Below are 115,343 nucleotides of genomic sequence, written 5' to 3'. Positions count from 1 at the left end.
GCATACCAGTCCGTTCCATTCATAAAAGTGAAGTTAGCTTTTGCAGCAAAATGTGGGGTAAACGCTTTTGCTACTCTTACTCCATAATCATAGTATAAATTATTTCCGGCTGCTTGTTGGCTTGTTTGTCCAACTTTAGCATAAGCACTTACTCCTTGATGAGTAAAAGGACTTTTACTAGTCATAAATAAAATACCATTAAAAGCATTTGCTCCATAAAGAGCAGATGATGCACCAGGCAATAATTCTACACTGGCAACATCAATTTCAGAAACACCAATTAAGTTGCCTAAAACAAAGTTTAACAACGGAGAGGAATTGTCCATCCCATCAACCAATTGCATAAAACGAGTGTTAGCTACTGTAGCAAAACCTCTGGTATTGATTGATTTAAAAGACATACTACTAGTGTTCATGTGTACCTCTTTTAAATTTTCCAATCCGTCATAGAAAGAAACCGATGCCGACTTTTTAATGTCTCTTACACTCATTCTTTCAATGGTTACAGGAGATTCCCTCACTCTTTCAGGAGCTCTGGAGGCCGAAACTACAATTTCGTCTAATCGAGTTTCTTCTTCCGCTAAAACTGCACTAATTTTTTGGTTTTTTGTTTTTACTTCTACTGTTTGAGTAGCAAAACCAATAGAAGAAATTTCTACTGAAAAAGGTGGGTTTTTTTGTGTGGTAAGGGAAAAGTTACCATCAAAGTCAGTCACTGTTCCGATGGCTTCACCAACAATTTTGATGTTTGCCCCCGGAATCGGTTGGTTTGACTTGTCAACAACTGTCCCTGTAATTGTTGTTTGAGCAAATGAAATGCTACAAAAAAACAAAGTCAAAATAAAGTAATACACTTTCATAAAGTTAGAGTTTTGTTAGTTTACGATACCAAAATACAACTATTTTTGAAATTAATAAAAAAAGTGAAATAAATTATGCTTTTTAGCAGTTAAATAATCAGATTTTTGCACAATTCTCAATTCAAATTCGTTAGCATTTTTTGTGTTTTAATCAATAAAAGTAAATTTTAGTATGCGTTCATACTATTTTTTAATTATAATTTAAAATTTTAGCATTTTATTTAACAAAAAAGGAAAAATGAAAAAAGCAGACAAAATGCCTGCTTTTTTTAATGATTATAAATGTAAAATTTATTCTACTGTAACCGATTTGGCTAAATTTCGAGGTTGATCAACATTACATCCTCTCATTACCGCAATGTGATAGGATAACAATTGCAGCGGAATGGTAGTTAATAAGGGTGATAATGCATCAGAAGTTTCAGGAATTTCGATTACATGATCTGCTAAATCTCTTACTTGCGTATCGCCTTTTGTTACAACTGCGATGATTTTTCCGCTTCTTGATTTAATTTCTTGAATGTTACTTACTACTTTATCGTAATGACCCATTTTTGGTGCGATAACCACAACCGGCATGGATTCATCTATTAACGCAATTGGCCCGTGTTTCATTTCAGCAGCAGGATATCCTTCTGCATGGATATACGAAATCTCTTTAAGTTTTAAAGCTCCTTCAAGTGCAACCGGGAAGTTGTAACCTCTACCTAAATATAAACAATTTGGTGAATCTTTGTAAATATTTGCAATCTTTTTTGCTATTTCATTGGTTTCTAAAGCTTCTTCAACTTTTTCAGGAATCATTTCCAATTCTAATAAATAACGATGGAAATCAGAATTAGACATCGTACCTTTTGCTTTAGCTAAACGCAATGCGATTAAGGTTAAAACCGTTATTTGAGTGGTAAACGCTTTTGTTGAAGCTACACCAATTTCTGGGCCAGCGTGAGTATAAGCTCCTGCATCGGTTTCTCTTGAAATAGAAGATCCAACAACATTACAAACACCAAAAACAAACGCTCCGTTTTCTTTAGCCAATTTTATGGCTGCTAATGTATCTGCTGTTTCTCCTGATTGAGAAATAGCCACAACAACATCTTTTTTATTGATAATAGGATTACGGTATCTGAATTCAGAAGCGTATTCTACCTCAACCGGAATACGAGCAAACTCTTCAAATATATATTCCGCTACTAAACCAGCATGCCAAGAGGTTCCACAAGCAACAATGATAATTCTTTCTGCATTTAAGAATTTCTCTAAATTATCTTCTACTCCTGCCATTTGGATGATTCCTTTGTTGGCAAGTAATCTACCTCTATAAGTATCTTTAATTACATTTGGTTGCTCATAAATCTCTTTCATCATAAAGTGGTCATAACCACCTTTTTCAATTTGCTCAAGATTCATTTTTAATTCTTGAACATACGGATCAACCAAAGAATCATCTTTAATTTTTCTAACTTTTATTGGCTTGTGTAAACGAACGATAGCCATTTCTTCATCTTCTAGATAAATGGCATTAGAAGTATATTCAATGAATGGTGAAGCATCGGATGCAACAAAAAACTCACCATCACCAATACCTATTGCTAATGGACTTCCTAATCGAGCAACGATAATTTCATCTGGTTTATTTTTGTCGAAAACAGCTATTGCATAAGCCCCAACAACTTGGTTTAATGCAATCTGCACAGCCTTTCCTAATTTAATATTCTCTTTTTTCTGAACGTCTTCAATTAAATTAATCAATACTTCCGTATCTGTATCCGAATGAAAAACATATCCACGTTTGATTAATTCTTTCTTTAAAGGTTCATAATTCTCAATAATTCCATTGTGAATAATGGCTAAATTACCGGAATTAGATAAGTGAGGATGCGAATTCACATCATTTGGCACACCATGAGTAGCCCAACGCGTATGACCCATTCCGATTGAACCAAAGAAATTATTATCTTTTTGAGAAACCTCTTCCAGGTCGGTTACTTTTCCTTTTGTTTTAGAAACTTTAAGTTCCTTTCCATCATGAAGCATGATTCCTGCACTATCATAGCCTCTATATTCTAATCGTTTAAGACCTTTGATTACAATTGAATAAGCGTCTCTTTTACCGATATATCCAACAATTCCACACATAATTTATTTATTTAGTCAGGTTTGGTGTAATAAATTTCTAATTTTAATCTTTTGTCCAAAGGTACAGAACTTTTGCTTCCATACAACACTGTTCCTAAAGGACTTAATACCGATGCCAATGGAACTTCTTTCAAACCAGAGGCAGAAGGATTCTTTAAACTATTATTAGACACTACAGAAATTGCTTCCGTAACTACTAATCCTAATCGAACATTAGTTGAATCTTTTCTAAGTAGATTTGAAATATGATTGGTCAATCTTATTTTATAATACACTCCTTTATCATCTTCTTTTACAATGATTCCACTGTGAATTCTTTTAGCAAATTTCACTTTTGAACTCGAAGTTTGATCTCGAACATAATCTAAAATTGGTCGCTTATTATTAATATCGTACAAATAAATACGCTGTGGCTCTTTATTTTCCCCCATTGCATCTCTATCAATTCTAAAAGTTAAATTTGCTTCATTAATTAGCCATCCTTTAGAACGATAATTTTCTAATTCAGCCGATTCCCCATCTTCGTCTCTACCAAACAAATCAATAATTGCCATTGAACCTGCACCTCCATTAATAAACAAACGTTCATCACCAAGCGTTGGCGAAGCATTTTGCAAGGCGTTTTGGTATTCAGTCGTTCTATTTTGTGTTACTAAACTCGCAGAATATCCCCCAAGCGTTAAATCAAGAGTTTTATTCGTTCTTATAACCGTAGAAGTATTTCCTGTAATCTTTTCAAAATCCTCTTTATATTTAATCGTAATTTTTCCTCCTCTGAAATTAATCATTGCTAAACTACTTCCATTGGGATCTTCGGCAGAAGGCTCAACTTTAAAATACAAACCTCTAAAATAGTCATTAAAGACATTCGCATTACTTAATTTACCATCTAAGTAACCACCTATTATTTTCTTTTGAAAATATTCTTTATTCAAGGTAAAATACATTCCAGGAACCAATTTTTTTGTAGTTTCAGTTCCTTCATCATCGGTAGATGTTTCTGTAATTTGAGTATTATTGAAATAGAATGCATCGTTTTCACTTGTGGTAGTACTATTGTTTAATCGTTCTCCACCTGCAACAGAGGTCCCATCTGCAGCAGCACCTCTTTTGAAAATTTCAAAATCATTTCCTTGATTGGAATAGTATTTTTGAGCTTGTGTAAAATTGTTGGACGGATCTAAATCTCTCAAAAAATAACCATTTTCAAAAACACTCAGCTTTAATTTAGAAGTGCCATAAAGAGAATCTAAAGTATATTGTGTAACACCATCTGTTGTTGTTCCTGCAGTTGAAAAATAAGGAATATATAATACAACTTCAGTTATTTCAGGGTCTTCATTAATAATTTTGAACGAAGGAGTAGATGACGGCAAAACCAACTGCGTCACAAAATTAGCCGTTTGCGTTCCAAAAGTAGAATTTCGATAAATTCCTAATGGATTAATGGTTAAATTATCAGTTTGAACAATTGGTAAATCCTCATTATAAGCAACTACAGTAGCGTCTCTATCTGGAGTGCCAAAAACAAAATGATTATCATCGATGATATCCACCCCAATAGTATTGAAATCTTTATCACAAGAAAACAAAGTAAACCCTAAAAAGGCCAATACAACCGGTTGAATTAATTTTTTTGTAAACATTGAATTAAAATAAATTTATAAAACGCTATTTTTATAGAAATTAGTGTACTGCTCCGCAAACCCTTCTTTCGGCACGAAAGGTAAAAAAGGTTTGTTGGAAGATTCTATAAATTTTGTTAAACTTGGAGACAAGTTTTCTGAAGCTATAATAACTGCATCTGAATGGATTACAGCCGTTTTGACAATATTTTCATAATTTGGCTGAGCCAACTCTGCCACAGCATCATGAGGAATTTCATCAAATTTTACTTTATTGATTAATTCCATGTCTAAATTACCTTCAAATGATTGAGCGTAAACCGAAGTAACCACTTTTGTGTTCGAAAAAAGTGCTTCATTTTTATAAAAATGTTTCATGTAAACCGGCAATAATGAAGCCATCCAACCATGAACATGAATAATATCCGGTACCCAATTTAATTTTTTTACCGTTTCAACAACTCCTTTCGCAAAGAAAATCGCACGTTCATCATTATCGGCATATAGCTTTCCGTCTTCGTCTGTAAAAGTTGCTTTACGTTTAAAATATTCATCATTATCAATAAAATAAACTTGAATTCGTTCTTTTGGAATAGAAGCTACTTTAATAATTAAAGGCATATCTAAATCATTCACCACCAAGTTCATTCCAGATAACCTGATCACTTCATGTAATTGATGTCTTCTTTCGTTGATGTTTCCGTATCTTGGCATGAAAATTCTTATTTGTCCACCTTGATCATTGATCATTTTTGGCACATCATAAGACATCATGGAAACTTCATTTTCAGCTAAATAAGGCACTACCTCAGATGATACATACAATATCCTCTTATCCTCCATATGTTTTTCTTTGTCGTTTAGATTTTTAAACATGCAAAATTACAAAAATTTATGCAGATATTTAAGTAAAATAGTAAGTTTGCAACTCAACCAATAAAATTTGTATGCTCATATTCAATAAACAATCTGAACTCAAAGAGCATTTGATGCCTTTTTTGACTTCAAAAAACACAATTGGGTTTGTGCCTACAATGGGTGCTTTACATAAAGGTCATCTTTCTTTATTAGAAAAATCATTACAAGAAAACGAACATACTATAATCAGTATTTTTGTGAATCCCACCCAATTTAACAACCCGGAAGATTTAAAAAAATACCCCCGAACATTAAAATGCGATGTTGAAAAAATTGCAGAACTAAGTAAAAAAATCATTGTTTTTGCTCCGAGTGTAGATGACATTTATGAAGGGAACACCGTTTCTCAACATTTTAGTTATGATGGTTTAGAGCATCAGATGGAAGGCAAACACCGTCCTGGTCATTTTGATGGAGTGGGTACAATTGTAAAACGGTTATTTGAAATTGTTCAGCCCACAAATGCTTATTTTGGCGAAAAAGACTTTCAGCAATTGCAAATCGTAAAGAAATTAGTTCAAAAATATCATATCCCTGTCAACATCATTGGATGCCCGATTCATCGTGAACCTAACGGATTAGCGATGAGTTCAAGAAATGAACGATTATCCGAAACCGAAAAAACAGAAGCTGCTTTGATATATAAAACTTTATTGGAAGCAAAAGCAAAATTTCATCAACATTCGATAAAAAACATCTCGGAATATGTTAAAAAAACATTTGAAAAGCACAACCTATTTTCATTAGAATATTTTGAAATTGCCAATGAAAACTCCCTAAAACCAAGCATTCGAAAATCAAAAGGCAAAAAATACCGAGCTTTTATTGCCGTTTTTGTTAACAACATTCGTTTAATTGATACTATTTCATTAAATTAATTACCTTTGCCCCATGCAAATTCAAGTTGTTAAATCCAAGATTCACCGCGTAAAGGTGACTGGAGCAGATTTAAATTACATCGGAAGTATTACCATTGACGAAGCCTTAATGGATGCTTCAAACTTAGTGGAAGGCGAAAAAGTTTCTATCGTAAACATCAACAATGGTGAACGTTTAGAAACTTACGTAATTAAAGGTAACCGCAATAGTGGCGAAATTACGTTAAACGGTCCTGCTGCACGAAAAGTACAAAAAGGCGATATCATCATCATTATTGCTTACGGAATTTTAGACATGGAAGAAGCAAAAACCTTCAAACCGGCATTGGTTTTTCCTAACGAAAATGATAATTCGCTCACTTAATTCCCATTGAAACAAAAAATCGGAAAATGGCTGTCCATCCTCCTTCCTATTTTACTGGGATTGGCGTTGGTTATTTATACTTATCAAAAATTCACCCCTGAACAACTGGAAGAAATCAAGCAACAATTTAAAAATGCTGATTATTTCTATATTTACATTTCACTTATAATAAGTGCAATAGCATTATGGTCTAGAGGTTATCGATGGAAATATACCTTGGCTCATCTTGGCTATCATCCAAAAATTTCCACGAACGTAATGGCGGTTTGCATTGGTTATTTTGTCAACATGTCTATTCCTCGTTCTGGCGAAGTTTCCCGTGCGTTACTGCTTAAAAAATACGAAGACGTTCCGTTTGATAAAGCCTTTGGCACCATCATTGCCGAAAGAGTTGTGGATACTTTTTTCTTATTATCGTTTATTGCCTTAGCCTTTTTTCTGGAATTTGATGTATTGAAAACCTTTGTTTTAGATAAAATTCCTTTTCAAAAATTAATGTTGCTTTTAGGTGTAGGAGCTTTCCTTTTTATTAGTGTAATCTTGTTGTTCCGTTATTCTAAACTTCGAATTATTCTTTTGATTAAACAAAAAATTTCCGGTTTAGTAGAAGGTGTCACAAGCATTTGGCAAATGGAGAAAAAATGGGCCTTCCTCTTTCATTCTTTACTGATTTGGGCAAGTTACTTTTTTATGTTCTATATTACTATTTTTGCTTTACCTGAAACCAGTAATTTGAGTTTAAGCACCGTTGTAATTTCTTTTATTGTTGGTGGACTTGCCATAACCTTAACCAATTCCGGTTTTGGAGCCTATCCGTTTTTGATGGCAGAAATTCTTTTACTTTACAACGTTCCTGAAACTGCCGGCACAGCATTTGGTTGGCTGGTTTGGACATCACAAACGCTAATGGTGGTTATTTTAGGCACACTTTCATTTTTATTGTTACCCGTTTTCAACAAAAACAAATAATTTACTATCTTGCTTTCGAAAAATAATTAGTCTTAAACTAATTTCCAAAACTAACCAAAATGAAAGCAATACAATTACTGATAGTATTATTATGCTCTTTTTCAATTTACGCTCAAAAAACAATTGATCAATTTTCTTCACGAAAACTTGGTGTTGACAGAGAAATATATGTGAGCCTGCCTCCTTCTTACGAAAAAGATACTAAAAGAAGTTATCCGCTATTATTGGTTTTAGATGCCGAATATTTATTTGACCCTTTTTTAGGGGCTCTAAAGTACGGTAACTATTGGGATGATTTACCGGAAGTGATCGTAATTGGCGTTTGTCAAAACAAAAATGAAGAACGCTATGATGATTCAAGAGTAGATGAGGAAACCGGATTGCCGATTGAAACCGGTGCGAATTTCTATGATTTTATCGGAACAGAATTAGTACCTTATCTTTTAAAAACCTATCGTATTGCCCCTTTTAAAATGATTGCAGGCCACGATACCACAGCCGGATTTTTAAACTTGTTTTTATATAAAGACACTCCTCTTTTTGACGCATACATCTCGTTGAGTCCGGAATTTGGTTTAGATATGGAAACCAGAATACCGGATCGTTTGGCTACTTTTCAAACTCCAATTTATTACTATCAATCCACTTCTAACGGCGATTTGAAAAAAATTCAAAAGAAAGTGAAAGAAATGGATGAAAAAATGAAAACCGTTCAAAACGATAAAATCAATTATAAGTTTGATGAATTTATTGGAGCTTCGCACTATTCATTGGTTTTACATTCTATTCCGAATGCTTTATATCAATTTTTTGCGGTTTATCAGCCCATTACCACGAATGAATTCAACGAAAAAATTGTGAAATTAGAATACGGTTATGTTGAATACTTAAAAGAAAAATACAACACATTAGAAAAAACCTTAAATATTCAAATGCCTATTCGGTTGAATGATTTTAAAGCAATAGAAGCGGCTATTGTTAAAAATAAAATATATAATGAATTTGACGAATTAGCCATTTTAGCTGAAAAACATTACGGAAAATCAATGTTGGCTGATTTTTATATGGCTCAGATGTATGAACGCAAAGAAGATTACAAAAGAGCTCAGAAAAAATACTTGAGTGCTTTTCAAAAAGAACCAATTGGTGAACTAACCAAAGACATGATGTATGAAAAATCAGAAGAAATGAAAAAATTGATGAATTAATGTATGTCAAAAATTAAAACTTCTTTCTTTTGTCAAAATTGTGGGACGCAATATTCGAAGTGGCAAGGTCAATGTAACGCTTGCAAAGAATGGAATACTATTGTGGAAGAAGTCATTCAAAAAGAAGACAAAACCAGCTGGAAACCGACTTCTGAAGTAAAAAAAGCCCCTAAACCACTTCGAATTAAAGATATTGATTCAACTCAAGAAATTCGACTTGACACTTCCGATGGCGAATTAAATCGTGTGCTTGGTGGCGGATTAGTTCCAGGCTCTTTGACCCTTTTAGGCGGCGAACCCGGCATTGGAAAAAGTACGCTTTTGCTGCAAATTGCGTTAAAATTACCTTATAAAACCTTATACGTTTCAGGCGAAGAAAGCCAGAAACAAATAAAAATGCGTGCCGAACGAATTGAAAACAGATTTGAAAACTGTTTTATTCTTACGGAAACCAAAACGCAAAACATTTTCAAACAAATTCAAGAAATGGAACCGGAGATTGTCATCATCGATTCCATTCAAACCTTGCATACCGATTATATAGAATCGACTGCTGGAAGTATTTCGCAAATTCGCGAATGTACCGCAGAACTCATCAAATTTGCGAAAGAAACGAATGTTCCTGTGCTTTTGATTGGTCACATTACAAAAGACGGAACGATTGCCGGACCCAAAATTCTAGAACACATGGTGGATACCGTTTTGCAATTTGAAGGCGATCGAAACCATGTGTACCGAATCCTACGTTCGCTTAAAAACCGTTTTGGTTCAACGGCAGAAATTGGCATTTATGAAATGCAAGGTTCCGGTTTGAGAGAAGTGGCTAATCCATCGGAAATTTTGATTTCTCATAAAGACGAAGAACTTTCCGGGACGGCAATCGCTTCTACTTTAGAAGGAATGCGACCGTTGATGATTGAAATTCAAGCCTTAGTTAGCACCGCAGTTTATGGCACTCCGCAACGCAGCACGACGGGTTATAATGCCAAACGGCTCAATATGATTTTGGCGGTTTTAGAAAAACGAGCCGGTTTTCGTTTAGGAGCAAAAGACGTTTTTTTAAATGTGACAGGCGGAATTTCTGTGGATGACCCGGCGATTGATTTAGCAGTTGTTGCCGCTATTTTATCCTCCAACGAAGATATTCCGGTGGGTAAAGATTTTTGCTTTGCGGGTGAAGTAGGTTTAGCTGGAGAAATTCGGCCCGTGAACCGAGTAGAACAACGTATTTTGGAAGCCGAAAAATTAGGTTTTTCGACGATTTTTGTTTCGAAATACAATAAAATATCATTGAAAGAAACATTGATTCAAGTGAAATTGGTAGCGAAGATTGAGGATGTGGTTGGGGAATTGTTTGGGTAGATTTAAATCAATGTTTACCTATTGAATTTCCATTAAATTCCTATAATCATACTTTTTATAATTCTCAATATTTTCCTTCTTAAGTTCTCTTAATTCATTTTTAATTTGAACGCGATACCATTGCTCTGGTTTGGTATGAGAAAATGTACTTAGCTTTAAAACCACTTTGGCATTCAATTTTCTTTCTCCGGAAAGATATTTATGAAGATTGCTATCTTTCATTTCAAAATAATCTGCCAATTCTTTTTTTGTGATTTTCAATTCCTTTAAATACATTTTCACAAAATCAAGAATTCGTAACACTTGATCATCTGTGTCGTTTTGAATATAATCTTCCAATTTGTATTGTATAGAAAGCAATTTATTCTTTAAAATTCTTTCTTTAGACTGTTTGGCAGAATGAGAGGAAATAAATTCTTTTAAACCACTTCTCTTTTCTTCATTCCAGATGGCTTCAGGCTTAATTTCTTTATTTTTCATAATCTATTTTCAAAAATTCATTTATCAATTTTTCACCTCCGTTTGGCGGAATAACCATTGTAGTTTCTGTAAATTTTAAAGCGTTATATTTTTTTGAATACAAAGCCATGAGCTTAATTTCATCCTCTTTATTTTCTTCAAAAACATCAAATGCTAACCATCCTCTGTAAATATCATTTCCATCTATAAAACTTAAACGGCAAGCAAATGCAATCAAACAACCAGCTACATTCTCAAACTTTTTTAACTCTCCCCTATTGCGTGGTGCAACTTCTACAAACGCCATATAAGGCTCAACTCTATTCTTCATTTCAAAAATCAAACAACCTTCTACTATTGTTGGCGTATCTTCACAAACTAAAATATACGTTTTAAATCCAACTTCTTTAGCATGCTTTTTAAAATTGAATCGCCAACCATCTACAATTGAAGGAAGATTAATTTTTACATTTTTTGAATATACTATCGCTGCATCGATAGGTAAATTATCTTCAACTCTAAGAATTTTTATTTTCATTTGGCTTATAAATCGAAATACAAATATATAGAAAAATTATACAAATTGTATAATTTAAAAATATGTTTTTTTATTTAAACCTCCTCAAAAACCCCTCCTTATAACCCACCGAAATCTCAATCTCCGTTTCATCAAAAAGAGTGACATAACCACCTAATGATTTGTGGTACGATTTCACAAAATTTAAATTGATGATGTGTGATTTATGCACTCTCATAAACGGAAAATCCAATAATTCATCAAAATGTTTTAAAAAACGACAGACCATTTTCTTAGTTCCATCGGCTAAATGAATATCAGTAAAGTTGCCATTGCCTCGCAAACGGACAATTTCTTCCATTTTTACGACTTCAAAACCTTCTAAAGTCGGTAAAATGACTTGTTGCTTCTCGATTTTGGGTTCGCGAAAGTTTTGTACGATGATTTGATTTCGGTTAAACAATTCCTGCTTCATCAATTGTTGTTGCACTTTGTTGACGGCCAAAATCAACTCTTCAATACTGATGGGTTTCAACAAATAATACGCCGCACTTTGATTCAACGCTTTCAACGAATATTCGGAAAAAGCAGTGACAAAAATCGTTTCAAAATGCAAATCTTTGCAGCCTTCCAACACATCAAACGCATTGCCAAAAGGCATTTCTACATCTAAAAAAACCAATTGCGGTTGCAGTTCGTGCAACAATGGAATAGCTTCCCGACTGTTTTGTGCTTCGCCAATAATCTCGATTTGCGGACAATATTTTGCCACATAATTTTTCAACGCTTCGCGAGCCGCCAATTCATCTTCGACAATGACACTTTTTATTTTTTGAAAATCGTTCATGCTACTTTAGTGGTTTTAGAAAAATAAAGTGTGACCAAGGTTCCGTTTCCATCCGTTCCCGAAGAAATGGAATACGAAATCTGTTGATGATACAAATCGTTCAGCAAATTAATCCGTTCTTCCACATTGTTCAAGCCTCTGGATTCGTGCACTTTTTGGTTTTGAGTTTTCAATTCTTTACTTTTTTCAACGCCAATGCCGTCATCTTCAATCAAAACTTTGATTAACTGATTTTCTTCTGCAAAAGTCACTTTTAGTTTTCCTATTGTTTCTCGGTAACGTAAACCGTGCCAAATGGCGTTTTCCAAATGCGGCTGAATCAACATATTTGGAACCAAAATCGCATCCGAATCCAACTTTTCATCTATTGCAATTTCATACTCAAATTTGTCCTGAAATCGCAAATGTTCCAAATCCAAATACTTCTTAATCTGCTCTAATTCATTGGTTAACGAAATAAAATCTTTGTTCGAGGTTTCCATCATATTTCGCATCAAATTGGAATACGAAGTCAAATATTTATTGGCTTCCAACTCATTATTTTGAGCAATAAATTGGTTCACACTATTCAAACTATTAAAAATAAAATGCGGATTCATTTCTCTTCGCAACGATTGCAACGCAATTTTTTTGTTCTTGGTTTTGATGGAAAACAACGCTTTTGCAATCAATCCCAACAAAATCAACATCAAAATCACAGAACCAATCAACACATAATTGAATTTATTTTTCTTCGTAATCAACTCATCTTTCAACGCACGTTCTTTCTCCAACTGCTTAATTTTTTCTTCCGTAACTTGAAAAATCTTTGCATCCACCAACGAACTGTCCGCTTGAATCATTCGATCAAAATCATTCAGAAATTTATCATACAACTCAATCGCTTTTGCTTGATTTCCTTTTTCTCGATAATAATCTGAAAGAGCCAGCATCGCTTTCTTTGCATCAAAAGTGCGTCCGTTTTTTAAAGCCAAATTATACGTTTCTTCCAACAAAACAATTGCATCGTCTTGGTTTTCATTTTTAAAATACAAATCGGCCAACGTTTGCTGTTGTTCAATTTGTTGCGAAACACTTCCGATTTTTTCCGCTTCCGAAATGGTGTTTTTGGTAATTTCAATCGCTTTATCCAAGTTGTTTTCCGAAGCATAGACTTTTGAAATCTCACTTTTTAATTTCAACACTTCTTCCGGTTTATCTTTCGAAACAGCAATGGCTTTTTCATAATTTTCAATCGCCATTTCTTTTTTATCCGATTTTAAATCAACTACCGCTTTTTGTTTATACACTTCGGCAGCTTCTTCCTTTTTACCATCTTTCTCCAAAATTTTGATGTTGGAATCCAAATATTCGGCTTGTGCTTTCGGACTTGTGTTTTGCAATCGACTCGCATCATTTGAATTTACCCTCGAATAACCAACATTTACGGCCTCTTCACTTGCTGATTGATAATTCTTAATAGCATCATCAACTTTGTTCTGCTTCTCTTGCATTTGAGCAATCGAACGTGTTGTACTCGCTATTTTATCTTTATTTTTTTGTTTTTGATAAATCGGCAATGCTCTTTTCAGATAGTCTTCCGCTTTAGCGTAATCACCTTTTTTATCTAACTCATTCGCCAGTTCTACATATTTATCTGCCGTGCTCTCAGGATTACTTTTAGACAATGTTTGCTCCACTTCCTTGGCTTTTTTGTTCACAGAAGATTTGCTCACTTTGGTTTTGATGCTGTCTTGAGCCATCATTACCAAAGGAAAAAACATCGCCAGTAGTACTATTTTAAATCGGATAACCATCTCATTTATATTATAGTGTAAAGTACGAAAATTAATTTGGGTTTAAAAAACGATTTCACCAAGTCAGAAATGGTTTTCACCAAGTCGCTCAAAGTTGGGTTGTTCATCTTGGTAATTTTATCAAAAATATTAATCAAAAACTATCAATATGAAAACAAAAATCATGCTAGGAATGTCCGCTTTAGTGAGTTGTATTCCGTTTATTTATGTGTTGGAAAATAATTCAGAATCAACAAAAGAAATTGCTCAAAATCAAATTATTAAAGACGAAGAACAACCTTGTGTCTTTATGTCTTTGATGGGCGAACAATCCATTGAAGGTTCATCTACCGTAAAAACAAACGCTAAATTCATCGAAACCATTTCCAAAGGGGAAGAATGGCTCATTCAAGCTCAAAATGCCGATGGTGGCTGGGGAGCAGGTTCTCGCAACAATCAATCTGAAAGAAATCCGCATGCTGTTGCTTCCGATCCGGCAACCACAGCCATGTCGGCAATGGCTTTGTACCGTTGCGGTCATTCAATGGAAAAAGGACAACACAAAGAAACCCTTAAAAAATCTGTTTTATTTCTGTTGAATGAAATCGAAAAGAACCAAAATTCTCCTTACATCACACAAATTCGGGGCACACAAATTCAAGGAAAATTAGGACAACACATTGATGCAATTTTGACGTTGCAATTTTTCAACCAATTGCTTCCTACTTTAAACGATGCTACCATGAAAAAAAGAGTGCAAGAAGGAATTCAGGTTTGTGTGGATAAAATTGAAAAATCGATGGGTGATTCCGGCAAAGTGGAAAATTCAGGATGGGCTGGGGTTTTGCAATCCTCTTTTGCGAATTCCAGTTTAGAAATGGCGTCTAAAAATGATGGCATTAAAGTGAATAAAGACAAAATTCAAAAAGCAAGAGAATACCAAAAAAGCAATTATAATCCGGAAAGTCAATCGGCAAAAACCGAAGATGGTGCGGGAATTATGTTGTATGCCGTGAGCAGTTCGGTTAGAAACAGTGCCGAAGAAGCCAAAGAAGCCGAGCAACTCTTTAAAAAAGCAAAATCCGAAGGCAAAATTGAACGCAATGCGGTTTTGAATGAAGAAAATTTAGAGCGTTTAGGCTATTCTAAAGAAAAAGCAAAATCGTATGACGTGGCAACCAAAGTCTATCAATCTGCCAAAGTAACCGCGATGCGAGAAGATGTATTGAATGGTTTTGGCAACAATGGTGGCGAAGAATTCTTGAGCTTCCTTCAAACCGGCGAATCAATGGTAGTGAATCACGATGATGATTGGAAAAAATGGTACGACAACATCGGTGGCCGCATGATGCAAATTCAAAATGCAGACGGAAGTTGGAACGGTCACCACTGCATTACGAGTCCGTCGTTTTGCACAGCAACTTGCTTGATGATACTTTCGATAGAAAATGACATTAAAAACCTTCAAAAATAATTTCAACAATTTAAAAACACAATCGTATGAAAAATTTAGTTTTAACCTTTGCTTTACTCACTTCAATGGTGATGTTTAGCTGCGAAAAGAAAATAAATACCGCTACTCTTGCAGAGCATACAAGTGGAAAAAACAGTCAACAACCAGAAGAAACCACTACCGAAGGAACCATTCAAGTGGCTTTATTGCTAGACACGTCCAACAGCATGGATGGATTGATTGAACAAGCCAAATCCCGTTTGTGGAACATTGTAAACACCTTAACGACCTTGAAATACGAAGGAAAAACGCCTGATATTGAAATTGCGTTGTATGAATACGGCAACGATGGATTGAGCAGTGCTTCCAATTTTATTAGACAAGTAACCCCATTGACCAATGACTTAGATTTAATTTCGGAAAAACTTTTCGCTTTGCGAACCAATGGCGGTAGCGAATACTGCGGAGCGGTGATTCAAGATGCGTCGCAAAAACTGACCTGGAAAGACGGCTTGAAAAACATGAAACTCATTTATATTGCCGGAAATGAGCCTTTTACTCAAGGTACCGTCAACTACAAAGAAGCGATTGCCGATGCGTTGAAAAAAGGCATTTATATCAACACAATTTATTGTGGCAGTGCCGAAGAAGGTATTCGTGGTTTGTGGAAAGACGGTGCCGATGTGGGACAAGGAAAATATTTCAACATCGATTCTAATGCCAAAGTACGGTATATCGTGACGCCGTATGACGACCAGATTTCGCAATGCAACGTGCGATTGAACAAAACGTATATTGGTTATGGTGCTAAAGGAGCTGAGAAAAAAATGGCTCAGGAAGTGCAAGATGCCAATGCTCAATCCATTTCGGGAGCCAATTATGCCGAAAGAGCGGTGAGCAAATCAAAAGCCGTGTATAAAAATGAAAGTTGGGATTTGGTGGATAAAGCTAAGAAAGATAGCAAAGCTTTAGACAATTTGAAAGTAGAAGAACTTCCGGCGGAACTAAAGAACAAATCGAAAGAGGAAATTAAAACGATTGTAACCCAAAAAACCAAAGAACGCGAAACCATTCAAAAAGAAATGGATGAACTTTCTAAAAAACGCCAAGCTTATATTGATACCGAATCAAAAAAAACCAAGTCGCAAGACGATTTGGGTAATGCCATAACAACCTCTATTCATAGTGTTGCCAAAACAAAAGGTTATGTTGTAGTGAACTAATTTTAGTTGGATTGTGGTTGAACCGTCTCGAAGTGATTTGGGGCGGTTTTTTTTGTAACTTACTAAAATGAAAGAATTTATAATTTTTTACTATTTTTACCTTTCCAAAAACTAAAAATGCTATGAAAAGACTTTTACAATTTTGTGTTGTTTTGCTAACCACCATTTCTTTTGCACAAACCATCGGTTTACAAACGTTTGCTACGGGTTTTTCGAGTCCGGTAGCGATTGTTAATGCCGGTGATTCTCGTTTGTTTGTCGTGCAACGTGGCGGTGCGATTCGTATTTTAAATGCAAACGGCACTATTAATGCCACTAACTTTTTAACTTTGACTTCTTCAACTATTGTTTCCGGGGGCGAAAGAGGCTTGCTTGGTTTAGCTTTTCACCCCAATTATGCCACAAATGGTTATTTTTATGTGAATTACACTCGTGCTAGTGATGGAGCTACGGTAATTGCAAGGTATAACGTAAGTGCCAACCCAGATGTAGCAGATGCTAACAGCGGACAGGTCTTGTTGACCGTAAGTCAGCCATTTAGCAATCACAATGGTGGTTCGTTGGTTTTTGGTCCGGATGGGTATTTATATATAGGTATGGGTGATGGCGGTAGTTTTGGTGACCCTAGTAATTATGGTCAAAACATCAATTCGTTATTAGGAAAAATGCTTCGTATTGATGTAGATAGTGGTTCTCCTTACACTATTCCGGCAGGAAATCCATATGCAGGAGCAACTCCAGGTGCAGATGAAATTTGGGGAGTTGGCATGCGTAATCCATGGAAATTTTCATTTGACAAACAAACCGGTGATTTATGGATTGCCGATGTGGGTCAAGATGCTCGTGAAGAAATCAACAAAGTATCCACACCTCTTACTGCCGGTCTAAACTATGGTTGGCGATGTTATGAAGCTAACATTCCTTATAATACAAATGGTTGTCAAAGTGTCTCTAATTATTTTATGCCAGTAGCAAATTACGCACTCGGTAACGGTTATTGCTCAATTACAGGTGGTTATGTTTACAGAGGTTCAACCTATCCTAACATGGTAGGAAAATATTTTTTTTCTGACTATTGTTCAAATCGAATTGGATGGGTAGAAAATAGCGGAGGAACTATAACGTGGTCAAGCCTTTTTACCGGTAATTTTGTTTCGTTTGGTGAGGATATCAATGGAGAATTATATGTTGCCGGAATTTCTAATGGAACCATTTCTAAAATTATTGATACGAGTTTAGGTACCGAAGATTTTCAACGAAACGGGCTAAGCTTGTATCCTAATCCGGCACAGCATAGCGTTACACTTCAAAATACTTCGCTTTTGAATTTGACTCAATTGAGTGTTTTTGATATGATGGGTAAAAAAGTAATGCATCAAAACATGAACTCAGCAGAATCAACTGAGATTTCTATTGGTCAATTGTCGCCGGGATTGTATGTTGTTTCTGTAGAAGAAGCAAACGGAAATACGTTTACGAGTAAGTTGATGGTAAAATAATCTCCCGAAAATGGAACGCTGATTCCGATAGCTATCGGGACGGATTTGCTTTGCAAAACGCAGATTTACACAGATTTGACAGCTTTCTACAATATTTTGTGAAAACTGCGATTGAGATTCCTCCTTCGTCTGAAGGACTAGAATGCAGTGTATTCTGCGACTTTTAACAGTTAACTGACTGATAACCAACTTATGGTGCCGGATTCGGTATCATTTCGTGGATTTTTTCTATTTCTTTTAAAATTTCTTCTGAAAGTACAATTTCATGTGAGTCGATGTTTTCTTTCAACTGTTGTAAAGAAGTTGCTCCAATAATCGTGCTCATCACAAATTGTTGATGTTGTACAAAAGCCAATGCCATTTGCGTTAAAGTCAATCCGTGACTATGGGCTAATTCTTGATATAATTTTGTGGCTTTGGTTGCATTTTCAGAGGTATATCGTGTAAATTGCGGAAACAATCTTATGCGAGAATTGGGTTGGGCTCCATTTAAATGTTTACCTGATAAAATGCCAAAACCAAGTGGAGAATACGCCATTAAACCAATATTTTCTCGCATACAAACTTCCGTTAAACCCACTTCAAAAAGTCGATTTAACAACGAATACGGATTTTGAATCGTAGCAATTCGAGGTAGATTATGCTTTTCGCTTTCGCTGATGAACTTCATCACAGCCCATGGAGCTTCGTTAGAAACGCCAATATGGCGAATCTTTCCAGATTTAATTAACTCATTATAAACAGATAAAACTTCAGCAATGTTTTCTTTCCAATTGGTATCAATTTCGGTTAAACCGCGTTTTCCAAACATATTCATTACGCGTTCCGGCCAATGCATTTGGTACAAATCGATGTAATCAGTTTGCAGGTTTTTCAAACTTAAATCAACCGCTTCTTTGATACTTTTGGCAGAAAAATCAAGCGGTTGACGAATATACTCCATTCCGCGATTGGGTCCAGCAATTTTTGTGGCGATTACTAAATCATCACGTTTTCCTCTGTTTTTTAACCAACTTCCGATAAATCGTTCGGTACTTCCCAAGGTTTCTTTTCGGGCAGCAATCGGGTACATTTCTGCCGTATCAATGAAATTTATACCACGAGAAACGGCATAATCCAATTGTTCATGGGCTTCACTTTCGGTATTTTGTTCACCAAAAGTCATGGTTCCCAAACAGATTGTACTGATTTTTATGTTGGTGTGGGAAAGGGTTGTATATTTCATTTTGAGGGACTGAGGGACTGAGGTACTAAGGTGCTGAGGTGCTGAGGTAAGATCAAAATCTTAGTAACTTAGCACCTTAGCGACTCAGAACCTATTTTATAATTCATTCAACATTTTAGAAATCTCATCTAATTTCGGTGTCAAAATAATTTCGATTCTACGATTTTTAGCTTTGCCTTCCGGAGAATCATTTGTCATAAGTGGAGCAAATTCTCCACGTCCGGCAGCAGTAAGATTTTCTTTTAAAACACCTTTATTTTCTGCTAAAATATTCACAATGGCAGTTGCTCTTTTAGTAGATAAATCCCAGTTGTTTTCGATTCCGCCACCTAATGTTCCTGTGATTTTGTCATTATCGGTATGTCCTTCAATTAATACAGAAATATCCGGGTTTTGAGCTAATACTTTTCCCACCTCAACAACGGCTTTTCTACCTTCTGAACCAACAGCCCAGCTACCGGTTTGGAAGAGTAATTTATTTTCCATGGAAACATACACTTTTCCGTTTTTTTGCTCCACCGTAAGTCCTTTTCCTTCAAATCCGCCCAACGCTTTTGAAAGTGTTTCTTTCAATTTTCGCATATTGGCTTCTTTTGCTGCAATCAAACCTTCTAATTCATCTACACGTTGCGAACGGTCTTTTAAATCAGCTTGTAATTTGTTCAATCGATCTTGTTCGGCTGCCAATGCTTTCTCTTTTGCGTCAAGCTGAGCTAATAACTCTCTGTTTTTCTTCATATTAGCTTGCAAAGCTTCATCAGAATTTTTTTCTAACGCGGCATACGAAGTTTGTAATGTTTTTAAATTATTGGCCGCAGCATCATAATCTGTTTTTAATTTATCGCGTTCGGCTTTGATTTTGGCTAATTCATCTTGGTTTTTCTTCAAGTCGTTTTCTAATTGATTTTTAGCTTTTTCAAGTCCGTGATTTTCATCTGATAACTCGCGTTGTTGTTTTTTTAAAGCTGCATATTTGCTTTCTAATTCATTATATACTTTTTTTGAAACGCATGAAGTGGATAATGCCGCCACCAATACTATTAAAGAAACTTTTTTAATCATTTTGTTTGTTATTTGAGGTTTATTTTTAGTCAATTTCTACTACAATTGGGCAATGGTCAGAATGTTTCGCTTCCGGAAGAATGACTGCTCTTTTTAATCGGTTTCGGAGGGGTTCACTCACCAAATGATAATCAATTCGCCATCCTTTGTTATTGTTTCGGGCATTGGCACGATAACTCCACCACGAATATTGATGGGGTTCTTTATTAAAATGACGGAAACTATCAATGAATCCGCTTTTCATAAAACCATCTAACCAACGTCGTTCTTCAGGTAAAAATCCGGAAACGGTTGCATTTCTGATAGGGTCATGAATATCGATGGCTTCATGACAAATGTTATAATCGCCACCAATAATTAAGTTTGGAATTTCAACTTTCAACGTATTAATATACTGCTGAAAATCGTCCATATATTTGAATTTATGGTCTAATCGTTCAATGTTTGTTCCGGATGGAAGATATAAACTCATCACCGAAAAATCATCAAAATCGGCTCTCACATTTCGACCTTCAACATCCATTGATTCAATTCCGGTACCGAAAACAACATTTTTGGGTTGAATTTTAGACAGAATAGCTACGCCACTATATCCTTTTTTTTGAGCAGAAAAGTAATATTGATAAGGATAGCCTGCTGCTGCAATAGCTTCAGTAGGAATTTGATCCTCTGTAGCTTTGATTTCTTGTAAACAAATGACATCCGGATTTGCTTGTTGAAGCCAGTCTAAAAAACCTTTGGTTATAGCGGCCCGAATTCCGTTCACATTATAGGAAATAATCTTCATTGAATGATTTTGGTTTATACTTTTTCAAAAATAGTTAAAAACCTTGAGTATCAAAACCCCATTTAGATATTATAATAAATGTTTAACAACTTACCTTTTTTATTCGATTTTTATGAAGTTGATACCGTCAGAATTACTATATTTGTTACTTTGACCAAAACCATACAAACAAAAATCACGAATGGGTTTAGTTTCTGCAAAAGAAGTTGCTAAAGCAATAAATGTTGACAAATACGGCTTCATTGGTACCGGCATTGGTTGGTTGCTAATGAAAACATTGAAAATTTCTACCTTAAATAAAATATACAACCGCAACAAGCACTTATCTGAAGTACCCTTTTTAAATGCCATTTTAGATGAATTTCAAATTAAGTTTGAAATACCTGAAGAAGATTTAAAACGGCTACCAAAAGAAGGCCCTTATATCACTGTTTCCAATCATCCGCTAGGTGGAATTGACGGAATTTTGTTGTTGAAATTAATGTTGGAACGCGAGCCTAACTTCAAAATTATTGCCAACTTTTTATTGCATCGAATCGAACCGATGAAACCGTATATCATGCCGGTAAATCCGTTTGAGAATCATAAAGATGCCAAATCGAGTGTGATTGGCATCAAAGAAACTTTACGTCATTTAAGCGATGGAAAACCATTGGGAATGTTTCCGGCCGGAGAAGTTTCCACCTATAAAGATGGGGTTTTAGTGGTGGATAAACCTTGGGAAGAAGGAGCCATCAAAGTGATAAGAAAAGCTCAAGTTCCGGTGGTTCCCATTTATTTTCACGCGAAAAACAGTCGGTTATTTTACTTTTTATCCAAAATAAACGATACGCTACGAACAGCCAAATTGCCTTCGGAATTGTTGACTCAGAAAAAAAGAGTAATCAAAGTTCGCATTGGAAAACCTATTTCTGTTGCTGAACAAAATGAATATGAAAGCATTGAGTCATATTCTGATTTTCTTCGCAAAAAAACATATATGTTAGCCAATGCTTTTGAAAAAGGAAATAAATTATTAGCTGCTCCAAATTTAAAATTTACTAAAAGCCCAAAAGAAATTGCCAAACCGGCCAATCACGACAAAATTTTAGAAGAAATGGCTGTGTTGAAAGAAAACAGTGATTGTCGTTTATTGCAAAGTAAAAATTATCAGGTTTACTTAGTAACTGCTGATAAAATTCCGAATATCTTACATGAAATTGGTCGCTTACGTGAAATTACGTTTAGAGCCATTGGTGAAGGAACCAATGAATCATTAGATTTAGATCAATATGACAAGTATTATCACCATATGTTTTTGTGGGATGACGATGCACAAATGATTGCCGGTGCCTACCGAATGGGATTAGGCTCTTCTATTTATACAAAATACGGTATTGATGGTTTTTATCTGCATGAATTATTTCGATTTGAACCGGAATTATATGATATGATGAGCAAATCCATTGAAATGGGTCGGGCTTTTATAATAGAAGAATACCAACAAAAACCAATGCCATTATTTTTATTATGGAAAGGAATTGTGCACACCACACTTCGTTATCCGGAACATAAATACTTGATTGGTGGTGTAAGTATCAGTAATCAATTTTCCGATTTTTCTAAATCGCTGATGATTGAGTTTATGAAATCGCATTATTATGACCCGTATGTAGCACAATACATTCATCCGAAAAAAGAATACAAAGTAAAACTGAAAGATGCCGATAAAGACTTTGTATTCAATGAAACGGAAGCCGATTTAAATAAATTTGATAAAATCATAGATGAAGTAGAACCGGGTAATTTGCGTTTACCTGTTTTAATTAAAAAATACATTAAGCAAAACGCTCGCGTGGTTGCCTTTAATGTTGATCCATTGTTTAATAATGCAGTAGATGGGCTGATGTATATTCGAATAGCCGATTTACCTGAAAGTACAGTAAAACCTGTTATGGAAGAGTTTCAGGCGGAACTGGAAAAGAAAGACAAAGGATAATAATTTGTACTAACCAAAACTTTATATTTTATGGCCGCAATGTTAATTGTATTATTGCTTTTTTACATTGGAGTAATTGTAGTTTTAATTGCTTCACAATGGAAAATTTTTTCAAAAGCCGGTAAACCGGGATGGGCTTGTTTGATTCCAATTTACAGCACCATCGTTTTATTAGAAATCATCAAAAAACCAGTTTGGTGGATTTTTATGTTTCTGATTCCATTGGTAAACATTTATTTTTTGATTGTAGCAATGAATGAATTGTCAAAATCATTTGGAAAATCTACAGGATTTACGGTGGGATTAATATTGTTACCTATCATTTTCTATCCGATTCTAGGATTTGGTTCTGCTGAATATCAGTGGAATAAAGTTGATGAGATTAAGGAGATTGGGAATGAATAAATAAAAGAGGGAGTTGTTTTTAGCTCCCTCTTTCTTTATTAAAACCATGGTTTTTTATTGACTTGATAGGTTTGATAAAAATCCTCGTCAGATTTGGTTAAATATATAATGCCCTCAATAAAAGGAACAATACCGGCTATTCCGCAAGTAACTACTGACAATATAATTTGAATAATTCCCTCTTTAGTATAGCCTAATATAAATTTATGAATACCAATACCGCCAATTAAAATGGCTAAAACTCCGGCAACAATCTTCTTGTTTTCAGGTTTTGGTTGATTTTGGCTTGGATTATTCCATTCTTCTTTTGGTCGAGTTGTTTCCATATTTTAGTGTTGATTAATCGATTAGGAAATAAAAATAAAAAAAATTATTGAAATGCTTTATCAATTGGTTCCCAAAGTTCAATTTTATTTCCTTCCGGATCTAAAATCCAACCAAATTTTCCGTAATCATAGGTTTCTATTTCGCCAACTATCGTCACGCCTTCTTGCTTTAAATTTTCCAAAAGTGCTTCTAAATTTTCCACTCTGAAATTTTGCATGAATTGTTTTTCGGATGGAGAAAAATAGGTTGTATCTTCTGAAAAAGGCGACCATTGCGTAGAACAATCATTGCCATTGTTGTCTTTCCACCAAAAAGTTGAACCATATTGGTCCGTTTTCAGTCCTAAATGTTTACCATACCATTCCACTAATTTTTTAGCATCGTTTGCTTTGAAAAAGAAGCCTCCAATTCCGGTAACACGATTTAATTCTGTCGATTCCTCATTTGGGAAATAAAAATGTTTGATTTTATCAACAATTACTTGAGCCAATTTTTGATGGCTTTCAAACGTCCATCCGGCTATGTGTGGGGAAAGCAAAACATTATCAGTAGCTAATAAATAAGTAAAAGCTTCCGGTTTGTCGCCTTCAAATAATTTTTCAAAAGAGAGTTTTTCATATTCCAACACATCTAATCCGGCTCCTAAAATTTTTCCGGAATGAAGAGCTTTGACTAAATCTTTCGTCACCACTGATTTTCCTCTGGCGGTATTAATGAACCAAAACGGTTTGGCAAACGCATTGATAAATTGTTCGTTCACCATTTTATCGGTTTCCGGTGTCCAGGGTGTGTGAAGCGAAAGCACATCTGCCTTTTGTTGTAGTTCTTCTAATGCAACTTGTTTTGCATTTTGGTCGCCTACATTGGGAAGAATATCATAACACAAGACCTCAACATCAAATCCACTTAATTTTTTTGCAAATGATTTTCCCATGTTGCCATAACCGATGATGCCGACGGTTTTTCCTTCCAATTCATAGCCACGATGACCTTCACGAATCCAATATCCGTTTTTCACGGATTGATTAGCTTGGTTTAATTTATTCATTAGCGAAAGCAACATACCAAGAGCATGTTCGCCTACTGCATTCCTGTTGCCTTCTGGAGCTGCGATCAGGTGAATATTTTTAGAATTGGCATAGTCACCATCGATACTTTCCAGCCCGGCTCCTACTCTAGCGATAAATTGTAAGTTGGTGGCTTTGTCTAAAAATGTTTTGTCAATTTTAAAGCGACTGCGAATGACGATTCCTTGATACTCCTGAATTTTTGCTTCAACTTCATCTTTGGAGGAAGTAAAATCTTGATAGTTTTCAAAACCTAATGCTTCCAATTGCTCCCATAAAAGTGGGTGATTGGAATCGAGATGGAGGATTTTGATGAGGTTGGTGTTCACTTGAAATTATTTTAAATAGATTTCATCTCTTACATATGAATTGTTAAGCCAAAAACAATGCTTTGTATATTCATTTAGTTTAGTAAATTTATCTTGCTTTGGTAATGGATAAGTATCTGCTGAATTTAAAGCATGTGGACGAACATGTGAAACTTTACTAAATTCTTTATCAGGAAAGTTAGTTTCACGTGTTACTTTTCCATTTTTGTTAGTTTTAAAACCTCTAACTATTTTACCGTTAATAATTACTTGTTGAGTTTTCGCCCAAACTTTTTCTACTTCGAGTAAATCAGAATATGGCATATTCCAAAACTTCACTTTTCTTAAAACCAATTTTTCATTTTCAAATTGAAAGAAAACAAAAAGAAATTTATGTTCTAAAATGTTTTTAAATTCTGAATTTTCCCAATCTTCATTTACAATTTCATCATATTTGAATGTTGGAAATGAAATATCTTCTTTTGGTAAATTATTTTCTTTTAAACGTACTGTTTTCACTTTAATTTCTGCTTTTTCAAATTCTTCTATTTCTTTTTCAAGTGAGATTCCAAGTATGGCTTTTGTTAAATTGGCATAAAAACTTTTAGCTTTTTTATTTAATTTTAAATCTAATATTGTAAGAATCTCTTCTTCTGATTTACCATAATAAGGTTTGAATTTTGAAATTACAATTTCTTCAATTGTTTGTTTTTTTGCTACTGCGACTGATGGAATTAACTTGCCATAAATTTCAGTTGGTTCATTTGCTATTGAGGCAATGATATGATTTACATAACCTTGTTTAAAAGAATAAGCCCTTTGTTTTGCTGGAATGTCAGAAAATGGTTGTTTTCTTACTGATAATGCATTTGCCCCTTTTGTACAAGCACCTAAGTAATAGGTGTCGCCTTCCGAAAGTTCATGTGCTTTTCCATCTGCAATTTTCTTTGTGATGGTTTCCCAATCTTTCTTGATTATCTCTAAATCTGTTGATGGAAAACTCCATTCGTCAACTAACTTAATGATAAAATCTAAAATATCATAACCTACTTGATGCAAATAAAAAATAAGAAGGATACTGGAATTCTTTTTAATGAAATCACTGTTTTCAAAATTTTGGTTTACAACATTTAAATAATTTATGATATTTAAAACTAATCGCTCTTTTGAGCGAAATTCATTGTTTTTTAATTTTTTTAATGGTGAAGATTTCAACTCCATTCCAATTTGAGCAAAATCTGCTTCTGCCGTTGAATTGGGTTCGTAACCAAAATAAAATTTTTCTAAAACTTGTCCAAAATTACCTTTTCCAGAATAAGAATGCTCTAAAATATTTGTATTACAAACTTGACGTAAGGATTTACCCTTTAACTTTTTCGCATACTCAATTACAGAGTTTTTATCTTTTGGGTTATACGGTAACTTCATTCTTTATTTTTTCTGTTAATGCAATTCCAATTTTCTCTATAACTCCAACTACCAAAGCATTTCCCATAAAAAATGCTCGTTTAGTATCTGAAATACCGTTTAATTTTGTGTGGTCGTCAGGAAACATATTTAATCGTTCTAATTCAACTGGAGATAATCTTCTAAAACCTTTCGATGTTTGAATAACGTGTTTAAATCTTGATGCAGATTTTCCACCTTCACCTGTAATAATTGTTCGGGATGGTTTATCTAATGGATCGGGAAAAATCATTCCGCCTTCACTGTAGTGATACTCAAAACCATCTGCATTTTTTCGCATTTCTTTTTTAGGTCCTTTTAAATATTTCCATTTGTCTAATTCTTCATCGCTAATATAAAAGTCTTCTGTTACTTCACCATTCTGAATCAAATCTTTAAGAATTGTGAAACTTCCTTCATAATTTGGTTGTGTTTTGATGGTTGTTACAGTTCCATTAATCATCAAACCTGAATTTTCAAAAATACCAGTTTTCCCATCCTTATTGAAGTTTTCAGAAATTGAAACAATATCGCCTTTTAAATTAAATTCTTTTGGAAATAAAGAGTTTTCTGTAGATGCCGGAAATGAATTTGCTAAAGTACCTTCTTCTAAAATCCATTCAATTGGTGAATTGTTTTTTATACTTTCAAAGATTTCCGTTGTATTTAAATAAGCCAAAATAAAAATTCTTCTACGTCTTTGAGGCATTCCGTAATCTGCGGCATTGATAACTCTCCATTCAACCGCATATCCCAATTCATTTAAACTTTGAAGGATTATTGCAAAATCTCTTCCTCGTTGACCAGAGGGTGAAATTAAAAGTCGATCAACATTTTCTAGAAACAAATATTTTGGTTTATTCTCTTTTTCAGAAATAATTTTATGGATTGACCACCATAACACACCTTTTTTACCAATCAATCCTTTTGAATTCTTTAGAGTAGTTGCGACAGAATAATCTTGGCATGGAAATCCTCCTACCAACAAATCATGGTCAGGAATTTCAGAAATTTCAACACTTGCAATATCTTTATTAGAATGATTATCCATTCCAAAACGATTTTCATAAACAGCCGAAGCATGTTGAATCTTAGTTGACGGTTCCCATTGATTGCTCCAAACAACTTGATAAGGACTTTCTAGGTTTTCATTATAATTTGAAGATGATGATTTTCCGTTCCAACCTTCCAAACCAAGTCTAAAACCTCCAACTCCTGCAAACAATTCTACAACTTTTATTTTATTTTCCATTTTGAACTGTTTTAAGGTAAATTGCTTTTTCTTCGGCTACTTTTAATAATTCTTCAATATTTTCTTCATAGTATATTGTATTCGCTATTTGATCACTTAACCAACTAGTAATTAATCTGTTTTTATCAAGATTGTAATATTCAGCAAATTTTTCTACTTGCTCTTTTGATGGCTTTCGATCTCCTCTTTCAAATTTACTAACAATTGCCTGATCAAAATCAAGAGCAGCAGCTACCTGTCTTAAAATTAATCCTCGGCTTTCTCTTTCAGCTTTTATTATATCTCCAAATGTTTCCATTAGACAAATTTTGTTTTGACAAATTTAGTCAAAAAATATTAAAAAAATAATTTTAATGAGATTTTTTTAACCCTAATAAAAAAAATTAAAACCCTAAAATTACTTTCGCAATAGAAAAATAGATTAAAATCCCGAAGATATCGTTGCTGGTGGTAATAAATGGTCCGGTAGCAAGTGCGGGATCAACCCCGTATTTGTTGAGTGTAATGGGCACAAACGTACCAATGAGTGAAGCAATCACAATCACACTGATTAAGGCAATTGCTACTGTAATTCCGATGATATATTCCACACCCAATAAAAAATGACTGCCTAAAAGTAGAATGATAGCTAGAATCAATCCATTGAACAAACTTAGTTTCATTTCTTTAAATAATCGTTGCCAAATGGTGCCACTCAATGTATTGTTGGCTAAACCTTGCACAATAATGGCTGATGATTGAACACCAACATTCCCCGCCATTGCAGCAATAAGCGGCGTAAAAAAGAATAAAACACCATATTCTTCCATCGCTCCTTCAAATTGTCCGGAAACTTTTACAGCGATAAATCCACCAAAAAGTGCCAAAACCAACCAAGGCAAACGTGCTTTAGTGAGTTCGAGTATGCTATCATCTGCCTCAACGTCTTGCGAGATACCGGCAGCTAACTGATAATCTTTATCGGCTTCGTCTTTGATTACGTCAATAATATCGTCAATGGTAATGCGACCCACCAAACGCCCTAATTCATCAACTACGGGAATGGCTTCTAAGTCGTATTTTTGCATGATACGAGCCACCTCAACATCTTTGGTGTCCACTCGAACAAAATCTACTTTTGGAATGTAAACTTGACTTATAGGAGTTTTGGTTGAAGTAGTCAATAAATCTTTTAAAGACAATCTTCCTTTTAATCGATTTTCATCGTCCACCACATAAATGGAATGTACGCGTGAAACATTTTCAGCTTGAATTCGCATTTCTTTCACGCAGGTGAGCACGTTCCAATTTTCATTAACTTTTACCAATTCTTTTCCCATCAAACCTCCGGCCGTATCTTCGTCATACCGCAACAAATCCACAATGTCTTTGGCGTGTTCAACGTCTTCTAATTCCGAAATTACTTGTTCTTTTTTCTCTTGCGGAAGTTCGGCAATAATGTCGGCCGCATCATCGGTGGAAAGTTCGTCAAGCTCTTCGGCAATTTCTTTTGGGGTAAGCTTTCGCAGGATTTTTTCACGCACCTCTTCATCTAATTCCAAAAGAATTTCAGAGGTTTTTTCAGAATCTAAGGTGTTGAAAATATAAATCGCCTCAAACTCATCGAGTTCTTCCATGATTTCGGCAATATCAGCATAGTGAATTTCATGAAGCAAGTCATGAACTTCCTTTTCTTTGTTCTCTTTAATTAATTGCTCAATTTGAGATAGAAATTCTCTGCTGATTTTAAACTCCATCGGCGGTTATTTTTTGCGTGAGTTCTATAAATTGTTCTACCGAAAGTTGTTCCGGTCTGAGGTCAAAGATACTATCTTCTTTTAAATTATCCGACAATTGGTATGTTTTTAAACTGTTACGAAGTGTTTTTCTTCTTTGATTGAAAGCCGTTTTTACCACCGTAAAAAACAATTTTTCATCACAAGGCAGTTTGAAATTTTCTTTGCGAATTAACCGCAACACTCCCGATTTTACTTTTGGTGGTGGCGTAAACACATTTTCGGAAACGGTAAAAAGGTATTCCGCTTCATAAAAAGCTTGGGTTAAAACCGATAAAATTCCATACGTTTTAGACCCTTTTTTTTCACAAATGCGTTCAGCAACTTCTTTTTGAAACATACCGGAAAATTCAGGGATTCTATCACGAAGTTCCAAGGTTTTAAATACGATTTGAGAAGAAATATTATAAGGAAAATTACCAATTATAGCCAATGACTCTTGACCAAACACTTCACTTAAATTGTATTTTAAAAAATCTTTGGAAATGATTTTTCCTTCCAACTTTGGATAATGCTTGTTGAGATAATCTACCGATTCTGTGTCGATTTCAATCACATAGGTAGAAATGGGTTTTTCTAACAAATATTTGGTCAAAACGCCCATTCCGGGTCCAATCTCTAAAACCGTTTGGTAACCCTTTAACGTTAGCGAATCGGCTATTTTCTGTGCAATATTTTCATCGTTTAGAAAATGTTGCCCGAGGTGTTTTTTTGCTTTTACTTTTTCCATTTTGGCTAAGGTTCTAAGGGACCGAGGTTCTGAGGTTCTGAGGGACTAAGGTTCTGAGTGGCTAAGGTTATTGCATGGCAGATTGTGGAAAAAACTCGCTAATTACCAATAATTCTGTTCTGAATGCCAACATTTTATCTCCAAAAAGAGATAGTCCTTCTTGGCGTAATCGCGGTGCGTCTTCTTCATAATAGCGGTCTAGCATTTCTTTGCTTTCCGCGGTGTATTGTATAGAATAGGTCATACTGCCTTCTTCTTCTACCAAAACTTTTATCATTCTAGCCGAGATGAATTTACCTGTTGCTAAAACATCATTGATGTGTTTGGTTTGCATCCAACGCATCCACTTGTCGTGAACACTTTGGTCAATATTGATGGTTACGTTGTATAAAATCATGTTACATGTGTTCCAAATCTAATTAATAATCAGAAAAAGGATTTAAATTATTATAAATTAGAATCGCCACGAAGTAATCGGAAATTTTTTCGGGCTTCGACAAAATGAATGCTGTCTTGATGGTTAAAAAGAACAGCTTCGTATAATGGTTTTGCTTTTTCGGGTTGATTCAATTTTTTGTTATAGATTTCTGCCGAGAAAAATAATGCTTCATCACGGTAAATGCTTTCGGGATGATTGTCTATGATTTGGTGATAGAACGCAATCGCTTGATTATAATCTTGTAATTCTTCGTAGGATTGTCCAATTCTTACTATCGTTTCATCCTCAATTTCTTCACCTTTGTGTTCTTTCAAAATGAGTTTGAATTGAGTCAATGCTTCTTGATACTTGTGTTTATACAAAAGAAAATCTCCTTTTGAGAATTTTTTTAACGCAATTGCCTTTGAATCAGCCACTTTATTATCATTAATCAACAGAAATAATTCCATCGCATCATTCGCAATCAATTGTGTTGAAGCTGATTTTAAGACTTTTAACTGTGTTAAAGCCCAATCAAAATCTTGTTTATAATAACTGGTTTTGGCTGCTTTCAAACTTGCTTCATGACCCAAAACATCATTTTTTAGATCCTCTTCAATCTGAGAATAATACAACAAGGCTTGATTGAATTTTTCTTCAAACAATAAAATATCAGCCAATTGCATTTTTATTTCAGCAGTTTGAAAACGATTTAAAGGCAATTCCATCGCTTTTTGTAAAACCGCTTTTCCTTTTTCCGGTTGATTCAAATAAAAGGCATAAAACTCTGCCTGAAGTCGTTGTAAGGAAATGGAAAAGGGATTTATTCCATATTTTTTCAAAAGAAAATCAAATTCTGCTTCAATTTTTGCATATTCTTTTGAAGTAGATTTGTCTAATTTAATTTCCAACAAATGCTCATGTGCAAATATTTGCAAATCTAAATCTTGTGTGTTTTCAAGAATAAACTGAAGAATTTCGCCGGCAATTTCATCTTCGTTTTCTTCAATAGCCAATTCTGCTAAATTGATGATATTGGAAAAGGATTCCGGATCTCTTTTATAAATGGCTTTTTCTTGAATAAAAGCTTTTCCATATTCTTTTTGTTGAACAAAAAACCAGCTCAACATTTGATTCCAGAAAATTTCCTGACTTTTTTGAACCCTTACCAATAGTGCTTTTCGCAACAATTCATTAAATCCTGAACCTGCTTCATCTTGCGTAAATCGAGTAAACTGATTCTGCACCATGATACTGTTTTGTGGATTTTCATAAATCTCCTGCAAATATTTTTCAATCATCAAATCTTGCTTCCCCATTTGCCCATAAATTTGAGCCATTTGGTAATTGAATTTTAGTTTAGGATCAAGAGAAACGGCTAATTCATAGGATTGTAAAGCATAATCTAACAGTACTTTTTTCTCAAATGAACTCGCAACTGAGTAAACATTGGAAGGATTTTCTTTTATTTTTTCTATGGCTAAATTGTAATTTACCAATGCTTTTTCGGCATTCTTTTGCAATTGAAAATTATATCCAATTTCGACCAAAACATTTGGCATTCTGTATTGATTCCAGCGGTCTTGAAGAGCTTTTTCTGCTTTGTCAAATTGACTTAACTGCTGATAACAATCTACCATTCTGGCAAAATAAATACCATTGCCAGGTTGTGTTTTAAGAATGGATTCATAGGTAACTAATGCTTTTTCAAATTCGCCACGTTCATAATAATACTGAGCCAATTGCTCATTTTGAGCAACAGCCATTGAAAAGAAAAATAAAAAAACAAAAACGATTCTGTGCATTGGTGTGTAAAAAACAATGTACTAAGTTAGCTTTTTTTGGCTAATTAGTACATCGATTATATAAAGATTAACTTTTTTAGTTGATCATATCAAATCCGGTATATGGTCGCAACACTTCCGGTATTACTATTCCTTCGGGCGTTTGATAGTTTTCGATGATTCCGGCTAAAACACGTGGCAATGCCAAAGAACTTCCGTTTAACGTATGAACCAATTGATTTTTACCTTCTTTATCTTTGTATCGCAACTTCAAACGATTGGCTTGAAACGTTTCAAAATTGGAGACTGAACTGATTTCCAACCAACGGTCTTGAGCAGTTGAAAACACTTCAAAATCATAGGTTAAAGAAGAAGTGAATCCCATATCGCCACCGCATAAACGCAAAATTCTGTACGGCAATTTTAACTCTTGCAATAATGTTTTCACGTGTTCCACCATTCCGTCAAGGGCTGCATACGAATTTTCAGGATGCTCGATACGCACAATTTCTACTTTATCAAACTGATGTAAACGGTTTAATCCACGCACGTGAGCACCATATGAACCGGCTTCTCTGCGGAAACAAGGCGTATAACCCGTACATAAAATAGGCAATTCGCTTTCATTTAAAATCACATCTCTAAATAAATTGGTCACTGGAACTTCTGCCGTTGGAATCAAATACAAATCATCCAAACCAACATGGTACATTTGCCCTTCTTTGTCCGGCAATTGACCTGTTCCAAAACCGGAAGCTTCATTTACCAAATGTGGCACTTGAACTTCTTGATAACCGGCTTCAGTATTTTTATCTAAAAAATAGCTAATTAAAGCTCTTTGCAATTTAGCTCCTTTTCCTTTATATACCGGAAATCCGGCACCGGTGATTTTTACACCTAATTCAAAATCGATGATGTCGTATTTTTTTACTAAATCCCAATGAGGTAAAGCTCCTTCATGCAAAACCGGAATATCACCTTCTTGATGAACAGTTATGTTATCTTCAGGTGTTTTTCCTTCCGGAACAATATCAGCGGGCGTATTTGGAATTTTGTATAATTCTTCCGAAAGTGATGAAGTAAAAGCTTCCAATTTCTCAGACAAATCTTTACTTTTTTCCTTTAATTGAGCGGTTTTTTGTTTTACAATTTCGGCTTTGGCTTTTTCGCCTGATTTCATCATTTCGCCAATTTCTCTCGACAACGCATTTGATTCTGCTAAAACATTGTCTAACTCAACTTGAGTAGCTCTTCTTTTTTCATCTAACTCTAAAACGGTATCCACTAATTTATTGGCATCAAGATTTCTTTTTGCCAAGGCTTTAATGACTTTTTCTTTGTTCTCACGGATAACAGACAATTGTAACATAACTCTTCTATATTTGCGAAGGCAAATGTACACAATTGTTTTGGAAAGAAATAGTTCCAAATAAAAATCAAACACTACCTAAAAAAAGCATAAAAAATATCGTAAAATATGAAAAATCAATACATTTTAATACATTTGGTCATTAATTTCCGAAAAAAATGAAAAAAAACCTACTTTTTCTTCTATTGTTATTATGTAGTCAACTGAAAGCCCAAAACTATATAAACGACTTAGAATCTATCGCAGAAGCAGAATTAAAATCAGGTTCTGCATTGTTGGCGTTTGAAGCCAATCCGAATACTGCTAATTACGATGTTACCTACCAAAAATTAGAATTCACAATTGACCCGAATGTTTATTTCATCAGCGGAAATGTTACTACACATTTTACCGCTTTGGAAAACATGTCAACCATAACTTTTGATTTGGGAAGAATTACCAATACCAACAATCAATATTATGCTAATCGAATTACTGTTGGTTCGGTAATGATGAATAGTCAATCGTTAGCTTTTAATCACAATGCTACGACAAAAGAATTGATTATCACGCTTCCCTCAACAATGAATGCGGGTTCAACAGGTATTGTTTCTGTAAGCTATGCCGGTGCTCCTGATACGGCTGAACAAGGTTTTACAAAAAGTTCTCACAGTGGTGTTCCGATTATTTGGACCTTATCAGAACCATTTGGAGCCAGAGATTGGTGGCCATGCAAACAAGATTTAACGGATAAAATTGATAGTGTAGACATTTTTTTAACAGCACCCTCGCAATATGTAAGTGTAGCCAACGGAGTGCAAATGAGTTTGACAGATAATGGCAACGGCACTTCTACCACTCATTTTCATCATAGTTATCCTATTCCGGCTTATTTAGTGGCAATTGCCATTACCAACTACAGTATTTTTACACAACAAGCCGGCACTGCTCCAAATGAATTTCCGATTGTAAATTATATTTATCCCGAAAGTTTATCGTCTGCCCAAAATAGTTTAGCGGTTACTTTACCCATTATGGATTTGTTTGAAGATTTATTTGAAACTTATCCGTTTTCGAATGAAAAGTATGGTCATGCTCAATTTGGTTGGGGTGGCGGAATGGAACACACCACCGTTTCTTTCATGGGAAGTTTTGGTAGAAATCTAATCGCTCATGAATTGGCACACCAATGGTTTGGCGACAAAATTACTTGTGGAACATGGAAAGACATTTGGTTAAACGAGGGTTTTGCTACTTATTTATCCGGTTTGGTTGTTGAAGGATTGGACGGTGATACTTCTTTTGTGAGTTGGAAAAGTTCAATGATTGATAATATCACTTCTCAAAACGGAGGAGCTGTTTATTTGACCGATAGTGAAGCGTTGAATGTTAGTAGAATTTTCAGTAGCCGATTGAGTTATAACAAAGGAGCAATGGTTATACACATGCTTCGTTGGAAATTAGGGGATGCTGTTTTTTATCAAGCCATAAAAAACTATTTAGCCGACCCGCTTTTGGCTTATGGTTATGCAGTTACAGAAGATTTAAAATTCCATTTAGAAACGACTTCAGGGGTTGATTTGACGGAGTTTTTTAATGATTGGGTGTTCAATCAAGGTTATCCAACTTATACGGCAACTGTTTCAAATCAAGCCAATAATCAAGCGTTAATAACGTTAAATCAAACACAATCGCACAATAGTGTTGACTTTTTTGAAATGCCTGTTCAAGTGCGTTTAAAAGGTGCCGGAAATCAAAGTGCTTTTGTTACCTTAGAACATGTTAACAATGGTCAATCCTTTTTAGTAGATGTACCGTTTACCGTTACCGGAATGGATGTTGACCCAAATAAACACATCATTTCCAAAAACAACACGGCAACTTTGGGTATCAACACCTTAAATTTTAATGATTTGATTGTGATTTCTCCTAATCCGGCACATGATTTTGTTAGTATTGAATTACCGAACACTTTAACGTTAGAAAAAGCAGAATTGTTTTCGCAAACCGGACAATTAATCTATTCGGGGGCTCAAAAAGAAATCAATGTTTCCAATTTGGCAACCGGTATTTATTTTATAAAAGTGGAAACCAACGAAGGAAGTTTTCATAAAAAATTTATAAAAAATTAATTCCTTTTTTAAATCAGAGTCATTTGTAAGGTGAAAACCTTACTTTTGTGCTCAATTTTTATTATTTAATAGTTATCAATGGAAACATTAATTCAAATAGCACAATTAATTTTGTGCCTTTCTTTTTTAGTTATTCTTCACGAGTTAGGCCATTTTTTACCCGCCAAATTTTTTAAAACAAAAATTGAAAAATTTTACTTATTCTTTAATCCATGGTTTTCTTTGGTAAAGAAAAAAATCGGTGAAACCGAATACGGAATCGGATGGTTGCCAATGGGTGGTTATGTAAAAATTGCCGGAATGATAGATGAAAGCATGGACAAAGAGCAATTGAAGCAAGAACCTCAACCATGGGAATACAGAAGTAAACCGGCTTGGCAACGTCTAATTATCATCATGGGTGGTGTAATCGTAAATTTTTTTATTGCTTGGATCATTTATACTTCGCTTTTTGTGAACCACGGTGATAATTATGTAGATAATTCAAAAATTAAATATGGTATTTCAGTTGACTCAGTTGGTACTATTTTAGGTTTGAAAAATGGTGACAAAATTCTAAAAGTGGATGGAAAAGCACAAACCAAATTTGAGCAATTACCTTTAGAAATTTTGTTTGGCGATAACATTACGGTAGAAAGAGACGGAAAAGAGGAAACTTTTAATTTATCAGACGAAGGAAAACGCGATGTGATAAAAAGAGCCGGTAAAAACTTTTTAGCTGCTAGAGAGGAAGTTGTGGTTGACACTATTATTCCGGGATTTCCGGCAGAAAAAGCAGGTTTAGTAAAGAATGATCAAATTATAGCCGTAAACGGAAAGTCGACTCGCTTTTTTGATGAATTTACAGCAGCCATTCAAGTTATCAAAAACGATACAGTTTCCTTGACTGTTAAACGTAATAACGAAGAATTGCTTATTAAAGCCAAAACAAATGAAGAAGGAAAATTAGGCTTTGGCAATCAATTTAGTGTGACCAAAGATGCTTTTGTAACCAAAGAAATGGGTATTGCAGAAGCGATTCCTGCGGGTTTAAACAGAACGTTTTCTACCCTAACCGGACAAATCAAACAATTCAAAATAATTTTCAATACCAAAACAGAAGCGTACAAACAAGTGAGTGGGCCATTGCGAATGTTCAAAATTTTCAAACCGGAATGGGATTGGACGTTCTTTTGGTCATTTACAGCCATGTTTTCGATTTGGTTGGCGTTTTTAAATGTTTTACCGATTCCGGGTTTAGATGGTGGTCATGCCGTTTTTATCTTAATTGAAATGATTACCCGCAAAAAACCAACCGAAAAAACATTGGAAGTTGCCCAAACTATTGGTGTAGTTATTTTGCTGACATTGATGGCATTAGTATTTGGTAATGACATCTGGCATTTGGTAACGGGAAGTTAAACTAAATTTTTGTGCATTTTTTTGCGAATTTTATTTGGATAAATCAATTTTCGCTTTATATTTGCACTCGCAAAAAAGGTTATACACCTTCCTCCTTAGCTCAGTTGGTTAGAGCATCTGACTGTTAATCAGAGGGTCCTTGGTTCGAGCCCAAGAGGGGGAGCAAAAAGCTTGACAGAAATGTCAGGCTTTTTTTGTTTTTAGTTATTTTTCCCTAACACCTTCACAAACCCTTCCAGTGGTTTTTTCAAATAAAAAAAGTTTATCTTATATTTGTAAATAGAAGAACTTCATGAATAAGTATCTTAAATTTCATTAGCCTTGAAGGCTTTAACTATAAAGGTACACGAAAGGTTTCATGCAGCAGCAGTAGGAGATTTATAAATCACAATTTAATGAATTCAAGCAAAATCAAAAATTGAAATGGATAATAAATTATTAATTAATTTTTGTCTAGCAATTTTATTTTTTTTCGCCTCTTGCAAAAGAAATGAAGATGTAATTGAGTTAGAAATTTTAAATGAGCAACTAATTACGTACTCTGAAAAATATTATGGTAAAAACGACACATTGAATGTCATAAAATATAAACTATCAAATAAGAGTGAAAATGATTATTTTTTGTATTTGAATAAACATGAAGTTACACCATCAATTACTTTTGACAACCATTCAAAATCATTACTTGTATATGAAAAATCAAACGGGACAGAAGTAAAATATTCGCAAAACTCTGTAGATGACTTTTATAACACTTGTAGTTTGTGTAATATTTCCTATTATAACAAAATCAAAAACAACACTTTATTGAATAAATTGAACAAAAATTATCTCTATCCCAATAAAAACAATCTAATTTTTATTCATTCCGGAGAAACTTTATATCTTGAAAGCTTGGTTAAAATACAAGCATATCTTCCAATTCTTAATGACATAAATGTGGATGTTGCTCATATTGAAAAAAACAAATCATATCATGCTAAAATGATTATGCATCCTTTCAAAAAAGATTTCAATAGTTATGATTGGCAGACTAGAATGAGAATAAAGGAAAATAATTTTAAAATGTATCTACATAAAATTGAATCCAAAAATTTTGTCCCAATTAAAATTATTGATTAAAGTGGTCTATTCAGCAAATTGAATTAAAAAAAGTTAAATAGGCTCAACACCTACCTAAAATCTTAATCACTCCTAAATCGAAAGAATATACTCCACCAAACTTTGTTCATGAGGCAAATCCATTTTTTTGCGGAGGCGGTAACGTTTTATCTCAACGCTACGTACAGAAATATTGAGCAACGGGGCAATTTCCTTAGAGGAGAGATTTAATCGCAAATACGCACACAAACGGAGGTCGTTTGGCGTTAAAGACGGATGATAACTTTTTACTTTTTTAATAAAATCATTGTCGGCTTTGTCAAAGGCTTCTTTAAAGACATTCCACGTGTCGTCTTCTAAAACCGTTTTATTAATCGTGGTAATTAATGTTTTTAAATTCTTATTGGTGTTGGGCTCTGCAGAACTTTTTAAATCTTCTTTAATGATTTTTAACAGCTCATCTTTTTTAATTAAATTCATGGTTGAAACGGCCAACTCTTTATTTTTCTTGTCTACATCTTGAGCCAATTCTTTATTTTTCAGCTTCATGATTTCTTTTTGGGTTTCGAGCTCTTTTAATTCCAAAAGCAAATTGTTTTCCGCGATTATTTTTTGGTGCTTTTTGTTGTAATTGTCTTTGTATAATTTATTGATGTAATAGGCCATTATTAATAACAACAACACATAACACACTATAGCCAAATGACTAAAATACCAAGGCTTTTTGATTTCAAATTGGTAGCTTACAATGTTTTCTGTTTCAGCATTAGACACTTTTGCTTTGACTTTGAAAGTATAGGTGCCGGGTTTTAAATTTTCAAAACTAACTTCAGATTTTGAACTCCATTTGCTCCATTTTTCTTGAAATCCTTCTAAAATGTACTGGTATTCTGAATTGATATAGGCATCATATTGTGGTACACTAAACGAAAATCGAATATTATTTTGATGATGTTTTAAGGATGATTTTTCATTAGTATTAAGCGAAAAAGATTTTCCCTCCAAGGAATTGGCTGTAATTTCAGCAATGGCAACCCTATGTTTGGAATGATTAACGGGTTCATTTCTCAGAATATAATAACCATCTGTTGTTCCAATTAGGTATTCGTTTTTCTTGATTTCATAAATGTTTTCAAAACCTGGCATTGAATTGGTTAAATCGGAAGAAATTGGAATACTGTTTTTGTTTAAATCATCCGACAATTTACTTTTAGAAAAATAATACAAGTAGTTTTTGGTAAACACCCATAAATAATTCGACTTATCCGTAACCATTTTTCCGGTTACATATTCATCATGTTCAAAAACAGCACTCAGTGACGCGGATTTTGCAAAACTCTTTTTGGTCGGTTCATAAATAAAAATTCCTTCTTGACTGGCGTAATAAATTTTATTGTTGAATTTCACTAAACTGGCATTTTTACTTTTTTTAGGATTTTCAAAAACGCTGAATTTGCTCACTCGCGATAAGTTATCTTCAACCATAAGACGATACAAACCTCTGTATTCATGGCTAACCAAAATTTCGTTTTGGTTTACGATTTCAAAAAAGCGACACGAATAATTGAATCCGGGAATTTTTCGTTCATACGTCCAGTTGCCGCTAACTTTGGTTAACAAAGACAAACCGTAATAGTTACCCTGAATTATTTTGTCTTGAAAAGGCTCAAACTTCCATGTTCCGGAGGCGTTATAAATAACATTGCTTTCTCCACCATTAATAATCATTGTACCTAAATCATGACCACAAAAAAGAGTGTTTTCATGCATAAATAAGGACCAAACTTGTCCTTTTGTACCATTTACAAATTGAAAATCTCCTGAATGATTCGTGTTTTTAAAAAACAACCCTTGATTGGTTCCGATATACAGATAATCTTGATAAACAATTGAACTATAAACCGTTCCTAAAACACCGGTATAATTTGCATATTTTTTTACACTGGAGCGAAGATTTAAGCAATCAATTCCATTGTCTAAACCAAGCCATAAATTATGATCAGTATCTTCAAAAAGGGACAAAATAGTGTTGTTACTGATGCCATTTTGTTGAGTAATGTGATATCTGATAGTATTTTCATTGAGAATAAAAATCCCTTTAGAAATGGTTCCCAACGCAATATCACCATTGGATAATTGCAGGGCATCATAAACACTTCCATATTTTAATTGTTCATCTGCAAGCGTTATATATGGCGATAAAATGCCATCAGAAAATTGAAAAATACCATTTTGACGAGTCACTAATATCAATTGATCACGTTTGGTAAAAATCTCAACTATTTTTTTACCATTAAGTTGTTGTTCAGAAATGATTTGTTTACTGGTACCGTTATCTAATTCATAAAGCCCTAAATTGGTTTGAAAAAAGATCTGATTATTGGTTTTATAAACCTTGAAAATTGGACTTTTTGGGTCAATAATTTGAATTTTTTCTGACTTAGTATCGTAGATATAAATGCGTTGGAGAGATTGAAATAATATCCATTTATCATACGAAATAATATCCCAAAATTGTTCATCTTCCAGTAGGTTCAACTTCTTACTGAGTGATTGATAAATTAATTTTTTATGTTCATTTTTAGACCAAAATCCAAAATCCATGTAGGCACCTGTGTAAATCCGTTCACGTTGACAAAAAACAGAACGCATGATACTACTGTTGGGAGAGGGATATAATTTCCATTTTGACCCATTGAATTGAAGAAGACCTTCGTTATTGGCAATAAAAATTTCATTTTCATCATTTTGTGTTATCATCCAGTTTTGAATTCCGGCTTGATAATCTTTAGGAGAATAGTTTGAAATAGGTGGTAGTTCCTGTGCAAAAAGCGTAAAGGAAAACAACACAATAACGATATGAAATGAAATGCTTTTCACAATTTTTTTACTAATTTATAAAAATTTGATGAGATTAAAAGTGTATAGGTAAAAAAAATTTTTGTTCGGTAATATAATTAAAATATTGTAGAGGTAAACAAAATGTAGCTTTGTTGCTATTTATACAAAAAATGATGTTTTAAAAAGGTCAAATAACATTTTGAAAACGTTGTAGTTCGCAAATAAACTATACAAAAACTATACAACATTCTAATTTCAAAAATTTTTCTTTGCCCCTATGAGCTTATGATAACAAATGGAAATGCCTATTTGAATGGTTCTGTAAATGATTTATTCGAAATATTGGTTTGTATAGTTTATATATAGTCACTTAACTGGAATGCTACTCAAGTTATGCGTAAATTTGTGAATATTCATTAATAACTCAAAAAATTATACATTATGAAAAAAATTACTTTTTTATTTCTCCTTTTGACATTTTCAATAGGATATTCTCAAGATCTTCTTTTAGGTTTTGAATCTAGTGAAAGTGGTGGAGTAGCTGGTGATCCATTTGGAAATGGCCCTGCACCAGTTGTTGAGACAGGTACAGGTACAAACACATCGCAAGTGTTAAAAATAGTTGGAAATCCAGCTGGTGAGCCTTGGCAAGGAATCAATTTAAGTTTGACATCTTTGGTAAACTTAACGGCAACACAAACCATGACAATGGATGTGTTTTCAGACACACCTATAACTTTTTTAGTTAAAGTAACCGGTGGTAACGGTGGTCCTGCAATTGTAGCTGCTGAAGCTTCTCACCCAGGAGGAAGTACATGGCAAACGGTTTCTTTTACCTTCAATACTTCATTAGATGGTCAAGCAGCACCTGCAACCGGCGTTTATAGTGGCTTTGTAATTCATACATATTGGGTACAAGGGGGAACAACTTTCTTCCCAAATGGAAATCCAATTCCAAGACCAGAGAGAACATTTTTTGTAGATAATATTAAAGGTCCTCTTGGAACTCCACCTGTAGATCCTGCTCCATTAACTGCAGCTCCAACCCCTCCAAATCGCCCTGCGGCTGATGTTAAATCAATTTTCAGTGATGCTTACACTCCAGTAGCAACACTTGGTTACTCTGGTGGTGATGACAATACATATAATACATCATGGTGTCCTGCTGTAACTTCTTTAGTTCAAATTGAAGGAAACAACACCAATAAAATCACAGGTTTAGGATGTGAGGGAATAGGATTCTTAGCAGGTAGATTTGATGCTGCTGGATTTACACGTTTCCATATGGATATTTGGACAGCCACTCCAACACTTGATAAAAGTTTTAACATTAAATTCTCAAACTGGAACGGCACAACTGGTGAAACTAACGCTTATGAGTACTCTGCTAATAATTCAAATGTGTTAACAAGTGGATCAGAAGGAAGTTGGATTTCAATTGATATTCCTTTTTCTTCATTCAGTTGTATTAACACTCCTCCAGGAAACGCTTGTCCTAGTGTATCTGACTTTGCACAATTTGTTATTACCTCAAATTTAGGTACCGTTTATTATGATAACCTTTATTTACACAAAAATACATTAGGTGTATCCAATTTTGAAGCGGCTAACATTAAAATGTATCCAAATCCTGCTTCAACTTTATTTACACTTGAAGCTCCACAAAATGTTGAAAAAGTTATTGTTCACAATTTATTAGGACAAGAAGTGATTAATTTAACTCCAAATAGCCAACAAACAACTGTAGATATTTCTGCCCTTGAAACCGGAATTTACGTTGTTAAAGTGAGCATTGAAGGAAGAATTTCTACTTCACGTTTAGTGAAAAAATAATCATAAATTGGTTTTAAAACAAAAGGCAGTCTTAAATCGACTGCCTTTTTTATTGGTAAAAATTTTATTTTGAAAACAATAATTTAACGTGAGTTCGATATAAAAACCAAAGAAACATTCACCATTTTACACGAATTACACTAATTAACACGAATTGAAGATGGAATATTATAACAATAAAATCTGATAAATCAGATTTAATTCGTGAAACTTAATTGTTAAAAATTATAATTCGTGTAAATTCGTGCAATTCGTGTCTAAATTTAAATATAATTACGTCGAACTCACTTTAATTTATACTTACACCTTGATTGAAAATGTTTCCTAATAAGCCAATTTATCTTACTTGATAATTATCTTTTTTACTTCTTTTATCAAACCTGAATAAATCATTAACATATAATTCCCCTTTGGTAAGTCTTTCACCTCAATTGTGTTTATATTTTGGTTGGATTGATAAAGTAATCTTCCCATTAAATCGATTATTTCAACTCGATCAATAGTTTTTATTGTGCTGATTTGAACAAAATCCTTAACCGGATTGATAACAGAAAAATGAGCTTGTTTATCCTCAAAATTTGGCACTTCTAACGCACAATTACTTCCCACTACATAAGAGAAATACCTAGTCACTGAAAATCCACCTGCATACGCAAATTTTACCGCATAGTTAATGGTTGCTCCTTGTGTTTGATTAGTAATTGTATAGGTAAATTGATTCCCGGAAACATTTGCCATTTGATACTCTGTAAAAGGAGATTGACGCCATAGAAATGCCACCACTCCTACTTTATCGGTATCTAATAATGTAAATGTTATTTTAACATCGTTTCCAAGTGTTTCAAATTGATAGTTATAGCCCGTAGTAAACGTTCCTTGTTGTGCTTGATTATCAGTGCCTGAACAACCCAAGACAGCTGAAGTAGTTGCATTCAACACTATTGGATTATTTACATAAGCGTTTCCCGTGACATCTGAAGCAGATACAGAAAATGTATAAGCAGTAACTGGTAACAAGTTGGGGATAACTACAGATTTTTCCTCTCCGGAAGCATTGGCAACCGTAATCGAATTGCTTCCATAATTTATCATATAAACGACCGTTCCAGAATTGTCATTCGCATTAAGTAATAATTCTACGGTAGAACTCGTTACTGCTCCTACGGTTGCCGTAAAAGCGGTTGGCGGTTGATTATCCGGTTCTATGTTTTGATATACTCGTACATAATCAATTTCCATAGAAGCTTGCGTAAAAGAAGCCGGAATGTTTCCTGCTACTCCTCCCATGGCAATATTCAGTAACAAATATTGTTCAGCATCAAAAGGCCAAGTGCTGGCATTTTTTACTGCCGGATTATACGTATAAAAAGGAACGCCGTCTAATAAAAATGTAATTTGAAAAGGTGACCAATTCATAGAATATACATGAAAATCATTTCCTAAATTGGAAGCAATTGTCCCGCCATGATTGACTGTATTTCCAAATGAAGAAGGCGTATGAATAGCACTCTGAATATAATTTTGCGGTTGAGAAGGCGTAATTCCATGCTCCACGATGTCAATTTCACCGCAAGCCGGCCAATTGGTATTGCCAAACTGAGGTTGCCAAAAACCGCCGGGTTCATTCACATTTTTACCCAATAACCAAAGTGCAGGCCAAGTACCTTGATTGGTTGGAATCTTTGCCCGAATATCTACTCTTCCATATTTAAAAGCAAACTTTGAATTTAATCTGGCAGAAGTATATTGCTTGGTTACACCTTGATTGGTATAAGGTTCTTTTATCGCCTTAATGGTTAATTTACCATCACTGACATAAGAATTGGTAATTAAGTTGGTGTAATGTTGTACTTCTCCGTTGTACCAACTGCTCCCATTGGGGAGTTGGGTTTGATGATGCCATTTAATCGTATTAACTGCACCGTTATTGTCAAATTCGTCTGACCAGACTAGATTGTTGTACACCACATCAACTTGTGCAAAAACAGTATAAGAATGACAAAAAAAGGTTAGTAAGAAAAGTATTTCTAGGTATTTTTTCATGATAAATAAGTTTGTTTTAAAATTGTGTTGCCTTAAAAAGTGAAACTGATTTACCTTTTTTTCGAGCTCAATTCAATTGCATTTAAGGATAATTATTTTTGGTATTTTAATGCTTCCTCTTTATCCCATAATCCCCAATAAGCTCCCACTGCTCCCTCCGGACCAACTTTCCATGCTTCGTCAAAGGAAGAAAAATAGAACATTTCAATTCCGTTTTCTTTTGACCAGTTTTGAGCATCTATAAAATATTTCATAGCATTTTGAGGGGAAGCGAAAGCCCCTTTTAATGAACCACCTTCACTTGGCCAACCGGTTTCTGTAATAATTACCCGCTTGCCATTGCCTGCATGTTTGGCTGATTCAAACATACTTTTCATGTGCTGAAAGGAATATTCAATTGGGCAACCTTCCCAATAAGGATAACAATTGGTCAAAATAACATCGCAGATTTCGGTAATTCTTGGTCGATGCGAAAATTCATAATACGCATCCACATATCCAACCGGAATATGAGGAATTGCTTCTTTTACTCTTTTGATATATTCAATTAATTGATCTTCGGTTAGATCATTTCGATACATTACTTCGTTTCCAACCGCAGCAATATCTACACAGCCTTCTTTAGCTAACGTAATTAATCCTTCGATTTCTTGCTCGTTAAGTTCTAAATCATTACCCAGCCAAGCCCCTACTAAGGTTTTCATGCCGTTTTCATGAGCGATTCTAGGAACATGCTCATTTCCTTCAATACAGGAAAAGGAACGTACCCATTTTGTGTAAGGCTTTAGAATTTGAATCCGTCTGTTTACTTGTTCTCCGTAAATAATATCGCCGGGCTTTTGATCTTTTTCATACATACTGAAACAAATGCCATGCATACCCATTTCAAGCGTTTTTAACCATAATTTGGACAAATCTTCTTCCGAATATGCTTCCAATTGAATTTCCGGGAAACTTTTTTCTGATGTGCTATATTGCTCTTTTTCATTCAATGAAAAAAAATGACCTTCTCTAAATGACATACGAATCTGTTTTTAATTCAAATTTTAATTTTTCATCTTTATCCCAAATTCCCCAAGCGGCACCAACTGTTCCTTCTTGTTTCACCTTCCATGATTCATCAAAAGAAGAAAAATAGAATAGTTCAATAGCATTATTTTTGGCCCATTCTTGAGTAGTAATAAAATATTTCATAGCGTTTTGTTCAGAAGGAATAGCTTCTTCAACATTTTCGCCTTTACTCGGCCAACCGGTTTCAGCGATAATTACCTTTTTACCCATAGCTACAGCTTGAGTAACTTCCATCATGTTTTTTAAATAAGCCAGTGAATAATCACTATTTGCTCCTTCCCAAAACGGATAAAAATTAACCAATAACACATCACAATTAGCAACTAAATTGGGTTTGTCCAAGAATTGATAATATGCATCTACATAACTTACTGGAACATTAGGAATTGCTTCTTTCACCCGTTTTATATAACCAATTAGTTCTTGCTCTGAAATTTCATTTCGATGTAAAACTTCATTACCAACGGTGGCTATATCTACTAATCCAGCTTTTGCTAAATGTATCAACTTCTGAATTTCCTTTTCATTTCTGTTTTTATCATTGCTAATCCAAGCTCCAACAACTGTTTGTAAGCCTTTTTGACGAGCAATTTCCGGAATTAATTCATTCCCTTCCGTACATGAAAAGGAACGAATCCAATTAGTGTGCGGTGAAATGATGTCTAATCTTCTTTTAATTTGGTTGGCTGACAAAATATCTCCCACGTCTTGACCTTCAATATACGGACTAAAACACAACCCATGAAGTCCTTTTGATAATGTTTCAGAATAAAGCAACTTTAACTCATCTTCGGTTTTTTCTGGAAGTTTATATCCATTTAAGTGTATATTTTGTACTAAAGATTTTAGCTTTCCTGTTTCATAAGAAGATGATTCCATACTTTTTTGTGCTTTTCTCTTGGCAAGTTCAGCACTTATTTCTCTTGCTTTTGCTTCATCAACACTATAATCACTCATTACCCAAATAGCTATCAAAGTACCAATCATTGGAATGGCGGAGAAAAACAATCGCAATTCAAACATGGTTTCATAGGTTTGAGTAGGTGCTCCTGATTTAAAATCAATGAATGACAAAATTAAACCACTCAATAAACCGGCAATCGCTAAACCAAATTTAACCATCCACCAATAAATAGCTCCGAAAATACCTTCTCTGCGTTTTCCGGTGTTCAATTCATCAATGTCAATTACATCTGAAGTCATGGACATCATTAAGGTAAATAAACTCCCAATTCCAAAAGAAATAAAGGGTAATGCAAATAAAAATAAGTAAGGCTTACCTGGCACAAATAAGAATAACAAAGAAACATAACCAATAATTGACAACCCTTGCGACCAAATAAAAGCTTTCTTTTTCCCCATTACTCTCGACATTCTTGCCACGATGGGTATAATTAAGAAAGTGGTAAATAAAGCTCCTACACAACCAAATAAAGTAGGCCAAATACCTTGCCCATCACCATTGAATAAGTAATATTTGATAATGAAAAATGAAAAACCTGCCGTCGTATTAAAAGCATTAAAAATAAAAAAAGTAGCTATACATAATTTTCTAAAGGGAACTATTTGTAATGCTTCTTTAAATCCTTGAATAATCAAGTCAAAACTTCTACTAGCATTTTTTAAATTTAAGGGTTCGTAATTTTCATGTAAAGTTGATTTACTTTTAATGAAAATTCCAGGAATTATAGCAAGTATGGTACAAAATATCGCCGCATAAACAGCCAATGTTCTCGTTGCTTCTTCTGCCGAAGGGAAAAAAGTAACGTCATACATAATCACCCAAAGCCAAGGAGCAAAAACCCAAGCTAATTGTCCAATTAATTGCGAGGTGGCCATGATGCTGGTTCTTTCATGAAAATCATCGCTCATTTCATATCCCATCGCAACAAAAGGCACACTAAAAATAGTTATCCCTAAGTAGAAAAATAGAGAAACAATCATAAAATAGTAAAAATTGTAATTTACAGAATCATCTGCATACAACTGCCACATAAACGCAAATGAAATACCGGTAATCAAAGCTCCAATAATTACATACTGCCTTCTTCGCCCCCATTTCGATTTGGTATTATCGGTAATGAAACCCATAATTGGGTCTGTAATGGCATCAAACAACTTAGGCACAAAATAAATCGCACTAAGCATCCAACCCGGAAATCCTAATTTGTCAATTAATATCACAATAAAAATTCCAAGCATAGCCGGAAACAATTGATTGGCAAGCATACCAAGACCAAATGCTAGTTTTTGACTAAATGGTACCGTATTTTGCATAATGTATATTTTTATTTAATTACAACTGTTTGCAATGCTTTTGCCGGAATTGTAATAGTGGTTAGTTTCTCATTTAGCTTAATTTCAACAGCATATTTCTTATCAGAAGGATTAAAAATCGCAACCGCAATTGTTCCATCCGGATTTTTTACTGCTGTTGTCATCACCTCTTTATTATTTATTTCACAACCTATTTTAACGGCACCAGGACGCATGAATTTGCTGAAATGTGCCATCACATAGTACAAGGGGGTAAAATAAACCTCATCTTTTTCAGGATCCACAATAACCGGTGCTGTACACCAATTTTTAAACCAATTTGGGCCACCTTGACGGTCTAAAACCATGTTCCAATCGATCCAACCGTCAACCCAATTATTTAAACAGCCGATCATATCGGTTGCGTAGCGATTCACCGGTGCATATTTTGGGTGTAAATGTTTGTCTTTTTCACTTGCCCAATCCCAACCCCAATCGGTGGCTTCTTTTTTCCAGTACCACGCATCATCTTGCCAATGTGGAACTTCAGCATCAATACAACCTTCCGTTTCAATTAAATATTTATTGGGTGCTTTTTGGTGTGCATATTGTAGGGCATCAGGAAAAAAGTCGTACGTACTTTCATACCAATGAATGGCAGTTCCGTCAAAGTATTTTGAAGTTGCTTCGTTTTTATACATCGCATCTACCCATTCCGGTAAACCGGCTCTATTTTGGTCGTAACCGAAAATTTTTACTTCTCCCCATCCGTCTTTTTCTAATTTTGGTCCGAGATGATTTTGCACAAACAAAGTCATTTCTTCCGGAGAAAAATGAGTGCTTTCCCAATTATTTCCGTTTCCGTGCGGTTCATTAATGACCGTAACACCCCAAATATCAATACCTTCTTTTTTATAAGCCTCTAAATATTTTGAAAAATACAACGCAAATGCATCGTTGAATTCCGGTAATAATTTTCCGCCAACATAATGTTTATTATCTTTCATCCAAGGCGGACAAGACCAAGGCGATGATATGATTTTAAACCCGTCTTTTGATATTGCTTTTGCTTCTAAAATCATTGGGATTAAATCATCTTTGTCGTCATCAATAGTGAAATGTTCCATTAACAAATCATTTTCCACTTTTGCATACGTATAATTGCTTAAGGAAAAATCGCAAGAGGCAATATGTGTTCGGGTTAACGAATAGTTTGCTCCTTCTTCACCAAAATAAGCCTCCAAAACTTTCTTTCTGTTTTCTTTACTCAATCGATTGAGTAAATAGGCAGAAGCTTCTGTAAAAGAGCCTCCAAAACCTGTAATGGTTTGAAATTTTTCTTCCGGATTGATGCTGATTTGAATTGTATTCTCTGCCTTTTCAAACGATTCTAAACGGGTTAATTTATTTCCGGCAGCAGATGTTTCATATACTTCTATTTCCATTTCTTTTTCAGATTGGCAACTTATGATGCTCAAAAGCAAAATCGCTATGTAATGGTAATTCCTCATTGTGTTAATGTTGCTTGATGCAATTTTGCTGGTAATTGCACATTTTTTAAAAGTTCACTTTCATTCCCTCCGAATGTTTTGGTAATGGGTTTTCCATCACGAGTTAACCCTTTGAAAATTCCTTTATCCACCATATCCCAAAGAGCATATTTTGCTTCTGATTGTAAATTGATTAATCCAAAATGATTTTCAGAACCTTCAGGATGTTGAGCGTCTTTCCATGATTCATCAAACGCTTCAAAATAAAAACAACTCATTTTATTTTGGTCACACCACTTTGTGATCATTTTATAATAAATTGCCGATTTATATTCATCTGTTGCTTTAGAACCATTTTTACCATAAAAATGATGACAACTAGTTGCCCAACCGGTTTCGCCAATATGAATGGTTTTTTCTACACCAATTGATTGCATGTATTTTTGAACGGCTTCCACTTGATTGATGGCATAATCTCTGGCCCGTAACATCGCTTTTTCAATCTGTTGTTTCTCAGAAAGTGATTGTTCTTCCTCAAGTATTCCCCAAAAAGCAGGATTATAATGGGTGTCATGCATCGGATAGGTATGCACTGAAATATAATCTACAGCTTTAATTAATTCATTTAAAGCATTCGTATGATAATCCGGAGTTCCTCCGCCCCAAGAAGCAAAATTATCAGAGCTGGTAATCCACAACTCTTTTGGAAGTTTTCCTGATTTCTTTAACGCTTGTAAATGATTCACCCATTTTAAAATCACTTCGGGTTGAACGTAATAACTCGTTGCCCATTTTACCATTGCTTCGTTTCCAACAGCAATAATTTTGATAATATCAGGATACAATTGTGTCAATCGAACGGCTTCTGCAATTTCTTTTTCATTGCGTTCACTTTCCTGAAAATGGTCAACCGGTTGATTGGTCCAAGCATTTTTGCAATCTATCCAAGCTCCGAGCATTACATACATTTCAAATTCCGGTTGTTCTTTTTGTAATGCTGTAATTGCTTTTAAAATCACTTCAACCTCAGGCAAATGAACATTATACGTTCGAATGATTTTGATATTCATAGCCGATAATATGCTCAAATCTTCTTTTACTTGTTCTAAAGTTGGCGTGATTTCTCTTGTATTTTGACGATAACCACTATAACAAATAGCTTGAAAATTTGGATTGCCTAAAATTTCAGCGGCGGTTTTGCTTTTTGGCGAATGGGAAGAATGACACGAAACTAAACTCATGAGAAAAAGAAATAATATGAATACAATTCGGCTAAACATTTAAGTTAATTTTTTAGTCGATCACGTGTGATACAAACCGTAATGGACTCAATTTCATCGGTTCTGCCGAATAATTTTTGACTTAAATCACTTGTCAAATGATGACTTTCAAGTGTTTGAACGGCACCATTTACTTTTAAAATTAGTTGATTTTTATCTGAAACTTGATACATTATTGGCACTTGACAATACGTGAAAAACAAACTTTGAGCCGGCAATTCCATGGTTTGAAAAGACCCATTCAATTTGACATACTCAATGGTTTGACTTTGCTTGATAAAATCAACTATACGTAAAAATTTAGGCTCAAAATGAACCAAACCTTTTTTGATGATAATACCCAATTCGCCCATTCTGGATAACAAATCTTCTTTTACTTGACCGGTCATTCCGGGTTGTTGAGCCCCTTTGTGCCAAGGCGTATGCGAATACGGATCAGTTGGGAAAGCTCCATATAATTCAGGAGATTTGTGTACACCGATTCCGGCTTGAATTTCATAATAATGGTCTAATAACTTACCAATTAGTTCATCACTTTCGCCATCTTCTATGGCTTTTAAACAACATTCTGTAACGGCTAAAAGCAATTTAGAAACCATGTGCCAATAGATAGAACCCAATCCTTCATAGGCATAAAAAGTTCCTGAACGTCCGGTAAACGCTTTGTGATGGAATACTTTTTCAAAAATAGAAAGCACTAAAGTGCGGTCTTTTTTAACTAATTCACCATAAGTTGTCTCTAATTCATCTAAAGCAGCCGCTAAGTCATTTCCGTTTTTGAAATTTCCATGAAAATGATAACCACCTTTCACATCTTTCAAAATGATTTGTTTATTTTGTTGTTGCAAAAGCATTTTCAACAAATCAGATGACATGATTAAAGATTCCGGAATATTATTTCGCTCTAAAAAGCCGGCTAACGCTTTATTTGGATAAAGTAAATAACTATATTGGTCAGGACGGAAAAGAGCACTGCTTTTTAGTGCATCTAACACTTGTAAAGCTTGTTTTGACGATAAATATTCAGAAGTTAAAACCGCTACTTGGCCTTCTAACATTTCACTTAAATAACTTATCTTAACTTCATTGTTGTCAACCGACATTAAATTATAAGCATGGTATAAATGATCCGTTCGTTCGTTATGACGAATAGATTGTTCTAAAAAGAGAAGACTTACTTTGGTAAAACGCTTTAATCCTTCAAGTGAAACGGTACGTTTTTTACCCCAAAATCCGTTTTGATAAATATGCAAACGATAATCAGAAGCTGCTTTTCCTAACGCATCCATAATGGATTTGCGTTTAGCATTGCTAATTGTTCCGGAAAGTGCCGATTGATTTTCTTCTAATACTTCTCTAATGGCATGGTAAAATTCTACCATTTCATTAGAAATTTTAATATTTTCTAAATTGGATTGTTCCAAAACCATTTCCATCCATTTCAAGAATCGACGCAAATAATACAAGGTCACCATCGAAACACCGTTGCCTACTAACGCATTGTTTGCATCATTCCATTCCGGACGTTGGGTGTTCATCCAGATTCCGCCTTCTGGAATCAAATTGGACATTTTTGACAAAACAGTGGCCATAATTTTCTCAATAAAATTGACCTGATAAATCTGACCTTCACCTGTTTTTAACAACGCACCATCTGCACCAATTAATTCTCGTTCTTTTCGAATGTCGGCATCCCAATGATGGTCAAAATCAATGGTATCTTTTGGGTTTTGTAAAATATCCTGATAGGCTTTAATTCGGTAAGGAACTGCGGCATACACAAACACTTCACTATCTAATAACTGTTGAATTTTTCCGGGAAAATAGTGCTCGGTAAATTCTAAAAATTTCAATAAATAAATGATTTGATGGTCTCCCCAATAGCCAATATACGACCATGGATCATCGGGTTCGATAGTTTCCCAATCAAAACCACCTTTAGTGATGCGATATGGATTATAACCATCAAAAGTTGTGGCGTTTAAAAATTTAAACAACATTCCTTCCAGAAATAACGGAAAAGAATGAGCTAAGGCTTCCCAATTTTGAAAAATATCACGCCAATTTCCTTCGTAATCTAAAATTTTAGATCCATCGGTTTCATTTCGGGTATTGATGGAAAATTTATTCCAAGGTCGACTCGGGTCGCCGTGTCTTCTACTAAATTTTAAAGGAAGATATTCTGAAGCTAAACGTTGCAAATTAGCATCACTAACCGACTGCAACTGATTTTTTAAGAAAGAAAAATCAAACGCTTCGGGCAATTGATTGAAAAAAGCAACATCAGCTTTATACACATTTGCATTTGCTTTTTTGATATAATTGACAAAGTCAGTTTTCTCAATTTGATAGTTAAAATCAAAAATTCCGCCTCGCATGATATTGAAAAGCGTATTTGAAAAATGACGTGTGTCTTTCAGATGATCATTGGAGAACTGTAAACCATCTGCTGTGGCATTCAAGCGAATTAAATTTTGCGTTCCTACTTCAATATCTTCTTGTACTCGTGCTTTTAATTGTTGATTGGATTCTATAGCATCGATCACTTCAATCACTTGATTTTGATTGAGGTTTACATTAGAAATCAGCTGCCAAGATTTTGTTTCATTGTTGGCAAGTGATACGGTTGTATGCACAAAATAAGCACCTTTTTCACCTTTTACATCTATTTCTTGATGGATATCATTTCCTTTTCTGAATTGATCTAACTGCAAAGAAGAAACCAAATAAGAAGGATTGTTTAAACCCATTGACCACGTGATATTTGCTTTTAAGGCCTCACTAGGTTCCGCTTTATCAACAATAATGGCACTTAAGGCAAAAATTCCTAAACCGGTTGACGCGTGTAATTCACTTCGCTTGTACGCATCAACCAAATTACTGCTGGCTCGTTGTAAATCGCTACCCACAGCGGCAGGTAAAATATTTTGTAAACCATCAATCAATTCAACTGAAATTTCCATTCCGGAATGATTGATTAATTCAGATGTTTTTACAAAACCAAAAAGATTAGAAGAACTCCATTGATAACGAAAAGTTAAACCTAAGTCATTGTTGATTTCCTCAAAAACAACTTTGTTACCATATACATTTTTGTAAACGTTTCTGGTAGTGGAAAACCTCCCATCTTGACGAATCGAAAATGGTTCCCAGATAATTATCTTTCCTTCTTTTTTAATTCGAAAAATAGATTTGCTACCAGTGATTTCGGCAGATTCCGTTATTTTATCATCTGTATAATAAGGAAAAAGGGAAAACTCAGCATTTTTTCTTCCGGCAGATAACCCTCCGTTACTGGAAATAAACATCCAATGATCGGAATCGCTTACAATACTCATGAAAAAAGGCCGAATAGCATCTGCATTGGTTATTTTGGCATATTTTTCACCAAAGACCGTAACCGTTTCCATATTTACAATTTTGTTTTCCATTTTATTCTTTTCTACAAGAGGATTGATCGTGCTTATATACATTATTTACTAGGAATTCTTATCAACTTTTATTTATTCGTACACTCTGATGTAATCTACCCACATAGTTTGTGGAAATGCGGTTTGATCATTTGGAGAACCCGGTAAATTACCCCCAACTGCCATGTTTAAAATCATAAAATAAGGCTGATTAAACACCCACTCGCCCGGAACATCACTTGGTGTTACACGGTGATATAAAGCATCATCTACATAGAAATTGATATAATTTTCTCCCCATTCGATGCCATACACATGAAACTCGTTATCAAAACGACCTGTTTTTAACGTATAATTTTTAGAAATAGATTCACCACCAAAATACCCTGGGCCATGAACGGTACCAAACATACTAATTGGATTGCTTCCTAAATACTCAACAATATCAATTTCACCACATTGTGGCCAACTCACCTCATCAATATTAGCTCCTAACATCCAAAAAGCAGGCCATAAACCTCTACCCAAAGGCATTTTGATGCGGGCTTCAATTCTACCATATTTTTTTTCATACTTTCCTTTTGAAGTAATTCTAGCCGAAGTGAAAGAAGAACCAAGATAAAGTTCTCTTCTTGCTGTAATTTTCAACATACCACCTTCCACAATAATATTTTCTGGACGGTCTGTGTAAAATTGTTGTTCGTTATTACCCCACCCGTTATTTCCGGTTCCAATATCAAAATTCCACAATTCCGGATTAGGAGCACCGTTTACATCAAACTCTTCTTGCATTACCAATCTGGTTTTGGTAATTACTGTTTGTTTTTCATCTTCTGAGCAACCTAAAAACAGAACGGTGCTAAGTATAAAAACACTTTTAAAAAGGGATTTATTTATGATTTTCATTTTTATATTTTTAAAATATCAATAAAGATTAATTGTAGAAATAAACATTGTCAACATACATAATGGAACCATCTCCACCCTCAAAAATAATTTGAGCTAAATTTTGTCTGCTGGCTAAACCAGGCATTGCAGAGAAAGGAATGTCAATAGAAACCCAACTATTAGAAACTAACGTTGGGGCGGTAAATGTTGTAGAGTGTCTTGTATCATCACCACCACTAAATACTCCATTTGGACCAAAATCTACCACAATAACCCGCAACTGTCTTCCAGGAGCAATTGGGCCAGGGAAAAAGAAATCGGCATGAAAATGGGTCATATTGGTAGCATTTACTGTTGGACTACTAAATTCAATTCCAACGAAATTAAAAATGGTATAATTTAAAATATTATCGCCATTTACACTAAAATCATTTGAAACGGTTGTTTGCCATGGTTGCCAATAACCATTGTAATAATTCACCGGAACGTTAGAGTAAGCATCGGAGAAAATAGAAATTACGTTGGCCTGGTTTCTCGTTGGAACAGGTGCATTTACAAAAGTACCTGCACAATTTATCGTTAAACTACCAGTAGCTTGCACACCGTTAAAAGTGGCTGTGATAACCGCTGTTCCTGCACTCAAAGAGGTAACTACACCGGCATCATTTACTGTCGCTACAGTAGTATCTGATGATGAAAAATTCATATAAGCCGGACTAACAAATACTGCTTGATTTATTCCGGTTGGAAGATTAAAATTTACTACTACGTTATCAACTGTTGACGTCACATTCACAAAGGTGTTTTGTGTTACATTTTGTCCGTTCATGATAGAAGCTTGACCATTCAAAATATTACCTAACTTTTCAAATTTAAGTTCATCAATCCAGAAAGTATAACCAAAACCATTTGTTCCTTGACTTCCGGCCGCATATCTAAACATTCCTCTCTCTTTTACCAACTTTGAAGCATCTGGAATTGGAATAATTATTTTTGTCCAATTTGTACCAATACTAACATTTCTGATAGTAGCTATATACTTATTATCAATAAAATCTTCTCCAAAACCAAATTCACCAATCACAACACCTTGTGAAGCTTTAACATAGAATGTAAGAGCATCATAATCCGTTAAATTTCTTCCGGCACCTTCAGTTCTAAAAATTGCTCCGGCATAAGAACCTTCTGGATCATTTGCGTTTGGAACATCAAAACGCATTGAAGCAGATCCTTTGTAACTTACTTGGTCATCCACAGACCAAGCGTTTGGCTTAGATCCACCGTAAGGAAAATAAAAATCACTTCCCATTTCTACTGGAGCATCTAAAAATATAGCTCCTGTTTTTGAAAATGTAGCATCTGTTGCTTCATCAGACAAATCTCTTTCACAACTTAGAAAAGTCATGAACACCAATCCGAAAAGAAAGGTCTTTACTAAAAAATTCATTTTACTATTTTTCATTTTTTCAATTTTTTAAAATTATTTTCCAATATTTATATGAATGTATGTTCTAATTTCCCATTCAGAACCATTACCAAAACCGGTTGGGCTTAATGGTGGTACTGCAGGGAAAGTATTTTCAGGTACAAACGTTGGTAAGTAACGAGGAGAATATTGGTCAAGTGATCGCCAAATACCCATGATTCCGATTCGGGTATCCGGTAAAATAAACCAACTTGGTTTTCCAACTGAAGTTGAAATATCGATTGAACTTTGTAATGGATACGTTAAGTTAAAATCTCTGTGGTAGTCAAATGGTCCCCAATCATTAAATTTCAAGGAAGAAACTACTTTTACTTTTCTGTAAATTGCTCTTACATCACCACCTACTCTATTGATTGTTCTTTCAGAATCACCATTCGCTTGGCCATTTCCGAAATAAATATTTGCAATCAAACCAAAGTCTGGTGTTAATTTAGAAACAATTCTTGTGTTTGATTCCCATAAATCTTGAGCAGGAGCAGACTTTTCAAACGCAAATGGTGAACGATCGGCTAAAAATCCGATTGCTGCATCCTGAGTTGTTGGTAAATGACGGAAAACAAAACCAGTACTAAAAGCAAATTTTGCATCTTCCACCATATCATTATTCCACTCATACATCCAAGTTCCCGGTGTTGGGTCAAAGGTTACCAAAAGTTCTCCACCAACTGTTTCGCGGTTAGCTCTTACAATAAATGGATCGTCTAAGATGTTACGTAATCTTCCTGGAGCATCTACACCATTTGGCATTGCTTCCACTAGAGGTTTTTGCCACAAAAAGTTAGGAGCAATTTGTAAATTGGTATTGACATTGTAAGTAAAACCAGTTAAGAAATTCATTTGATTACCACTACCTGTGTCTTTCAATCTCCAACCAGTAAAAGTTTGCGTTAAATCTGCACCACCATTGGCCACTAAACCTTGAACAGCACCTTGCATATATGCATTTACTCTTCCTTTTGAAAAGGTTAATTTTGCCTTTCCTCCCCAATTATCGCTTGAGTTTACTTTATCCACTTTTACTACATCTCCATCCATCATTTGGAATTCTCTTCCGTTTAAGGGTTGACCGGCCCAAATTCCACCTGCCTCAATTCCGAAAGCACCAAAAGCTGTTTTGAAATGAATTGTTGCTCTTCTGGTTTTTGGTTGAGGAATAAAAATCGAAGTTACTGCTTGAGCAGCACTAGAAACATCTTCATGATAAACTATAGTCGCATCTACTTTACCAAGTTTTCTACCATATTTTAATAAATATGCTGGGTTAGCTCCCCACCAAAGTTGAGGACCGAAAGCGGCTTTTAATCCACTTAATGCTCTTTTTCCATCGATTTCAAAACCGGCTGTTTCGCCATTATAAATATCTAAATTAGGACCATAATTAGCTTCTGGATACAATCCGAAAAAATCGCCTTCGTATCCCCAATGATAATGACCGGTTCTATAAAAACCTCTTAATTCAAAATCTTCTGCATTCCAACTATAGGAAGCATTATAAATTTGAACACGGTTGACATCATTAGACAACTGTAAACCTTCATTCGTTTGCACTTGTTGAGCTCTACCTCTGTTTTCGTAGAAAATTTCATTGATAGGATTTTCTGCCACACGACCCAAAATGTTCACATTTACATTCGCTTTCATATTGGCAGTTGGATTTCCTTCCACTCCAATAAAATAAGACTCCATGTGGTCAAAACCGGTTCTATTTGGATAACCATTTGTGTCAGGATCGTCATTTTTGGGAGTAGTTAACAGTGTCCCGCCAGTAGTGAATGTAGTAAATTCAGCTCTTAAGTTACTGATTTTTAAAATTTGAGTATCATTTCCACCTAATGCAGCTTTGTCTCCTCTAGCTCTTAACCCAGCATCAGCAATACTTGTCTTTTTAAAATGAGCCTCAATTTCTAATAAGTTCATTCCAGATGCATAAGGATTTAATTGATGAACTTCTTTCAACATATAATAGGAAGTTCTTGGATACAATTGATAAAAACCTTTGGCGTTGGTTGGCCCTTTTGCACAAATTCCAAACCATTCTTCGTTCATGTTGTTTTTACCTTCTTCAAAATCAAATTGGTAACCGCCATTTGACCAAGAAGCATTGCTATCATGAACTTCTAAATTTTTTGTTTGACCATATTTCCACCAGCCATCGCTAAATTGGAAAGTGTAACCACCCAAACAATTACCTGATTTACCAAGTCCTTGAGCATTTTCATAAATTTCTTTCCAATTTCCTTTTAAATAAAAGGCTTGAGCATTTCCGTCTTCTTCATTAGTTTTAGCATTAAATGCATCTGAACCAAATTCGGTAAACAACACGGGTTTTCCGTATTCCTTTTTTACACGCTCAAATAAATCACCAAAGGAAACTCCTCGATAAACATTGGTTCCGAAAATATCTACATCTTTACATTCTTTAGCAATGATGTCTAAAAACAATAAATCACCATTACACAAGGCAACCGGGTGATTTTTATCAATTGCTTTCATCTCCAATGCCGCTTCGTTGAAAAGTTTATACATTGAATTGGCTCTAATGGTAGATTTTCTGTCTGCCATTGGAATGTTTTCTGTTTCTGCACCATCCCAAAACAGACCATAATTGTTTTCGTTTCCTAATAAAAATAATAACAAACCTCGTGTGTCTTTGTATTCGGTTGCTAATTCTTTTACTTCCTTTAACAACAAGCTTCTTGTGTTGGCATCTGAATATTCAGTATTAGCCACCCAACGTCCATTAATGGTTAAACCATACCTTCCAAAAGAATGATTTAACATGGTGTAAATTCCATATTGATCATGGATATATTCAATCCATTTTTTTGGAATTCCGGAGTAAACCCGAATAGAATTTACCCCCATATTTTGCAAAAGAGCCATTTCATTGTCTAGAGCACTTTTGATGAAGTCATCCGGTTGACTCCAAAAACTATAACTGTAATTGGTACCTATGGGAAAATAATCCCAATTCATACCATTAATAAATAACAGTTTGTTGTTTACTAAAATTTTTGCTCCATTTGCACTATTTTCTACCACAACCTTATCTGATTGGGAAAAGGAAACAGAAAAACAAAAGAAGAAACTAATTGATAAAAGCCATCTTTTCATATTGAAATTAGAATTGGTTAAATAAAACATAATCTGTAAATTTATTAGTCATTTTTTATTGAAATGATAAAAATTTGCACTTTAAACTGATATATGTAAAATTAACCAATATTAATATCAGTCCATTTTTTTTGTGTCTAAAGAAACTATACAACAACAAAAAAAATAAAAAAGCTCATAAAAAACTGAATATCAATTTTTTATGTGCCTTTTTAAATTTAAAAAAAATAAGTAAAATTACGAATACAACGATTTCGTATAGGAAATGTAAAGGTAATTAAAGAGTTTTAAAAAGTATTAAAATTTAAATTTTACCTCTTTTTTAACTATATCTATCGAATTATCATTACTTTTTTTACCGTTGTATCTAAAGCATCATCTGTAGAAATAAATATCATGTAAACACCTGAAGCTACTTTATATTTACCAAAAGCTTTCGTATCCCATTCAATGGTTCCGCCTTGTGAAATAACTTCATGAACTAAGTTTCCTTCAATATCAGTTATTTTTACGTTTGCTTTACTTGTTAATCCGGATACTTTTACTGTTCCTTCAAAGCCCGGTCGAACAGGATTTGGATAGACATATACATCTTTTAAATTATCTTTTGGCTTTGTAGATGTCCCTTTAAAAGAAACCATCCCTTTTGCCGTTGCAATAAAAACTTCTCCAGTAATACCATTAATTTCTATATCATTTATAGTATTACTTGGTAATGGCGAGTTAGAGGTTGTAAATCGATAAATAGTTTGTTGACCATTAGAAGAAAACAAAAACACACCGGAATCAGCTGTTCCAACCCATTTATTATTGGAACCATCTACAGCAATATCCGTAATAAATTGACCGAAAAGTAATTCTTGAGCCAATCCTTCATCGTTAATAATAATAGATGAAGTAGTCAATTCATCTTGATTTATGAAACGATCTACAGAGGACAAAATTCTCAGACCTCTTCTTGTACCAATCCAAAGTTGATTTCTATTATCAATGGTAACTGCTTGAGCTGCATTTGAGGGTAAATTACCTTCATTCTGTCCTTCGGCAATTTTAAGTACTTTATTGTTATAATTTTCATTAAATGCTATGACTCCTTCGTCCAGTGTAGCTAGCCATTTTGTTCCGTTTTTATCGACACTCATTCTATTATTGCTGGTAAATCCACTCAAAACAGAACTTACGTCATACGATTGCCATTCGCCATTTGCTTTTAAAACCTTAATCATTTTGGCTATTAAACCATTTGAAACCCATAAATTTCCATTTTTATCAAAAGCAGATTGTTCAACACGAATATCAGGACCATAAGCAGGATTACCGGGTATAACTAACGATTCTAAACCACTATTTGAATTGTTATACAAAGTAGTAACAACATCATTTTCTAACTTCAATAAACCAGAAAAATAAGAACTGGCATAAACTTGATTTTCATCATTTGGATTTACCGTTATTCTAACAATTGATTTTGCTCCTAATAATTCTTCATAAGGTATATTCAGCCATTCCTCATTCGAAAATTTACTTATTCCATAACTATCTAATGGATAAGGATTATTAAACTGATTATAATCTCCGTAGACCGCCCATAATGTTCCGGAAGGAGCAATATTTATCGAAAAAATATTGTTTCTTGATGGGCCTTGAGGCAATAAAATCGTTTGTTGTGACAAATTTGAAATAGAAACCTCAACTACTCCATTGTTTTCTGTTCCAATAAATATAGTAGAATTAATAATGGTAGCACTTGTAAAATTTGAATCAATTTCTTGAATTTGATTTTGAGCAATTAAAGCGGTTTGACCAAATGATTCATTAAACACATAAACTCTATTATTTGTAGTAATTATTAGATTTGCATTTCTGCCTCTAATGTCAATTCCCGGCTGACCGAGAGCAACAACTTGAACCGGAACGTTTCCATTAAACCTATATACCACATTATTAGTATTGATAGCCACCAATTGATTGTTGAAAGTTGTAATTTTTGACCAAAACCCACCATCAAAAGTTTGCCAAGCGTTAAAATTAATTAAATTAGGATTAGATAAATCACCTTTTCTAATTCCGAAATTTTTGGTTACAGCATAAAGTTGATTGTCCAAAACAGTTGTTTGCAAAACTTCTGTCTGACTCCCTGTGGGCGAAATATAAAAAGTGTCACCAAATGTGAAATCAGTTAATTTAAATTCAACTAAACCAAAATCACAAGAGATGTATAATTTTTGGTTGAATTCATAAATGTCATTAATTTTCTTTTTATTGGGTGGTATTCCACCGGTTTGATCACGAATTCCTACCAATAAGCTGAGTGCACCGGTTTGCTCATTGATCATGATTAACAATCCGTTTTCATGACCAATAAACGTTCTGTTGGTTGAAGTACTATGAAATATAGATGATATTACTTGACCGGATAATCCGTCAACTGTATTCATCGTTTTTATTTCGTTTGTAGATAAGTGTTTAGAAAAAACTGCCGTCTCACAAGCAGCATAAATTCTAGTTTCAGATTCTGCTAAATCCCGAACATCGCTATAAGAAAAATAACCTTTCCAAAGTTGATTTTGAGCTTTACAAAACCAAAAACCACAAAAAACCAATATAAAATAAGCTGTTTTTCTCATACCCTTTTAATATCTTACAAATATAGTTAAAACGTATAATTTTCAATTTTAATATAAATGGAAAAGCCGCCAATAATATATTGACGGCTTTTATATGAAATAAGATAGTTATTAAACTACTCCTTGTCCAAGCATTGCATCGGCAACTTTTACGAAACCTGCAATATTTGCTCCTTTTACATAGTCAACATAACCATTACCGTCTGAACCATATTTTACACATGCTTCGTGAATATTAGCCATAATTCCTTTTAAACGTTGATCAACTTCTTCAGAAGTCCAACTTAAACGCAATGAATTTTGAGACATTTCTAAACCTGAAGTGGCAACACCTCCTGCATTAGAAGCTTTACCAGGTGCAAATAAAATTTTTGCTTTTGTAAATACTTCAATTGCTTCTGGAGTTGAAGGCATATTAGCTCCTTCCGATACACAAATACAACCATTTGCTACTAATGTTTTTGCTTCGTCATCGTTTAACTCATTTTGAGTAGCACAAGGTAATGCGATATCACATTTTACTTCCCAAGGACGTTTTCCATCCACATATTTAGCGTTAGGATATTTTTTCACATATTCGCTGATTCTTGCTCTTAATTCATTTTTAATGTGCATTACGTGAGCTAATTTTTCAGCATCAATCCCATCAGCATCATAAATATATCCAGATGAATCAGATAATGTAACCACTTTTCCGCCTAACTCAGTCGCTTTTTCAGCAGCATATTGTGCAACGTTTCCAGAACCTGAAACCGTCACAATTTTACCGTTAAAACTATCACCTTTGGTATTTAACATACTTTGAGCAAAGTAAACATTACCATAACCGGTAGCTTCCGGACGAATTAATGACCCTCCAAAAGTAATTCCTTTACCGGTTAAAACACCTGTAAACTCATTTCTTAATCGTTTGTATTGACCAAACATATAGCCAACTTCTCTACCACCAACACCAATATCTCCGGCAGGAACGTCTGTATCAGCCCCTATATGTTTCGCTAATTCTGTCATGAAACTTTGACAAAAACGCATAATTTCGATATCCGATTTTCCTTTTGGATCAAAATCAGAACCTCCTTTACCTCCACCCATTGGAAGTGTAGTTAAACTATTTTTAAAAGTTTGCTCAAAAGCCAAAAACTTCAAAATACTTAAATTCACAGAAGGATGAAAACGAATACCACCTTTATATGGTCCGATTGCAGAGTTCATTTGAATACGATAACCTCTGTTTACCTGAGTCTTTCCTGCATCATCTATCCAGGTAACACGAAACATGATAACGCGTTCAGGTTCTACCATTCTCTCCAACAACATTTGGTTTTGATATTTTTTATTTTCCTCAATAAAAGGAATAACTGTTTCAGCAACCTCCTTTACGGCCTGCATGAATTCAGGCTCATTAGGATTCTTCTTTGCAACTGCCTCCACAAAAGAGCGAATACTTTCTGTCATGATTTAAAATTTAGATACGTTAAGAAAACGTTTTCGTTTGTTGCGACAAATATACATTTTATTAAAATATAGGTATAATTTTTTTTAATTTATCAGTAGAATTATGCTTTTTTTAAGATAAATCAATATTTTCAAAAATTATCAATACGTTTTAAAACATTTTTTAGTTTTTTTCGTATATATAGAAGTATTTATTCATTTTATTTTACAAGTGAATTATGTTTTTATATATTTGTCGAGAATTGAATTTAAAATCTATGCAAATGCCCAAATATCTAATTTATACTTTGTTATTATTTGGTTTTACCAATTTAGCGAATGCACAATTCGGTTTTTCTCATGAAGTGGGAGCAATTACTGGTCCTGTAGCTTTTCAGTCTGACTATGGTGTCAGAGGAGATGCAGCAACTAATTTTGGTAATACCGGTTTTGGGATTGGATTAATTCATTACATGAACTTTTCTTATCGAGCTGATTGTAATTGTTATGCTACACCTACTTATTTTAATGACCACTTTAAATTAAGAAGTGAACTCTCATATAATAAAACCAATTTAGAACACTACGGAAAATGGGTTGACTCAAAGAAAAATTCCATTATTGCTCAACAACTCAGAGGAATGAAAGGAAGTACTTCGGTCACTAATTTAGGAATGCAATTGGAATATTTTCCTTACAGTATCCGTGAATTTTCTGCTACACCTGGTGCATTGGGGCCTTTTGTGAGTTTAGGAGCTCAATTTAGTTATTATAATCCAAAAGCCTATTCAACTCTAGGTCCTGGACTTGGAGAATTATTGGATGTTACACCTGTAAAGTATATTGATGGTGTAAGCAATGACGGCGGAACCGTTTGGTCGGTTGTAGGAAGTATTGGAACTCGTTACAAATTAACTGTTTTATCAGATTTAATGATTGATTTACGTTGGCAATACTATTTTTCCAATTGGGTAGATGGTTTGAATCCAAACCCAGATGTGTACAAGGAAAACAGAGCAAACGATTGGCTTGTTTGGCTTAACTTCGGTTATATTTACTACTTAGATTAATCTACCTTAAATAAGAAAAAATCCCGTCAACTCATTTATCGTTTGACGGGATTTTTTATTTTATCTGAAAGCCTGTTCAATATCAGCCAATAAATCATCAATGTCTTCTACTCCTACACTCAATCGAACCAAGTCGTCTGAAATTCCAATTTCTTTACGTTTTTCTTCCGGAATCGATGCATGTGTCATCAAAGCCGGATGATTGGCTAACGATTCAACTCCGCCTAATGACTCGGCTAACGTGAATACTTTTACTTTTTCTAAAAAGGAAATAGCATCCGCTTTTTTACCTGATTTGAAGGTAAACGAAACCATTCCTCCAAAGCCTCCTATCATTTGTTTTTTAGCAATGGCATGAAAAGGATGATCCGGTAATCCCGGATAAAACACTTTATCAACATCCGGGTGATTGCTCAAAAACTCGGCAACTTTCATTCCGTTTTCGCAATGTCTTTGCACTCTAAGATGTAGGGTTTTGATTCCTCTCAACACCATATAACTATCTTGTGGTCCTAAAGTTCCACCTGTTGCAAATTGTGCAAAGTGTAATCTTTCGCCTAATTCAGTATCTTTTACAACCAAAGCTCCGGCAATTACATCCGAATGTCCGCCTAAATATTTGGTTGCCGAATGCATTACGATATCAGCACCTAAATCCAATGGTTTTTGAAGATAAGGTGTTGCAAAGGTATTGTCAACGGCAAATAATAATTTCTTTTCATTTGTAATCTTGGCAATCGCAGCAATATCTGCCAATTTCATCAATGGATTGGTTGGCGTTTCCACCCATACCAATTTTGTGTTAGCATTGATCAACGACTGAAATTTTTCCAAATTATTCATATCAACAAAATGGAACTTAATGCCAAAATCTTGATAAATACGGGAGAACATACGGTAGGTTCCACCATATAAATCGTCCATAGCAATTACTTCGTCGCCGGGTTTAAGCAATTTTAAAACAGAATCCGTTGCCGCCAATCCGGAAGCAAAAGCTAATCCACGAACACCATTTTCGATACTTGCTAAGGCATCTTCTAATGCTTGACGAGTTGGATTTGCTGCTCTGCTATATTCGTAATGATTAATGGGCACACCCGGACTTTTTTGAGCAAATGTTGATGTGTTATACACCGGTGGCATTACTGCTCCCGTACTTGGATCGTGGTGTTGATTACCATGTATTACTTTTGTATTGAATTTCATAAATAAAAATATTTGTGCAAAGATAAGAAGTTAGCCATTATAAATTTTCGAACCTATTCCTAAAGATTCGATAAAATAGTTGTTTCCAATTCATTTAAAATTCAAAATCGCACAAAAATCTTTACTTTTGCAAGATGGAAACAAACAGACAAAAGAAAATAGGAACCGTTTTGCAAAATGATTTGGTTGATATTTTGCAAGGAGAAGTGCGTAAAAACGGAATCACTAATTTGATTATTTCCGTTTCAAAAGTATCGGTAACTACCGATTTATCCATTGCTAAAGTATATTTAAGTATTTTTCCACCTGAAAAAGGTCCTGAACTTTTAGCGGCGATTAAATCAAACACCCCGTTGATTAAACATGATTTATCCCAACGCGTGAAACTTCAGTTGCGAAAAGTGCCCAACTTATCCTTCTATATTGATGATTCTTTGGACTATATCGAAAAAATTGACAAAGCATTATCCGGAAATGAAAACCCAATTGAAAATCCGGAACTTTTAATCAAGAGAAAAAAATCGTAAGGTGAAATTTCCGCTTTACATAGCCAAACGTTATTTGTTTAGCGGTAGTAAAAATACTGCTATAAATATCATTACCATTATTGCTTCCGTTGGAATTATAGTGGGAACCATGGCTCTGTTTGTAGTAATGTCAGTTTTTAGCGGATTAAAAGATTTTAGTCTTTCTTTTACTAATGATTTTGATCCTGATATAAAAGCTTTTGCTAAAGAAGGAAAAACGATTCTCATTACACCTCAACAAGAAGCGGAAATCAATACTATAGAAGGTATTGCTCATTACAGTAAAATTATAGAAGAGCGTGCCCTTTTTACTTTTAACGGAAAAGACCAACTATCTAACATCAAAGGTGTAGATAAAAATTTTCACTTGGTCAATCAAGTAGAAAAAACCATTTTTCAAGGGCAATGGATAGAAGAAGATACCGAGCAAGTTGTAGTGGGTTATGGCATTAGCCAAAAACTTTCGATGGGTCTATTTGATTTGGTGAATGTGTTTGAAACCTTTGTTCCTAAACCCGGAAAAGGAACAATCGATTCGCCTGAAGGAGCTTTTAATCGTTCTGTTTTAGTGCCGGTTGGATTTTATTTTATCAATGAAGATTTGAATCAGAAATATGTTTTTACCAATTTAAGTATTGTGCAAGAATTATTGGATTATCAACCGAATCAAATTTCCGGAATCGAATTTAAACTTACTCCTGATGCTGATGAAAGTGAAGTAATGGAAAAGTTAGAAGGTGTTTTCAAAGGTGCCATTACACTAAAAAACAGAACGCAACTCAACGAATCGCTATACCGTATGTTGAATACCGAAAACTTGATTTTATACCTTATCTTTTCATTGGTAATTGTAGTGACTTTGTTCACGCTAATCGGTGCGATAATCATGATTATCATTGAAAAAAAATCCAATTTAAAGACGCTACTTAATTTAGGAGCAGAAGTAGCTAGTTTACGTAAAATATTCCTTCTTCAAGGATTTTTAATTTGTATAATTGGTGGGATAATTGGATTGATTTTAGGTATAGTTGTTACCTTATTACAACAAAAATTTGGATTCATCATGATTAACCAAAGCATGCCTTATCCGGTTCGATTTACTTTTGCTAATTTATTTATTGTATTGCTAACCATTTCTGCTTTAGGGTTTTTTGCTTCATGGATAGCTAGCAACCGAGTGAATAAAAAATTATTCGACAATTAAGTTTTGACTATTTGATAATCAGCATACACCTGAGTAATTTCGTCAAAAACATCCATCAAAGCCATAGCTCCGTCGGTGGTAACTAATTTTTGTTTGTAGTCTTTAAAACCATGAATACCTTTGAAATAATTGGTGTAGTGACGACGCATTTCGAAAATTCCAACGCGTTCTCCTTTCCATTCCATGGACCAAATTAAATGATTTCGAGCCGCTTCGATGCGGTCTTTCATCGTAGGTTCCGGTAAATGTTCTCCGGTTCTGAAATAATGTTTGACTTCGTTAAAAATCCACGGATAACCAATGGCAGCACGACCAATCATCATGCCATCCAAACCATATTTATTTTTGTATTCTAACGCTTTTTCGGGCGAATCAATATCACCATTCCCAAAAATAGGCATCGTAATTCTAGGATTATTTTTTACACGAGCAATATGCGACCAATCGGAATGACCTTTGTACATTTGAGCACGAGTTCGTGCGTGAACCGTTAGTGCTTGCACACCAATGTCTTGTAAACGTTCGGCAACCTCATCAATATTAATGGAATTTTCATCCCAACCCAAACGGGTTTTTACCGTTACCGGAAGATTAGTACCCTTAATTACTGCTTTGGTTAAACGAATCATTAAATCAACATCTTTTAAAACACCGGCACCGGCACCTTTGCACACCACTTTCTTCACCGGACAACCAAAATTAATATCCACTAAATCGGGTTGAACAGCATCTACAATGCGGGAAGACATTTCCATTGCTTCTTCGTCACCTCCAAAAATTTGGATGCCAACCGGACGTTCGTAATCAAAAATATCGAGTTTTTGTTTGCTTTTTATGGCATCCCTAATCAAGCCTTCGGACGAAATAAATTCAGAATACATCAAATCAGCTCCGTGCAATTTGCACAAGCGACGAAACGGCGGATCACTCACGTCTTCCATCGGAGCAAGAAGTAAGGGAAAGTCGGGTAAGATGATATTTCCGATTGTTGGCATTGAATTTTTTTTTTTGCAAAGATAGGGAAACGGGTGAGGTTTGCAAAATGGGATAAATCTAAACCTGACAGGTTTTGAAAACCTGTCAGGTTTAACCCCTTTAAAATCCAAAACTTTGCTTTATATTTGCACACAATTCTCTTAGGAGCAGGGTTTGCGTTAGGGATGGGAGCGGCATCCTTTTATAGTCCCGATAGCTATCGGGAGAACAAAAGATATAGCGGACAGCCCGACCCTTGTGGTAACGCCCAAAAAATTTGAATTAAACGAAGATGAAGAACATACGAAATTTTTGCATTATTGCTCACATTGACCATGGGAAAAGTACACTGGCCGACCGATTGCTGAGTGCTACTCAGACTGTGACGGCTCGTGAGGAAAAGGCACAGTTGCTGGATAACATGGATTTGGAGCGTGAACGTGGGATTACGATTAAGAGTCACGCGATTCAGATGGAATATATGTACAAAGGCGAGAAATATATTTTGAATTTGATTGATACGCCCGGTCACGTAGATTTTTCGTATGAAGTATCGCGTTCAATTGCCGCTTGTGAAGGGGCTTTGTTGATTGTGGATGCGGCTCAAAGTATTCAGGCTCAAACGATTTCCAATTTATATTTGGCTTTGGAAAACGACTTGGAAATTATTCCGGTGTTGAACAAAGTGGATTTGCCTAGTGCTAATCCGGAAGAAGTGAGTGATGATATTATTGATTTATTGGGTTGTGATTTAGAAGATATTATTCACGCTTCGGGTAAAACCGGTTTTGGAGTGGAGAATATCTTGGCTGCGATTATTGATAAAATTCCGCCACCAAAAGGTGAAAAAGAAGAACCGTTGCAGGCGTTGATTTTTGACTCGCATTACAATCCGTTTCGTGGTATTGAAGTTATTTTCCGAGTGAAAAACGGAGAGATTCGAAAAGGTCAAAAAATTAAATTTATGGCCACCGGTAAAGAATATTTTGCCGATGAAGTAGGTACGTTGAAGTTAAATCAAGTTCCAAAAGACGTGATTTCTACGGGTGATGTTGGTTATTTGATTTCCGGAATTAAGGAAGCCAAAGAGGTAAAAGTGGGTGACACGATTACCGATGCCAAAAACCCAACGACCAATATGATTACCGGTTTTGAAAACGTAAAACCGATGGTTTTTGCCGGAATTTATCCGGTGGATACCGAAGATTTTGAAGATTTGAGAGCTTCGATGGAGAAATTGCAACTAAACGATGCTTCGTTGGTTTTTGCTCCTGAAAGTTCGGCTGCTTTGGGTTTTGGTTTCCGTTGTGGATTCTTAGGAATGTTGCATTTGGAGATTATTCAGGAACGTTTGGAGCGTGAATTCGACATGACGGTGATTACAACGGTTCCTAACGTTTCGTATTTGGCTTATACCAAAAAAGAACCGGATACAGCGATTATTGTAAACAATCCTTCGGACTTGCCGGAACCTTCTAAATTAGACCGTGTGGAAGAGCCATTCATTAAAGCCACCATCATTACTAAATCGGATTTTGTAGGGAATGTAATGAGTTTGTGTATCGAAAAACGTGGTGTAATTACCAATCAAACTTATTTAACGACAGAACGAGTAGAGTTGAATTTTGATATGCCATTGGCAGAAATTGTATTTGATTTTTATGATCGTTTGAAAACGGTTTCTAAAGGATATGCTTCGTTTGATTACCACCCAATTGGTTTGCGTGCTTCAAAATTGGTAAAATTAGATGTACTGTTGAATGCCAACCAAGTGGATGCTTTGTCGGCTTTGATTCACGAAGACAATGCGTATAATATTGGTAAGAAAATGTGTGAAAAACTGCGTGAATTGATTCCGAGACAACAGTTTGACATTCCGATTCAGGCCGCTATTGGTGCCAAAATCATTGCTCGCGAAACAATTAAAGCCTTGCGTAAAGACGTGACTGCTAAATGTTACGGTGGAGATATTTCCCGTAAGCGAAAACTGTTGGAAAAACAGAAAAAAGGTAAAAAGAGAATGCGTCAGGTTGGTAATGTAGAGATTCCACAAGAGGCGTTTATGGCGGTGTTGAAGTTGAATGATTAGGAAAGGTGCTGAGTTACTGAGATGCTGAGTGGCTGAGAAAATATAGGAGAACCCAATGACGAGAGTTGTTGGGTTTTTCTTTTGAATTCTACCTCTTTAAATAGTTTCATTTTTCATTTCATGTATGAAAAATATTATGCCTGTAATTCTTTAAATAGTTTTTCTACATCTTCCTTTCTGAAAAGTTGTGTGCCTTCGTTCATCGTAGCGGCTGTTCCACAACTAACGCCAAATTGAATGACTTCTTTGAACGTTTTATTTTGGGATAACGCATAAACTATTCCACCAACCATACTATCACCAGCACCAACAGTGCTTTTCTTTTCTACTAAAGGAGCTTTAACAAAATGCGTTTCGTCTTTTGTTACCAAAATGGCTCCTTCTGCTCCTAATGAAACAACAACAATTTCTACACTCCCTTTTGCAATCAAATGTTGGGCTGCTTGTTCTACTTCTGGTAATTCTAATCGTTCCACTTCAATTAATTTGGCTAATTCACCAATATTGGGTTTGATTAAATATACACCGGTTTCCAACATTTAACCAACGCTTCTCCAGATGTATCCATAATTACTTTTACATTTGATTTCTTTGCAATCTCAATAATTTTCTGATAAAAATCTGACTCTAATCCTTCATTCAAACTTCCACTAATGACTAAATAAGAGGTGTTTAATTCGCTAATTGTAGACAATATTTTCTGTTTTTCTTCTTCTAAAAAAGCATTGCCCGGAAATCCGAATCGATATTGAGCTTTGCTTACATTTTCAAAAGCAATAAAATTTTCTCGAGTCCAATTTTTGGTTTTTATGATATAACTTTCAATTTTTTGATTAGCCAGTAATTCTTCTAATAATGCTCCCGACGAACCCCCAGAAGTAAACACACAAAGCGAATTCCCACCCAATTTAGAAATGGCTTTAGAAACATTGATTCCGCCTCCACCCGCATCATACCGTGGTGTTTCACATCGAATTTTCTTTTCAGGAATCAGTCCTGTAAAATGTGTAGATTTATCCAAAGACGGATTGATGGTAAGTGTGGTAATGACGTGTGCTTTCATCGTAAAAAAATTAAGTAATGTAAAGGTGCAAAAAAATATTGTTTTTTACTTTAACAATAAATTTCACTTCATGAATAAATCATATTCTATACCTGATAAAACTCAAGTCAGCAAAAAATATAACTGCTGTTTTATTTAATAGCAATACAAAAAGACTATGAAATCCTTCCATTAATGTGCGTTCAAATTAATCGGATTTACATCTTTCCTAAAATCTTCCTACCTTTGCCCTTCATAAAAACACTATGTTAGAAGAAAAATCACCCCAACGCACTTCCATCGCTCAATTGGGCGAATTTGGCTTAATTGACCATTTAACGAAGGTTTTTGAAATCAATCAGTCATCCACTATTAAAGGAATTGGTGATGACGCCGCAGTTTTAGATTTCAAGGATAAAAAAACCGTTGTTTCTACCGATTTATTAATTGAAGGGGTGCATTTTGATTTGGCGTATATGCCGTTAAAACATTTGGGTTACAAAGCTGTGGTGGCGAATGTATCTGACATTTGTGCGATGAATGCAACTCCAACCCAAATCACCGTTTCCATTGCGGTTTCTAATCGTTTTCCACTCGAAGCGTTGGAAGAATTGTTTGCCGGAATTACGCTTGCTTCAAAACATTATAACGTAGATGTGATTGGTGGCGATACCACTTCTTCTCAAAAAGGATTAATTATTTCTATCACGGCATTAGGCGAAGCAATTGCAGAAGATATCGTATATCGAAGTGGAGCCGCAGCGAATGACTTGTTAGTAGTTACCGGCGATATCGGTGCGGCATATATGGGTTTGCAAGTGCTTGAACGCGAAAAACAAGTCTTTCAAGTCAATCCCAACAACCAACCGGATTTAGATAATTATACGTATTTAATCGAACGTCAATTGAAGCCTGAAGCTCGAAAAGATATCAAAGAATTGTTAGAAAAACTGGAAGTAAAACCTACTTCGATGATTGATATTTCCGACGGACTTTCCTCTGAAATCATGCATCTTTGTAAACAATCTAATGTAGGTTGCACGATTTACGAAGAGAAACTTCCGCTCGACCCACAATTAATTGCTGTTTGCGAAGAATTCAATATCGATAGCACTACAGTCGCTATTAACGGCGGCGAAGATTACGAATTGTTATTTACGATTGCTTTGGAAGACTATGATAAAATCAAAGGAAATCCTAATTTAACCGTAATTGGTCACATGGTGAAAGAAAGTGAAGGCAAACATTTGGTAACGCGAGCCAATCAAAAAATAGAACTCAAAGCCAGAGGCTGGAATGCCTTAGCAGAATAATAAAAAAAGCGATAGTTGGGGCTATCGCTTTTTTTATCTAAACCTTTAAAAAACAGTAGCTCTTTTATGAAATAAACCTTTGTTGGGGCAAAAGGGTGGTATTTTAATTCGATTTAGCTACTCTGAACGTCCTTGGGTCAATATCTTTAATTATGAATAATTACCTTGTTATTGATGATGTAAAGATATAGCTACCTACTAGATATTTAAATACGGTTTTACTCAGAATGTGTTACGGGTTTCACCCTTTGTTGTTGTGGTTTACCGTAAACCTAACTGAGCTACAAATTCACTGAATATATTTGTGGTAATTTCAACCAACTTCATGCAAATAAAAAAAAGCAATGCCTTGGGGTGCATTGCTTTTTCTTTTGTTTTTGTAAGTAAGTAGCGTTTGTTTTTGAATAAGATCTTTCGTTGGGGCAAAAGGGTGGTATTTCTTTTTCGATTAGCTACTTATTACGTTCTTGGGTTAGTATTTTTTTGATGAATAATTACCTTGTTTTTGATGATGTAAAGATATATCGACCCACTTGATATCTAAATACGGTTTTACACAGAATGCGTTACGGGTTTCACCCTTTTTTGTTGTGGTTTACCGTAATATTGATTCTGACTGAAGATTCGTTGTTTGATTTTTAATTTTTTCAACCTCACCCCTCCCGATAGCTATCGGGACTCTCCAAAGGAGAGGGGAGCAAGTTCATTCAAAATTCGTGATAATTAGTGAAATTCGTGGCTAGAAAAAAAACAGCCGATGTACTTTGTAGCAACACCTACCACTTTATTCAACAAAAAAAGCAATAGCTTGGGGACTATCGCTTTTTGATTTCTTGAGCTTCCGGTGTGTAGGTTAAGCCAAAGGGGACTTATAAAAGGGTGGCAACGGATGACTCTTGATTCCTATTTCCATATAAAGGAAATTCGGTTAATAAACTAACTCATGACAAAAGTAAATTGATTGTCAGACAATTAGTTACGGTTAACCGTATTTTTTTGTGTGGTTTTATACCGATTTGTTTACGGTTTTGAGTCGTTTTGGGTTTAAATGAGCCCTTTGTTTTTGGCTTCTGTAATCAATTCAACATCACTGCCGCCTTTCACACTAAGGGTTTCCTTTAAATTCAATTTTCGTTTTTCTATCGCACTTAGCGAAAGTGGAACAAACCCCGGTAAATCTTTAGTTTTTACTCCTTTTGACAAATGAAACAGAATTTGTTTATCAAATTCATCTACTTGAAGGTTTTCATATTGTGATTGACTGACAAATTTTACGACCGTTTGGCTGTAATAATTGTCGTTTTTCAATATTCTGTCAAATGCATTCAACAATTCATCAAAAGTTAAATCGTTTTTGATAATTAACCCATTCGGATTAATTTCTTTGATGATAGAATTGATTTTTATCAACTCTGTATGCATGGTTAGCAATATGATTTTACAATCCGGCATGTGTTTGCGAAGCAGTTTGGCCAAATCTTCTCCCGACATGATGTTTTTTTCCTCATAAGCCGGCATGCTAATGTCTAGAAACGCAATATCAAATGCTTGAGTTGCATTCATGATGGTTTCATAAGCCGTTTTACAATTGTTGGCTTGCGTAGTGGTGTAATCAAAATTATTTACGCTGTAGCTCTTTAAAGCGTTTTTATAGGCTTCAATAATAAAAGGATGGTCATCAACAATAATAATCTGGTAGTTCTTTGACATGATTTGCAAGAATGAGTTAATTTCAGTCAAATATAAAAAAGAAAAACACTTTTATACCACCTCAAAAAGATATGTTTCAAAAATATATTAACAGTTTTTTTAACTACCATGTATAGGCAAATCAATACTAATACTCGTTCCTTTGCCTTTTTTAGATTTGATTTCAAGTTTTCCTTTACAGGTTTTTACACGAGATTCTATGTTTTGAAGGCCGATGCCTTTGCTTTTTCTTGAAGTATCAAACCCAACTCCATCATCAATAACGGAAACATGAATGTTTTCTGCATCTTTTACAATCGCTACCGATACGTTTTTGGCCTCCGCATATTTATTTATATTTTGCAATGCTTCCTGAATAATACGGTACACGTTAATTTTGATATTGTTGGGAACGCTATCCCAATTGATGACACTGTCAATGGTATAAGAAAAATAAACGGTGTCTTTTAGCAGTTTTTGTTCTTCAAATAAATTGGTAATAATCGCCACGAAATTGTTAATCAACGCAAAACGTTCGCGGTTCAATTCATGCGAAATTTCACGAATATCCTGTTCAATGTATTTCAACTCATTAATATAGTGGTTTCTAATTTCGATGCCTTTCTCGTCATCACGTCTGTTGGCACTATCCAGGTTTAATCGAGCTCCAAACAAACGCCCTAATACACCATCATGCAATTCTTGACCTATGCGTTGCTTTTCTTTTTGCACACTTTCATCCATCATTTTTTGTTGGGAAAGCATCAAGGCAAAAATTTCTTCATTGGCCCGCTGCTGAGACTCTTTTAATTTAAATTGGTAATTGCGGCTTCGCTGATCCTTTACAACATACAATAAAATAATCAACAAAAAACCTAACAAAGAAAATACAATAATGTTTTGATTTTGTGCCGACAACCGCTCTTTTTGGCGTTTGAATTCGTCGGTTTCGTATGCGATACGAGCAAATTTTTCTGAAACTTGTCGTTCCGCTTGTAATAAACTATCCGTCAAATTAATCTGCTCTTTTGAAAGTGAACTCTCATTATCAGGATCTACTTTGCTCAATTGTTGAACTGAAGTTAATCGAAGATTTAAAATATTCGTTTTTCTGGCTAAATCATATGCTGCTTGAGCATAATATTTAGCACTATCTGGAATGCCTTTGGCTTGATAATATTCGGATAAATTGATTTTACTATTTACAATTTCAGGAGTAAGATTGAAATTTTTTCTGATTTTTAAAGGTTCTAAAAAATCTCCAGGTAAACCAGAAAAATCACCAAGTTTTAATTTTGCTTTTGCTTTGTTGTCTAAAATGGTAGCATAAAGTTCCGGAAATTCAATTTTCAAATTCGAATCTTGATTAGCTTGATTAAAATAGTTTAATGCCTCTTTGTATTTACCGGATTTTAAATTTAAAAATCCTAAATTATTTAAAGAAATAGCTTTTGATTGATATTGTCCAAGATTTTCTAAATTTTCCTCTCTTGCTATCTTGTATGCTTTTTGAAAATATTCATCTGCTTTTTCATAGTCTTTCGTTTCAACACAAGCTAGTCCTAAAGTACTGTTTGCCTCATATTCCAATAATTTATTATTAGCTAGACGGATATAGGTTAAAGCCATTACGGCAGACTTTTCACTACCAAGGTAATCTCTGGCACGAAATTTAGCGGTTGCCATTTTTACATGCATCCTACCAATACCAATATTATCTTTTATACCAAAATAAACTTTTTCAGCATTTTGATAATAAATAACAGCACTATCCAATACAACTTTATCAGTGTAGTAATCCCCTATATAACTGTAAGCTCTTGCTAAATAAAAAGAATCTTTAGCTTCAATGGCATCATTAATTAATTCAAAAGATATGGTTTTATATTTTTCTTTATTTCCTAAATTATAGTAAATAAAACCAACATAAACTTTGTTCTTAAAATACAATGAGTCTTTCGGTAAAACATTAACAAGACTTTCTGCTTTAACTAAATGCTCTAATGCTTTAGCTTCTGGTAATTCATAGTTGTTCGCTTTTTCAATAAACAAACTTATGCTGTCTTGTAAACTCTTATTCTTTTCTTTAATAAAAGAATGATTTTCACATGACAACAACACTAAACAAAATAAAAACAAAAAAAATCTTTTCAATACTTCTGATATTTACATCAAAAGTATTAAAAAGATTTAAAATATAATAAAGTTTTAAACTTTGTCTATAAGAATTATTGAATAACCAATACTTTTCTTCCTCCTCCTAATGATCCACCATCTCCGTTTTCAGAAACTTGGATAACCAAAACTTTTCTTCCTCCTCCTAATGATCCACCATCACCATTTTCAACTGGTGCAGTAAAATCTGTAGAAGAAACTGAAGTAAACATAAATAATCCTAATAATGCGAAAATTGTTTTCATGGTATTTTTATTTTTGTAAGTTATTTTAAGTTGAATTTGGTTGAGTCGCTCATTTAATATACTATATGTTTGACTCGGATGTAAAATGAAATGAACCGAACGTGGACACCTTTCATTCACGATGTAAAAGTAGTATGATGCTCCCTTACCACCAATGAAATCAAGGGGTTTGAAGTAGAATGTATTCGTTTGAGTGTGGATTAATAAATTATAAAGGTGGATGAATCGCTTTTAAATGTCTTTAAAATCGATTCCGGCGAGTTGAGAAAGGATTAATTCCACATTTTCTTTATAACTTTTGGAAAATGGCACCTGCGTTTTGGAATTTTTGATATAAAAAACCGCATTTCCGGTATGGACTCTTGAAACAAAATTTTTGTTCACCATGTAACTATTATGTATTCTGAAAAAATTGTGAGGCAGGTTTTCTTCAAAATATTTTAGGGTTTTAAATGCTGTAACCGATTCTCCATTATATAAAGTAATGTCGGTCGAATTGTTGTCCGCTTTTAAGTAAGCAATCTCATCCAATTCTAAAAAACGATAATCACCGTAGGATTTTATACAAATTAAATTGCGGTGTACACCTTCTTTCGGCTCTGTTATAGAATGACTATTTACCTTTTTCAATTCCTCAATAATAGGTTCAACAGAAAAAGTAGTCGTTTGTGGTAGTCTATCTGAAATAACAGCCACTAATTGGTTCGTTATTTCAGCGGTATCTATAATTGGTGTTTCTATCGTTTGTTTTTCCAAAATGGCTTCTTTCAAGGAAGTTAGTTCCATTTTCAACAGTTCAATCAATTCCTTAAATCCATCATGATGAGCAATTGGCTGAATAATCGGAGGATTTACTATTTCTTCTGTAACTACTGTTTGTTCTGTTTTTGCTTCTGCTTCTTGAACCGGTGCCACTTTTCTTAGTTCCGGATTCAAGCGAATAACCGGCACTTCGTGGTTTTTTTGAAAACGAAACAATAATTTCCGAATGTCATTAGCGGAAAAAGGTTTTACCAAAAAATCTAACACATCATATTTCACCGCTTCAACAGCTTTGGTTGAATCGTGTGAAATTGCAATAATTTGAGGTACTTTTTTTAAATAACGATGTAACTCATTGATCAATGACAAAGAAAGTTGAGATGAAGTTGATAACGGATTAATTTCCAGGAAGATAAAATCAGGTTGGTACGTTAAGACGGCATTTAACCCATCCTCATACGTTGATGCCGTTGCCAAAAGCTGAAAATTGGAAAATTCAGCCATAATCGACTGAATCTTCAACACGCTTTTGCTGTCGTCATCTAAAATGAGGTAGGTGTACATCATAACACTACAAAACCAAACCAATTACGTTAAGGAAAAAAATCCTGTACTTGAATCGTTAAAAAAATATGATTTGTAGGTTAAAATGTATAAAACAGGGCGGTTTTAGTACACTGCAATGTTAATTATAATAAACAAAGGAAAATGATTCCGTTTTTTATAATTATTAACAAACATAAGTTAAAAAATATTCGAAAAAAAACAACTGACAAACCTTTCGATAAGGTGTAAAAAATCTCGTTTAATAACAAAGCCCAAGTACAATTTTAATGGTACTTGGGCTATTTATACTTGTAAATGTATTCCGTTTACATTTTCATTAACCAATTTCGCATCGAAACATCATTAGCAATAATGTCTCTTAGTTCCGAAATCTTTACGCGATCTTGTTGCATTGAATCTCTGTGACGAATGGTTACGGTTTCATCTTCTGCAGTTTGATGATCTACCGTGATGCAAAAAGGAGTTCCTAACGCATCTTGTCTTCTGTAACGTCGCCCTACCGCATCTTTTTCGTCATACGCTACGTTGAAATCCCATTTTAATTCTTCTACTATTTTTCTTGAAATTTCCGGTAAACCATCTTTCTTTACCAAAGGTAAAATAGCCGCTTTAGTGGGTGCCAAAACAGATGGCAAACGCAAAACGGTGCGAGTTGAACCGTCTTCTAAGGTTTCTTCCACTAACGAATTGGAGAAAACAGCCAAAAACATACGATCTAAACCAACCGAAGTTTCTACTACATACGGTACATAATTTCTATTTTCCTCTGTATCAAAGTATTGCAATTTTTTACCGGAATATTGTTCGTGAGCTTTCAAATCGAAATCAGTACGCGAGTGAATTCCTTCTAATTCTTTGAAACCAAATGGGAAATTAAATTCAATATCCGCTGCTGCATTGGCATAATGAGCTAATTTTTCGTGGTCGTGAAAACGGTAATTTTCTTTGCCTAAACCCAGTGATAAATGCCATTTTAAACGGGTTTCTTTCCAGTATTCGTACCATTTCATTTCTTCACCCGGTTTTACGAAAAATTGCATTTCCATTTGTTCAAATTCACGCATACGGAAGATGAACTGACGAGCTACAATCTCGTTTCTGAAGGCTTTTCCGGTTTGAGCAATTCCGAACGGAATCTTCATACGACCTGATTTTTGTACGTTTAAGAAATTCACGAAAATTCCTTGTGCCGTTTCCGGACGCAAGTACAAATCCATCGCAGAATCAGCAGAAGCTCCTAATTTGGTGCCGAACATCAAGTTAAACTGACGCACTTCCGTCCAATTGCGAGAACCGGATTCGGGACAAGCGATTTCTAATTCTTCAATTAACGCCTTTACATCGGCCAAATCTTCATTGCCTAACGAACGAGCCATTCTTTCCAAAATCTCGCGTTGTTTGGCTTTGTATTCCATTACACGAGCATTAGTAGTCACAAATTGTCCTTCGTCAAACGCATCGCCAAAACGTTCTCTGGCTTTGTCGATTTCTTTTTGTGCTTTTTGATTTAATTTTTCGGCATAATCCTCAATTAAAACGTCGGCACGGTATCTTTTTTTCGAATCTTTGTTGTCAATCAACGGGTCGTTAAACGCATCCACGTGACCGGAAGCTTTCCAAGTGGTGGGGTGCATAAAAATCGCAGCATCAATTCCCACGATGTTTTCATGCATTTGTACCATTGATTTCCACCAATATTCTCTAATGTTTTTCTTTAATTCTGCACCGTTTTGGGCATAATCATAAACGGCACTCAAACCGTCATAAATTTCACTCGACGGAAAAATAAATCCGTACTCCTTTGCGTGTGAAATTACATTCTTAAAATTATCTTCTTGTTTTGCCATAATGGTGCAAAAATATAAAAAAGATTAGATTGGCGGGAGGCGGAACAAAAAAACTGCCCCGAAAGGCAGTTTTGGATTATTGTTTGAGTAAAATATTTTAATCTAATGGTGGTGCTACAGTTGAAATTCTTTCTATACCCAAACCTATATTCCTAGGAAAATTTGGAACAACTTCCTGAACGCCACATGTATTCATTATTAATCCATTTGTACACAATGCCACAGCAGCTAAATTATTACTAACGGAAACAAACTCACAAGCAGTACCCATTGCAGGTTTTAATTGGTCATGAAAACATACTATTCTAGAAAAATCTCTAAAAAACATAGATGTTGGCTCATGTTGACTAATTGGTTTTGTTGGTGTCATGCCTATACCTCCAACTGCAACACTAAAACTAATTGAATTAAAATTTTCAATTAGTTTTATTCTTGTATTAAGTAACTCAATGTTATTTTCTTTGTAAATATAATATCCAACAATAACGTCTCTTTTATAAGCATCTCCTCCTAAGGTTTTTTGATTTACACCTTCTTGTTTGTATAAATAAATGAATAATTCTCTACCGTTACCATCATGCCATCTCCATATACCGGCATAATCCTCTAAAATATTGTTGACATCTTTAAAATATTTATCTTTTCTTTCACTTCCATATTGTTCTAATGGTACGATTGTAAATTGTGCATTACAAAAGTTTACAAGGAAGCATAAAATTATAACTTTTTTCATGTTTTAAATTTTAATTACAATCCACCAATTGAATTGTATTGTTATTATTTACTTGAACTTTTCTCCATTTTGGATTTAAAACATTAGACTCGTATAATTCTAATGCTACATTGTGTTTTTTTAACATTTTTGCAAAATTATCTCTATTTAAATTTTGAGAATTTGCAAAAGTTATATTTGACATATCTTGTTTGTATTCATGTGCTAATGTTTCACCTAATTCATATTCACCAGACTGTTGATTTATAAATAATATATTTCCAAAATCAATAAAGCTGTTTTTATTTGTAATTTGTAATTGAAACATCTTTCCTTGATAAACCATAATAAACAAGAAGCTGTCATACTCTTGAACATGGTTATTTTTTAACATTGTCCATAATGTAAATATATCTGCATCAGAAAACATATTAATTGAATTTTGTATTGGTTGGGGCTGAGTTACTGGAATTCCCCCAATCATCCAATTCAAACCAAAATTAAAAAAATGGTTATGCATAAAACCATTAAACTTTGAGTTTGGTTCTAAATTAAATGTGATTTGTAAAGTGTTTGGCGGTGAACTAAATTGAGTGAATTGAGTGTTATAATTAGTATTAGTAGGATTAACATCTTTCATTAAAACTCCTATTTCATTTCTTGTATTTGGAGGTAATATATTGGAAGCATTATTTAACTCATTAACTTTATCAGTAAATGAAGTATCATTTAATCTTTTCTTTAGTTTTTTACATGGATTATTTTGACTTTCATTATCATCCATTATCCCAATTGCACCAAATGAACAACAACCATTTTCATTGTAAGTTTCGGTTTGGTTTAAATCCTTATTTATTTTTCTATTACTTGCAGTACTCCAATCAAATTCACCTGTACAAGTATTCAATGTAAAAACAAAATTCTTTAAATGTGTTCCTGATGGAGTTGTCATATATCCTGGTACAGAAAAAACAACCACGCCACAAGGTTCTCCATCTTCTAAAATATGACCAGAACCTCCTCCAGAACTTCCACCTGGATCATTACCAAAACCTGAATCACTACTTACTGTACCTCCACCAGGAGTTTCAGTATAATCACCCGGTATAACATCTAATTCCACACCATCATTTGGAAATTCACATAAACAAGGATTAGACAAAACATAACTGGTAGTTGTACCATGAAAACTGTCTAATTGTTTCTGACCGCTTCTATATAATACTGCAAACTCAGGTGCCATTTTATATTTTATTAACTGAACTATGGTTTTGTCAACCTTATCCACCATCACCAAATTAAAAAAAGTATAAAAATCTTTTTCCGGATGGTCCAGTTTAAAGGTATATTTTGTGCCAAAAACATCCTGAACGGCTAAAATTTCATCGGTTAAGATGGTGCCTATTCCGGTTTCATAACTCTCTGTAACATTTCCACCTGTTCGGGTGGCGTATCCTAATGCTTTAAAAAGTTTATCTATTACTTTTCCTTTTGAGCTCTCAGCTACAAAATACGATTCTACTTGAGGAACTTCTACTTTAAAAGGAATTCCTTTTGTTGAAATTGATTGTTCGATTTCCAATTCCTCTTTTTGGCATCCATAAAGATACACCAAAAATAAAGCCAAGGCAAAAATGCCTCCCGTTTTTAATTTGTGTTTCATATTGATTAGGTTTAAAATTAGTCGCGTAAAATGGCTAACTTCAAAAGGAAAAGTGATTTTGGAAGAGTTGTTAAAACAATGTGGTTTTCGTTTAACTGATTCAAATTTGCAAAAAAAAAAAAAACGATTTTGGTAAAAAATAGTTAATATTTAACAATATTTTAACAAGAAGGATGTTTTTTTATTAAACAAAAAAACTGCCCCGAAAGGCAGTTTTGGATTATTGTTTGAGTAAAATATAAGTACCATGTGGAACGGTTGGCTTTGGATTAGGTGGAGAACCTTCTTTCCTAGTTGTAGAATATCCGTGAATAAATAATTTTAAAGCTTCTTGATTATTTACTGTAATCCTTCTGATAAATACAGCACTTGTATAACCAGTTATAGGATCATTTAAACCAACTCTTAATCTTATTTCGTTTGGCAAGCACTCATCACAACGAGGAGAAATATTACTATCAATTATTGAATTGCCATCAATGTTATGTTGCCATTTATATTGCAATGTTTGATTAAAATTTGGTAAAGTATTAATTTGATTGCCGTTTTGATCGGAATATTCATATTCACCAATAAGTAAATCTTCATAATACTTCCCGTTAAAGGCCATTACTGTTTTTTGAAGTACTATTTTAAAATAAACTCCATTTGAATTTAGTAGATAAGTACCCGTAAATGGGTCTAAAAGTGAATTTGTGTCCTGATAGTAAGCCCCATTTTGAGGATTTCCTTTGTTGTCATCCAAATCCAAAACTGGATACTGTGAATATGCATTAAATGATGATAAAAACACAATTAAAATAAAAAATAAATATTTCATTTTGATAATTTTTAAGGTTAATTACAGGGTATTTTTGTTTTTGAAGATGACGGAAAGATTGGGTCATCATTATTATTAACTAATTTTATTTCATTCCACTGACTTAAATCATCATTACTATCGTACAAAGAAATACCATAATCTTTAAAATATTCTAAAAAAGCTTTTTCTAAATCATTTAAATTGGCTTTAAAATATTTTCCTAATCCTACATGTATATTATCAATTTTTTCACCTTCATTATTTCCGGGGGCATTTGCTAAATCATTGATAATTTTATTTTTTAGTACATCCGGTTTATTGATTTTTATAACATACGTTTTAGGTTCCCATGAAAATCCAACTTTTACATAGCACACTAATGCATAAAACACTATGTCTTTTGTTGATGGAGCAGTATCTTGATATAAATCAGATAAAACTTTTACATCACCCCAAGAAAACATTGAATAACCAGATATTGGATGAGTATGTGCAGCACCATAGTAAAAACCACCTGTTGAATGCTCTATGGTCAAATTATCTTGAGGTTGAGTAGAAGCATAACTAGTGTAATTATTCCCTACTCTTTTGAAATCTCTGCCAAATTCTGCACTTTCAGAAAGTTTTGTTTTCAGATAATCTATTCTGGGTTTAATGTTAGTTAATGTATCATTTGTTAAATTTTTTAATTTTAAACAAGGGTCTTCTTTATTATCATCCATTATCCCAATTGCTCCAAATGAACAACAGCCATTTTCATTGTAAGTTTCGGTTTGGTTGTTATTGTTTTTAGAAGTTTTTTTACCTTTATTTAATTGTGTTATTATTCCAGTGCAAGTATCTAGTGTATAACGTTTTATTTTTTCATGAATAGATCCATCAGGATTAACAGAAGAAAAATCTATTGTAAAGGAAATTAAGAAGCAATAAGTTGATCCACTTCCACCTGAGCCGCTAGAACCACTTGAATCACTTCCCGGCCCTATTCCTGATGGTCCAGTACCCGCAACAGTACCGCTACCACCAGAACCTCCTGGTGTATAATCTCCCGGATAAACGATTTCTGGCTCACCTTCATTTGGAAATTCACACAAACAAGGGTTCGTAAGAAGCGTAGTTGCAACTGATCCATCAAAATCATCAACTGTTTTTTGGTCACTTCTATACAAATTGGCAAACTCCTCTGTCATGATATATTTCTTCAACAACACTACAACTTCTTCTCCCTTATCCACCATCACCAAATTAAAAAAAGTATAAAAATCTTTTTCCGGATGGTCCAGTTTAAAGGTATATTTTGTGCCAAAAACATCCTGAACGGCTAAAATTTCATCGGTTAAGATAGTGCCTATTCCGGTTTCATAACTCTCTGTAACATTTCCACCGGTTCGGGTGGCGTATCCTAATGCTTTAAAAAGTTTATCTATTACTTTTCCTTTTGAGCTCTCAGCTACAAAATAAGATTCTACTTGAGGAACTTCTACTTTAAAAGGAATTCCTTTTGTTGGAATGGGTTGTTCGATTTTCAATTCCTCTTTTTGGCATCCATAAAGATACACCAAAAATAAAGCCAAGGCAAGAATGCCTCCCATTTTTAATTTGTGTTTCATATTGGTTAGGTTTAGAATTTGTCGCGTAAAATGGCTAACTTCAAAAGGAAAAGTGATTTTGGAAGAGTTGTTAAAACAATGTGGTTTTCGTTTAACTGATTCAAATTTGCAAAAAAAAAAAAACAATTTTGGTAAAAAATAGTTAATATTTAACAATATTTTAACAAGTAGATTGTTAACTTTATTTCTCAATATAAAGACATGCTCAACTCCATTATCGATATTTTTTTTCCAAAAGTATGTTACGCTTGCCGTTCCCCGTTTGTGGAAAGCGAGACCGTAGTTTGCACCGAATGTAGGCATGCTTTTCCGCTCACGCAACACACGGAAATGGAAAACAATGAAATGTTGAAAAAATTTTATGGCAAGTTGCCGGTAGAACATGCTTCTGCTTTGTTGTATTTTCATAAAAAAGGAATTGTACAAGAATTGATTCACCACTTAAAGTACAAAGACAAGCAAGAAATAGGCACTTTTTTAGGCGAATGGTATGCTGAAGAATTAAAAGCCGTTCATCAACACCACCGTTTTGACGGAATAATTCCCGTTCCTTTGCATCAAAAGAGAATGCGGGAACGCGGCTACAATCAATTGACTACTTTTGGTCAAGCACTCTCAAAAACACTTCAACTACCCTTTTATGAAACTATTTTACGCCGAGAAAGTTATGCCGTAACCCAAACCAAGAAGAGTTTTTTTGAACGCATTGATGACCCTAAAACAAAATTCACCGTTACTTTTTCTGAATCTGATCACAACAAACATTTTTTACTCATTGATGATGTCATGACCACCGGAGCCACCCTTGAACAGTGTGGAAAAGCTCTTTTATCGATTCCGGGAACCAAAATTAGTATTGCTTGTCTGGCTTACACACACTAATAGAAGTAAAAGAAAACCTAAAACATTTTATTTACACTAAATATAATTGTTAATTTGTAGCTCGATTTGAATATTTGTCCAAATGAAGCGAATACTTTATTTCTTTTTGATTGTACTACTTTTTACCGGTTGTGCCAAAAGAGGATTCATAACGGGTGGTCTGAAAGACACCATTCCACCGGTATTGCGGTTGAGTGAACCGAAAAATTTTTCTACCCAATTCAAAGGAAATGAAATCAAACTTCATTTTGACGAGTACATCAAACTAAAAGACCTCAACAAACAGTTGATTGTTTCTCCACCGATGAAAAATCAACCGGAAATTTTACCTTCAAACGCCACAAAAACACTGACGATTCGCATAAAAGACACGCTTTTACCCAATACAACGTACAGTTTTAATTTCGGTCAAAGTATTCAGGATAACAACGAAGGGAATCCGTATCCGCAATTCAAATATATTTTTTCAACCGGCGATTATATCGATTCTTTGCAATTGAAAGGAAAAATAAAAGATGCTTATTTACAAAAAACCGACAATTTTGTTTCGGTGATGTTGTATGAAAAAAATGAAACCTTTTATGATTCTATTGTGTACAAAGAAGTGCCTCGCTATATTACCAATACGTTGGACAGTTTGACAACTTTTACCTTAGAAAATTTAAAAGCCGGAAATTATCTTTTGGTCGCCATAAAAGACGACATCAAAAACAACAAATTTGACCCTAAAAAAGAAAAAATTGGTTTTTACCAAAAAACCATCACTATACCGAACGATACGATTTATGAATTGGAATTGTTCAAAGAAATTTTGCCTTTTAAACCTTTAAAACCAAGTCAGCAAGCCAGCAACAGAATTGTATTGGGTTATGAAGGAAAAGCATCCGATACAAAAATCACTTTGAAAAACGGCAACGAAGTTATTCCCACTGTTGTAACTCCTTTTCCCAAAAAGGATTCCCTACAAATTTGGTTTAAACCGATGAAGGATGTTGACTCACTTAAGCTAAATGTAAAACAAGATAAGGTAGAAAAAGACTTTACTTTTAAATACCGCAACCAAAAAGCAGATTCGCTCAAAATAAATGCGGTTCAAATGGGTGTTTTACATTTTAGAGAAACCTATAAATTGAGCAGTAGCGTTCCGTTGAAAAATATTGACGAAACCAAATTGAAACTCATTAAAAGAGATTCTTCTAGTGTTGCATTCACTACTCGCTATTTAGATAATGAACAGCAATTAGAACTCGATTTTAAAAAAGAACCGGAAGAAAAATACAAACTGATTATTCAAAAAGGTGCATTTACAGATGTTTTAGAACGCAGTAGTGACTCGCTACAATTTCAGGTTTCTACTAAAAGTATAAGTGAATATGGTAATTTAAAACTTCAATTGGAAGGACTTACGTCGTATCCGGTAATTGTAGATTTAACGGATGAAAAAGGAGAAACGCTAGCCACAAGTTATTTAACCAACAATCAACCGATTGAATTCAATTTGTTGCTACCGCGAAAATATACTGTTCGCATCATTTATGATACCAATCAAAATAAAGTTTGGGATACAGGAAATTTTTTAGAAAAAAGACAATCGGAAGAAGTTCGTTACTTCCCTACGCCAATTGATGTGCGATCCAATTGGGATGTAGATCAAACACTTAAGTTTTCGGGTAGTTGATGGTCGTTATCGCTTTTTTTGGGGTGAATGATAAACTCATCACGGTCATTTAGAAAATTAAGTTCTTTTCGAGCCGTTTTTAAAGGAGCTTTATATACCATCACTTCAAAAATTCCTTCTTCGGTTTGAGGTTCAAGTAGATAATCCCCAAAAAAATCTATGCCTTGTGAATGACCAACGTATTCGTGTTTATTTTTGTCTGTTCCTACTCGATTAACTCCAATAACATAACACATATTTTCGATAGCTCTGGCTCGAAGCAATGCATCCCATGCTTTAATACGAACACTTGGCCAGTTGGCTACATAAATCAACACATCATAATTCTCTACATTTCTGGAAAATACAGGAAAACGCAAATCATAACATACCTGAAGGCAAATTTTCCAAAACTTATATTCTACAATCACTTTTTCTGAACCAGGTGAATATACTTGATCTTCTCCCGCTAAAGTGAACAAATGTCGCTTATCATAATAATCAATTTTCCCATTTGGGTGAACAAACACCATACGGTTGTAGAATTGCTTATTTTCAAAAACAATAATGCTTCCCGTAATCGCAAATTGAAATTGCATAGCAGCTGTTTGCATCCAACGAACCGTATCGCCTTGCATCGTTTCTGCAGTTAAAAAAGGATTCATCGAAAAACCGGTTGTAAACATTTCCGGTAGCACCACTAAGTCAGTTCGTGGATTGACGGCTTTGAATTTCTCATGAAAATACAGCATATTGGCGATGGGATTTTCCCAAACCAAAGGAGCCTGTATTACTGAAATAACCATATCAACTGTTTTGTGATAAAGATATAAAAATACATCATTTTTATCTTACTTTTTAAATGAAAAAACAGAAAAAAGAGCTAACTTTACCAAAATCATATTGTTAACTCAGATGAAAAAAATTAGTTTACTTTTTGTTTTAACCACCTTTTTATCAACCGTTCAAGCTCAAACGGGAGCCGAAGAATTTTGGGAAAAATTAAAAGTTTTATGCAATAAATCCTTTGAAGGTAAAATTACAGAAGCTCCTGAAAATGATTCTTTTCGAGGTAAAAAATTGGTAATGCAAGTAAAAAGTTGTGAACCCAATCAAATTCGCATCCCGTTTTATGTAGGGGAAAATAAATCCAGAACTTGGGTGCTGACATACGAAAAAGGACTTATTACCCTCAAGCACGATCATCGTCACGAAGACGGCTCACCGGATAAAATTAATCAATACGGCGGAACTTCTTCTAATACCGGTTTATCGGGAATTCAAATTTTTCCTGCGGACCAACAAACAAGTGATTTATTGCCCAACGCATCTACCAATGTGTGGTGGATTACGCTGGATGAAAAAACCTTTACCTATAATCTTCGACGATTAGGAACGGATAGGGTTTTTTCGGTTTCGTTTGATTTGAGTAAACCCGTTGAATGTTCTGATTCCCCATGGGGTTGGAAAGAATAGCTGTTTACGAAAACTGAGACTGAGACTGCGACTGAAAACTTACAACTGACAACTGACAACTTTCTTTACTCCACCGTAATCTCATCCACAAACATAAACGCTTCTCCATTAAACGGAAAACCTTGGTGCCATTCCGGTAGCTTGCCAAAGTTAGTCGACTTTACTTTTACATAGCGAGCTTTTACAGTCTTTTTAACGCTTTTAAATCCTTTGATGACGGATTTGTACTCTTTCGGGTCAATCGTGTTGTTTTGCGTGTCAAAAAGGGTGAAATTCACGTTGTCATCGGAAACATAATACTCCACTTTGGTGGGCATCAAAATCCAGGAGCGGGTGTCTTGTAAAAAATTGGCCGTAATTTGATTGATTTCAAGGGTGGATTGCATATCAATCACCGCTTCAAAATCTTGCGTTTGATAGCCTTGCCAATCCCCTTTTCGCCAGTTTTCTGTACCAAAAATACCGTCAATCAAGCCTTCCGGACCACCGGCGTGGTATTGCGGATTGTAGGTTGATTGGATGTCGATGGTGAAATTGTTTGGTTTTTTGAAGAAGGTGGCGGAGACAGTATTGCTTTGGTTTTCTTCCTTTTTGTTATAGGTGTGTACTTCAGCTGTTTTATCAATTTCAATTGGTTTTGTATATTCAATAAACGTTCTTTTAAATGTACTATAATCTACTCCTTGTTCATTAATTAAATAGTAGATTTTAGCTTCAGCTTCATTCGATTGAATTTTAATTGTCATTTTATCCTTAAAAGTTTTACTTTCAGCTTGTATAACAGGGACTGTAATTAATTCTTTATACTTGTAATCATTTTGAATTCGATAATTATTCCAAAAACCAAAAAAACGATCTGAATCATGTTCTTTGTTGCTGCTTTTTTCTCCATATTCACCATTTTCAAAATGGACTTTTATATTTTCAAAATAAGGTTTTGATAAAGTCCAATCAGATTGTCCCGGAGTTATATTATACATTCCCATCGAACTCAACACATACCACGCACTCATTTGGCCACAATCTTCATTGCCAATTAAGCCGTCAGGATCGTTTTTGTAAAAGTTATCTAAAATGAAATGTACTTTTTCAGTTGTTTTTTCTGGTGACCCTAAGAAACTATACAAATACGCCACATGATGACTTGGTTCGTTTCCGTGAGCATATTGCCCGATTAATCCGGTAATATCGACTTGATGACGACCAGACGTTTCGCTAACACTGTTAAACATTTCGTCTAGTTTAAGTTCTAAATGTGTCGGCCCACCTATTGCATCTGCTAAACCTAATATATCTTGAGGTACAAAAAACGTGTATTGCCAACCGTTGGCTTCGGTGTAATTGTTGTTCACTTCTTTTGGGTCGAATGGTTTATCCCAACCGCCATTTTTCTTAGGTTGAATGAATCCGGTTTCCCAATTAAAAAGGTTTTTCCAATTTTGGGAACGCAGCATAAAATATTGGTAATCTTCTTTTTTGTCTAATAATTGAGCCATTTGTGCGATGCACCAATCGTCATAGGCATATTCCAACGTTTTGGAAACACTTTCATGTTCATCATCAATGGAAATAAACCCTTGTTTTTTATAGGCCTCCAATCCTAAATGATCCAACATGGCCGAATGTTTGGCGGCTTGATACGCTTTTTCGTAATCAAAACCTTCAATCCCTTTCACCATGGCATCGGCAATCACGGAAACGGAATGGTAGCCAATCATGCAATCGGTTTCGTTGGAAGCGAGTTCCCAAACGGGTAAGCGACCGCCTTGTTCAAATTGTTTGATAAAGGTATTGATGTAATCAGCTGTTCGTTTTTTATCAATCAAAGTGTAGAGCGGATGAGCGGCTCGAAACGTATCCCAAAGGGAAAAAACGGTGTAATAATCAAATCCTTCGGCTTGGTGGATTTTGTTGTCGCGACCGCGGTATTTTCCGTCTAAATCTTGAGCAATATTGGGTTGCATCATGGTGTGATACAAAGCTGTATAAAGAATAGTCAATTTGTTTTTATCGGAAGAAGTGACTTCAATTTTAGACAATTCTTTGTTCCACATTTCTTCTGCTGCTTTTTTGACTTTATTGAAATCCCAATGTGAGATTTCGGTGCTGTTGAGTTGTGCTCCGTCATATCCTGTGGGTGAAAGAGCTACTTTTACGAGTATTTTTTCGCCTTTTTTGACTTTTTTGGAGAAACTCATACCTATTATTTCAAGTTTTTCTGAATTTGATTTATTCAACTTTGAAACAACCATTTTTTGATTAAACTCTATTCGTGCATATACATATTGATTACTTGCCCATGCTTCACTTCGTCTTAGAACTTCTATGGTTTTGTCATTAATAACTCGGATTTTACCTTCTAATAACTTATCTCGATGGTTTAAATCCAAGATAATATTTGCTAAACCGCTTTCATTGAACGTATATTCGTGAAAACCTACTCGAGTTGATGTTGTTAATCGCACATCAATATTATGTTTATCTAATTTAACGGCATAAAATCCGGCAGAAGCTTTTTCGTTAGCATGTGAAAATGTGGAAGAATAGATTTTGTTGTCAAACGAAGGTTCGCCCATGGTGGGCATTAATAAAATATCACCATAATCGGAAACACCGGTTCCGTTGAGATGCGTGTGCGAGAAACCATAAATGCGATTATCGGAATAATGATAACCGGAACAGCCTTCCCAACTGCCGTCAATTCTTGTGTCTGGGGAAAGTTGTACCATTCCATAGGGCACTGTGGCTCCGGGAAAGGTGTGTCCGGTTCCGCCGGTTCCGATGAAGGGGTTGACGTATTGTTGGTAGTTTTGACTGAATGTTAGTCCGCTAATGAAAAGAAATACTGATAGAATGAATTGTCGCATTATTTGTTGATTTAACGTTACACCTGACAGGTTTTAAAAACCTGTCAGGTGTAATTTGAAATATTTGTTCTTCAAATATACTAAAATTTCTTGTTGAGCAGGATTTGCGTTAGGGATTGTAGTGAAAAGCCCGGAGCTCAAAAATGCAAATTTTCTTGGGCACAAAAAGCGACCAACGGAAGCTCTTTTGTGCCTTTAGAAAATTGCGTTTTTGGGTGAGGACTTGTAACGGAAAGCCCGTAAACGCCCACAAAAAAAAGCATTCAACTATTGCTGAATGCTTTATGTTTTTGCCACGAATTACACGAATTTTCACAAATTCATTCGTGGGTTATGTGTGTTTTATAAACTCGCTTTTAAATATTCGCGGTTCATGCGGGCGATATTTTCTAACGAAATGCCTTTTGGACATTCGATTTCACAAGCACCAGTGTTGGTACAGTTTCCGAAACCTTCTTCGTCCATTTGACGCACCATGTTTAAAACACGCTCGGTAGCTTCAACTTTTCCTTGTGGTAAAAGAGCATATTGCGACACTTTAGCTCCAACGAATAACATCGCAGAACCGTTTTTACAAGTGGCCACACAAGCTCCACAACCGATACAAGCGGCCGCCATGAAGGCTTTGTCTGCGTCGTCTTTTGGAACAGGAAGTGAGTTGGCATCGATCGTTCTTCCAGAAGTGTTTACCGATACGAAACCACCGGCTTGTTGGATACGGTCAAAGGCACTTCTGTCTACCACCAAATCTTTGATTACCGGGAACGCTTTACTTCTCCATGGTTCAACATAAATGGTATCGCCGTCGTTGAACATACGCATATGCAATTGACAAGTGGTGATTCCGGTATCCGGTCCGTGAGCACGTCCGTTGATGTATAACGAACAGCTTCCGCAGATTCCCTCACGACAGTCGTGATCGAACGCAACCGGTTCTTTTCTTTCGTTTACTAATTGTTCGTTTAATTGGTCTAGCATTTCCAAGAACGAACTCGCTGTTGAAACATTATCTAGTTTGTACGTTTCGATTCCACCTTTGGTTTTGGCATTCTTTTGACGCCAAATCTTCAAGGTTATATTTATATTTTTAGCTGCACTCATAGTTGTATTTTAAGTGATTGGTAATTAGTGATTAGTGATTAGCCTTTAGAGAGCGAATTATAAAATGCATTAATCATTTTACTTTCTTCATTAATCAAACTAATTATATGGTTAAACAAATTTATATCTTGAACAAAATCTAATTCTTTAGCAATAAGCAATTGAGTTTCCAATTCATATAAAGAACCTCTGGAAATATCGATAAAATGACTAAATGATTTATCCGTATTTCTTCCGTAACCTTCTGCAATATTAGAAGGTATTGAAATTGCAGCTCTTTTTATTTGACTCGTAAGAGCATAAAGCTCTTCTTGAGGAAAAGATTTTGACAGTTTATAGGTTGAAATAACGATGTCAAATCCTTTTTGCCAAATTAATAAATCTTTATATGATTTGATTGCACTCATTCTTGCTAATTACTAATTACTATTCACTAATTACTTTTATTATTTATAATTTCTAGCTGCAATTTTGATTTCTTCGTATTTTAATTCTTCTTTATGTAGCTCTGATTTAGAAATATCTGAACCTTTATATTCCCAAGCTCCCACAAATTTGAAGTTTTCGTCATCACGAAGTGTTTCGCCTTCGGCATCTTGGTATTCTTCGCGGAAATGACCTCCACATGATTCGTTACGTTGCAACGCATCCATTGCCATTAATTGTCCGAGTTCGATAAAATCGGCTACGCGAAGAGCTTTTTCCAATTCAGGGTTTAACTCATCTGCACTTCCCGGAACAAATACTTCATTATGGAATTCCTCTTTCAATTGAGCAATTTCGGAAATAGCTTGTTTTAAACCTTGTTCGTTACGAGCCATTCCTACTTTATTCCACATGATTAATCCTAAACGTTTGTGGAAATGGTCAACCGTTTTGGTACCGTTATTATTTAAAAACTTATCAATTTGGTTCTTAACATTACTTTCCGCTTCAGCAAATTCAGGCAAATCTGTTGAGATTTTTCCGGTTCTGATTTCATCGGCTAAATAGTTGGAAACGGTGTAAGGTAATACGAAATACCCATCGGCTAAACCTTGCATTAAAGCAGAAGCCCCTAATCGGTTGGCTCCGTGATCCGAGAAATTGGCTTCTCCAGCCACAAAACACCCTGGAATTGTGGATTGTAAATTATAATCTACCCAAACACCACCCATCGTATAATGCACGGCAGGATAAATTTTCATTGGGGTTTCGTATGGATTTTCATCGGTAATTTTTTGGTACATGGTGAACAAGTTTCCATACTTTTCTTCCAACCATTTTTTACCTAATTTGATGATTTCTTCATCCGAAGGATTGTGATTTCCTTGAGCATAGGCAGCTTGTTTTCCTTTACTTTTAATTTCGGTAGAGAAATCAAGATAAACGCCTTCATTGGTGTCATTGGCTTCAATTCCATAACCGGCATCACAACGCTCTTTGGCAGCTCTGGAAGCTACGTCACGAGGCACCAAGTTACCAAACGCAGGATATCTTCTTTCTAAGAAATAATCTCTATCTTCTTCGGCAATTTGTGTTGGTTTTAATTTTCCGGCACGAATCGCTTCGGCATCTTCTTTCTTTTTAGGCACCCAAATACGTCCGGAATTACGCAATGATTCAGACATTAACGTTAATTTCGACTGATTGGTTCCGTGAACCGGAATACACGTTGGGTGAATTTGCACAAAACAAGGATTGGCAAATAACGCTCCTTGTTTGTGAATTTTCCATGAAGCGGTTACGTTACTTCCCATGGCATTGGTAGAAAGGAAATAAACATTTCCGTAACCTCCTGATGCTATAATTACAGCGTGAGCAGAATGTCTTTCTAATTCTCCAGTGATTAAGTTTCTGGCAATAATTCCGCGAGCTTTACCATCAACTTTCACTATTTCTAGCATTTCGTGACGGTTGTACATTTTTACACGACCTAAACCGATTTGTCTTGATAAAGCAGAGTATGCTCCTAATAACAATTGTTGTCCGGTTTGACCTGCTGCGTAGAACGTACGTTGTACTTGAGTTCCTCCAAAGGAACGGTTGTCTAACATTCCTCCATATTCACGAGCAAAAGGAACACCTTGAGCTACACATTGGTCGATGATGCTACCTGAAACTTCGGCTAAACGGTGAACGTTTGCTTCACGAGCACGGTAGTCGCCACCTTTTATCGTATCATAAAAAAGACGGTAAACACTATCACCATCATTTTGATAATTTTTTGCAGCATTAATTCCACCTTGAGCCGCAATAGAGTGAGCTCTACGAGGTGAATCTTGAAAACAAAAAGCACTCACATTATAACCCATTTCGCCAAAAGATGCAGCGGCAGAAGCTCCGGCTAATCCGGTTCCTACTACAATTATATCAATTTTGGGACGGTTATTGGGAGCAACTAATTTTAAATGATTTTTGTGGTTTGTCCATTTGTGAGCAATTGGACCTTCCGGTATTTTAGAATCTAACTTCATAATATAGCTGATGTTGATTATTTAGTAAAATGAATGTATAACGGGATGATGGCAAATAAAATCGGTACAATTACCGCAAATGCTTTTCCGACAAATTTAATAGTTGGTGTCCATTTTGGATTATTCAACCCTAAAGATTGGAATGCACTTTGGAATCCATGCCATAAGTGAAATGCTAAAACCATCATAGAAAAAACATAAAAAAGCGTAAATGCAAGCCCGTATTTTTTATCTCTAAAGAAATCCATGGTTAAAGTATACAAATCTTTATATCCTTCACCGGCTTTCATATTAGAGCCTGTTCTGTAAAATTCAACTCTATTTACAATTTCATAAGGGGAATTATCTCCACTTTCTCCATAACCTTTTACTTGCTCGGTTGGAATGTAGTTTCCACTAGTTAAAGTAAAAACCAAAACCGAATCTTTAACTGTCATTCCGGTATATTGGTCTTTACGTTCTTGCTTAATCATTAATGTTTGTAACGGCATTTTTTCGTCAAAATGCATCTTTGCCCAAAAATTAATCATGTGAGTAGCAATAAAAACCAGTACTAATGTACCTAATACTGCCATGTTTCTGGATGCAAAACTACTATTTGCAGACGGATTGTTTTTAGCATATCCTATCGGTCTGGCTTTCTTGTTTTGAATTGCCAATAAAATACCGTCAACGGCATGAAATAAAATAGAAATGTAAGTGAGATAAGAAAGTATTTTTACGGCTGGATTAGTGGTCATAAACAATGCATATTGATTAAATTGCAATTGACTATCCGGTAGCAATAATTGTAAATTACCAGCCAAATGACCCGCTAAAAACAAGCATAAAAATAAACCCGTAAGAGCCATCCAGTATTTTTTTCCAATAGATGACTTTAAAAGTGCAGATTTTGCCATAACGTTGTGTAAATAAATTTTTAAAAATTTCACACAAATTTATGGTTATTTAGGAATAACTACAACCTTTTCGTTATAATTTAAAGTGATTTTAAAGAAGGATTAACATGTGTTGAATTATTTTTTTAATCAAAATTGGAAAAACATGCTAAAAAACACAAAATTGACCTTTCAAAATCAATATGTTTTAGTCACATCTTCATCTATCACTAAAATAAAATCTGCTTTGTTGAGATGTTCTGCTTCTACTTTAGAAATATCTTTTTGTTCAACGGTAGCTATGGTTACAATTGAAGTATTTTTTCGGTACTGATTTACATACCAATTGATTCCTTCAAAAAAATCACTGTGATACGTTCCGTTGTAATGTATAAAAACAGTATTGTTCTTTAGATTTTGCACAATAAAATATGCCATTGTCGCATCTTTTAACGCTTGAGCTTTCGGCATTTTTTCACCGGCATGACCGCCCATCATTTCTAACATTTTTTGATAACCGGGTAAAGAAATGTCAAACGGAATCGGTAAAGGAGCCATCCAGCTTTTTTCTTCGGATGTTAATTCATCCAAACCGGCAAAATCTTTTCTGAAAACCACATTTGCATATTTCCTTGGCACATTGGTCGCAATAAAAGGGAAGTTTTTTTCTTTGGCAAAATCAACTAAAGGCTTGTAATCTGTTTTATAATTGTTCCATAAACGTGCGGTAGAATCAAATTGTTTTTGGTTGATTTCTCCTTTTACATATTGATTCAATTGCTTTTGATTATCCGCTTCAATCATTTCTGCTCCCAAAACTAAGGCTCTTTTTTCCGCTAAATCTTTTGTCAACTCAAGCTGCAACCAATGCACAACAGAATTATCATGGTGTTCTCCAAACAACACAAGTTCTGCTTTTTCAGCTGCTTTAAGCATTTTTTCATACGAAGATTTTTTACCGTTTTTGGTAAAAACCTGATAAGGCATTTTAGTTTGAGCAAAAGTTATTGAAGTATAAAAACCTAATAACAATAGTATTCTAAAGGATATCTTCATTTTAAATATTAATTACGTTTGTTTTCAATAACTTCGAAAAAACTTGTTTCTACTGTCTTTTCTTTAGCTATTTTTATTTGATATTTCCCTGGTGAAAGGTACACTTTGCCTTTTCTGGTAGGTTTGAAAACAATTTTCTTGTCTTTTTTTGTCATTAGGTCTTGAACCGCTTTAGCAATTTCCAAATCGTATTCCCATTGATTGATTCCGGCTTCTACTTTTTGTGTAATTTGTCTTATTACTAGACCTTTATCGTTTAAAACTTGAATGTTTACCTCACCAACTGATGAAGCATAAAAATCAATTTTAACAGATGGCTCATACGTAGGAAGCCAAGTACTCCACGTATTACCCCAATAGTCGGAATGTGTAATATTTGCTATTGGAAATATTTTTAATGCGGCCGATAATACTTCATTATTCAACTGTTGTACCGCTGATAAATTTACTTTGTAGATAGATCTTCCGTGCGTGCCCACAATCAAATCTTTTGCTTCTGATTGAATCACCAAATCATGAACGGCCACCTGCGGTAAACCATTCATAAAAGGTTGCCAGTCTTTGCCATTCTGAAAGGAAACATACAATCCGTTATCTGTTCCTAAATATAAAATTTCCGGATTTACAGTATCCTCCACAATCACATTTACGGCATTAGATTCAAAAATTGGTTCAATTGATTTCCATGTTTGACCGTAATCATCCGATTGGTAAACGTAGGGTTTAAAATCATCCCAACGATAACCGTTAAGCGTAACATACACTCGTTCTTTTTTGTGTTTAGACGCTACCACTCTTGACACCCATAAATCTTTTGGAAAAGTAGTAGAAATGTTCTGCCATGAAACACCTCCATCTTTGGAAACATGAACCAATCCATCATCGCTACCTACATAAAGTAACCCGAATTGAAACGGACTTTCACTGAAAGTAGTAATGGTTCCGTACGCTACATTTCCTTCTTTTCCACCTTGAGTTAAATCACCGGAAATTTTTTCCCATGTTTCCCCTTGGTTAAAGGAACGATGAAGGTATTGTGATCCCATGTACAAAACATCTTGATTGTAGGAAGACAACAAAATCGGGGTTTGCCAATTAAAACGCAATGGTTTTTCATCTTTCTTCGCTTTTGGCGAAATGTATTTCATGTCTTTTTTGTCACGGTCAATTCGATAATAATTACCAAACTGAAATCCGGTAAAAACAATATTCGGATTTCTTCGGTCAATTTGGGTTTGCATACCATCGCCACCCATCAAACTTTCATACGCATATTTGCCCTCTTGGTGCCATTCTACATCGTATTTGTAATTGTTGGGGCCCACCCAAACTCCATTATCTTGCATACCACCATAAACATTGTAATTCGATTGATAATCAACATTTACGGAGTAAAACTGGCTCACACTATGCGGATTACACTTCGTCCAATTAGCACCATCATCGTAGGAAATATTCAAACCGCCATCATTTCCATTGATTAAATGACCGGGTTGTGATGGATTTACCCAAACTATATGATGATCTAAATGCACATTTTCACGGTTGATGGAAACAAATGTTTTTCCACCATCATCTGACTTAATTAAAGGCACTCCGGAAACATAAATTTTATCTGAATTGGATAAATCAACCGAAATTCTTCCAAAATAATAACCATACGTATAATAAAAATCATCAATAAATACTTCGTGGGTTTTTTTCCATGTTTTTCCTCCGTCAATCGATTTATAGACTTCTGCTCCAATTACTTCTGTTTCAAACAACGCTTTATTGGCATCAGAAATAATCATTTGGACTTCTTCCGGTACTACATCGCCATCACTCACCATGTTTTTCAAATTTTGAGCTCTGTATTTCTCTGTTAAGCCGTGTTTTTTAAGTACATTATTGATTTCAACATCTGAAAGTTGCATGAAAACATCTCCCGGAACACTAAACATTTCCGGCATTGTACTTTTTTTGGTCTCTGATTTTGGTCGGTTAAATTGATTGTCCAAAACGGCATACACGATTTGATTGTCAAAAGCCGCTAAACCTATTCTTCCGACTCCTTCTCCGGTTGGAAAACCACTTTCAGGTGTAGAAATTAACGTCCAAGAATTTCCGCCGTCTTCACTTTTATAAATTCCGGAGGTTTTTCCATTGCCTAAAAAATTCCATGCTTTTCTATCTTTTTTCCAAGCGGCAGCATATTGAATATTGAAATTTTTTGGCGAAACTGAAATATCGATAATTCCGGTTTCATCATCAATAAACAAGGTTTGCTTCCACGTTTGTCCGCCATCGGTGGTTTTATAAACGCCTCTTTCAGCATTTTTGGAATACAAATGTCCGGTAACGCCCACAATTACTTCATTGGGATTTGACGGATTAATTTCGATTTTACCGATATGATGACTGTCTTTTAATCCGGTGTTAATCCACGTTTTGCCTTTATCAGTTGATTTCAAAACCCCTATTCCGGCATAGGAAGAACGAGAAGCATTGTGTTCACCGGTTCCAACCCAAATGATTCCGTTTTTCCAATCAACGGCAATTTCACCCACATTGATGGTTGGAGCAGTATCCATGATAGGTTGAAAACTCATTCCGTTATTGTTTGAATACCATACGCCACCGGATGCATACGCTACATAAAATTCAGTGGGTTTGTTTGGATTGACATCCACATCAACCACTCTTCCACTCATGATAGTTGGACCAATGTTTTCGATTTTTACATTTTTAACAAGTGAAGTAGAAGATTGCTGAGCTACTGATAGATTTGAAAAAAACAACAACCCAACAAAAGCAATATAAAAATTTTTCATCCTTGAAGATTTTAAAGTGGAAATGTAGCAATATCTAATCGGTTCGCAAAATTTTAGTAAAGGATTAACAGCGGTTTGGGTGATTCTTGCTATTTTTGATAACTAATTTTTATTTTCATACCATGAAATACCATCCAATCGATCGCAATTTATACATCAAAAACAGAGCAAAATTCACGGCTCAAATGAAGCCAAATAGTGTTGCAGTTTTTAATTCCAATGATAATTATCCGGTGAGTGCTGATACTACTTTGCCGTTTGCTCAACATCGAGATATTCTTTATTTATCTGGTGTTGATCAAGAAGAAAGCATTTTGTTGTTGTTTCCTGATGCCCCTTATCAGCATTTAAAGGAAATTTTATTTCTACGCGAAACCAACGAACACATTGCGGTTTGGGAAGGTGAAAAATTAACCAAAGAACGTGCGTTTGAAGTTTCAGGCATCAAAACCGTGTATTGGTTGACCGATTTTCATAAAGTTTTAAAAGAAGTGATGGCGTATGCCGATACCATGTATATCAACACCAATGAACATTATCGAGCCACTATTGAAACTGAAACACGAGAAGCTCGTTTTATCAAATGGTGGAAAGAAAACTATCCGGCTCACAAAGTGGAAAAAAGCAATCCGATTTTACAACGTTTACGTTCTGTAAAGGAAAGCGAAGAAATTGATTTGCTGCAAAAAGCGTGTGATATTACCGAAAAAGGGTTCAGAAGAGTGTTGTCTTTTGTGAAACCGAACGTAATGGAATATGAAATTGAAGCCGAATTTGCTCATGAATTTTTACGCAATCGTTCCAAAGGATTTGCTTACACACCCATTATTGCTTCGGGTAACAATGCAAACGTGTTGCATTACATTGAAAACAATCAACAATGCAAAGCAGGCGATTTAATTTTGTTAGATGTAGGTGCCGAATATGCGAATTATTCTAGTGATATGACACGAATGATTCCGGTTTCCGGTCGTTTTACCGAAAGACAAAAAGAAGTGTATAATGCCGTTTTACGTGTGAAAAACGAAGCTACAAAAATGTTGGTTCCCGGCACATTATGGAAAGAATACCATGTGGAAGTTGGGAAAATCATGACTTCAGAATTGTTAGGTTTGGGCCTTTTAGATAAAGCTGATGTGCAAAACGAAAATCCGGAATGGCCGGCTTATAAAAAATATTTCATGCACGGCACTTCACATCATTTGGGATTGGATACGCACGACTACGGATTGTTGCACGAACCGATGCAAGCCAATATGGTTTTTACAGTAGAACCGGGAATTTATATTCCGGCAGAAGGTTTTGGTATTCGTATTGAAGACGATATGGTGATTCAAAAAACAGGCGAACCCTTTAACTTGATGCGGAATATTCCGATTGAAGTGGAAGAGATTGAATCTTTAATGAATAAATAAAATAAATTATAATGGTGTTTTAAAAGTATAATATTATTTTTATGGATATTTTTAATTTAAATTATGGATTTTTATTATAAAAGTGAAATTGAATTGTTAGAAAAAAGTTGCCCTCCTTTAGATTATTATTCCAAAAAAATTAATTGTTATAGATGGGTTTTTGAGAACATTAATGATAAGAATAATTTTAAAGCACAAGCTGACAAAAATCCAAGTATTTTGAATAATAAATCCGACATTAAAAAATGTGAATATTTTGCATTATCTTTCCATGATACAGAAGAAAATAGCAGAAATCATTTTAACTATCTTAATGGATTTATTAAAAATGCTAAAAAAAGATTTGGTACACATATTGCATTTGGAAATATAGAAGAAAATGATGGTGTTTGTGGTTTAACTGATCAAAATGGACATTTTAATTATCATCATGTAAAAAATCATAATTTTCAACTTAAATTTAAAATAATAAGTCTTTTGTAAACTTATGGAAAAAATAAAAGGATTAACAATAGAAAAACTTGATTTTACATTAAACAAAAAAGGTGATTTTTTGGTTTTTGAAGGCCCTTTTTTATCTCATTTTTACGACGACAATGGTTCTGATTATTTGATGTTGTGGGTGGATAAAGATTCTAAATATAATAGATGGTTACTATTTAAAACAGAACCTATAAAATTATATCAATATTTGATGAAAGAATATTCCTTGAGAAAATTATTTGAAATTAGTAACTATGAAATAGTGTATTTTATTGATATTGACAATTATGGAAATTTCAAAAAATTAACTTTGACAATAAAAGATAATATACCAAAAGATTACTTACCCCAAAACAAATCTTTTTTTGATGAAAGATTTGCGGAAAACTATGGCATTTATTTAAAGGATGAACTTTCTAAAACTTTACAAAACACAAATTCTGAAGTCATATCAACTATAACAAAACTGAAGCCAAATCTTGAAGGTAAATCTAAATATATTAGAATTTTAGCTGAAAATAACATTCGAAATACTAGTTCTGAAATTCTAACTCTAAGTTTAACACGTTTAGCTGTTGAAATTCATTATGAAAAGTTTAAAAGTAATGAATATCAACACCTAATGTCAATTCATAATTCAGCTTACACAAATCCAATACATTTGGATATTTATTTTAATGAGTTAAATAGATTGGTTGTTGGAAATACCAAAATAATAAATCCTCGTTTTTTAGATATTAGTGTGGTACTTGAAAAATTAATTATTAGCACAATAGAAATTGTTAAAAAAAACCCTAAGAGATTTGATACTACATTTAACATTTGGAAAAACGACATACTATCCAATCCACATATTCCAGAAAACATTTCAAGTAAACTAAATAATTTTAAGATTTAAAGATTTTGAATTTAACTATCAAATTAACTTTAGTTTAAAATACAATTCAAATAGTCAAAATTGAAAACCATCCTCTACAAAAACACCAAAATCAACTATACTGATACCGGAAAAGGTACGGCAATTGTTTTGTTGCATGGTTTTTTAGAAAATCTATCGATGTGGAAAACCTATATTCCTGAATTTTCAAAAAAACACCGGGTTATTGCAATTGATTTACTAGGACACGGCGAAACAGAATGTTTAGGTTACATTCACACCATGGAAGACCAAGCAGACATGGTACATGCGGTTTTACACGACCTTAAAATCAGAAAAGCAATTTTTATCGGGCATTCAATGGGTGGATATGTGGCATTGGCTTTCTCCGAATTGTATCCGGAGAGCATGAAAGGGTTGGTTTTACTTAATTCTACTTCACGAGCAGATAGTGAGGAAAGAAAAGCCAATAGAGACCGTGCGATTGCAGCAGTAAAACAAAATTATACAGCTTTTGTCCGCATGTCTATCGGGAATTTATTTAGTGAAGACAACCGAGAACGATTGGAAGAAATCATAGAAACTGTTCGTGAAGAAGCATTAAAAACACCTCTTCAAGGTATTGTTGCCGCATTAGAGGGCATGAAAATCAGAAAAGACAGAGAAGTGATTCTTCATTTTGCTCCGTATCCGATGCTGTTGATTTTAGGAAAAAAAGACGGGGTTTTAAACTATGAAGACAGTTTGGATCAAATTGAAAACACCAAAGTAGAATTGGTTACTTTCCCGGACGGACACATGAGTCATATTGAAAATGAAAAAGAGTTGAAAACGATTTTACTTGGATTTATAAAGAAAATCTAATCTTTATAAAATTTTCTCTTCAAAAGATAATTCAACATTTAAAATTTCATTCAGCAACTGAATTATTTCCGTGATAAACTCGTCTAAAATTGTTGAATCTATTGTATTTGCTATAACATCTTTTCCAATTTTTATTTGAAAAGGCATGAAACCACTTTTAAGATTTTTAAAAGAAAGAATACCGACTTCCATTTCTTCATTCGGAAAGACGGATTGCACCATAAACGCATAACACAATAATTGAATGATTTTATCGTGTTTAATCTCTTGCGTTAAGCCGTCCCAAGAAGAAATACTAACGCCTTGTTGTTCTACTTTTCCGGTTTTATAATCAATAATCCTGAGCATCCCGTTTCTACGCTCAATTCTGTCTACATTTCCTTTAATTTTTACCGGAAACGGCAATCGTTCATCTTCAAGCAATTGTTCAAAATTTTGTTCTAAAAACAAAACTTCCACCTCATCACCATCGTTTAAACATTTTTTTTCAAGTTGTAAAAAATTATAAATATTTCGTTTTGCTACTTCAAAAGCCAATAGGTTTTTGCCTTTTGAAATTTCGCCTTCTTTGTATTCTTTTTTGAATTGTACTACTACTTCATCATTCAACCGTTGCAACATTTCATCAATTGCTGCGTGATGTAATAGCGTATTACAATAGGGTCGATAAAGTTGCTCTAATGCACCATGAATAATCGTTCCTAGCGTATTTACTGCAATATTCTCTTCAACTTCATCCACTTCCGAAATGCGTAATATCCGTTGAAAATAAAATTGGATTGGATTTCGAATGTAAGTAGTCAATGTGGAAGGCGAAAAACCATTTTCCGCCATTTCAGACAATCTTTTCATCACCAAAGGTGATTTTTCAATCCTTAGTTCTTGATGAGCTTTTTCAGGTAAAAAAGCATTAAAAATTTCGTGCGTTAGATGATGATTCGGTTGTTTTTCTACCTCTAATTGAGTGATGAATCGGCTTTTTTCTCCACCGTCTAAACCATCTGATTCAGTGTTATACAATAAATAAATGGTTTTAGCCCGAAGTAATAAATGATAAAAATGATACGTATAAATAGCGTCTTTTTCTTTGTGTGTTGGTAAGCCTAATTCTCTTTTTACATCTAAAGGAATATAGGAATTTTGTGTTTTTCCTGCAGGAAAGACGCCTTCGTTCATCGAGGTAATGATGACGGTATCAAAATCCAAGACCCTGCTTTCTAAAACGCCCATTATTTGTAAGCCTTGCAATGGTTCTCCTTCAAAAGAAACTTCGGCTAAATCAATAACTTCTTTATAAATAGCATACAAACCTTCAATGGTGGTAACCGTTGAATGATTTTGGCAATACGATTTCAGTTTATTAATCACTTTAAAAACTGCGTACACAAATGCATTTGCAATGGAATTATTCTCTTCTGTTTCCGATAATAACTGTTTAATAGTTAATAAAATATCGGTTATTCTATTTAAAATAATGGCTGGAGAAACATCCCATTTTTGAAATAACAACTCAAAATAGGGATTACTTTGTTTCTTTAAAGTCATTAACTTAGTATAAGGAATAAAGCTAATATTGTTCCGGTTGATTTTATCAGCAACATTTTTGGCATTTGCAAAAGGTTCAACATACGGGTTTTGAAGTACTTCAATCACATCTTTATAGTAGAAAACATAATTTGATTCGCTTCGTTGAAAAGCATTTAAATGCATTTTAAACAACCTTGAAATCAACAATTGAATTGGATTATTTACAGCAGAATAACCCATAGTGATATTCAAATGACGAACGGAAGCCGGTAAAGCATTTAATGCAGGAATCAGCACATTTTCGTCTCCTAAAACCAACGCTATTTTATCAATTGGCTGTTCTTTGCTAATGTTTTCAATGATATGTCCGGCCAGTTTAGCTTGACCAACTGTTTTTGGCGTGCCGATAACATTTATGTTTTTGGTTTTTGAGAACTCATCAACCAACCATTCATAAGGATGCGAATGATAATATGACCAATTCTTTTTAATTTTTCTGGCAAATAATCCTGCATCATGAAACGGATCGTTTAAAAAAGTGACATCAGTATCCCAAAATACTTTTGCTTTGTTTTCAGCCAATAAATGTTGGATTATTTTTTCTTCCGCTTGATTTAATGCATTAAATCCAGCAAATAATAAGAACCCGGAAAATGAATTAGTATAATGATGAAGATTTTCAACCGCTTCTCTATAAATTAAGCCTTGGTAACCCACTCCTTTTTTTAGCAGAAATTTGTAAAACGCATCATAATAAATAGGCATTTTATCCCAAAACAAAAGATAATTATCTACTAAAGTCGTTTTGCTATTGGGTTCTAAATTCCATCTTTTAATGGCTTCAATTTCTTTTAAATAGGAAAAAACATGATTGGGTTCAATTAAATAGCGATCAATTTCATTAAAATCCTGTAAAAGTGTTTTAGCCCAGTTGGAAAAAAGTTCAAAGGTTTGCTGTTCTTGTTCAGGTGTTAACGATAGGTAAACCTCATAAAACTCAAACAACAAAGCAATAGTATCAATAGAACGAATGCCTGCCAAGTCTTGAACAAATTCCTCAACACTTACAATATTTGGAGCAAAAATAGGTTGCTCCGTATTTTGTTTAATGGCTTCCAAAAGAAACACTTTTGCTCTTTTGTTTGGCAAAACTACTGTCAGCTCTTCTGTTGAACCGAGATGATGTTCTAAAATATAGGAGGCAACTTGTGCTATAAAAGAATTTGGCTTCATGTTATAAAAATAAAAAAACGCTCCGAAAATTCGGAGCGTTTCTGTATTTATTTTTTGAAATTTGTTATTTAATCACAACAACTTCAGTTCTTCTGTTTTGAGCTCTTCCAGCAGCAGTTTTGTTATCTGCAACTGGTTTAGATGGACCATAACCTTCAGACTCTAATCTTGAAGCATCAACTCCGTTAGCAATTAAATAATCTTTAACTGCAGCAGCTCTTTCTTTGGAAAGTCTTTCGTTAGTAGCTAATTTACCTGTATTGTCTGTGTGACCTTCAATTCTAAATTTAGCACTTGGGTACTCATTCATTACATTTTTAATTGATGCTAACGTTTCGAATGAAGAAGCTTTGATAGTAGATTTTCCGGTATCAAATAAGATTGACTTAGCGAAATCATTTAATTTTTTCACTACTTCCTCAGTTACTTCTGGACAACCGTTATTAGCAACTGTTCCTTTAACGTCTGGACATTTGTCATCTTTATCTAACACACCGTCTCCATCTCTATCTGGCCATGGACAACCTTTATTTTCTTTAGGTCCTTTTACTTCTGGACAGTTATCATCTTTGTCTGCAATTCCGTCTCCATCTTTATCTGGACATCCGTTTAATGCTTTTGGACCAGCAACTTCTGGACAAGCATCATCTTTATCAGCAATTCCGTCACCATCAGTATCAGGACAACCTTGGAATTCAGCTAAACCAAATGTATCAGGACAAGCGTCGTTACCGTCAATAATTCCGTCACCGTCTGTATCAGGACAACCATTGTATTGTTTTAAACCAGGAACTTCTGGACAAGCATCATCTTTGTCATAAATTCCGTCACCGTCTGTATCTTTACCTCCAAATTTGAAAGTAAGACCAGCAAAATGTTGCATGTGAGTTGGCATAACCGTTCTGTCATCTTCAAACGAATGTTTGTAAGTTGAACGTAAAGACAAACCAACAGTTTCAGAGAACCAAATGTTTAAACCAAGACCTCCATTAACTGTTCCGGCACTGTTATCACCTAAGAAAGTATAACCTCCACCAATGTGAGCAGTTGGCTCAAAATATTTAACAAAAGTTCCAAAACTGTAGTTGATAACCCCATCGATACCATAATAAGCTAAATCTGTTTTAGCTACTACATAGTCACCGTCAAATTTAGGACCAACAAATTTTTCAATTTTGTTAAATGAACCTGTTACACCAAAAGAGAAATTGTCACCTACATATCTTGATACACCAAAATAGGATACAGAAGGAACAACGCTCCAATTATCATTAGCATTAAAATACTCAGAAAACTGATTTTTAATACTTTCAGCGGCACTTACTCTACCACCGTCAACAGCATTAACCCCAAAGGAGAAAGCCCAAGGGTTATTTTTATCTTGTGCTTGAGAACTTAATCCTGCAAACATTAAGACAGCTACAACAAATTTGTTAAGATGTTTCATACTTGTTTTGTTTTATTACAATACATTGTTAATTGGGGCAAAAGTACATGATTTTGCGTAAATGTCAAAATAATACGTTAAAAATATTAATAAGAATACTGCTAAACTATATTACTCCCAACTCTTTACCTACTTGAGTGAACGCTTCAATTGCTGTATCTAAATGCTCTTTTGAATGGGCGGCTGAAAGTTGTACCCTAATTCTTGCTTTACCCTTTGGCACTACAGGAAAGAAGAATCCGATTACATAAATCCCTTTTTTGAGCAACTCATCTGCCATGGTTTGCGACAATTTTGCGTCATACAACATCACAGGAACAATTGCAGAATCACCGTCAATAATATCAAAACCGGCGGCTTTCATTCCTTTTTTAAAGTAGTCGGTGTTCCATTCTAACTTGTCTCGCAAAAAATGATCGTTTTCTAGCAATTCAAAAACCTTTAACGAAGCCCCAACTATTGATGGTGCTAGCGAATTAGAAAACAAATAAGGTCTTGAACGTTGACGTAAAATTTCAATAACTTCTTTTTTTGCAGTTGTGTAGCCACCCATAGCTCCTCCTAATGCTTTTCCTAATGTTCCGGTGATGATGTCCACTCTTCCCATTACCTTTTTAGCTTCCATAGTACCTTTTCCGGTAGCACCGATAAATCCTGCAGCATGACATTCATCTACCATTACCATTGCATCATATTGTTCTGCCAAATCACAAATTTTATCCAAAGGAGCTACTAAACCATCCATCGAAAATACACCATCGGTTACAATTAATTTGAAACGTCTTCCTTCTTCATTAGCTTTAATTAACTGTTGTTCCAATTCTACCATGTTATTGTTTTCATAGCGATAGCGAGCTGCTTTACACAAACGAACACCATCAATAATAGAAGCATGGTTCAAACTGTCTGAAATAATGGCATCTTCTTCTCCTAACAACGGTTCAAAAACGCCACCATTCGCATCAAAGGCTGCTGCATATAAAATGGTGTCTTCTGTTCCATAAAACGATGCAATTTTTGCTTCTAATTCTTTGTGTATGTCTTGTGTTCCACAAATAAATCGAACCGATGACATTCCAAATCCATGTGTGTCTAAAGCATCTTTTGCCGCTTTAATCACTTCGGGGTGTGAGGACAAACCTAAATAATTGTTCGCACAGAAATTCAACACTTTTTCTCCTGTTGAAATCGTGATTTCCGCTCCTTGTGGTGAAGTGATGATGCGTTCTTTTTTAAATAATCCGTTTTGTTGAATGGTTGCCAACTCTTGTTGCAAATGTTGTTGTATTTTGCCGTACATGATTCTATTTTTATTTTTACAAATTTACGATTTCAACTTTATCACCTAAGTAAACCAAAGTCTTTTTTATCACTTCAAAACCCATTTCTTTTAGAGTAGCCTCATATTCAGCTAATTGCTTATGATGTTTGGGTTCCGGTTTACCGGTTTTATAATCCAAAAGCATTGCTTTATTGTTGGATTGCAAAACAATGCGATCCGGTTTTATGGCTGATATTCCTTTGCGTAAAATAGTTTGCTCATTCCAAATTTTGACATTTTCCTCAAAAAACATTTTTATTTCCGGATGAGTAACTAAATCTTTGATGACAGCAGACACCATTTCTTTTTGGTGAAGGGAGATTAAACCATCTTCTAATGCTTTTTCAGTGGCTTTAACGACATCTAAATGTGACTTAATTTGTGCCGCAATAGCATGAATCACATTACCATATTCAATTGCTTCTTTTGTCGTGCTTCCCCACATTTGACTTTCTCTTTTTGCAATTTTAATGGCGTCAATTGGTAGAGAAGCTTGTATCGCCGGAATAATTTTCGTTTGTTTTGTTTTTTTACTTTCCACTGAAATGCGTTCAGGTGAGCCCCATTCATACACTAATTTTTGTGGATTAAATTCACCATTATCTTCTAAAAACTGCAAGAAAAAAGTGGTCATATTACTTTTTACCATCTCGCCATTCTTATTTAAATTCATTCTTGAAATTACGTGCAACTGTTCTTCTGCTCGCGTTAAAGCAACATATAATACATTAATATTATCCAACAATTCTTCTTCCTTTTTTTGCAAATAAACTGATGAAGCTGATTCGCCATAATTCAACACCTCTTGTTTGTTGTCAATTAACACTTTTGGTATAGAAATAGATTCATCTTCATGCTCTACCCATAACTTGTCTTTTGGTGCACTCGAATAACTTTCTTCGGCAAAAGGAAAAATAACCACCGGAAATTCTAATCCTTTTGACTTATGAATGGTCATAATTCGAATGGCGTTATTACCATCGGGAGAAGGAATGCTGAATTTGTGCGATTGTGTATCCCAAAAATATAAAAAGTCAGCTATGCTGTTTTGACTTCTTACACTTCGCTCCAAAACCCTATCCAACAAATCTTGAACATATACATCTAATTGCTCAACAGGAATAAAAGTGCGAATAATGGATTCCACAGTTTCATATAATGGCATTTTTCGCAGTTTTTTCAACGAAAAGGATAACGAAAAATCTAACAACCAATTCTCAAGTTCTTCTTCTTTTTCAAAAGTTAATCCGGAAGCAATAAAATCGTGTGTCGGATATTTATCCTGTGAATGAGTCGCTATAAAATACAGCATATTAGCTTTCGCATCAACATTTGCGGCATTGTTCAAATACCGTAAAAAATGAATGATAAACATCACTTTGGTTGAATTCAACAACATTAACGACTCTGAAGAAACAATCGGAATACTATTTTCCGTTAAATATTTTGCAATTTCAATTCCGGAATCATTCTTTCGGATTAAAACAACCATATCCCGATAGGAAAACCCTTTATCCGTAAGTAGATGAATTGTTTTTAACACCTCTGCTAAATACAAGTCTGATTTTGTTTCTTCTTCCTCCATTCCAGTAGGTCTCGGCAAAAAAGAAAAACGAACAAACCCTCCTTTTTTATGATTTTCTTTTTGAAAGGAATGTTTTTCATACAACTCTTTATAATCGAGATGTAAAAAATAACGGGAAACAAAATGAAAAAATCGATTATTGAAATCTATAATTTGGCTGTAACTTCTCCAATTGGTATCTAAAAAATAAAGGGCTTTATCCGGGTTGTGAAACGGATTTTTGTCTTTGCCTAACGCAATAAATTGTTCCGCTTTTCCACCTCTCCATCGATAAATAGATTGCTTCGGATCGCCAACAATCATCAATGAACCCCGTTCTTGATTTAAATCTTCACTCGACAACGCATTGTCAATCAATGGAATCAGATTTTCCCATTGCATTTGCGAAGTATCCTGAAATTCATCAATAAAAAAATGTTTGTACCGCTCGCCCATTCGTTCGTAAATAAACGGTGCGGGTTGGTTTTGAATTTCCTGATGAATAATCGCATTGAATTCGGCAATCGATAAAATGTTTTGCTCTTCTTGAATTTTATGCAATTGCTGACTCACTTTATTCAATAACGACATAGGGGTAATATTTTTTAAAAATGAGGCATAAAACAACAGATTTTGCTTTTTTTCCAACATGATATAATAGGTCGAAAGCAATTCAGGGGTTATGCTGTCGACAGCTTGTTTTTGTTCAGCAGGAACTGTTTTGGCATATCGATTTTCTTCGCTTAATGCAGATTCTACATTGGATTTAAGTTCAAAATCACCTTGAGAATGTTTACTGAAATAGTTATAAACTGTTCCTCTTGTAAAAGCTTTAGCATCCAAATCATGGTCATGAATCAAACGCATGACATTTTGTGCCAAATCCATGACTTCATGTTCTAATTGTTTGCAGGTTTGTTGTAATTTCTTTTTTAAAGCAACAAATTCCTCCAATTCTTTTTCTTTGTAATGCTCAATTTCCGTTCGATTGTTTTCATTGGTCAGCAATTTTGAAATCTCCAAAATATCTCTCGTTACATCCCACGATTTGTCATCATCTGCTTTTTCAATCGTAAAATCAACCAATAATTTGGTCAAGACCTCGTCGTTTCCGGCTTCTGCCACGATAGCATCAACGGCTTCATTCAAAAGATTTTGTGTTTCTAAAGACACTTCAAAAGTAGAAGGCAAATTCAAATCATGTGCAAAAGTTCGAATAACCCGATGTGTGAATTTATCAATAGTAGAAATATCAAAGGCGGCATAATTATGAATTATGGTTCTCAGAATAATTTTTGACTTTTGAAAAATGCGTTCGAGCGATAAATCCGTTTCTGAAGCAATGGCATTGGCAACCGTAATTGCTTTTTCAGAGGGCGAATCAGAAGCCAAATCAGATAAGGTTTCCACAATTCTACTTTTCATCTCACCAACCGCTTTGTTGGTGAAAGTTATCGCTAAAATCGACTTATACGCATCATCTCGCGAAGAAGTAAGAATGATTTTAAGGTATTCTTTTACCAACGTAAATGTTTTACCCGATCCGGCCGAAGCATCATAAATAGAAAAAGCAGCAGTTTTCAATGGATTGTTTTAATTTATACAATTATAATGAAATAGTATTTCCTATTCCAAAGTTAATTGATTAATTTTGATGCAACTATTGTTCAACATAAAAATAAACAACATGTCATTCGAATTACCAAAATTACCTTATGCATATGATGCATTAGAACCTCATATTGATGCTCGTACGATGGAAATTCACCATTCTAAACATCACGCAGCCTATACCAACAATTTAAATGCTGCTATTGCCGGCACAGATATGGAGGGAAAAACAATTGAAAATATTTTAATCAACCTTGACAAAACCAATGCGGCCGTTCGTAACAACGGTGGCGGTTTCTACAACCACAATTTGTTTTGGACCATCATGTCACCTAACGGTGGTGGTGAGCCAACCGGAGAATTAGCCGATGCTATCGAAAGAGATTTTGGTTCATTTGCGGAATTCAAAGCAAAATTTTCAAAAGCAGGAGCCACTCAATTTGGTTCAGGTTGGGCATTTTTGTGTGTAGAAAAAGGTGGAAAATTAAATGTTTGTGGAACGCCAAACCAAGATAATCCATTAATGCCCGGAGTTGGTTGCGGTGGAACACCTATTTTAGCAATGGACGTTTGGGAACATGCTTATTATTTGCATTACCAAAACAGAAGACCGGATTATATTGAAGCGTTTTTTAACGTAATCAATTGGTCTGAGGTTTCACGTAGATATGCTACAGAAAAATAAAGAAAATAGAACGCAACAAAAAAGCGGTGGTTATAATTAATCACCGCTTTTTTATTGGCCTAAAAATAAAAAGGTGGAATTGCTTCCACCCTTTTGCCCCAAATCTACCATAAACTTAACCGTGCGTACTATGGTAAATACAAATGTACAACGCAATTTTAAGAAAAACTATTGTACGTTGGTTTAAATTTTAACATTTAGGGAAAAGAGGGTGATTGTATGAAAAAGAAGGGTTGTTGAACGTGTTTTAAAAGTAATACAAAACGGATATAAAATAAAAAAGGTACACAGAGTGTACCCTTTTTGCCCCAAATCTACCATAAACTTAACCTACTAATGCTATGGTGAAACAAATGTAGGTGGATGCTATTTTGTTAACAAAAAAATTAGATGAAATGCACCAAAAGTCGTTCAAAAGCAAAAAATTAGTGTTTAATAGGCTCTTGCGTCTTTTCCTTCATAAAAATTGATGAACGCTTGATTTACCACCCGATTACCACCAGGAGTAGGATAATCACCCGTAAAATACCAATCTCCTTTGTTTTTTGGACAAGCAGTATGAAGGTTTTCTACCGTTTGAAAAATGATTTTCACGTGTGCTTTGATATCCGATGAACTTAACATCGCCGCAATCTTATCCGAAATTTGCTGGTCGGTGAACGGTGCATAGATTTCTTTGACATGATTTTGCATGTCGGTATCTTTCACTTTTTCTTGTGCTTTACACTTTTTATATACTTCTTCTACCAAATTATAGCGGTTGTTTTCTTTTAATAATTCCAAAACAGCTCTAAACGCCACTAAACCTTCCAACTTTGCCATGTCAATGCCATAACAATCCGGATAACGGATTTGTGGTGCTGAAGAAACAATCACAATCTGTTTAGGATTTAATCTATCCATCATGCGAATAATGCTTTTCTTTAAGGTAGTACCGCGAACGATACTATCATCAATAATCACCAAATTATCTTCCGGATTGATAATGCCATACGTCACATCATACACGTGGGCTACCAAATCATCTCGACTGCTGTCTTCTGTGATAAAAGTGCGTAATTTGGCATCTTTTATCGCCACTTTCTCCGTTCTGATTTTTACAGATAGTATTTCTTCCAGTTTTTCTTTGGTTAAAGTTTTACGATGATCTAAAATGTATTGATTTTTTCGTTGGTTTAAAAAATCATTCGCCGCTTCTACCATTCCATAAAAAGAAG

Annotated in this window: 86 protein-coding genes, 1 tRNA gene and 1 pseudogene (2 of these 88 cut by a window edge); 28 read left to right on the top strand and 60 right to left on the bottom strand. The window is 34.6% G+C overall.

Annotated elements, in window-relative coordinates; genetic code table 11:
- The 4 genes from H601_RS0103450 to H601_RS0103435 form a co-directional block, all read right to left on the bottom strand.
- Positions 1 to 860 carry the 5' portion of a TonB-dependent receptor domain-containing protein gene (locus tag H601_RS0103450; protein WP_026710205.1) on the bottom strand. Its footprint begins 1,966 nt before the window's first position, so the window shows 860 of its 2,826 coding nt (coding positions 1–860); it begins with the start codon at positions 858 to 860; the stop codon falls past the left edge of the window.
- Positions 861 to 1,151: 291 nt separating this feature from the next.
- Positions 1,152 to 2,999 carry a glutamine--fructose-6-phosphate transaminase (isomerizing) gene (gene glmS / locus H601_RS0103445; RefSeq protein ID WP_026710204.1) on the bottom strand — a complete coding sequence of 616 codons (1,848 nt, stop codon included), beginning with the start codon at positions 2,997 to 2,999 and terminating at the stop codon, positions 1,152 to 1,154.
- Between the two features lie 11 nt (positions 3,000 to 3,010).
- Positions 3,011 to 4,645 carry a BamH family beta-barrel-assembly machinery protein gene (gene bamH / locus H601_RS0103440; protein WP_026710203.1) on the bottom strand — a complete coding sequence of 545 codons (1,635 nt, stop codon included), beginning with the start codon at positions 4,643 to 4,645 and terminating at the stop codon, positions 3,011 to 3,013.
- Between the two features lie 15 nt (positions 4,646 to 4,660).
- The gene (locus H601_RS0103435) at positions 4,661 to 5,467 is read right to left on the bottom strand and encodes a glycogen/starch synthase (RefSeq protein WP_026710202.1); all 807 of its coding nucleotides are present in this window, start codon (positions 5,465 to 5,467) and stop codon (positions 4,661 to 4,663) included.
- Positions 5,468 to 5,571: 104 nt separating this feature from the next.
- Here H601_RS0103435 and panC point away from each other — a divergent pair, with 104 nt between their 5' ends.
- From panC to radA, 5 genes are read left to right on the top strand one after another with little or no spacing between them, the layout of a single operon-like run.
- The gene (gene panC / locus H601_RS0103430; protein WP_026710201.1) at positions 5,572 to 6,420 is read left to right on the top strand and encodes a pantoate--beta-alanine ligase; all 849 of its coding nucleotides are present in this window, start codon (positions 5,572 to 5,574) and stop codon (positions 6,418 to 6,420) included.
- Between the two features lie 13 nt (positions 6,421 to 6,433).
- Positions 6,434 to 6,784 carry an aspartate 1-decarboxylase gene (panD, locus tag H601_RS0103425; protein WP_026710200.1) on the top strand — a complete coding sequence of 117 codons (351 nt, stop codon included), beginning with the start codon at positions 6,434 to 6,436 and terminating at the stop codon, positions 6,782 to 6,784.
- 6 nt (positions 6,785 to 6,790) lie between these two features.
- A complete protein-coding gene (locus H601_RS0103420) occupies positions 6,791 to 7,753 on the top strand; it encodes a lysylphosphatidylglycerol synthase transmembrane domain-containing protein (RefSeq protein WP_026710199.1) in 963 nt (320 codons plus the stop codon).
- 59 nt (positions 7,754 to 7,812) lie between these two features.
- Positions 7,813 to 8,961: an alpha/beta hydrolase gene (locus tag H601_RS0103415; RefSeq protein ID WP_026710198.1), complete on the top strand. Its 1,149-nt coding sequence runs from the start codon at positions 7,813 to 7,815 to the stop codon at positions 8,959 to 8,961.
- A gap of 3 nt (positions 8,962 to 8,964) precedes the next feature.
- The gene (gene radA / locus H601_RS0103410) at positions 8,965 to 10,323 is read left to right on the top strand and encodes a DNA repair protein RadA (RefSeq protein WP_026710197.1); all 1,359 of its coding nucleotides are present in this window, start codon (positions 8,965 to 8,967) and stop codon (positions 10,321 to 10,323) included.
- 18 nt (positions 10,324 to 10,341) lie between these two features.
- Here the strand turns inward: radA and H601_RS0103405 are convergent, their stop codons facing one another.
- The 4 genes from H601_RS0103405 to H601_RS0103390 form a co-directional block, all read right to left on the bottom strand.
- Positions 10,342 to 10,803, bottom strand: coding sequence for a helix-turn-helix transcriptional regulator (locus tag H601_RS0103405; protein WP_026710196.1), 462 nt, complete (start codon positions 10,801 to 10,803; stop codon positions 10,342 to 10,344).
- A complete protein-coding gene (locus H601_RS0103400; protein WP_026710195.1) occupies positions 10,793 to 11,320 on the bottom strand; it encodes a hypothetical protein in 528 nt (175 codons plus the stop codon). Before H601_RS0103400 ends, H601_RS0103405 begins: the two co-directional genes overlap by 11 nt.
- Before the next feature lie 70 nt (positions 11,321 to 11,390).
- Positions 11,391 to 12,146 carry a LytR/AlgR family response regulator transcription factor gene (locus H601_RS0103395; protein WP_026710194.1) on the bottom strand — a complete coding sequence of 252 codons (756 nt, stop codon included), beginning with the start codon at positions 12,144 to 12,146 and terminating at the stop codon, positions 11,391 to 11,393.
- The gene (locus H601_RS0103390; RefSeq protein WP_051220646.1) at positions 12,143 to 13,942 is read right to left on the bottom strand and encodes a tetratricopeptide repeat-containing sensor histidine kinase; all 1,800 of its coding nucleotides are present in this window, start codon (positions 13,940 to 13,942) and stop codon (positions 12,143 to 12,145) included. The genes H601_RS0103395 and H601_RS0103390 overlap by 4 nt, the downstream gene beginning before the upstream one ends.
- Before the next feature lie 148 nt (positions 13,943 to 14,090).
- Between H601_RS0103390 and H601_RS0103385 the strand changes: the two genes are divergently transcribed.
- The 3 genes from H601_RS0103385 (at position 14,091) to H601_RS0103375 (ending at position 18,096) form a co-directional block, all read left to right on the top strand.
- On the top strand, positions 14,091 to 15,395 hold the full coding sequence (locus tag H601_RS0103385; protein ID WP_026710192.1) for a hypothetical protein: 1,305 nt from the start codon (positions 14,091 to 14,093) through the stop codon (positions 15,393 to 15,395).
- A gap of 26 nt (positions 15,396 to 15,421) precedes the next feature.
- Positions 15,422 to 16,597, top strand: a complete 1,176-nt coding sequence (locus H601_RS0103380; protein ID WP_026710191.1) for a vWA domain-containing protein — start codon at positions 15,422 to 15,424, stop codon at positions 16,595 to 16,597.
- Between the two features lie 122 nt (positions 16,598 to 16,719).
- On the top strand, positions 16,720 to 18,096 hold the full coding sequence (locus H601_RS0103375) for a PQQ-dependent sugar dehydrogenase (protein WP_035655463.1): 1,377 nt from the start codon (positions 16,720 to 16,722) through the stop codon (positions 18,094 to 18,096).
- A gap of 190 nt (positions 18,097 to 18,286) precedes the next feature.
- Here H601_RS0103375 and H601_RS0103370 read toward each other — a convergent pair whose 3' ends face one another.
- The 3 genes from H601_RS0103370 to H601_RS0103360 form a co-directional block, all read right to left on the bottom strand.
- Entirely contained in the window at positions 18,287 to 19,321 is a 1,035-nt protein-coding gene (locus tag H601_RS0103370) for an NADP(H)-dependent aldo-keto reductase (protein ID WP_026710189.1), read from the bottom strand.
- A gap of 96 nt (positions 19,322 to 19,417) precedes the next feature.
- Positions 19,418 to 20,383 carry an OmpA family protein gene (locus H601_RS0103365; RefSeq protein WP_026710188.1) on the bottom strand — a complete coding sequence of 322 codons (966 nt, stop codon included), beginning with the start codon at positions 20,381 to 20,383 and terminating at the stop codon, positions 19,418 to 19,420.
- Between the two features lie 25 nt (positions 20,384 to 20,408).
- Positions 20,409 to 21,170: an exodeoxyribonuclease III gene (locus H601_RS0103360; protein ID WP_026710187.1), complete on the bottom strand. Its 762-nt coding sequence runs from the start codon at positions 21,168 to 21,170 to the stop codon at positions 20,409 to 20,411.
- Between the two features lie 181 nt (positions 21,171 to 21,351).
- On the opposite strand from H601_RS0103360, the gene H601_RS0103355 reads away from it, so the two are divergent.
- Entirely contained in the window at positions 21,352 to 23,148 is a 1,797-nt protein-coding gene (locus H601_RS0103355) for a GNAT family N-acyltransferase (RefSeq protein ID WP_026710186.1), read from the top strand.
- Positions 23,149 to 23,178: 30 nt separating this feature from the next.
- Complete coding sequence (locus H601_RS0103350) at positions 23,179 to 23,553, top strand: DUF5684 domain-containing protein (RefSeq protein ID WP_026710185.1); 375 nt, start codon at positions 23,179 to 23,181, stop codon at positions 23,551 to 23,553.
- A 38-nt stretch (positions 23,554 to 23,591) separates the two neighbouring features.
- Here the strand turns inward: H601_RS0103350 and H601_RS0103345 are convergent, their stop codons facing one another.
- The 11 genes and pseudogenes from H601_RS0103345 to serS form a co-directional block, all read right to left on the bottom strand.
- Complete coding sequence (locus H601_RS0103345; RefSeq protein WP_026710184.1) at positions 23,592 to 23,879, bottom strand: TM2 domain-containing protein; 288 nt, start codon at positions 23,877 to 23,879, stop codon at positions 23,592 to 23,594.
- 44 nt (positions 23,880 to 23,923) lie between these two features.
- Positions 23,924 to 24,289 (bottom strand): VOC family protein, encoded by a 366-nt coding sequence (locus H601_RS16770; RefSeq protein WP_281170569.1) that lies wholly within the window; start codon positions 24,287 to 24,289, stop codon positions 23,924 to 23,926.
- Positions 24,290 to 24,331: 42 nt separating this feature from the next.
- Positions 24,332 to 25,276 (bottom strand): annotated as a pseudogene (locus tag H601_RS15160) (2-hydroxyacid dehydrogenase); the annotation flags it as partial.
- A gap of 6 nt (positions 25,277 to 25,282) precedes the next feature.
- Positions 25,283 to 26,683 (bottom strand): Sau3AI family type II restriction endonuclease, encoded by a 1,401-nt coding sequence (locus H601_RS0103335; protein ID WP_026710183.1) that lies wholly within the window; start codon positions 26,681 to 26,683, stop codon positions 25,283 to 25,285.
- Positions 26,667 to 27,953 (bottom strand): DNA (cytosine-5-)-methyltransferase, encoded by a 1,287-nt coding sequence (gene dcm / locus H601_RS0103330; protein WP_026710182.1) that lies wholly within the window; start codon positions 27,951 to 27,953, stop codon positions 26,667 to 26,669. The genes H601_RS0103335 and dcm overlap by 17 nt, the downstream gene beginning before the upstream one ends.
- Positions 27,943 to 28,251 (bottom strand): helix-turn-helix domain-containing protein, encoded by a 309-nt coding sequence (locus tag H601_RS0103325; RefSeq protein ID WP_026710181.1) that lies wholly within the window; start codon positions 28,249 to 28,251, stop codon positions 27,943 to 27,945. The genes dcm and H601_RS0103325 overlap by 11 nt, the downstream gene beginning before the upstream one ends.
- 85 nt (positions 28,252 to 28,336) lie before the next feature.
- Entirely contained in the window at positions 28,337 to 29,689 is a 1,353-nt protein-coding gene (mgtE, locus tag H601_RS0103320; protein WP_026710180.1) for a magnesium transporter, read from the bottom strand.
- Complete coding sequence (gene rsmA, locus H601_RS0103315) at positions 29,679 to 30,458, bottom strand: 16S rRNA (adenine(1518)-N(6)/adenine(1519)-N(6))-dimethyltransferase RsmA (protein WP_026710179.1); 780 nt, start codon at positions 30,456 to 30,458, stop codon at positions 29,679 to 29,681. The genes mgtE and rsmA overlap by 11 nt, the downstream gene beginning before the upstream one ends.
- 67 nt (positions 30,459 to 30,525) lie before the next feature.
- Positions 30,526 to 30,855, bottom strand: coding sequence for a DUF4286 family protein (locus H601_RS0103310; protein ID WP_026710178.1), 330 nt, complete (start codon positions 30,853 to 30,855; stop codon positions 30,526 to 30,528).
- 50 nt (positions 30,856 to 30,905) lie between these two features.
- The gene (locus H601_RS0103305) at positions 30,906 to 32,681 is read right to left on the bottom strand and encodes a tetratricopeptide repeat protein (protein ID WP_026710177.1); all 1,776 of its coding nucleotides are present in this window, start codon (positions 32,679 to 32,681) and stop codon (positions 30,906 to 30,908) included.
- 76 nt (positions 32,682 to 32,757) lie between these two features.
- Positions 32,758 to 34,029 (bottom strand): serine--tRNA ligase, encoded by a 1,272-nt coding sequence (serS, locus tag H601_RS0103300; RefSeq protein ID WP_026710176.1) that lies wholly within the window; start codon positions 34,027 to 34,029, stop codon positions 32,758 to 32,760.
- Positions 34,030 to 34,187: 158 nt separating this feature from the next.
- Between serS and H601_RS0103295 the strand changes: the two genes are divergently transcribed.
- The 4 genes from H601_RS0103295 to H601_RS0103280 all read left to right on the top strand — a co-directional run bounded on the left by H601_RS0103295 (position 34,188) and on the right by H601_RS0103280 (position 38,663).
- Positions 34,188 to 36,140 carry a M1 family metallopeptidase gene (locus tag H601_RS0103295; protein ID WP_026710175.1) on the top strand — a complete coding sequence of 651 codons (1,953 nt, stop codon included), beginning with the start codon at positions 34,188 to 34,190 and terminating at the stop codon, positions 36,138 to 36,140.
- A gap of 78 nt (positions 36,141 to 36,218) precedes the next feature.
- Positions 36,219 to 37,541, top strand: a complete 1,323-nt coding sequence (rseP, locus tag H601_RS0103290; protein WP_026710174.1) for an RIP metalloprotease RseP — start codon at positions 36,219 to 36,221, stop codon at positions 37,539 to 37,541.
- An 89-nt stretch (positions 37,542 to 37,630) separates the two neighbouring features.
- Positions 37,631 to 37,704 (top strand) — tRNA-Asn (locus tag H601_RS0103285).
- A 260-nt stretch (positions 37,705 to 37,964) separates the two neighbouring features.
- Positions 37,965 to 38,663 (top strand): hypothetical protein, encoded by a 699-nt coding sequence (locus H601_RS0103280; protein ID WP_026710173.1) that lies wholly within the window; start codon positions 37,965 to 37,967, stop codon positions 38,661 to 38,663.
- A 72-nt stretch (positions 38,664 to 38,735) separates the two neighbouring features.
- On the opposite strand, the gene H601_RS0103275 is transcribed toward H601_RS0103280, so the two are convergent.
- On the bottom strand, positions 38,736 to 41,522 hold the full coding sequence (locus H601_RS0103275) for a helix-turn-helix and ligand-binding sensor domain-containing protein (protein WP_051220645.1): 2,787 nt from the start codon (positions 41,520 to 41,522) through the stop codon (positions 38,736 to 38,738).
- A 402-nt stretch (positions 41,523 to 41,924) separates the two neighbouring features.
- Here H601_RS0103275 and H601_RS16010 point away from each other — a divergent pair, with 402 nt between their 5' ends.
- Positions 41,925 to 43,316 carry a T9SS type A sorting domain-containing protein gene (locus H601_RS16010; protein WP_026710171.1) on the top strand — a complete coding sequence of 464 codons (1,392 nt, stop codon included), beginning with the start codon at positions 41,925 to 41,927 and terminating at the stop codon, positions 43,314 to 43,316.
- 342 nt (positions 43,317 to 43,658) lie between these two features.
- Here H601_RS16010 and H601_RS16580 read toward each other — a convergent pair whose 3' ends face one another.
- The 11 genes from H601_RS16580 to gdhA all read right to left on the bottom strand — a co-directional run bounded on the left by H601_RS16580 (position 43,659) and on the right by gdhA (position 64,436).
- Positions 43,659 to 45,359: a family 16 glycosylhydrolase gene (locus H601_RS16580; RefSeq protein ID WP_051220644.1), complete on the bottom strand. Its 1,701-nt coding sequence runs from the start codon at positions 45,357 to 45,359 to the stop codon at positions 43,659 to 43,661.
- Positions 45,360 to 45,451: 92 nt separating this feature from the next.
- Positions 45,452 to 46,381 (bottom strand): glycoside hydrolase family 17 protein, encoded by a 930-nt coding sequence (locus H601_RS0103260; RefSeq protein WP_026710170.1) that lies wholly within the window; start codon positions 46,379 to 46,381, stop codon positions 45,452 to 45,454.
- Positions 46,371 to 48,707 carry an MFS transporter gene (locus H601_RS15145; RefSeq protein ID WP_035655461.1) on the bottom strand — a complete coding sequence of 779 codons (2,337 nt, stop codon included), beginning with the start codon at positions 48,705 to 48,707 and terminating at the stop codon, positions 46,371 to 46,373. Before H601_RS15145 ends, H601_RS0103260 begins: the two co-directional genes overlap by 11 nt.
- Before the next feature lie 11 nt (positions 48,708 to 48,718).
- Positions 48,719 to 50,197 carry a glycoside hydrolase family 30 protein gene (locus H601_RS0103250; RefSeq protein ID WP_035655458.1) on the bottom strand — a complete coding sequence of 493 codons (1,479 nt, stop codon included), beginning with the start codon at positions 50,195 to 50,197 and terminating at the stop codon, positions 48,719 to 48,721.
- Positions 50,194 to 51,417 carry a glycosyl hydrolase family 17 protein gene (locus H601_RS0103245; RefSeq protein WP_035655456.1) on the bottom strand — a complete coding sequence of 408 codons (1,224 nt, stop codon included), beginning with the start codon at positions 51,415 to 51,417 and terminating at the stop codon, positions 50,194 to 50,196. Before H601_RS0103245 ends, H601_RS0103250 begins: the two co-directional genes overlap by 4 nt.
- A 44-nt stretch (positions 51,418 to 51,461) precedes the next feature.
- Positions 51,462 to 54,887, bottom strand: a complete 3,426-nt coding sequence (locus H601_RS0103240; RefSeq protein WP_156900334.1) for a hypothetical protein — start codon at positions 54,885 to 54,887, stop codon at positions 51,462 to 51,464.
- Between the two features lie 72 nt (positions 54,888 to 54,959).
- Positions 54,960 to 55,772, bottom strand: coding sequence for a glycoside hydrolase family 16 protein (locus tag H601_RS0103235; RefSeq protein WP_035655454.1), 813 nt, complete (start codon positions 55,770 to 55,772; stop codon positions 54,960 to 54,962).
- Positions 55,773 to 55,800: 28 nt separating this feature from the next.
- Positions 55,801 to 57,216 carry an Ig-like domain-containing protein gene (locus H601_RS0103230; RefSeq protein ID WP_026710165.1) on the bottom strand — a complete coding sequence of 472 codons (1,416 nt, stop codon included), beginning with the start codon at positions 57,214 to 57,216 and terminating at the stop codon, positions 55,801 to 55,803.
- Between the two features lie 18 nt (positions 57,217 to 57,234).
- Complete coding sequence (locus tag H601_RS0103225) at positions 57,235 to 60,354, bottom strand: glycoside hydrolase 5 family protein (protein WP_026710164.1); 3,120 nt, start codon at positions 60,352 to 60,354, stop codon at positions 57,235 to 57,237.
- Between the two features lie 332 nt (positions 60,355 to 60,686).
- Complete coding sequence (gene porZ, locus H601_RS0103220) at positions 60,687 to 62,981, bottom strand: type IX secretion system anionic LPS delivery protein PorZ (protein WP_026710163.1); 2,295 nt, start codon at positions 62,979 to 62,981, stop codon at positions 60,687 to 60,689.
- Between the two features lie 111 nt (positions 62,982 to 63,092).
- On the bottom strand, positions 63,093 to 64,436 hold the full coding sequence (gene gdhA / locus H601_RS0103215; protein ID WP_026710162.1) for an NADP-specific glutamate dehydrogenase: 1,344 nt from the start codon (positions 64,434 to 64,436) through the stop codon (positions 63,093 to 63,095).
- 263 nt (positions 64,437 to 64,699) lie between these two features.
- On the opposite strand from gdhA, the gene H601_RS0103210 reads away from it, so the two are divergent.
- The gene (locus H601_RS0103210) at positions 64,700 to 65,485 is read left to right on the top strand and encodes a THC0290_0291 family protein (protein WP_026710161.1); all 786 of its coding nucleotides are present in this window, start codon (positions 64,700 to 64,702) and stop codon (positions 65,483 to 65,485) included.
- A 60-nt stretch (positions 65,486 to 65,545) separates the two neighbouring features.
- Here the strand turns inward: H601_RS0103210 and H601_RS0103205 are convergent, their stop codons facing one another.
- Complete coding sequence (locus tag H601_RS0103205; RefSeq protein ID WP_026710160.1) at positions 65,546 to 66,691, bottom strand: cystathionine gamma-synthase; 1,146 nt, start codon at positions 66,689 to 66,691, stop codon at positions 65,546 to 65,548.
- Between the two features lie 134 nt (positions 66,692 to 66,825).
- On the opposite strand from H601_RS0103205, the gene rbfA reads away from it, so the two are divergent.
- Both rbfA and H601_RS0103195 read left to right on the top strand, forming a co-directional pair.
- A complete protein-coding gene (gene rbfA, locus H601_RS0103200) occupies positions 66,826 to 67,218 on the top strand; it encodes a 30S ribosome-binding factor RbfA (RefSeq protein ID WP_026710159.1) in 393 nt (130 codons plus the stop codon).
- A gap of 1 nt (position 67,219) precedes the next feature.
- Positions 67,220 to 68,422 (top strand): ABC transporter permease, encoded by a 1,203-nt coding sequence (locus H601_RS0103195; protein WP_026710158.1) that lies wholly within the window; start codon positions 67,220 to 67,222, stop codon positions 68,420 to 68,422.
- Here the strand turns inward: H601_RS0103195 and dusB are convergent.
- On the bottom strand, positions 68,419 to 69,417 hold the full coding sequence (gene dusB, locus H601_RS0103190) for a tRNA dihydrouridine synthase DusB (RefSeq protein ID WP_026710157.1): 999 nt from the start codon (positions 69,415 to 69,417) through the stop codon (positions 68,419 to 68,421). The genes H601_RS0103195 and dusB overlap by 4 nt on opposite strands.
- Before the next feature lie 272 nt (positions 69,418 to 69,689).
- Here dusB and lepA point away from each other — a divergent pair, with 272 nt between their 5' ends.
- Complete coding sequence (lepA, locus tag H601_RS0103185; RefSeq protein ID WP_026710156.1) at positions 69,690 to 71,486, top strand: translation elongation factor 4; 1,797 nt, start codon at positions 69,690 to 69,692, stop codon at positions 71,484 to 71,486.
- A gap of 134 nt (positions 71,487 to 71,620) precedes the next feature.
- Here lepA and H601_RS16885 read toward each other — a convergent pair whose 3' ends face one another.
- Together H601_RS16885 and H601_RS16880 are read right to left on the bottom strand one after the other, a co-directional pair.
- A complete protein-coding gene (locus H601_RS16885; RefSeq protein ID WP_276976168.1) occupies positions 71,621 to 72,025 on the bottom strand; it encodes a 1-phosphofructokinase family hexose kinase in 405 nt (134 codons plus the stop codon).
- Positions 72,001 to 72,549: a 1-phosphofructokinase family hexose kinase gene (locus H601_RS16880; protein ID WP_276976165.1), complete on the bottom strand. Its 549-nt coding sequence runs from the start codon at positions 72,547 to 72,549 to the stop codon at positions 72,001 to 72,003. Before H601_RS16880 ends, H601_RS16885 begins: the two co-directional genes overlap by 25 nt.
- A gap of 245 nt (positions 72,550 to 72,794) precedes the next feature.
- Here H601_RS16880 and thiL point away from each other — a divergent pair, with 245 nt between their 5' ends.
- On the top strand, positions 72,795 to 73,841 hold the full coding sequence (gene thiL / locus H601_RS0103175; RefSeq protein ID WP_026710155.1) for a thiamine-phosphate kinase: 1,047 nt from the start codon (positions 72,795 to 72,797) through the stop codon (positions 73,839 to 73,841).
- 1,044 nt (positions 73,842 to 74,885) lie between these two features.
- Here thiL and H601_RS0103170 read toward each other — a convergent pair.
- The 9 genes from H601_RS0103170 to H601_RS0103120 form a co-directional block, all read right to left on the bottom strand.
- Positions 74,886 to 75,551 (bottom strand): response regulator, encoded by a 666-nt coding sequence (locus tag H601_RS0103170; RefSeq protein ID WP_035655452.1) that lies wholly within the window; start codon positions 75,549 to 75,551, stop codon positions 74,886 to 74,888.
- A gap of 99 nt (positions 75,552 to 75,650) precedes the next feature.
- Positions 75,651 to 77,669, bottom strand: a complete 2,019-nt coding sequence (locus H601_RS0103165) for a tetratricopeptide repeat-containing sensor histidine kinase (RefSeq protein ID WP_156900333.1) — start codon at positions 77,667 to 77,669, stop codon at positions 75,651 to 75,653.
- A gap of 89 nt (positions 77,670 to 77,758) precedes the next feature.
- Positions 77,759 to 77,950: a hypothetical protein gene (locus tag H601_RS16450; RefSeq protein ID WP_156900332.1), complete on the bottom strand. Its 192-nt coding sequence runs from the start codon at positions 77,948 to 77,950 to the stop codon at positions 77,759 to 77,761.
- A gap of 231 nt (positions 77,951 to 78,181) precedes the next feature.
- Entirely contained in the window at positions 78,182 to 79,279 is a 1,098-nt protein-coding gene (locus H601_RS16000; RefSeq protein WP_084139919.1) for a LytR/AlgR family response regulator transcription factor, read from the bottom strand.
- Between the two features lie 305 nt (positions 79,280 to 79,584).
- The gene (locus H601_RS0103145; RefSeq protein WP_026710152.1) at positions 79,585 to 81,126 is read right to left on the bottom strand and encodes a glycine--tRNA ligase; all 1,542 of its coding nucleotides are present in this window, start codon (positions 81,124 to 81,126) and stop codon (positions 79,585 to 79,587) included.
- A gap of 97 nt (positions 81,127 to 81,223) precedes the next feature.
- Entirely contained in the window at positions 81,224 to 81,859 is a 636-nt protein-coding gene (locus H601_RS0103140; RefSeq protein WP_026710151.1) for a DUF6705 family protein, read from the bottom strand.
- A 10-nt stretch (positions 81,860 to 81,869) separates the two neighbouring features.
- A complete protein-coding gene (locus tag H601_RS0103135) occupies positions 81,870 to 83,501 on the bottom strand; it encodes a hypothetical protein (protein ID WP_026710150.1) in 1,632 nt (543 codons plus the stop codon).
- Positions 83,502 to 83,721: 220 nt separating this feature from the next.
- Positions 83,722 to 84,321, bottom strand: coding sequence for a DUF6705 family protein (locus H601_RS0103125; protein ID WP_026710149.1), 600 nt, complete (start codon positions 84,319 to 84,321; stop codon positions 83,722 to 83,724).
- Between the two features lie 17 nt (positions 84,322 to 84,338).
- Positions 84,339 to 85,913, bottom strand: a complete 1,575-nt coding sequence (locus H601_RS0103120; protein ID WP_026710148.1) for a hypothetical protein — start codon at positions 85,911 to 85,913, stop codon at positions 84,339 to 84,341.
- 330 nt (positions 85,914 to 86,243) lie between these two features.
- Here H601_RS0103120 and H601_RS0103110 point away from each other — a divergent pair, with 330 nt between their 5' ends.
- Together H601_RS0103110 and H601_RS0103105 are read left to right on the top strand one after the other, a co-directional pair.
- Entirely contained in the window at positions 86,244 to 86,795 is a 552-nt protein-coding gene (locus tag H601_RS0103110) for a ComF family protein (RefSeq protein ID WP_245571604.1), read from the top strand.
- A gap of 82 nt (positions 86,796 to 86,877) precedes the next feature.
- Positions 86,878 to 88,473, top strand: coding sequence for an Ig-like domain-containing protein (locus tag H601_RS0103105; RefSeq protein WP_035655450.1), 1,596 nt, complete (start codon positions 86,878 to 86,880; stop codon positions 88,471 to 88,473).
- On the opposite strand, the gene H601_RS15125 is transcribed toward H601_RS0103105, so the two are convergent.
- On the bottom strand, positions 88,446 to 89,258 hold the full coding sequence (locus H601_RS15125; protein WP_051220641.1) for an amidohydrolase: 813 nt from the start codon (positions 89,256 to 89,258) through the stop codon (positions 88,446 to 88,448). The genes H601_RS0103105 and H601_RS15125 overlap by 28 nt on opposite strands.
- A gap of 109 nt (positions 89,259 to 89,367) precedes the next feature.
- Here H601_RS15125 and H601_RS0103095 point away from each other — a divergent pair, with 109 nt between their 5' ends.
- The gene (locus tag H601_RS0103095) at positions 89,368 to 89,928 is read left to right on the top strand and encodes a hypothetical protein (RefSeq protein ID WP_026710145.1); all 561 of its coding nucleotides are present in this window, start codon (positions 89,368 to 89,370) and stop codon (positions 89,926 to 89,928) included.
- Positions 89,929 to 89,993: 65 nt separating this feature from the next.
- Here H601_RS0103095 and H601_RS0103090 read toward each other — a convergent pair whose 3' ends face one another.
- The 7 genes from H601_RS0103090 to H601_RS15120 all read right to left on the bottom strand — a co-directional run bounded on the left by H601_RS0103090 (position 89,994) and on the right by H601_RS15120 (position 101,099).
- Positions 89,994 to 92,795, bottom strand: coding sequence for a GH92 family glycosyl hydrolase (locus tag H601_RS0103090; protein WP_026710144.1), 2,802 nt, complete (start codon positions 92,793 to 92,795; stop codon positions 89,994 to 89,996).
- Between the two features lie 342 nt (positions 92,796 to 93,137).
- Entirely contained in the window at positions 93,138 to 93,896 is a 759-nt protein-coding gene (locus H601_RS0103080; RefSeq protein WP_026710143.1) for a succinate dehydrogenase/fumarate reductase iron-sulfur subunit, read from the bottom strand.
- A 38-nt stretch (positions 93,897 to 93,934) separates the two neighbouring features.
- Entirely contained in the window at positions 93,935 to 94,303 is a 369-nt protein-coding gene (locus H601_RS0103075) for a four helix bundle protein (protein ID WP_026710142.1), read from the bottom strand.
- A 39-nt stretch (positions 94,304 to 94,342) separates the two neighbouring features.
- A complete protein-coding gene (locus H601_RS0103070; protein ID WP_026710141.1) occupies positions 94,343 to 96,352 on the bottom strand; it encodes a fumarate reductase/succinate dehydrogenase flavoprotein subunit in 2,010 nt (669 codons plus the stop codon).
- A gap of 17 nt (positions 96,353 to 96,369) precedes the next feature.
- A complete protein-coding gene (locus H601_RS0103065) occupies positions 96,370 to 97,251 on the bottom strand; it encodes a succinate dehydrogenase cytochrome b subunit (RefSeq protein WP_026710140.1) in 882 nt (293 codons plus the stop codon).
- Between the two features lie 177 nt (positions 97,252 to 97,428).
- Positions 97,429 to 98,286 carry a ChaN family lipoprotein gene (locus H601_RS0103060; protein WP_026710139.1) on the bottom strand — a complete coding sequence of 286 codons (858 nt, stop codon included), beginning with the start codon at positions 98,284 to 98,286 and terminating at the stop codon, positions 97,429 to 97,431.
- Positions 98,287 to 98,294: 8 nt separating this feature from the next.
- The gene (locus H601_RS15120) at positions 98,295 to 101,099 is read right to left on the bottom strand and encodes a beta propeller repeat protein (RefSeq protein WP_051220640.1); all 2,805 of its coding nucleotides are present in this window, start codon (positions 101,097 to 101,099) and stop codon (positions 98,295 to 98,297) included.
- A gap of 122 nt (positions 101,100 to 101,221) precedes the next feature.
- Here H601_RS15120 and H601_RS0103050 point away from each other — a divergent pair, with 122 nt between their 5' ends.
- From H601_RS0103050 to H601_RS0103035, 4 genes are all read left to right on the top strand, one after another.
- Positions 101,222 to 102,514: an aminopeptidase P family protein gene (locus tag H601_RS0103050; RefSeq protein WP_026710138.1), complete on the top strand. Its 1,293-nt coding sequence runs from the start codon at positions 101,222 to 101,224 to the stop codon at positions 102,512 to 102,514.
- A gap of 63 nt (positions 102,515 to 102,577) precedes the next feature.
- Entirely contained in the window at positions 102,578 to 102,997 is a 420-nt protein-coding gene (locus H601_RS0103045) for a hypothetical protein (protein WP_026710137.1), read from the top strand.
- A gap of 4 nt (positions 102,998 to 103,001) precedes the next feature.
- Positions 103,002 to 103,895 carry a hypothetical protein gene (locus tag H601_RS0103040; protein WP_026710136.1) on the top strand — a complete coding sequence of 298 codons (894 nt, stop codon included), beginning with the start codon at positions 103,002 to 103,004 and terminating at the stop codon, positions 103,893 to 103,895.
- A 60-nt stretch (positions 103,896 to 103,955) separates the two neighbouring features.
- The gene (locus H601_RS0103035; protein ID WP_026710135.1) at positions 103,956 to 104,738 is read left to right on the top strand and encodes an alpha/beta fold hydrolase; all 783 of its coding nucleotides are present in this window, start codon (positions 103,956 to 103,958) and stop codon (positions 104,736 to 104,738) included.
- Positions 104,739 to 104,741: 3 nt separating this feature from the next.
- Here the strand turns inward: H601_RS0103035 and H601_RS0103030 are convergent, their stop codons facing one another.
- The 4 genes from H601_RS0103030 to H601_RS0103015 all read right to left on the bottom strand — a co-directional run bounded on the left by H601_RS0103030 (position 104,742) and on the right by H601_RS0103015 (position 113,414).
- A complete protein-coding gene (locus tag H601_RS0103030) occupies positions 104,742 to 107,498 on the bottom strand; it encodes a PD-(D/E)XK nuclease family protein (RefSeq protein ID WP_026710134.1) in 2,757 nt (918 codons plus the stop codon).
- 64 nt (positions 107,499 to 107,562) lie between these two features.
- A complete protein-coding gene (locus tag H601_RS0103025; protein WP_026710133.1) occupies positions 107,563 to 108,945 on the bottom strand; it encodes an OmpA family protein in 1,383 nt (460 codons plus the stop codon).
- A 106-nt stretch (positions 108,946 to 109,051) separates the two neighbouring features.
- Positions 109,052 to 110,245: a glycine C-acetyltransferase gene (kbl, locus tag H601_RS0103020; RefSeq protein WP_026710132.1), complete on the bottom strand. Its 1,194-nt coding sequence runs from the start codon at positions 110,243 to 110,245 to the stop codon at positions 109,052 to 109,054.
- A 16-nt stretch (positions 110,246 to 110,261) separates the two neighbouring features.
- Positions 110,262 to 113,414 carry a UvrD-helicase domain-containing protein gene (locus tag H601_RS0103015; RefSeq protein ID WP_026710131.1) on the bottom strand — a complete coding sequence of 1,051 codons (3,153 nt, stop codon included), beginning with the start codon at positions 113,412 to 113,414 and terminating at the stop codon, positions 110,262 to 110,264.
- A 103-nt stretch (positions 113,415 to 113,517) separates the two neighbouring features.
- On the opposite strand from H601_RS0103015, the gene H601_RS0103010 reads away from it, so the two are divergent.
- The gene (locus H601_RS0103010; protein ID WP_026710130.1) at positions 113,518 to 114,126 is read left to right on the top strand and encodes a superoxide dismutase; all 609 of its coding nucleotides are present in this window, start codon (positions 113,518 to 113,520) and stop codon (positions 114,124 to 114,126) included.
- Positions 114,127 to 114,558: 432 nt separating this feature from the next.
- Here the strand turns inward: H601_RS0103010 and H601_RS0103005 are convergent, their stop codons facing one another.
- Positions 114,559 to 115,343: the 3' portion of an amidophosphoribosyltransferase gene (locus H601_RS0103005; RefSeq protein ID WP_026710129.1), read on the bottom strand. The gene runs 1,114 nt beyond the window's last position; 785 of the gene's 1,899 nt are visible here — the last part of the coding sequence; its start codon lies off the right edge, out of view — the gene reads right to left on this strand; it ends in the stop codon at positions 114,559 to 114,561.

This window comes from Flavobacterium filum DSM 17961, from assembly GCF_000425465.1.
Taxonomy (GTDB): domain Bacteria; phylum Bacteroidota; class Bacteroidia; order Flavobacteriales; family Flavobacteriaceae; genus Flavobacterium; species Flavobacterium filum.
This window is presented reverse-complemented; position numbering and strand designations above follow the sequence as displayed.

Coding starts and splice junctions, on each gene's coding strand:
- H601_RS0103400 (WP_026710195.1), bottom strand. CDS start 11,320: ATGAAAATAAAAATTCTTAGAGTTGAAGATAATTTACCTATCGATGCA.
- glmS (WP_026710204.1), bottom strand. CDS start 2,999: ATGTGTGGAATTGTTGGATATATCGGTAAAAGAGACGCTTATTCAATT.
- rsmA (WP_026710179.1), bottom strand. CDS start 30,458: ATGGAAAAAGTAAAAGCAAAAAAACACCTCGGGCAACATTTTCTAAAC.
- gdhA (WP_026710162.1), bottom strand. CDS start 64,436: ATGACAGAAAGTATTCGCTCTTTTGTGGAGGCAGTTGCAAAGAAGAAT.
- H601_RS0103105 (WP_035655450.1), top strand. CDS start 86,878: ATGAAGCGAATACTTTATTTCTTTTTGATTGTACTACTTTTTACCGGT.
- H601_RS0103370 (WP_026710189.1), bottom strand. CDS start 19,321: ATGAAATATACAACCCTTTCCCACACCAACATAAAAATCAGTACAATC.
- H601_RS0103305 (WP_026710177.1), bottom strand. CDS start 32,681: ATGCACAGAATCGTTTTTGTTTTTTTATTTTTCTTTTCAATGGCTGTT.
- H601_RS16450 (WP_156900332.1), bottom strand. CDS start 77,950: ATGAAAACAATTTTCGCATTATTAGGATTATTTATGTTTACTTCAGTT.
- H601_RS16885 (WP_276976168.1), bottom strand. CDS start 72,025: ATGTTGGAAACCGGTGTATATTTAATCAAACCCAATATTGGTGAATTA.
- H601_RS0103360 (WP_026710187.1), bottom strand. CDS start 21,170: ATGAAGATTATTTCCTATAATGTGAACGGAATTCGGGCCGCTATAACC.
- panC (WP_026710201.1), top strand. CDS start 5,572: ATGCTCATATTCAATAAACAATCTGAACTCAAAGAGCATTTGATGCCT.
- H601_RS0103065 (WP_026710140.1), bottom strand. CDS start 97,251: ATGGCAAAATCTGCACTTTTAAAGTCATCTATTGGAAAAAAATACTGG.
- porZ (WP_026710163.1), bottom strand. CDS start 62,981: ATGAGAAAAACAGCTTATTTTATATTGGTTTTTTGTGGTTTTTGGTTT.
- H601_RS0103405 (WP_026710196.1), bottom strand. CDS start 10,803: ATGAAAAATAAAGAAATTAAGCCTGAAGCCATCTGGAATGAAGAAAAG.
- H601_RS0103095 (WP_026710145.1), top strand. CDS start 89,368: ATGAAAAAAATTAGTTTACTTTTTGTTTTAACCACCTTTTTATCAACC.
- H601_RS16000 (WP_084139919.1), bottom strand. CDS start 79,279: ATGATGTACACCTACCTCATTTTAGATGACGACAGCAAAAGCGTGTTG.
- H601_RS16010 (WP_026710171.1), top strand. CDS start 41,925: ATGAAAAAAATTACTTTTTTATTTCTCCTTTTGACATTTTCAATAGGA.
- H601_RS0103205 (WP_026710160.1), bottom strand. CDS start 66,691: ATGAAATTCAATACAAAAGTAATACATGGTAATCAACACCACGATCCA.
- H601_RS0103365 (WP_026710188.1), bottom strand. CDS start 20,383: ATGATTAAAAAAGTTTCTTTAATAGTATTGGTGGCGGCATTATCCACT.
- H601_RS0103230 (WP_026710165.1), bottom strand. CDS start 57,216: ATGAAAAATAGTAAAATGAATTTTTTAGTAAAGACCTTTCTTTTCGGA.
- H601_RS0103260 (WP_026710170.1), bottom strand. CDS start 46,381: ATGTCATTTAGAGAAGGTCATTTTTTTTCATTGAATGAAAAAGAGCAA.
- H601_RS0103385 (WP_026710192.1), top strand. CDS start 14,091: ATGAAAACAAAAATCATGCTAGGAATGTCCGCTTTAGTGAGTTGTATT.
- H601_RS0103245 (WP_035655456.1), bottom strand. CDS start 51,417: ATGAGTTTAGTTTCGTGTCATTCTTCCCATTCGCCAAAAAGCAAAACC.
- serS (WP_026710176.1), bottom strand. CDS start 34,029: ATGTTACAATTGTCTGTTATCCGTGAGAACAAAGAAAAAGTCATTAAA.
- panD (WP_026710200.1), top strand. CDS start 6,434: ATGCAAATTCAAGTTGTTAAATCCAAGATTCACCGCGTAAAGGTGACT.
- H601_RS15120 (WP_051220640.1), bottom strand. CDS start 101,099: ATGAAAAATTTTTATATTGCTTTTGTTGGGTTGTTGTTTTTTTCAAAT.
- H601_RS0103120 (WP_026710148.1), bottom strand. CDS start 85,913: ATGAAACACAAATTAAAAATGGGAGGCATTCTTGCCTTGGCTTTATTT.
- H601_RS0103240 (WP_156900334.1), bottom strand. CDS start 54,887: ATGGAAAACAAAATTGTAAATATGGAAACGGTTACGGTCTTTGGTGAA.
- H601_RS0103060 (WP_026710139.1), bottom strand. CDS start 98,286: ATGAAGATATCCTTTAGAATACTATTGTTATTAGGTTTTTATACTTCA.
- H601_RS0103075 (WP_026710142.1), bottom strand. CDS start 94,303: ATGAGTGCAATCAAATCATATAAAGATTTATTAATTTGGCAAAAAGGA.
- H601_RS0103090 (WP_026710144.1), bottom strand. CDS start 92,795: ATGCGACAATTCATTCTATCAGTATTTCTTTTCATTAGCGGACTAACA.
- H601_RS0103355 (WP_026710186.1), top strand. CDS start 21,352: ATGGGTTTAGTTTCTGCAAAAGAAGTTGCTAAAGCAATAAATGTTGAC.
- H601_RS16580 (WP_051220644.1), bottom strand. CDS start 45,359: ATGAAAAAATACCTAGAAATACTTTTCTTACTAACCTTTTTTTGTCAT.
- rseP (WP_026710174.1), top strand. CDS start 36,219: ATGGAAACATTAATTCAAATAGCACAATTAATTTTGTGCCTTTCTTTT.
- dcm (WP_026710182.1), bottom strand. CDS start 27,953: ATGGAAAATAAAATAAAAGTTGTAGAATTGTTTGCAGGAGTTGGAGGT.
- H601_RS0103235 (WP_035655454.1), bottom strand. CDS start 55,772: ATGAAAATCATAAATAAATCCCTTTTTAAAAGTGTTTTTATACTTAGC.
- H601_RS0103395 (WP_026710194.1), bottom strand. CDS start 12,146: ATGAACGATTTTCAAAAAATAAAAAGTGTCATTGTCGAAGATGAATTG.
- H601_RS0103040 (WP_026710136.1), top strand. CDS start 103,002: ATGGAAAAAATAAAAGGATTAACAATAGAAAAACTTGATTTTACATTA.
- H601_RS0103390 (WP_051220646.1), bottom strand. CDS start 13,942: ATGGTTATCCGATTTAAAATAGTACTACTGGCGATGTTTTTTCCTTTG.
- H601_RS0103145 (WP_026710152.1), bottom strand. CDS start 81,126: ATGGCAAAACAAGAAGATAATTTTAAGAATGTAATTTCACACGCAAAG.
- H601_RS16880 (WP_276976165.1), bottom strand. CDS start 72,549: ATGAAAGCACACGTCATTACCACACTTACCATCAATCCGTCTTTGGAT.
- H601_RS0103280 (WP_026710173.1), top strand. CDS start 37,965: ATGGATAATAAATTATTAATTAATTTTTGTCTAGCAATTTTATTTTTT.
- H601_RS0103375 (WP_035655463.1), top strand. CDS start 16,720: ATGAAAAGACTTTTACAATTTTGTGTTGTTTTGCTAACCACCATTTCT.
- H601_RS0103110 (WP_245571604.1), top strand. CDS start 86,244: ATGGAAAACAATGAAATGTTGAAAAAATTTTATGGCAAGTTGCCGGTA.
- rbfA (WP_026710159.1), top strand. CDS start 66,826: ATGGAAACAAACAGACAAAAGAAAATAGGAACCGTTTTGCAAAATGAT.
- H601_RS0103415 (WP_026710198.1), top strand. CDS start 7,813: ATGAAAGCAATACAATTACTGATAGTATTATTATGCTCTTTTTCAATT.
- H601_RS0103295 (WP_026710175.1), top strand. CDS start 34,188: ATGAAAAAAAACCTACTTTTTCTTCTATTGTTATTATGTAGTCAACTG.
- thiL (WP_026710155.1), top strand. CDS start 72,795: ATGTTAGAAGAAAAATCACCCCAACGCACTTCCATCGCTCAATTGGGC.
- H601_RS0103025 (WP_026710133.1), bottom strand. CDS start 108,945: ATGAAACATCTTAACAAATTTGTTGTAGCTGTCTTAATGTTTGCAGGA.
- H601_RS0103135 (WP_026710150.1), bottom strand. CDS start 83,501: ATGAAACACAAATTAAAAACGGGAGGCATTTTTGCCTTGGCTTTATTT.
- H601_RS0103350 (WP_026710185.1), top strand. CDS start 23,179: ATGGCCGCAATGTTAATTGTATTATTGCTTTTTTACATTGGAGTAATT.
- H601_RS0103325 (WP_026710181.1), bottom strand. CDS start 28,251: ATGGAAACATTTGGAGATATAATAAAAGCTGAAAGAGAAAGCCGAGGA.
- lepA (WP_026710156.1), top strand. CDS start 69,690: ATGAAGAACATACGAAATTTTTGCATTATTGCTCACATTGACCATGGG.
- H601_RS0103210 (WP_026710161.1), top strand. CDS start 64,700: ATGCCCAAATATCTAATTTATACTTTGTTATTATTTGGTTTTACCAAT.
- bamH (WP_026710203.1), bottom strand. CDS start 4,645: ATGTTTACAAAAAAATTAATTCAACCGGTTGTATTGGCCTTTTTAGGG.
- H601_RS0103010 (WP_026710130.1), top strand. CDS start 113,518: ATGTCATTCGAATTACCAAAATTACCTTATGCATATGATGCATTAGAA.
- H601_RS0103030 (WP_026710134.1), bottom strand. CDS start 107,498: ATGAAGCCAAATTCTTTTATAGCACAAGTTGCCTCCTATATTTTAGAA.
- H601_RS0103050 (WP_026710138.1), top strand. CDS start 101,222: ATGAAATACCATCCAATCGATCGCAATTTATACATCAAAAACAGAGCA.
- mgtE (WP_026710180.1), bottom strand. CDS start 29,689: ATGGAGTTTAAAATCAGCAGAGAATTTCTATCTCAAATTGAGCAATTA.
- H601_RS0103070 (WP_026710141.1), bottom strand. CDS start 96,352: ATGAAGTTAGATTCTAAAATACCGGAAGGTCCAATTGCTCACAAATGG.
- dusB (WP_026710157.1), bottom strand. CDS start 69,417: ATGCCAACAATCGGAAATATCATCTTACCCGACTTTCCCTTACTTCTT.
- H601_RS0103335 (WP_026710183.1), bottom strand. CDS start 26,683: ATGAAGTTACCGTATAACCCAAAAGATAAAAACTCTGTAATTGAGTAT.
- H601_RS0103125 (WP_026710149.1), bottom strand. CDS start 84,321: ATGAAATATTTATTTTTTATTTTAATTGTGTTTTTATCATCATTTAAT.
- H601_RS0103435 (WP_026710202.1), bottom strand. CDS start 5,467: ATGGAGGATAAGAGGATATTGTATGTATCATCTGAGGTAGTGCCTTAT.
- H601_RS0103345 (WP_026710184.1), bottom strand. CDS start 23,879: ATGGAAACAACTCGACCAAAAGAAGAATGGAATAATCCAAGCCAAAAT.
- radA (WP_026710197.1), top strand. CDS start 8,965: ATGTCAAAAATTAAAACTTCTTTCTTTTGTCAAAATTGTGGGACGCAA.
- H601_RS0103310 (WP_026710178.1), bottom strand. CDS start 30,855: ATGATTTTATACAACGTAACCATCAATATTGACCAAAGTGTTCACGAC.
- H601_RS0103170 (WP_035655452.1), bottom strand. CDS start 75,551: ATGTCAAAGAACTACCAGATTATTATTGTTGATGACCATCCTTTTATT.
- H601_RS0103080 (WP_026710143.1), bottom strand. CDS start 93,896: ATGAGTGCAGCTAAAAATATAAATATAACCTTGAAGATTTGGCGTCAA.
- H601_RS0103045 (WP_026710137.1), top strand. CDS start 102,578: ATGGATTTTTATTATAAAAGTGAAATTGAATTGTTAGAAAAAAGTTGC.
- H601_RS15125 (WP_051220641.1), bottom strand. CDS start 89,258: ATGGTTATTTCAGTAATACAGGCTCCTTTGGTTTGGGAAAATCCCATC.
- H601_RS0103225 (WP_026710164.1), bottom strand. CDS start 60,354: ATGAAAAGATGGCTTTTATCAATTAGTTTCTTCTTTTGTTTTTCTGTT.
- H601_RS0103380 (WP_026710191.1), top strand. CDS start 15,422: ATGAAAAATTTAGTTTTAACCTTTGCTTTACTCACTTCAATGGTGATG.
- kbl (WP_026710132.1), bottom strand. CDS start 110,245: ATGTACGGCAAAATACAACAACATTTGCAACAAGAGTTGGCAACCATT.
- H601_RS15145 (WP_035655461.1), bottom strand. CDS start 48,707: ATGCAAAATACGGTACCATTTAGTCAAAAACTAGCATTTGGTCTTGGT.
- H601_RS0103250 (WP_035655458.1), bottom strand. CDS start 50,197: ATGAGGAATTACCATTACATAGCGATTTTGCTTTTGAGCATCATAAGT.
- H601_RS0103140 (WP_026710151.1), bottom strand. CDS start 81,859: ATGAAAAAAGTTATAATTTTATGCTTCCTTGTAAACTTTTGTAATGCA.